Raw genomic sequence first — 115,000 nt, forward strand, 5'->3', positions numbered from 1 at the left:
GAGCCGCACCATCCGCCTCCCCGTGCATCTGGTCGAGCAGGTCAACAAGCTGGCCAGGATCAAGCGGGAACTGCATCAGCAGCTCGGTCGCGAGGCCACCGATGCCGAACTCGCCAACGAGTCCGGTATTCCGGTCGACAAGATCTCCGATCTGCTCGACCACAGCCGCGACCCGGTAAGCCTGGATATGCCGGTCGGCAATGACGAAGAGGCCCCGCTGGGCGATTTCATCGAGGACTCCGAGGCCACCTCGGCCGAATCAGCAGTGATCGCCGGGCTCCTGCACCACGATGTGCGCAGCGTGCTCGCCACCCTGGACGAGCGCGAACAGCAGGTTATCCGGTTGCGCTTCGGCCTGGACGACGGCCAGCCGCGCACCCTCGATCAGATCGGCAAGCTCTTCGGGCTCTCCCGAGAGCGTGTTCGTCAGATCGAGCGTGAGGTCATGTCGAAGCTGCGCAAGGGAGAGCGGGCCGACCGCCTGCGCGCCTACGCCAGCTGATTCCTGCAATAACTCGGGCCGGTGATCCCGGCACGTGCCCATGACGCCGGACTACTCCGAGGCCGGTTCGGCGTCCGGCTTGGTGACCCTGGAGGTCACCTCGAAACGCCGACCGGTGACCGCGCGTCCCGCCCCCTCCGGGTTCGCGCGAGCCGGTCGGCGAACCCCATTCAATCCCCGCCGAGTCCGTCGTCGACCGCGACGTTCTCTGGTTTCAGTTCGAGTGCGGAGTTCGCGGCCTGCAGATCGAGCAGGACCGCGAAATCTTCGTGCACTCGACCGCTGCCAACACTGGCCTCGACCAGTTGCGCGGTGGCCTCCGCAAGCGGCATCGGTACGTCGCGTCGGCGAGCCGCGTCGAGACCGAGATCGAAATCCTTGCGCAGCAGGATCGGGGTGAAAGTCGGTGTGTAGTCGAGGTTTACGAAGGCCGGGGTCTTGTAGCGCGTGAAGACCGAACCCATGACGCTGTTGTTGAGGAAGTCCAGGAAGGCCGCGCGGGATACTCCGCCCTTCTCCGCGAGGACGGTGACCTCGGCCATCGACTGGGTGACCACACCGAGGAACAGGTTGTGGCAGATCTTGACCAGCCGCGCCACATCGCCGGCACCGACATAGGTGACGGATTTACCGATGGTGCGCAGTAGTGGTGCGACGCGTTCGTAGACATCCAGCGGACCCGAGGCCGCGATCGAAAGTCCGCCCGCGGCGGCCACCTTCGCGTTGCCGCTGACCGGTGCGGCCAGGAAGCCGACACCACGCAGTTCGCAGGCCGCACGAATGGCCGCGGAGGATTCCGTCGAGACGGTCGAGCAGTCCACCACTATCGCGGGTGCAGATTTTTCGTCGGCGAGCAGGCCGTCGGCGCCGAGTAGGACCTGTTCGAGGTCGGCTTGGGTGGAGACCATGGTGAACACCACGTCGAGGGTGCGCAGATCCGCGATGTGGTCGGCGATTGTGCAGCCGTGTTCGGTCAGTGGTTCGGCCTTGGCTCTTGTTCGGTTCCACACCGCGACCTGGGTGCCCGCTGCGGCCAGGCGGGTGGCCATCGCGGCACCCATTCTTCCCGCGCCGATCCAGCCGACCGCTTGTTGTTGAGGCGATTCTTCTGGACTCACCCGCACTCCTATGCAATCGTTTGCAGCAATAAAAGGTACGGCACACACTAGCATGAAAGGCGCATGTCGCCTGTCGTGTTGCAAACGAGTGCAGGACACCCCACAGCCGTCGCGGGCTCATAGCGACCGGTGTTCATCGCGCCGCAGTCCACACCGTGTCGCACTGCGGCCCGCCCATCCCACGCCGTCACCGATCGTCAACGCCATTGCCGCCGACCATCCCACCGCCGCCGCCCGCCGCACATCGCGCCACTGGCCCATTCCCAGCGCCGCGGCCGACCGGACCGCCGCCTGCCCAAGCACGCCGCCGCCTATATCCATCGCGCACCGCGTGCTGCGGCCCATCGCCTATCGCACACCGTCACCGATCGCTCAACGCCATCGCCGCCCGTCCCACGCCGCCGACCCTTCGGCCATCGCACACCGAACCCATCGCGCTGCCGCCAATCGCCATAGCCATCGCGCACCGCCTGTCCATTACCGCCCGGCGGCACACCATGCCGCCGCCTACTGATCGCGCACCGCGCGCTGCCGGACATCGCCATCGCGCCGGTAACCGATTGTCCAACGCCGTCGCCGTGGCACATCGCGCAGCAGCCCGTCCATCGCGCGCCGCAGATTCGCTCATCACGGCCTGCCCGGCGCGGGCAAAACAATTTCGACTCGGCTGAGCGCCGCAAGCCACTTCGGATTGCGGCTGAAGTCGTTGCCCGGGGAAGCGGATGGATATCTGCCTGCGCTGCTGCTATCGCCACGCACGGCGGCCGGGATGCCCCAGGAGCTGAATCCGGCGCTTGGAGCGGGGATGACACAAGGTGGTGCGGTGCGGGGCCGCTTAGTATTTCTGCAATGCAGGGACCCACACTCCGGGATGTGGCCGATGCGGCCGGTGTGCATACGGCCACGGCGTCGCGCGCTCTGAACCCGAATGCCCGCGCCTTGGTGAATCCGGAGACTGCCCGGCGGGTGCTGCGGGCGGCGGAAACGCTCGGTTATCGGCCGAATCCGATTGCCAGGAGTCTGAAGACCGCGAAGTCCGGGACGGTCGGGGTGGTTATTCCTGATCTCACCAACCCCCTGTTTCCGCCGATCGTGCGCGGCATCGAGGATGTGCTGGGCCCCGCCGGGTACAGCACCCTGATCGTCAATACCGACGACCAGCCCGAACGCGAGCAGGCGCAGATCACCTCGCTGCGCTCGCGCCAGGCCGAAGGTCTGATCATTGCCACCGCGCTGCTGAAACATCCGCTACTGCAACAGTTGCACAAGCAGCGCGTGCCGATGGTGCTGGTCAATCGCCGCACCGAGGAACTCGCCGTCGGATCCGTCGCCGCCGATGACGCGGCGGGAATCGGGCTCGCCGTCAAGCATCTCGTCGAGCTGGGCCACCGCCGGATCCTGCATCTCGCAGGCCCGCAGACCACCTCCACCGGTGTCGAGCGCCTGCGCGCCTTCCGTACCGCCGCTCGCGAACACGACCTGGACGACTCCGATCGAATCATGGTGTGTGACAGGTGGACCGAAGACGCCGGAGCCCGAGCCCTGCGCACCGCACTGGATTCCGCCGACGATTTCACCGCAATTGTCGCCGGAAACGACCTCATCGCCCTCGGCTGCTACGACGTCTTCGCCGAACGGAACATCGCCTGCCCCACCGACATCAGCCTGACCGGCTTCAACGGCATGCCTTACCTCGACAAGCTCAGTCCCGCACTGACCACCATCGCCATTCCCCACCACGACATCGGCCGCGAAGCCGCCCGCATGCTCCTCGAATCCATCGCCGAACCCGACCGCACCCCCCGCTCGGTCCTGCTCCCCGCATCCCTGGTCCCCCGTGCCTCCACCGCCCCACCCCGTCACTGACAGATCTGCCCGCGATCGGCGACGGTGTTGAGATACTCCCGGGCGCAGCCACGGCCCCGCTGCACCGCTCACCACCGAGCAAACCGCACCACGCGCACACGGCAGCGAATCGAACGACCGGCTTGGATCTGACGGATTGCGACGTCGGCCCATGCTCCCCGTGCGGCCACGGTCTCCGATCGAACCGGTCCAGGCGCCATGCACCGGCACTTCAAGCCACCTCAACCCCGCCGCCGACCGGTTCGCCCGCGATCGCGACGCTGCCGATGCTCACGGGCGCCGACGCGATCCCACGCACCGCGCACCACCGATCGAACCGGTCCGTGCGCTACCCGGTCGGCGATTCGAACCAGCCGGCGCGAGACCGCGACGCCGATGAGTGCAGCCGGTCACCGTCGCGCTGACCGGTCGGCACCAGCAACTCGCACAGCTTCGCGACTTCGCCGACTAGCGCGGACGCTCTCGGGCGCGGCCCGTACACGGCTCACGATCGATCGACCCGGCTCATGCGCTGCCCGGCGGCGATTCGAACCTGACGCGGGACCTCGGCGTGCGCGAGTGCAGCAGATTGGTGCGTTGACCGGCCCGGGGGTCGTGCGGCCGGGGTAGCGGCGAGTTGCGGGAGTTCAGCCAAGGCGGCGGGGGCCGGTGTCGAAGCCGCTGGGTTGGGGGCCGAAGCGGGCTCGGGCGTAGAGGATTGCGGCGGCGTTGGGGGAGGCGAGGACGGGGTCGAAGGATAGTTCGCGGATTTCGGGGAGGTCGTCGAATAGGGCCGAGACGCGTTGAACGAGTTCGACAAGGGCGGGTTTGTCGACGCGGGGGCTGGCGGGGGTGCCGGAGAGGAGTGGGGCGGCGCGGGGGGCGTCGATGAGGGCGGTCGCTTCGTCGGCGGTGAGTGGGAGGGCACGGTAGGCGCGGTCGCCGAGGAGTTCGATGATCATGCCGGAGAGGCCGAATTCGATGACCGAGCCGAAGGACGGGTCGTCCTGCACCCGCAGCACACAGCCGACGCCGGGGCTGGCCATCTTCTGGATGTGCACGGCGGGATCACCGCATAGTTCCACCAGGTGCGAATAGGCCTGGCGCACGGCTTCAGACCGCCACAGGTCCAGCCGGACCCCGCTGAGATCCGGTCGGCGCCGCCACATTTCGCCGGTTGCCTTGGCCGCGACCGGATAGCCGAGTTCTTCGGCCGCCGCCACCGCCTCGTCGGCGCTGCGGACCTCGCGGAATTCGACGACGCGAATTCCGTAGCAGTCCAACAGGTCCACGGCCTCCAGGTCGGTGAGCCAACGTCCGTCGGATTCGCGCATCCAGCCCGCGACCAGACGCTCGGCCCGTTCCGCGTCGATGCCCGCCGGACGAACCACGGTCGACACCGGTTTCGTGCGCCACTGCGCGTATCGGTGCGCCCTGGCCAGTGCCCGTGCGGCCCGCTCGGGATCCGGATAGGACGGTATCGAGCCGCGGGCCGCCGTACCGCCCGGACCGCGCATGGCCAGTAGGTTCGGAATCCCTTGCTCGGCAACGAAAGTGGTGAGAATGGGTTTCGCCGCATCGGGCACGGCCGCTGCGGCCTCGCGAATGGCATCGGCGAATCCGGCCATCCGCAGCGGCACCGGCGGCGCGAAAACCACTATAACCGCGTCGATCTCGTCCGAGCGCAGCGCGGCGACCACCGCGTCCAGATAGGCACCCGGCGTCGCGTCGGGGCCCAAGTTGACCGGATCGCCGATCGACTCCTCGTCCACCACACGCTCGGTCGGGCGCGGTCGCCGAACTTTGTCGAACGGCACCGCAGCTGGACGTCGGACCTCGAGCCCCTCACCGCGTGCGGCATCGACGGCCAGCCAGTTCAGCGCCGCGCTGTTGCCGATCACGGCGACCCGAGGACCCGCGGGCAGCGACTGATAGCCCAGGAGCGCCGCACAGTCGAACAGCTCCGAAATCGAGTCGACCTGAACGATTCCCGACTGCGCGAACAGGTCCCGCACGATCGATCGGTCCATATCGCCGGTCGGCTGGGCCCGCGCGGCCAATCGCCCACTGCTCACCGCGACGATCGGTTTGCTCCGCGCGACCCGACGCGCGATCCGGGAAAATTTGCGCGGATTACCGAAACTCTCCAGATAAAGCAGGATCACATCGGTGGCGGAGTCGGTGTCCCAGTATTGCAGCAGGTCATTGCCGGACACATCCGCGCGATTACCCGCCGAGACGAAGGTCGACAACCCGAGGTTGCGCGCAGCGGCCTCACCGAGGATGGCCGCACCCAACGGCCCGGACTGACAGAAGAATCCGATGCGCCCGGGCCCAGGCAGTACCGAAGCCAAGGTCGCGTTCAACGAAACCGAGGCATCGGTATTGGCAATGCCGAGCGCGCTCGGCCCGACCACCCGCATCCCGTGTCCGCGTGCCGCGGCAACCAACTCGCGTTCGGCAACCACACCGCCATCACCGGTCTCCCCGAAGCCCGCGGTGAGCACGACCAATCCCTTGACGCCCTTGGCCATACAGTCGTCCAGAACAGCGCTGATCGCCTCCGGAGGCACGGCAACCACCGCGAGATCCACCTCATCGGGAATATCGCGCACCGTCGGGTAAGCCCGCACCCCGCGCACCGATCGCCGGTTCGGATTGACCGGGAACACCGGACCTTGGAAAATTCCGGAAAGCAGATTGGCCAAGATCACTCCGCCGACCCGGGCCGGGCCAACGGTGGCGCCGATCACCGCGACCGAACGCGGCGCGAGCAGATTGCCGACACTGCGCGCCTCGGAGGCGCGTTCGCGCGAATCCCGCACCGAGAGCAGGGCTTCGGTGGGATCGATGGCGAATTCCAGATGCAGCACCGAACCGTCCCTGGCGCGCTCGACCTGATAGCCCGCGTCACGGAATACGGTGACCATCACAGTGTTCTCGGCGAGCACCTCCGCGACGAACGTCTCGATCTTGTTCTCCGCGGCCGCACCCGCCAAATGTTCGAGCAGGATGGAACCGAGCCCGCGTCCCTGATGCTCGTCGGCCACGACGAATGCGACTTCGGCGGCGCGCGGTCCGGTGCGGTCGGTCAGCAGTTCGTAGCGGCCGACCGCGATGATTGCCTCGCCCAGTACCAGTAGCAGTCCGACCCGGTCGTGGTGGTCGACGTGGGTGGAGCGATACAGATCCTTCGGCGAAATACGCGGGTACGGACCGAAGTAGCGCAGGTATCGGGAGCGATCCGACAGTGCCGTGTGGAACTCCTGCAGCCGCTCGGCGTCATCGGGTGTGATCGGGCGCAGTCGCACCACGCCACCGTCCGAGGCGAGTACATCGGCGAACCAGTGCTGCGGCGGCGGAGGCGGTATCGCAGGCGTACTCGGGGAATCCGGGACGGGCGGGTTCTCAGTCACGGGGGTCCTCCGGATCAAGGCCGAGCAACCCGAAGGTGGCTCGGCGCGTAGCCAATACGGCCGTATCGATAGCGCGTTGCGCGCGGTCGGTGCGCGCGTCCCCAGTTTCCCCCGTGCCGCCGGGACCGTCCCACCGGCGGTAGGCAGTGTCACCACCGTCACCCATGGCGCGCGGCGGATCGACGGTCGGCGCCGCGGACTGGATCATATCGATCCAGTCCTGCGGCACCGCGGTTTCCGGTGCGATGGTGCGATCCAGCGCGGTCGCCAGCAGATGCGTCCAGGCGCGTGGCACCACCCGCACCAGGCCGTAGCCGCCGCCGCCGACGGCGAGCCAACGACCTTCGGCGTATTCGTCGGCCAGATCGCGCATGGCGATGAAGGCGGCGCGTTGACCGTCGACGGTCAGTTCCATATCGGCGAGTGGGTCCTCGCGATGGGTGTCGACACCGCATTGGCTGACGACGATCTGCGGCCGGAACGCCGCCAGCGCACTGGGCACGATCGCGTGAAAGCCGCGCAGCCACTGCGGATCCCGGGTGCCCGGCAGGACCGCCAGATTGATCGCGGTGCCCTCGGCGGCGCCGTGGCCGGTCTCCTCCGGCCAGCCGGTATTGGGCCACAGTGTGGCCGGATGCTGATGAATCGAGATCGTCAGCACTCGGGGGTCGCCGTAGAAGGCGCGCTGCACACCGTCGCCGTGATGCACGTCGACATCGATGTAGGCGATGCGATCGAATCCGTTTTCCAGCAGCCAGGAGATGGCCACGGCCGCATCGTTGTAGATGCAGAATCCGGCCGCCGAATCCGGCATCGCGTGGTGCATGCCGCCGCCGATGCTCACTGCCCGCCGGGTGCGCCCCTGGGCGATCTCGCGTGCCGCGGTCAATGTGCCGCCGACGATCACCGAGGCTGCCTGATGCATCCGTGGGAACACCGGATTATCCGGTGAGCCGAGACCGTACGGCGGTGCGAGCGGTGCGCCCGCGGGAGGTGTGGCATGTTCGACGGCCTCGATGTAGTCCGCGGTATGGATGCGCAGCAAATCGGACACTTCGGCTGGCTCGGGCACCAATCGCTCGACACCGTCGAGTAATCCGAGACTTTCCGCCAGGGCCATGGTGAACTGCAGTCGCGCCGGTTTCATGGGGTGCTCCGGCGTCCATGCGTAGTCGAGGAAGCGGTCGGTCCAGACAACGGTCCCGGATCGCGCCTCGAGATCACCTTCGTCGAGCGGCGCGGACTGTTCGCCGTGCGGTGCAGTGGCCATGCTCGCAACGCTACGCGGGAAGGTAACGGCCCCGTTGAACGTTCGTATGCAGTAGAAATACAAGCAAGAGCGAATACGGTGACAGGCCGTGCGCCGACAGAATTCCCACAGCGCAGTCACGGGTGTAGCGCGAAACCACGCGGCACACGGGGGTGCCGACGTGCGTGGGTAGAATTCGTGCCGACGAAGGGGTAACAGGTGAAGGATCTGGTCGACACCACGGAGATGTACCTCCGTACCATCTACGACCTCGAGGAAGAGGGCGTGGTGCCCCTGCGTGCGCGCATCGCCGAGCGCCTCGAGCAGAGTGGCCCGACGGTCAGCCAGACCGTCGCGCGGATGGAACGCGATGGTCTGCTGCTGGTCGCCGGTGACCGCCATCTCGAATTGACCGACAAGGGCCGCAGCATGGCGGTCGCGGTCATGCGCAAACATCGCCTCGCCGAGCGGCTGCTCGTGGACATCATCGGGCTCGACTGGCAGAACGTGCACGCCGAGGCGTGCCGCTGGGAACACGTCATGAGCGAGGATGTCGAGCGGCGGCTGGTCGAGGTGCTCAACCACCCGACCACCTCCCCCTACGGCAACCCGATTCCGGGTCTGGACGAGCTCGGCCTTGCCACGCAGAGCGGCGCCGACGAGACCCTGGTGCGGCTGTCGGATCTGCCGCACGGCCAGGTGCACGCGGTCGTGGTGCGTCGCCTCGCCGAGCACATCCAGACCGATCCCGAGGTCATCGGCCAGCTGCGGGAGGCGGGCGTGGTGCCCGACGCGCGCGTGACGGTCGAGACCAAGCCCGGTTCGGTGGTCATCACCGTGCCCGGCCACGCGGGTTTCGAGCTCTCGGACGAGATGGCCCACGCCGTCCAGGTGAAGTTGGTCTGAGGCGTGAAACTTCTGGTCACAGGTGGCGCAGGCTATGTAGGTGGCGTCTGCGCGCAGGTTCTGCTCGAATCGGGGCACGAGGTCGTGGTGGTCGACGATCTGTCGACCGGCAATGCCGAGGGCGTGCCGACCGAGGCGCGATTCGTCGAGGGTGATGTCGCGGTCGCCGCGCCCGCCCTGCTCGAGGCCGAATCCTTCGACGGTGTCCTGCATTTCGCGGCGCAATCGCTGGTCGGTGAGTCGGTGCAGCAGCCGGAGAAGTACTGGCACGGCAATGTGGTGAAGACGCTCGAGCTGCTGGAGACGATGCGCCGCACCGAAACGCCGCGGCTGGTCTTCTCCTCGACCGCGGCCGTGTACGGCGAACCCGAACGGGTGCCGATCACGGAGGACGCGCCGACCCGGCCGACCAACCCCTACGGCGCCTCCAAACTGGCCATCGACCACGCCATCACCTCCTATGCGATCGCGCACGGTCTCGCCGCGACCAGCCTGCGCTACTTCAACGTCGCCGGCGCCTACGGCGGTCTCGGCGAAAACCGGGTGGTGGAAACCCATCTCATCCCCCTCGTGCTCCAGGTCGCCCTCGGTCATCGCAAGGCGATCTCGGTCTTCGGCACCGACTGGCCCACACCCGACGGCACCGCGGTCCGCGATTACATCCACATTCGCGACCTCGCCGACGCCCACCTGCTGGCTCTCGGCTCCGCCGAATCCGGCACACATCGCATCTTCAATCTCGGCAGCGGCACCGGTTTCTCGGTCCGCGAGGTGATTTCCGCCTGCGAGCGCGTCACCGGCCTGCCCATCGCCGCCCAGGACGCGCCGCGTCGTGCCGGCGACCCGGCCACGCTGATCGCGTCCAGCGACCGCGCCATCACCGATCTCGGCTGGCGGCCCAAGCACAACGATCTGGACGAAATCGTCGCCGATGCTTGGGAATTCCTGCGTGACCTCGGTCCGCTGGCACACAGCGCGAAGTAAGCCTGTGCAGCATCGAACGCGGTCACATGGTGGTGCCGCATTTGCCACAACCACCATGTGACTCGCCAACTCACCTCTGACCACCCGAGAAGGCGATCGGGCTCACCGGACAACCGGCCCGAAGTCGATACCGAGGTCCGCGGCAATGCCGAGCCCGCAGTAGGCAAGGCGGCGCAGCGTATCCGGACGCATCCCGGTGCGCAGTGAAATCTCGAGCAGACTCGCCATGGAATGGGCGGGATCGGCTTCCAAGGCCGCCTGCAGTGCGATGCCGGCGAGCGGACCGTCGCCGCGGATGTAGGCGCTGTAGCCGAGAAGTGTTGCCGCATCGGCACGGTCGCTGCCCGATAGTGCATGCGTCAGCGCCACCCAGAGGGTTTCCGCAGGGGCGGCGTGGTCTCCGACGGCCAGCCCGAACAGCGAGTCCCGCACCGTCCGATCGCGCAGTGCCGCGGCCAGTTCCGCGTATTCCTGGGCGGTCAGGACTACACCGGAGTCGATGTTGGCGATCTGCGACAGCACATGTTCGAGTGCCCGCCGGTGGTATCCGTCGGGATCACCGCGCCGGACGGCCGCCGCGTACCGCTCGTGCGCGAGCGCGCGAGCGCTGTCCAGATGTACCGCGACCTGGTGCGCCAGTTCCTCATCCGGTGCGACCAGAGCGGTCAGCTCCGAACGGGTTCCCCGGATCGGCCGCCCTTCGAGCACATGCGCCACCGTGACCATCGATGTGGCCGGATCCGGCAGCGTCCCATGGTGATTCGCATCGAGCAGACTCCACCACCGCTGCTCCGCCTCGATAGCGCGCACCGCCCAGGCGCCCTCGAGGTACACCTCGGCCCGCGCCAGTCGGCGCGCGAACGCCGCGATGAGCGTGCCCCACGGTCCCGTACTGCCCACACCGTTTCGGCGCGTGCGCCGCGGTTCGCGCACCCGGTCATCGACGATCACCGCGAGTACTTCCGTCGCCCCCTCTGCGGCACAAATGTGCGAAACACACTCCGCATATGCGGCCGCGAGCCCCCGCCGACTCCCGCCTTCCTGATCCAAATCGAACCGCACCACCGCATCGATGATCGGACTCTGCTCCACATCGGTCGCGCCCCGCAGCACCGCCACCACCAGCGACCGCTCCGGCGCGAATCCGACCATGGCGGGCACAGCCACAATCAATTCACCCGGATCGTCGACATGCAGTGAGTCCCCTGGAATCCGATCTCCGAATTCCGGCGGCGGTTCCGCACAGATTCCCGGGCGCAACTCTTTCCCGAAACCTCGTGTGCATTCCGACAATTCGTCGTCGGTATCAGGGTCGAAGAAGGACGCCGAATCGATTCGGGCCGAGACCGTGTCCACGGGCCACGTGCGATATGTATGCGCCCCAACGCTATCGCGCGCTGGTTCATCGAACCGCGGCGCAGGGACAATGTCACTCGAATACGCGATGGCGTGCGAGCCCTCTGTTTCGTCGCCGACATGCACCCCGCGATCCGCTGACCCCGCGGTAGCACCTAGATGCCCGGCGGCTCGATAGTCCGCCGGCTTGTCGGTACCTATCCCGGCGCCGTCACGCGAATCCTCGACATCCCGGCAACCCGAGTCGCCAGCACCCGACGAGTGAGCGGATTTGCGGAGGTGAACGGCGGGGCTTGTGCAAAAACCGGTGCGCGGCGATGCGCCGTCGCCTGGATCTCCGAGGGCGGGAGCGGGATTCGTGGAAGTCGTCATGCATCGAGGGTGCGCTCACCCACCTCGAAGCCCGGGACACCGACCTGGGGATATCGCGGGACCGAATTGCCCTGTGGAAAACACTTGGACTGTGGACGAATCGGGAATCGGACACGAATACGGCGACGACTATGTCGGTGCCACCTGCTAGTGTCCGGCCGCAAGCTCCAGCCAACAATCGGCGCAGGCCGCCGCATTCACCCCTGCTTCACTTTCCACACCGCCGTCGTGAACAGCTCGTCCAAAGCCGCCGTATCCGGCTTCGCATCGCCGAATGTCATGTATGTCACCGTGATACGCACATCGGCGACCTGCCCGGTGAGCGTCTGCATCGACTGCGTCAGCCCGGCCGCGCTCACCTGCGGCGCCACCGTGCGGCGCAGCGCGAACGTGTCGTCGGCGTCGATCTTCGGGGGCGCCTGGAGTTCGGTGGTCACGATCGTCGTCGCACCCGCTCGGTTCACATGCATCTGCTGACACCGCTTCAACTGGTCACGCAATACCGACAACGGCTGTCCGGTCCTGGTCAACTCCGCGGTCATCGTGGCGCGCGTCTCGTTGTCGGTGCCCACCGCAACGGCCGTCTGATTCGGACCGAATTGCTGAGCAGGCGGGACACATCCGTCGGGCTGCACCTTCGCACCGCGCCCGGCGCCGGTCAGGTCCGCCGCCGCCTGCGCGGCCGCCTCCGGTGGCAGCACGACCGCCTCGTATCCGGCCGGGAACTGCGCGGGATCGGGCAGCAGCGTCGAAAGCTGTGCCGTCACATACCGGGTCCCCGCGCTCGGACCGGAGTCGACAGGATGTCCGGTCACCGTCGACGAGCAGCCGGTGAGCAGCGCCGCACTCGCGGCGAGGGGCACCAAACCCGATACCCCGAATCCGCGTGGCACCCTGCGCGTCGAATTCGGCACAGTCACCGGTCCACTGTGCCAAACTCCCGGAGCCCGCCCACGATGCCACGCCGGTTCTTCGAGTGATCGGGAATGTGCGGGGTACTACTGATGTTGCCCTGTCTCATGGGTCGGTGTCGCCCGTGGCAACGTGTGTCGGGGCCATGGGGGACAATGGACAGTGGTTGACCGCCGCGAATTGCCCAACAGGCCTGTGAACCTGGAAGCCGCGTCGGTGAACCGCGCAGGAAGGAGACGCGATGGACCACGAGTCGCGAATGTACGAGTTGGAGTTCCCAGCTCCGCAGCTGTCGAACGACGATGGCTTGGGTCCGGTCCTGGTACACGGACTGGAGGGCTTCACCGATGCCGGGCATGCGGTGCGGCTGGCCACGACGCACCTGCGCGAGAGTCTCGAGAGCGAGCTGGTCGCCTCGTTCGATGTCGACGAGTTGCTGGACTATCGCTCGCGTCGTCCGCTGATGACGTTCAAGACCGACCACTTCTCGGATTACGCCGAGCCCGAGCTGAATCTCTGGGCGCTGCGCGATACCGCGGGCACCCCGTTCCTGCTGCTGTCCGGCCTGGAACCGGATCTGCGCTGGGAGAAATTCACCACCGCGGTGCGTCTGCTGGCCGAACAGCTCGGTGTGCGGCGCAGCATCGGACTGAGTGCCATCCCGATGGCGATCCCGCATACCCGCCCGCTCGGCATCACCGCGCACTCCTCCGACCGCGACCTCATCGCCGACCATCAGCGCTGGCCGGGCGAACTACAGGTGCCGGGCAGCGCGTCCTCGCTGCTGGAGTACCGGATGGCCCAGCACGGCCACGAATCCGTCGGATTCTCGGTGCATGTGCCGCACTATCTCGCGCAGACCGCCTACCCGGAGGCCGCGCAGACCCTGCTCGAGCACGTCGCCGACAACGCGGGCCTGGAATTCCCGCTGGCCGCGCTCGGTGAGGCCGCCGCGCGGGTGCGCGAGCAGGTCAACGAGCACATCGCGGGGAATTCCGAGGTCGAGACCGTGGTGCACGCGCTCGAGCGCCAGTACGACAGCTTCGTCTCCGCGCAGGAACGCCAGTCGAGCCTGCTGGTCGGCGATGGTGAACTGCCCAGCGGCGATGAATTGGGCGCCGAATTCGAGCGCTTCCTGGCCGAGCAGGGCGGCTACGACGGCGACGAGGACGAACAGTCCAACTGACCCGATCACCCTGACGGGACCGCAGGCGGCTGCCCGTAGGGTGGTCGGAGTGGATCTGACCGAGCTGCTGGAGATACCGGGAACCGACGCCGACGCACTTTATGAATCCTTCGGGGCGTGGGCGGCCGAGCAGGGGACCCCGCTGTATCCGGCGCAGGACGAGGCGCTACTGGAATTGGCGTCCGGATCCAATGTCATCCTGGCCACCCCCACTGGATCCGGTAAATCCCTTGTCGCCGTCGGCGCACATCTGTTCGCGTTGACCCGCGGCCTGCGCACCTACTACACCGCCCCGATCAAAGCGCTGGTCAGCGAGAAGTTCTTCGCCCTGTGCGAGGTTTTCGGCGCGGACCGGGTCGGCATGGTGACCGGTGACGCGGCGGTGAATCCGGAGGCGCCGATCATCTGCGCCACCGCCGAGATCCTGGCGAATATGGCGCTGCGCGAGGGCGCGGCCGCCGATGTCGGCCAGGTCGTGATGGACGAATTCCACTTCTACGCCGATCCGGACCGCGGCTGGGCCTGGCAGGTACCGCTGCTGGAACTCCCGCGCGCCCAATTCCTGCTGATGTCGGCAACTCTCGGCGAGGTCGACTTCTTCGCCGCCGATCTCGAGCGCCGCACCGGTAATCCGACCGCCATCGTCGCGGGCACCGAACGTCCTGTCCCGCTGAGCTTTTCCTACGCGCGCACCCCGATCACCGAAACCCTGGAAGATCTCGTCACGACCAACCAGTCACCGGTATACGTCGTGCATTTCACCCAGGCCGCCGCATTGGAACGCGCGCAGGCGCTGACCAGCGTCAACTTCGCCACGCGCGCCGAAAAGGACGCCATCGCAACAGCACTGGGTGATTTCCGCTTCTCCTCCGGGTTCGGCAAGACCCTGTCCCGGCTGATCCGCCACGGCATCGGCGTACATCACGCGGGCATGCTGCCCAAGTACCGCCGCCTGGTGGAGCGCCTGGCCCAGGACGGTCTGCTGAAGGTGGTGTGCGGCACCGACACCCTCGGCGTCGGGATCAACGTGCCGATCCGCACGGTACTGCTCACCGGTCTCACCAAATTCGACGGTGTGCGCACCCGCAGGCTCAAGGCCCGCGAATTCCATCAGATCGCCGGCCGCGCGGGCCGGGCGGGCTACGACACCATGGGTACCGTGGTCGTGCAGGCGCCCGACCACGAAGTGGAGAACACTCGGCTGCTGGCCAAGGCGGGCGACGATCCGAAGAAGCAGCGCAAGGTGGTGCGCCGCAAACCGCCGGAGGGCTTCGTCTCCTGGAGCGAGGAGACCTTCGACCGGCTCGTCGCCGCCAGCCCCGAACCGATGGTGTCGCGCTTCAACGTGACGAACTCCATGCTGCTCAATGTGATCGCCCGCCCGGGCAATTGCTTCGACGCCATGCGCCATCTGCTGGAGGACAATCACGAGCCCCGCCCCGCGCAACGCCGGCACATCCTGCGCGCCATCCGACTGTATCGCGCCCTGCGCGATGCCGGTGTGGTGCAACAGCTTCCCGAACCCGACGCACAGGGCCGCCGCGCCAGGCTCACCGTCGATCTGCAGCGCGATTTCGCCCTCGACCAGCCCCTGTCCCCCTTCGCCCTCGCTGCGCTCGACCTGCTCGACAAGGACGCCCCCGGCTACACCCTCGACGTCATCTCCCTCATCGAGTCGACGCTCGAGGATCCGCGCCAGCTGCTGATGGCCCAGCAGCACAAGGCCCGCGGCCAGGCGATCAACGAGATGAAGGCCGACGGTATCGAATACGACGAACGCATGGAGCTGCTGGAAGAGGTCACCTGGCCCAAACCGCTGGCCGAGCTGATCGAACCCGCCTTCGAGACCTATCGGGCCGGGCATCCCTGGATGTCGGAATTCGCTCCGTCCCCCAAGTCGGTCGTCCGCGACATGATCGAACGCTCGATGACCTTCGCCGAGCTGATCTCGCATTACGAGCTGGCCCGCTCCGAGGGGGTGGTGCTGCGCTATCTCGCCGACGCCTACCGCGCGCTGCGGCGCACCGTCCCGGAATCCGCGCGCACCGAGGATCTCGACGATATGACCGAATGGCTGGGCGAGCTTGTGCGCCAAGTGGATTCGAGTCTGCTCGACGAATGGGAGCAGCTCACCAATCCGGGTGCGGAGACCGATGCCGATCAGCTCGCCTTCGGCGCGGAAACGGTGCGGCCGATCTCGGCCAACGAACGCGCGTTCAAGGTGATGATCCGCAATGCCATGTTCCGTCGCGTCGAACTCGCCGCGCTGCGCCGTTGGGAGGCCCTCGCCGAGCTCGGCACCGGACCGGACTGGGCCGCCGAGCTGAACCCCTACTTCGACGAGTACGAAAGCATCGGCACCGGCCCGGACGCTCGCGGTCCGCAACTGTTCCAGGTGGAACAACGCCCCGGTTTCTGGCAGGTGCGCCAAGTGCTCGACGATCCCGCCGGGGACCACGGCTGGGCGCTCGCGGCCATGGTCGATCTCGCCGAGTCCGATGCCGCGGGCGAGGTCGTATTCGACGAGGTCACGATAGTCGCAGGGTGATCATGATCAAGGTGTCGTCAACGAGTTGGTTACCAGGGGCATCGCGCTGATACTCTCTCGCGCGGTGCCTGAACGAAGGCCGCCCCTCAAACGACGGAGAGTTCCCTTAGATTGACCGGTTCAAACCTGCCCGAATCGCCCTATCTGGCCATCCACCCAGCGCGGGTGCGCGAGAACTACCGCGCACTCCAGGCCGCGGTACCCGGAGCCCGAATACGCTTCGCGGTCAAGGCGAGTCCGGTCCCGGAACTCATCGGTCTGCTCGACCGTCACGACGCGGAGTTCGATGTAGCCAGCGTCGGTGAGATCGAACTGTGCCTGCACGAGGGCGTCGACCCGGCTCGCATGTGCTATGGGAACCCAATCAAGAAGGCCGCCCACATCGCGACCGCCTACGCCGCGGGTGTGCGCCGCTACGCCTTCGACACCGAGGACGATCTGCTGCGCATCGTCGAGCACGCGCCGGGTTCGGAAGTCGAGTGCCGGTTCCTGTCCTCGGCGCCGCAGTCGACAACACCCTTCGGCACCAAATTCGGCTGCTCCCCCACCGAGGCGCTGCGGCTGCTGGTGCGCGCCCGCGATCTCGGACTGATCGTCGGGGGTCCGTACTTCCACGTCGGCTCCCAGCAGACCGACCCGCGAGCCTGGCGCATCGGTATCGAGCAGGCGGGCCGCATCGTGGCGGCGCTGGCGGACAAGGACATTCCGGTGCGCTCGGTGAATATCGGTGGCGGCCTGCCCATTTCGTACGTCGAGGCGGCGCCCGCACTCGACGATATCGGCGCCGTCATTGCGGCCGCCACCGCCGAATTCCTGCCCGCGACCGCCGGACTCGTCATCGAGCCCGGCCGCGCGCTCGTAGGTTCGGCGGGCACTATTCACGCCGAGGTCATCGGCGTGCGCATCGCGCCGGACGGACGGCGCTGGGTGTATCTCGACATCGGCCGCTACAACGGCATGGCCGAGACCGAGAACGAGTACATCGCATACCGCTTCGTCACCGAACGTGACGGAGATCCCGTGGACGAGGCGGTGGTGGCCGGACCGACCTGCGATGGCGACGATGTACTGTATCAACGCACGAAGGTCCTTCTTCCGACCTCGTTGCGAGCCGGTGATCGCATCCAGATCCTCGATACCGGCGCCTATACCGCGAGCTATTCGTCGGTGTCCTTCAATGGTTTTCCGCCCTTGACCGTTCATGTCTCGGGCGCTGAGCGAGAGTGAGTTTGCCTATGACGGCGGAATTCACCGGCTGGCATGTGCTGGCCGAGTTCGGTGGTGTCGACGCAGATCTCTGCGACGATCTCGAACGACTCGAATCGGCGTTGCGTGAGTCTCTGATCGCGGCGGGCGTCACCATCTGCGATGTCGTACACAAAAAGTTCGATCCGCAGGGGGTGACCGTCCTCGCGCTGTTGTCGGAGTCCCACGCCTCGATTCACACTTATCCGGAGTCCGGCGACATCTTTGTCGACGTATTCACCTGCGGAACTATCGGCGCCGGCGCGTCGAAGGCCGTCGAACTACTGCGAGATAAGTTGTCTCCCAGGGATGTTCGCATGCAAGTCATCCAGCGCGGGCACGGCTCGACGCGGATCGAGGAGCCGGTGGGCAATGGCCTGACCCGTATCTGGGATCTGCACGAGGTCATCGTCGACACCCATACTCCGTTCCAGCACATGGTGATCGCGCGCACCGAACAGGGCATCAGCCTGTTCTCCGACGACGATCGCCAGTCCACGGAGTTCTCCCAGCTGACCTATCACGAGGCGATGATGGTCCCGGCCTTCGCGCTGGCCGCGAAGCTGGACAAGGTGCTGATCATCGGGTCGGGTGAGGGTGTGGCCAGCCAGATGTCGGTCGCCGCGGGTGCGACGCTGGTGGATCACGTCGATATCGACCAGCGCGAGGTCGAGTTGTGTGCCGAGCACCTGCCTTACGGCTACACCAGCGACGAACTGGCCGCCGCCGTCAAGGGTGCGGGCCCGGTCAAAGTGCACTACGCCGATGGCTGGGACTTCCTCGCCAACGCGAACGAGGCGGGCACCCGCTACGACGTGATAGTCATCGATCTGCCCGATGAGCGAGTCGAGGACGCGCAGCACAACCGGCTCTACGAGTCGGAGTTCCTGTCGCGATGTCGGGCGCTGCTCGCACCCGGCGGCGTGCTCAGCGCACAGGCCGGATGCGCGACGATGTGGCGCAACGAGACGCTGAAGCGGTCCTGGAAGCGCTTCCACGAGCAGTTCGGCACCGTGGTGCAGTACGGCAGCGATGAGCACGAGTGGACATTCCTGTTCGGGTTGAACGAGCGAATCGATGACCCGGTGCAGGCGATGACCGATCGGCTGGGCACGCTGCCCTATCGCGCCGAGACGATCGATGCGCGGGCGCTGGTGCGCGGCGCGATCGAACCGCACGCGCTGCGCGTCTAGCAGCACTCCCGAATAGCACCGGCTCCCAAGGGTTTTCCCTTCGAGCCGGTGCGATTCGGCGTTCGGCCGGAGTGTCCGCTCCTGGCTGAGAACCGGATGGTCATGGGGTGAAGCGGATCTCGCTGTATCGGGGCGGGGCGGTGGTCGCGTAGCGGATCTGCTGGTTGCCCGGCCGTGTGCGCTGCCATCGGCCGAACCGCTGTAGGAGTACCGCGATGGAAAGTGCGCCGGTCAGTACTGCCATCGGTTCGCCGATACATTTTCGTTTGCCGATGCCGAACGGCAGGCGGGCGGGTCCGAGCGCGATGAACAGCTGGTCGCCCCGACGCAGCGGGCGACCGGCCAGTTCGGTCTCGACCGCGACATGGCGGAAGATGAGCGGGAACGACGGTCGCTGTGCCACAACATCGCCGAAAAACGATGTGAGCAGCGGCAACCGGGCGAGATCGGCTGCGGCCGGTAGCCGACTCGCCAGCACTTGTTCGACTTCGGTCCGCAATTCGACCAGCTCGGCGGGATGGTCCGCCAGCCGCACACATGCCCACGACTGAGCGCATGCCGTGCTGTCGAAACCTGCCATCAAGTGGCTTATCACCTGATCGCGTATCCGCTGGCCCGGAAGTTCCGGACGCACCTGCAGTAGGTGTCCGAGCAGGTCGTCGGCGCAATCGTCCATTGTGCGCCGCCGGTCGATGATGGCGTGGACCTCGGCGTCCATGGCCGCGATGGCGCGCCGGTAGTTGCCGCCGCCGATCCGGAACCACTGCCTGCGCTGGCTGTCGAAGATCGGCTGGGCCGATCGCACCAGTGTCGCGCAGTCGACAGTCTGACCGAAAAGATGCCGTGCCAGCAGTTCCACGTTGAGCAGTTTGAATTCGGTGAACACGTCGACGGCGCGGTCCGGATGCCAGTTGTCGATCCGGTCGTTCAATCGCCGGACACTCTCGTGCGCGAGCGGCGCGAGTTCGGCAGCCGCGAACGCGGGATTCGTGTGTTCACGCAATGTCCGCCACAGTTGCGGATCGTTGACCACGAACAAACCCTCGGCGCCGGTCGCGTTACGGATGATCCGGTAGATCGGACCACCTTTGTCGAATTCGCCCGCACCGGTACGCAGCACACGGTCGATGAGATCACTGTCGGTGATCAGCCAGGACCGGCCCGGCAATGGCAGCCTGACCCGCATGATCCCGCCGTTGCGCCGCGCTCGCGCGATCAGTGCGGACGGCACGTCACGGTCGACAATCGCCTGTCGCCAACCGATCTCGGCTCGAACCTCGCCGGGCATAGCCATGCTGCTCCTACACCGGATACATCCGATCTCAGGTTAATAGTCGGCTGGCGGGTCTGCCATTCCTGTATGCGGCGCGTGCGCCGAGCAACTGCATGTCCGAGCAGTACCGAAGTGGCCTCAGCGCCCATTCCTGCCTCGATCCCGCTGAATCCGAGCAAGAATGGGCGAACTGGGCCAACGCCCGGCCTATGCCTGTTTGCGCCAGTCCTCGACGTTCATCCCGCCGATACCCCAATCGGTCAGCTCGACCTCATCGATCACTACGAAGGTGGTCGCCGGGTCCTTGCCGAGGACATCACGGAGCAGGTCGGTTACGCCCTTGATCAGTTGGGTCTTCTGATCTCGCGTGACGCCCTCGTTGGTGACCTTGATATTGACGTAAGGCATTATGCGGCCCTTCCCGAGATGAACCCGCCGTCGACGGGGAAGATGTGGCCGGTGGTGAAGGCGGCGTCCGCGAGATACAGCACCGCTGCGGTGGTTTCGCTCACTTCACCGATTCGGTTGAGCAAAGCCAGTCGACCCGAGGCGCTTTCGTCGCCGTCACCGAACAGTGGTGTGCGAATGATGCCGGGAGCGACGGCATTGACCCGAATGCCGTCCGCGGCGAGTTCGGCAGCAAGACTCGTGGTCAACGCGTGGACGCCGCCTTTGCTGACCAGCGCGGCCGATGCGGGCAGCCCCGCGAGCGCGTGGTTGATCAGCACCGTCCCGATATTCACAATGCTGCCACCGCTTTTCTGCGCTTGCAGCTGGCGCACGACGGCCTGTGTGGTGAAGTAGGTCCCTTTCAGGTTGCCGTTCAGGTAACTGTCCAGATCCGCCTCGGTGACATCGACGAACGGCTTGGCCCCGAAGATTCCGGCATTGTTCACCAGCACATCGACTCGACCGAAACGTTCCACCGCAAGGCGCACGAGCTCGGAACCCGTTGTGGGCGTGCCGATATCGCCGGTGAATACCGTCAACCGTGATGGCGCGCCCAACGAATCCGCCACCGCCGCCAGCTTGTCAGCATCCCGCCCGTTGAGCACGACATTGTCACCACGCTCCACGAAGGCCCGAGCGATATCGCGCCCGATCCCACTGGAGGATCCGGTGACGATCACCGTCTTGACCATATCTTTCTCTCTTTCTCGTGACACTTGCCGATACGACCGGTCGTCTTGGAATAGATATAAGGCCGCCCAAAGCCGCGATACCTACAGGTCAGGGTCGAAAGTAGTCATCCAGCAGTCGGCGCAAACACTTGTGCAGCGGTTCGAGCGAGCGCTGGATCTTCATCCTGATCACCGCGCCCTCCCACGATTCCAGCAGCAGATCAGCCAATTCCGTGGCGTCGATATCGTCGCGAATCGTCCTGAGCTCCTGCGCCCGCCGCAGCGCCGCCGCCACCCCGTCGCGCCAGGAATTCCAGGCCCCTGCCAAGGATTCCCGCAGCAGTTCACTGCCCTCGAGTTCCCCGCCGAGGTTCGCGATCAGGCATCCACCGGTGAACTCCGCCCGCACGAAATCATCCATGAGCCGCCTGAAGAACTCCCGTAACCCGGCGACCGGATCCGGCGAAGTCCCGAGCGCCTCGGCCAAATTCCGCTGCACACACAGCGAATGGTGGTCGATGATCGCCTGCCCGAAACTCTCTTTGCTATCGAAGTAGTTGTAGAACGAACCCTTCGGCACGCCGACCGCATCCAGGATCTGCTTGATACCGGTCCCGTGATAGCCGTTCGTCAGGAACCCGGCAGCGCCCTGCTCCACCAGAAGCTGCCGAGTGTCATCACTGCGTCGGGGTCGCGCCATGGAGTTAATATATGACCGGTCGTCTTGGAATAGCAAATCCGACCTTGATTCAGAGCAGTCGTCGCCATTCGGCGCACCGAGCCACGAACGCACCCAGATGCTCGGCGGCAAAGCGCTCGGCATACCAATCATCCTGCGCGACAACGGAAGTCCATGCATACGTCCACGCCGATATGGCCGGACCGAGTCGAACCCGCCGCAACTCGTACTCGTCATCCTCGAACGCATCCAGCACCGCCCACTCCCCCGCGTCGAGCCCGGACAACACCACACCTCGCGCAATCCCACCCGTGGCGGGTATCAACCCTGGATATACCCGCCCCGGCAGTGCCGCCACCCGCCACCCGGTCAGCTCCGCCGCCACCAATTCCGGACACCGCCCGATCAACTCGACCAGCACCTCCGGAAACTGCAATGTTCCGTAGACGAACAACTGATCGCCGTTGGCGATCGAGCGACCGAGCCGCTGTCCCGGCTCGGTCGACACATCGGCACCCGACTCATCCACTGTGCACCCTTTCCAACTGCCTACCAGCGGAGATTACGCCCAACGATCCGATAGACCCGCGTTGGAACTGGGGGCGGCTACTGGTCCGACAAACAACTCACCGGAAGCGTCGAGGTGGCCGGACGCGCCGACCGAGCCAGAGCATGACCTCACCCGAATAGCGTCCTCACACGAACGCATCGGCGTTGCGGACGCACCAGTCGGCGAACCTACGCGGACTTCTGCCGAGCAGCTCACTCACCGTGTCGGTGCGGAACCCCACCGTATCGGCACGCATCAACTCGAACCCCTCGATGATCGCCGCCGCCAGCGCCGGTGGCGCACCGCCCGGGTAGCGGGATTCCAAGGCCTCCTGCGGCGTGGCCGCCTCGTGCACCTCGATGGCGCGACCGATCGTGCGGGCGATGGTCGCGACTTGTTCTGCGACAGTGTAGGTTTCCGTGCCGGTGAGGGTGTATGTCATACCGCGGTGACCGTCGCGGATGAGGACCTCGGCCGCCACCGCGGCGATATCGGCAGGGTCGATCGGGGCATAGCGACCGGGTCCGGTGGGGTCGAGGACGGCACCGCCGGAGCGGATCGTCTGCGCCCAGGCCAGCGCATTCGTCATGAATCCACCGGGCCGCAGCACGGTCACCGGTATGCCGGATTCAGCGACGATCCGCTCGCGCTCGAGATGCCAACGCCCCATGGCCGGTACCGGATCGCCCATCGCATTGAACGACGACAACTGCACGATATGCCGCACTCCGGCCGCTCGCGCCGCGTTCACCGCATCGACAGTGTGCTCCAGACCGATGCCGGGCACCAGCAGGAACAGTGTGTCGGCACCGTCGAATGCGGGCGCGAGGGTCGCCGGATCGTCCAGATCGCCGACGATGAGCTCACCCCCGCCCGGATCCACGGCTCGAGCCGGATCGCGCACGAGAACACGGAATTCCACACCTCTTGCAGCGAGTTCGCCGACGAGTTCACGACCGATATTTCCGGTGCCACCGGTGACCACTATCATCAGACCTCCACATCACTAGCCGTCTAACGAATCGAAACGCTAGACGGCTAACGATCCATTCGTCAATAGCCAAGGAGATCCGACAGATGCCCGAGTTCCTCGACCTACACGGCCGCAGTTCGAAGGTGCTACGCGCACTCGCGGACCGCGAAATGCGTACGCATGGATTGCATCTGGGTCAGAATTACGTCCTGGCTCTACTGTGGGAGCGGGACGGGCGCACCCCGGGCGAGGTCGCCGCAGCGCTGAACGTCACCACCCCGACGGTGGTCAAAATGGCCACCCGCATGACCGCCGCGGACCTGCTCGAGCGCCGTCGCGACGACCACGACAACCGCCTGGTCCGCCTCTGGCTCACCGATAAGGGCCGCGCCCTTCAAAAGCCGATCGAGGCGCAGCGACAAGCCTTGGAGGACAAGGTGACCGCCGATCTCACCGCCACCGAACGCCGTCACCTCATGAACGCCCTGCGCAAAATCCACAGCACCGCAACCGAACTCCTCGGCGACGCCGCACCCTGATCCCGCGGACTCAATTGACTCCGGGCCGCTGCGACCGAATGATCTCCGCCAGCCGTTCGTAATCGTCCGCGCGCGCCGTTGATGCGCGAAACGCCAGACCGAGCGTGCGCCCCGGAGCGGGGGCGGCGAAATGCGCGGTTTCCAGTGTGCCGCGCGCGGTTTCGGCCGCGACCGCCATCTCCGGAATCAACGTCACCCCGAGACCGCCTGCGACGCACTGGACCACGGTCGCCAGCGAAGCCGCACGAGTATCGCCGACCGCACCCGGATGGGCGTCGGCGGAGCGGCAGAATTCCAGGGTCTGATCACGCAGACAGTGGCCCTCGTCGAGCAGCAGCAGCGGCAGCGCGTCCAAGGTGGCGGGTGCGATATCGGTGCGGCCGGCCAGCGCGTGACCGCGCGGAGTCACCAGGACGAATTCCTCGGTGTACAACGGGATCTCGACGAGGCCGGGCGCTTCGGTCGGCAGCGCGAGCAGCGCGACATCCAGGACGCCGGTGCGCAATCCCTCCAGCAGCCGGGCGGTTTGGTCCTCGACCACCTGAGGATTCAAAGCGGGCAATACCTTGCGCAATTCGGGTAGCAGATCCGGCAGCACATACGGGGCAACCGTCGGGATGATGCCGATCCGCAGGGTGCCGCCCAGGCTGTCACCCGTCGCCGAAGCGACGAATCGATCGGCCGCCTCTAGGGTCGCCGTCGCCTGCGGCAACAGCCGCATACCCGCGGCGGTGACGAGCACCCGCCGGGTACTGCGCTCGATCAGCTGCAGCCCGAGCCCGTGTTCCAATGCGGCTAATGCCTGCGATAACGTGGGCTGGCTCACACTCAGCCGCGCGGCCGCGGTGCCGAAGTGGCGGTACTCCGCGACCGCTACGAACGCACGCAGCTGCGACAGGGTCGGCTGATAAGTCTGATCAGTCACGCCTATCAGTGTAGTGCGACTGATCACGTTTACCTTTCACCGGCCTTTGGGCAAGATCACCAGTGAGCTTTTCGATCCACTCGCTCTAGCAAACCGACTGACGAGGAGACAAGCATGGCTTTGCTGACCATCGGCGACCAGTTCCCGGCATACAACCTCACCGCGGTGATCGGCGGTGACCTGTCGAAGGTCGACGCTCAGCAGCCTGACGACTATTTCACCCGCATCACCTCCGACGATCACGCCGGCAAGTGGCGCATCGTCTTCTTCTGGCCCAAGGACTTCACCTTCGTGTGCCCGACCGAGATCGCCGCCTTCGGCAAGCTCAACGAGGAATTCGAGGACCGCGACGCGCAGGTGCTCGGCGCCTCGGTCGACAACGAGTTCGTGCACTTCCAGTGGCGCGCCCAGCACGAGGATCTCAAGACCCTCCCGTTCCCGATGCTGAGCGACCTCAAGCGTGAATTGGCCTCCGCCACCGGCGTTCTCAATGCCGACGGCGCCGCCGACCGCGCCACCTTCATCATCGACCCGAACAACGAGATCCAGTTCGTCTCGGTGACCGCGGGTTCGGTCGGCCGCAATGTCGACGAGGTGCTGCGCGTGCTCGACGCACTGCAGTCCGACGAGCTGTGCGCCTGCAACTGGAAGAAGGGCGACCCGACCATCAACGCGGGCGAACTGCTCGCCGCGAGCGTCTGAGCATTATCCGAACCACCTGAAAACCCCTGAACGAGAAGAGGATTCGCCGAATGAGCATTGAGACCCTGAAGAACTCCCTTCCCGAGTACGCAAAGGACCTCAAGCTCAATCTGTCGTCCATCGCACGCACCACCGTGCTGAACGAACAGCAGCTGTGGGGCACACTGCTCGCGTCGGCGGCCGCGACCCGGTCGGCGACAACACTGCGGGAAATCGCCGAGGAAGCCGCGGACAATCTGTCCGCGGCGGCCTACAACGCCGCACTCGGCGCCGCCTCGATCATGGGCATGAACAATGTGTTCTACCGGGGCAAAACGTTTCTGGAGGGCCGCTACGACGATCTGCGTGCCGGTCTGCGGATGAACATCATCGGCAACCCGGGTGTCGACAAGGCCGATTTCGAGCTGTGGTCGTTCGCGGTCTCCTCGATCAACGGCTGTGCGCACTGCCTGGAGGCGCACGAGAAGACGCTGCGCGAGGCAGGCGTCTCGCGTGAGGTGATCTTCGAATCGCTGCGCGCGGCCGCGATCGTCGCCGGAGTCGGCCAGGCCGTGCAATCCACGGAGACGCTGGCCACCGCCGCGGTCTGATATCTCGCCGGAAACATGCAACGGCCCCGTCCGAATGGACGGGGTCGTTGCCGTTTCCGCGTCGACCGACACGTGTCGGAGCGGCTCGCTAGCCTGTCCGCGATACGCACCTCGTGAACAAGGGAGCAGGGCCGATGGCTGTCCGCACGCCGCCGACCGATGAGGACATCTGGGTGGTACCCGCCGCTTGGTGGTCGAAAACCGATCCCTTTCGCGGCCGATGGCCCGCACGCAACGGTGCCGTGAATGCGGCTGCGGCACAGACCGTCTCCGACAAGTTGGCGCAGTCCGCGGATCGGACCCGCGTCATCCTGAGCCACTCCGGCTCGCACAAGGTGCTCGCCGAGCGGGGTGCGCAATATCTGGAAGATCGGCGTGCCGACCCACTCGGCGCGGCCGTGTGCGCCGCGATCGGCATGGACGCGAAGCTTTGGGATGCCGATGCCCTCGGCCGCTACTACGACGACCACGCGGATCTGGCCGATTATCTGGTCGCGACCCACGGTCTCGGCTGTGCCGTGGCGACCGTGGCCGCCCTCACCGGCATCCACGCGGAAGCATCCGATACCTGGGCCGGGCAATCGAATCGCGTTCTGGTGTCGAGTCCCTGCGATCCGCCCGCCACCCTGGTCCGGCGACTACGCACCCTGCTGGCCGCCACCGGGGAGATGGACTACGCCGATGCCGTCGACCAGGCACGGCAGCTGCGTCGCGGGCCGCTCGCGATCCGGTTGCTCACCTCATACCTGTTCCCCACCGAACAGGACTGGGTCACAACCGATCTCGCAGACCCGAAACTCACCGACAGCTTCGGATCGATATTCCTGCTCGCCTCGGTGACCGACTCGGCGCACGCGCACCGCATCCTCGATCTGCTCGGCTGGCACTGGCATCTGCTGCGCGACAACAAATCGCTGATCTACAGTGTCGCAGCACATCTCGGCCCCGACGCCACTTCAGTACTGACTCGACTGTGGGAGGCGGGTCAGGGCAACAGCTCCGCCCCGGGGCCGGAAACCCTGTCGCGCATGCTCGCCCGCCTCCCAACTGACGAAGCGATGGACTTCCTGGCCAGGCATTCGTGGCGCAATGTGAGCGCCGCGGCACTGCTCGCCTCGACCGAACGGTTTCCATCTCGTGCCATGCGTGTGCTCGGTGCGCGGACCACCCGGCAGGAGAACGCCGCCGACTTCTGCCTGCACGTCCGCCGCCATCCCGAACGCGCCGTCGCCATGCGCGACGAACTGCCCGAATCCGCACAGCTGTTGATCACCGAGAGTCTGCCCGAAGAGCAGACGGTCGATACAACTCCCGCCCAACTCGTTCCCGCGATCCTCAGCACACCGCCATGGCAACGACCTCGTCGCAGGCCTGCTTCCGCCGTAGCGCTCGAAGTTCCTGCGGGCGTTGCTATTTCGTGGCGTGACGACGGCGAACGGCAGAAATGGCTCGACAGCGTCGGCACGCTGTCCGAGGACGAGATACGCGAGCGGCTGGAGCGCATTCCGCCGGGCAATGACTTTCTCAACGACTGGACACTGCACGCACTCGCCCAGGTCGACTTCGCGATCGCGGAACCGTATCTGCGCACCAGCACCGTGGGCTGGGGACTCTGGTCGGCCACTCCCCTGCTCGCACTCGCGGCAAAACACGGTGCCGCTACGCACGACCTGGTCATCGACACCGTCACGAAGCGACCGCGCGACCACGCCGCGGCGATCGCCCCTTTCGAAAGCCCGGCCGTCGCCGAACTGGTCGTGGACTGGCTGCGTATGCGCTCGCGCCGCCGCATCGCGCTGGACTGGTTGCGCCGCCATCCCGCCTACGCCGCGACCGCGTTCATGCCGGGAGCGATCGGCAAGGCACGCAAGGCAAGACGCACGCATGCCACGGCTCTGCGCACCCTCGTCACACTCGGCCACACCGATGCCATTATTGATGCGGCCGCTGCATATGACGCCACCGCGCCGGTGCGCGAATTGCTCGATACCGATCCCGCCGAGATCGTGCCCGCGCGGATTCCCGTTCTCCCGCAATGGTTGTCGATGTCGGAGCTGCCCGCGATCGGGCTGAAGGGCGGCCACGCGCTGCCGCCCAAGGCGGTCGCGAATCTCGTTACGTTGATGATGCTGTCGGAACCCGGAGCGCCACATGCCGCGCTGGCACGGGTTCGCGAAGACTGCGACGCGGCGAGTCTGGCCGCCGCGGCCGGAGCGATCCACAGCCAGTGGACCAGGGCGGGCGCGCCGTCGAAGGACACCTGGGTCTGGGAAGTGCTGGCTGCCTTCGGAAATGACGAGACCGTCGACGAGCTGCTGCCGAATATCCTATGGAGCGGGGCCAAGGACAATGCGCTCGACACCCTCGCCGCCATCGGTACCGACCACGCATTGTCGGCGCTGATCACCTTGAACGAGAAGGGCCGAAAGGCGGCGGTCCGGGATGCGGCGCAGATCCGGGTCGCCGATGTCGCGGACGAGTTGGGTTTGAGCGAGGATCAACTCGCCGACCGCCTGGTTCCCGATCTCGGGCTGCGCCCCGACGGTACGGCGCTGCTGGACTTCGGGCCGCGCCAATTCGTGCTCGGCTTCGATGAACAGCTGCGCCCCACCATTACCGGTACCGACGGCACCCGCTACAAGGCACTGCCGAAGGCCGGAATTCGCGACGACGAGCACTCGGTCGCCGATGCGACCGCGAGCTATCGCTCGATCCGCAAGTCGGTCAAGAAGTTCGCGGCCGATCAGATCCGGCGGCTCGAACGCGCCATGGTCACCGAACGCCGCTTCACCCTGGACGAACTACGCACCCTGTTCATCGCACATCCGGTGCGCATCAACGTGACTCGCCGCCTGATCTGGGCAACATACTGCGACGACCAGGTTCTCGACTCGTTCCGCATCGCCGAGGACAACACCTTCGCCGACGCCGATGACGCCACACTCGAAGTCGCCGAGGATGCCGTCATAGGTATCGCCCATCCTCTCCACCTGGGCGCCGAAATGACCGTCGCCTGGGCCGATGTGCTCGCCGATTACGAACTCCTGCAACCATTTCCACAGATCGGCCGGGAGGTGCACCATCCGGACCCGGAACTGCTCGCCAGTTCCTCCGTGCCGATTCCGGCGAATACCACTATTCCCCTCGGCCGTATCCACGGCCTGACCAACCGCGGCTGGAATCCACCCGAACGGGGCGACGGCGGTCGCATCGATACCTTCGACAAGCGGCTCCCCGACGACCGGGTTCTCAGTATCGGGATCGATCCGGGCATGGAGCCGTTCGAACCGGTCGCTCCCGTGCACGAGCTCAGGTACGCCGCGCTCGCGGGCCGCAATGGCCCCACCTTCGCCGACCTCGGCCCGGTGACCGTGTCGGAAATCCTGCGTGACCTCGCCTGGCTCTGCGGCCCGCGTTGACAGCACTTCCTGGACCTTTTGAGGGCCGGTAGGCTCGCGAACATGGGCACACACGGTGAACCAGAGGCCATCGGTACGCGGGTCGAGGTCGTGCGCGTTTTCACGGACCCGACCGGTCGAGGCGGCAACGAGCTCGGCATCGCTCGGGCCGCCGATGTCGCTGAGGTCGACCACCAGGCGCTGGCGGCGAAGGCGGGGTACAGCGAGACCGTCGTTGTCGAGGATCCCGTCGAGGAGGTCGCCAAGGTGCGGATCTACACCCCCGCGGTGGAGTTGCCCTTCGCCGGGCATCCGTCGGTGGGCACCGCGTGGTGGTTCGCCGAGCAGGGCAGGCCGGTGCGGATTCTGCAGGTGTCGGCGGGTCCAGTCGCCGTCGAACTCTCCGACGGCATGGTCTGGATCAGGGCACGCGGCGAATGGGCCCCGGACTTCACCTTTCACCAGCTCGACGACCTCGACGAGCTGGCGAATCTGCGCCCCGACGATTTCGACAGCGGCTCGCACTACCTCTGGACCTGGACCGACGAGCACCGCGGTGCCCTGCGCTCGCGCATGTTCGCCCCCGCCATGGGCGTACCCGAGGACGAAGCCACCGGAGCCGCCGCCGTCGCCCTCACCGCCCTGCTACGCCGCGGCCTGATCATCACCCAGGGCAAGGGCTCGCAGATCTTCACCGAATGGGACTCCGACGGTTGGGTCCGACTCGGCGGCCGCGTGGTCGCCGACTCGGTCGTCAACCTGTAGACCGCGAGTATCCAACGACCTATTCCGGCGGCCGCGGATGGCGGTCGGAATCGGAGACGAGTTCGCCGAGGCGGCGCAGCAGCCTGACGAGCTGGACCCGCTCACTGGGCATGAACGCCGCGTAGGCGCGCAGCTGGCGCTCGCGCAGCCGGGTCCGGAGCAAGGCGAGCCGCTCGGCGCCGTCGTCGGTGAGGCTCACCAGTACTCGCCGCTCGTCCTCCGGGGATCGGCGTCGCACGACGACGCCCTTCGCCTCCAGTTGCTGCAACATGCGGGTGGCGGTGGGCACGCTGACCTCTGCGTTGCGCGCCAATCGTCCCACCGGGATGTCCGCCTCCCCGGCCAGCGGTTCCAGGAGTGCGACCTGGGCCAGCGAAAGTCCACCGATCTGCTCGGCACCCACCGAACGGGCCCGCCGCATGGCGACGAACAGCGCGTCGGCCGCCTGCGCGATCTCCTCCCCTGTCACGTCGGCATCCGTCGCGATCTGCTGGACATTGCCCGTATTTGCCACGCCTGCTAGCCTAGCATCACAATAATTAGCAAGCTAAATATTAGTAAGCGAGCGAAAAATGGCCTCTCCATCCCGGATCGACGTCCACCAGCACCTCATCCCGCCTGCCTACCGGGAAGCAATGGACCGTCATGGGGAGACGGCGGGAGGTTGGCCCACACCCGCCTGGGATGCCGAGAGTGCGATCGCGATGATGGACCGCCGGTCGATCACGACCGGCATCCTCTCGATCAGCTCACCGGGCACCCACTTCGGCGACGACGCGGAGGCCCGCACGATCACCCGCGACATCAACGAGTACAGCGCGGAGCTGACCAAGGACCGGCCCGACCGCTTCGGCTTCTTCGCGAATCTCCCGCTACCGGACGTCGACGGCGCGATCGCCGAAACCTCCTACGCGCTGGACGAACTGCACGCCGACGGTGTGGTGCTGCTGTCCAACTACTACGGCCGCTACCTCGGCCACAAGGAGTTCGAGCCGCTCTGGGCCGAGCTCGACGCTCGCGCCGCGGTGGTTTTCATCCATCCCACTGCCCCGCCGATGCCGATGCTGGAGGGCATGCCGAGTCCCCTGCTGGACTTCCCTTTCGACACCACCCGCACCGCCGTCCATATGACGCTCAACGGCGTGATGAGCCGACACACCCGGATGAGGGTGATCCTCTCGCACGCGGGCGGCTTCCTGCCTTACGCCGCCTGGCGGTTCACCGGAGGCGCCCAGTTCAACCCCGGCACAACACCCATGGGCATTCTGACGGACCTGCAGCGCTTCTACTTCGACACCGCACTGTCCACCACGCCGTCCGCCTTACCCTCCCTGCTGGCCTTCGCCGCGCCCGGACACATCTGCTACGGCAGCGACTTTCCGTTCGCCCCGGAGGGGAGCGGTGATCTCCTCGACTCTCTACTGGAGAGCTACGAGGGCTTCGAACCCGGCCAGCTCGACGCGATCAATCGCGGTAGCGCCGAGGCCCTGTTCCCTCGTCTCGCAGCCGCCTGATCAGACATCGGGTCGGCCTACCCGCAGACGGCGGCGATCAGCATGTAGGCCGTGCCGAGGTCCATGACGATATGCGGCACGATCGCGGATGTCAGTGCGCGGGTGACGAAGGAAGCCGACTGCTGCGGACCGGTTCGGATGTCGATCGGGTGGCCGAGCCAACGCCGGCAACGGCCGGTACTCGCCGCGACGAGCAAGGCGAGCGCATCGGCGGTGAACAGCGCGGTCAGTGTCAGCGCCGGTCCGGGGGCCGACCCGTCGCCGTGCATGCCCGCACTGTGTCCCGCGATCGAGTACAGCATGGCGGCCGCGACGGCGATGTGATATCCGACGGCGATGACGCGATCGTCGGGTAGCACGCGAGTCATATTGCGCCACTGCATAATTCGAACTACCAGCAGGGCCGCGAAGACGATGATGAGCGCGATCAGCACACCGCGCAGCACGACCGGATCCGCTCCCATCGGAAAGATCAGCATCGCAAGCATGACCATGCACATGATCAGATGGGCGGCATCGGACTCGTGACATGCCGCCGCATTCATGCCGGGCGAATCTGCTTGCAGGCGAATGGGTTCGGCCCTACCGACGCCGTCCGGCGCCGCCAATCGCCCGAGCACCACTGCGGCCGCGAAAACAAACGCCACCACCACCGACCACCGCAAGGCGGCATACTCCTGCGCGAACTCCACCACACCCACCTCCCGACCCATGTCCTCCCCTCCATGCTCGCACCCCCGACACCTCACCCGCCGCCCTTTCCCCACAGCCACACCCCTCCTCTTCCTGCACACTCCTTACGACGCGGACCCCGAGGCACCAGCTGGACGAATGATCACGTGGAAACCACGGCGGCAAAACGCGAGAACCCCATGCCACCAGTTCCACCTGATCTTGCTCGCCCGCGGCGAAATGGCGTGGCGGCCAAGGAATGCGGCCTAGTGTGCGACGCTGGGGCGGAGGCGATCGGTGGCGGCGCGGGCGAAGCGGCCCGGTGAGATGCCGCGCCATTGTTTGAAGGCGTTGGAGAAGCTCGGGGCGCCGGAATAGCCCATGCGGTAGGCGACATCCTCGACGGTGAGACCAGTGGTGAGCAGTTCCTCCGCGAGGGTGCCATAGGTTTCGACGCACAGTCGGCGGTAGGAGGTGCCCTCGTCAGCCAGTCGGCGTCGCATTGTGCGCAGGCTCATGTGCAGGCGTTCGGCCACATCCTCCTGGGTGATGCGCCCGTTCATCTGATGCAGCAGCACCTCGCGCACCGAACCGGCGAGGCCCTGCTGCAAACCTCGGCGCTGCAGCAGATCGGCGCACTGTTCCTCGAACATCAGCGCGGTGAGCGGGCTGGCATTGGGCATCGGTCGATCGATATCGGTGGCATCGAAAACCGCGAGCTGGAGCTCCAGGGATTCGATGCTGGGAATCTCGAATTGCTCCAGTATCGGCCGCATTCGAGACAACAGCCCACCGGCGACCTCGGCCCGCACCACCGGCGGCGGCACCCCGAACACCAGATACCAGTTGTAGAGCAGGGCCGCCACATCTCGTTCGGCCAGGAAGGCGCGCACATCTGCGGGCAGATCCCGATCGTCGCCGTAGAGCCAGATCTCGTCGCCGTGATAGACGTGCCAGGCCCGCGCGAACGAGGTCATCATGCTGAAGTAGCGCATCGCGACATCGATGGCCGAACGCATGGTCGGACTGCTCAACACCGCCATACCGAGTACGCCGTGGGTGGTGATGCGCGTGCGCATACCCGCCTCGAAGCCCAGTCCCGGTTGGTCGTCGAGCAAAGTGACGAGATTGCGGACGAGTAGAAGTTCCTGTGCCGCAGTGATCTCCGCGCCGGGCGTTTTCAACACCACCGGATCGATGCCGGTGCCGCACAGGAGGTCCGCGCGCGTCAGATTGTGATCATCGGCGAGCTCGGCCAGGATCGCCGCATTCGCCACCGACCGCCGCCACTCCCATGAGGCCACCAATACATCGTGAGCGCTGCTGGCCGATACTCGCAAGGTTTTGGCCGAACGGCGTATATACCAAGCGAGTTCGGCTCGAGCTGACCGGTATGCGCAATCTCATGACCCGATATCGCATGGCGACCGCACTATCGCATACCTACCGTCATAGCTATCGTCGAGCGAAGACCAAGGTAGGCGAGAACAACATGCCGAGACAGACCCTTGTCGGCACGCGCGTCGCGATTACTGGCGGCACCTATGGTATCGGCAAGGAGGCCGCACTGGCCTTCCTGTCCGTCGGTGCCGATGTGGCGATCGGTGACGCGGACATCGGCAAAGTGCTTGCAATCACCGCCCAGCTCAACCGGATTCATGGGCCCGACGCCGTCGGCCTCCCTGTCGAGGTCACCGACAGCGTGCGTTTCGCCGAATTCCTGGCGACCGCCGAGCGCAGGCTGGGCGGTCTCGATGTCGTGGTGAATGCCGCCGATATCGAACCAACCGGTTCGTTTCTGGCCGAGTTCGATCACGAATCGGATCGGCAGATCGATATCAATCTCCGTGCGGTGATCACCGGATCCCGGCTCGCCGGAATGCGTTTCGTCGAACAGGGCCACGGACACATCGTCAATATCGGTTCCGCCATCGGCGTCACGGCCGCACTCGGCGCCGCGGTGTACTCCGCGACAAAGCACGCGGTGGTCGGACTCGGCACCGCACTGCATCGCGGACTCGCCGAACAGGGCGTATTGGTCAGCACCATCGCGCCCGGTTACGCACCCGATCCGGAGGCGGTGGCGGACGCGATCGTCGACTGTGTCGAGCACCGGCGCGGCGGACTGGTGGTGGTGCCGCCGACGGGGTGGTTCCGTACCGCGATGCCGGATCCGGCGCAGTTGCGTCATACGATGCGACGGATGCTCGGCAGTATGTGAGCCGTCAGGCCGGGAGCTCCCGCAGGACCCGTTTGAGTACTTTTCCGGTGGGGTTGCGTGGGAGTTCGTCGACGAACAGCACGTCACGCGGGACCTTGAAGCGGGCCAGATGCGTCTTCACGTGCTCGCGCACCTCGTCCCCGGTGAGCGAATGCCCTTCGCGGACAACGACTACCGCGCGCAGGCGCTGACCGTATCGATCGTCGGGCACCCCGAATGCACTGACCTCCGCCACGGCCGGATGTGCGGCGAGCAGTTCCTCGACCTCGCCCGGAAAGACGTTCTCGCCGCCGGAGACGATCATGTCGTCATCGCGTCCGTCGATGAAAAGTCTTCCGGCACTGTCGAAATGACCGACATCGCCGGTGGACATCAGCCGTCCGATGCGTGCCTTGTCACCACCGCCGGTGTAGCCCTCGAATTGGTAGTTGTTGCCGACGAAGATGCGGCCGGTAGTGCCGGGACTCACCTCTCGGTCGTTGTCGTCGAAGATCTTCACGGTGGTACTCGGCACCGGAGAGCCGACGCAGCCGGGTTCGACCGCCAGGTCCGCGGGTGTCGCAATAGTCGCGTAGGCCACCTCGGTGGATCCGTACACGTTGTACACCACCGGCCCGAATGCCTCGGTCACCCGTATGCACAGATCCGCACCCAGCTGCGAGCCCGCGACGAAGATGATCCGCAACCGCGAAAGATCGTGCCCGGCAAAAGCTTTCGGCCCGGCGTCGACAAGCCGCCGCAGCATCACCGGCACCGCGACCATGGCCGTGGCACCGTGGCGGTCCAGACTGTCCAGCACCTCCTGGGGATCGAAGCGCCGCCGGATCACCAGCGTCGAACCGAAGCCGACCGCGAGGACAGCGTGCGCGAATCCGAGCGTATGAAACAGTGGCGCAGGGCATTCGGTGATTTCTCGGGCACGGAACGGCACCTTGCCGAGGATGGCGCCCAGCGGCGACAGTGAGGCAGGCTCGCTGCTGCGCGGCGCACCTTTCGGGGTGCCGGTCGTCCCGCTGGTCAGCAGAATGATGCGAGGGGCGGTGCGCGGCCTACGCGGTGGTGTGCGCGCCGCACCCGCGATCAGATTGTCGATGGTGTCGACACCCGGTTTATCGGCCCAGGCGCGGTAGCGTCCCCGGCGCGGCGTGAAATCGCCGAGCATACTCGCGTACTCGTCGTCGAAGATCAGCAGATCGGCGCCCTCGCGGGTCACCACCTCGCGCAATTGCGGCGCCGCGAAATCGGTATTGAGCAGGATGATTCGCGCACCGCATTTCGCGGCGGCAAAGACCGCGTAGTGGAAGCCGCGGTGGTTGCGCGCCAGGATGGCGACACCTTCGCCGTCACGCAGTCCGCGCGCCCGCCAGGCATTCGCGAGCGCGGTGCTGCGCTCATCGAGTTCACGAAAACTGACGCGGCCGAGTTCATCGATGATGGCGGCGCGATCCCGATAGCGCAGGGCGGCAATCGTTGTCAGCCCGCCGAGCAGTCCGGAGCGCAGCACCGCGGCACCCATGAGGGCGAGCCGATCCGGGCGTTCGGGGGTCGCGAGTCCGGCACGCACTGTCAACGCGGCGTAGTAGGTCTCATCGGCGGCCCGGCGCGCCGCAGCCGCGGCCAGCGCCCCGACCTTGTTCGCAAACTTCATGATTCGATCCTGACGCGAATCTCGCCGAACCGCTCGCCGACCCGAATCCCCTCGGCCGCAGTCGATTCTGACACCGCGGCCGTGCGGCCGATTCGTCTGAACGCGGCATCGCGCCCTGCTCGACTGACGACGGCGCCCGCGGGCACCGGCAGTCGCCGCGGTCCAGTCAGCGCACGATCCGCGCACGGTGCGTACTTCTCGAGTATCGGCATCGTTGGCCATCTAGGTGAGGGCGAGTGCCCTCACAGTAAAGGGTCTCCGGCGGATTCGTCGAGGACCGACCCAGACAGCAGGTCCGATGCCGGCGCAATCCATGATGGACGGATGTCCAGCGATATCGGCCACCACCTACGAACGCCAACCGCACCGGCTGCCGTGCTGCGGATCGTCGTCGATGATCTGTCCGGTACCGAAGTCGCTGCCCTGCTCACCCAGCATCTGGCCGAGATGTACGACAACTCGCCCGAAGACAGCGTGCACGCCCTGGACCTGGATGCCCTGCGTGCACCGAACGTCACCTTCTGGAGTGCCTGGGAGGACGACGAACTCGCTGGTTGCGGCGCACTCAAACAACTCGACCCGACCCACGGCGAGATCAAGTCGATGCGCACCGCCACCGACCGCACCGGCCGCGGCATCGCCTCGGGCCTGCTGAACCATCTCATCGCCGAGGCCCGCGCACGCAACTACCAGCGACTCAGCCTGGAGACCGGAGCCTCGGACTACTTCGCCCCCGCACAGCGGCTCTACGCCCGCCACGGATTCGAGATCTGCGCACCCTTCGCCGACTACGTCGAGGATCCACACAGCGTCTTCATGACGCGCACCCTCTGATTCCACGCGTCGGAGAGCAGACCTTCAGCACCCATCGAAGCCTGGTGGATCGGACCGTCAACCCGCGTTGATCGCGGTGATCAGCGTGCGATTGCCCGCCGTTCGCGTCGTGATGATCTGTGTGAAGGTCTGCGGCTGCTCGCCCGGACGCTGCTGGGTCAGCCGGACCTCCCAGTGCGCATCCCCCGCATCGCTGCCCGCGCGGGTGATCTGCACGCAGTAGAGGGTGCCGATCGGCACCTGGTTGATTCCGCGTTGAATCTGGTCGGCGGCGGGCACATTCGCATCATTGGCGACTACGCCGCGCGCGGCGAATCCGGAACGCTGCACATAGTAGGCACGTTCGAACGCGAGGATCGCCGAGGGCCCATCGCTGGTGCCGCCGGGATCGGTGCCGGAGATGACATCACCGGTGCGCCGCTGTTCGCAGCCCGGGGTGGCGACCGCGGACGGTTGGTCACCAGGTGCCGTGGTCGCTGGGGCGCGCCCACCAGTCCCCTGGGCGGCCGCTCGTGTTGTCCTCGCGGCCGGTCGCTTGTGATCGCCCGAGCCGCCGAAGACGAACATCAGCACCGAGACCACCGCCAACGCCACACCGAGCATGATCAGTACCGCGACGACTCGGTTGCCGCCACCGTTCGGTTGCGGATCGCGACGGCGCGGCGGATGCCGCAGTGCCGGACCGGGATTGCCACCGGACCGATCGATGATCGTCGGTACGACGGAACTCGTCTCCGCCGGTAGCTCGGACTCGGCTTCGACCGCGCGCGTCGGAGGCCGACTGCGATTCGCCTCCGGTGGCGCCGCCGCTGGGCGCTGCGGTTCGAGCCACTCCTGCCAATCCCCGGCCGGCCGAGGACGGCGCGGCCGCTCGGGTGGATCGAGCGCATCGGCCAGCGGTGTCCGGGGCCGGCCCGAACCGCGGCGTGCGTTCGGACGGCGGCGCCGCTTCGGGGCCGCAGCGGCAGGCCGGACCATGGGCAGCCCGGTGTCGAACGGATTGCCCTGGTTCTGGCTCGAGGAGCCGGAATCAGAGCTCGTCATCGTCGAATTCGCCGATCACCGCAGGCGGGACGGTCGCCAATACGGTCGGCACGGTGACACCGAGTTGACCGTCGCGCGGTCGGCGGTCCTCATCCGACTGCGACGACGGCGGCATCGCCAGACCACCGGTGGTGCCGGGTTGATTCGTCGGTTCCGGCCCGGAAGGGCGCGACGGCGGCGCGTCCGCGCTCGCGGCCGGTGCCTGCGGCGCCGGTGCGGGCGCGGGTTTCGTCGCGGTCGGGCCGTCCATGCTCGGCGGGATCACCGAGTTGGTTCCGATATTCGGCGCGGACTTGGACGACTGCCCTGATCCACCACCGAAGTCGATGACATTCGTGGGCTTGCTCGCGCTGTCACCGCCCGTGGGCGAATTCGTGGTGCTGCCCGGATGGATGAGTTCGGGAATCGCCTTATCGATCACCTTATCCGCGGACGCGGCCACGGTATCCATGGCGTGCGTGCCGACCTCGGCGATCTTATCGATCAGGTGGGTGCCGATATTGACCCCGGCATCGATGGCCGCGGTGCCGACCGAAACGCCCGCGTTGATCAGGTACTGCTGCAACTGGAGCTGGGCCGCCTGCACCGGATCCAGTGGCGTCGTCGTGGTCACGCCCGCGGTGGTCACGCCGTTCGTCGTACCCGGCACGACCGTCTGCTGGGTGGTGCCGACACCTTGCGGTGTGGTCACCGTGAGCGGGCCCATCGCATCCAACCGCGCAGTGTGGTCATCCATTTCCGACTGCGCCGTGCTGACCGCGGTGACCGCGTCGCGCAGCGCCTGGGTCGCTCGCGCGATCACCGCGTCGGAATCCGAGGACGCGCTCGCGGTGCTCATGATCTGCTTGGCGTCGCGACGGAAGTCCGCGATGATCTGATCCACCTTCTGCGCGGCGCGGGCGCTGGTGGCATGGGCATCGCCGAGCACCGACAGGTACTCGGGTCCGCGATCGGTGATATCACCGATCTGAGTTTGCGTGGTGCGCAATGCCGGAACGGCATCGTCGGCGGCGCGGGAGGTCCATGTCGATTCGAGGGCGTGCAGGCCCTCGCGGTGTGGGCCCTCGGCATCGGCGGCCTGGGTGGACGCGGTGGACAGCGCGTTGACGACGGACTGGTCCGGAGTAGCGACGCCGCTGCCGAGCGACGCGCGCAATTGCAGCAGCGGCTCTACCAATGCCGCAACGATCGGCGGATCCACATTCGGATCGATAGGCGTGGCGGCAGGAGTATCGGCCGCGTTGTTCGTGGGCCGCCGTCGAAGCAGTCGTCTCATGGCAGCGCCTCTCCTTGCCGGGCAAGGGCGCCCGCGGAATCGACATCGATACCCTGCATGTCCGCGCTGTAGTCGCGCAGCACCTGCCCGTAGGCGGCGACCAGTTGCCCTGCGGTCGAGAGCGCCTGCACGTGTTCGTCCACCTTCTCGGTGAACCGGGCCACGAATCCGGCACCGACCTGACCGAGGTCGGCCACCAGCCGCTCGGGATTCACCGCGCCACCCGCGACCGCCGACGCGGAGGCCAGCTGTTGCGACACCGTATTCGCGATCGTGGTGTAGGCGGCCATCGCCGCCGGGTCGAGCTTCAGCGCGTCCACTGTTCCCCCTTAATACGGAAACCAATCTGTCGCGTCACATTTCGACACTTCGAGCGTACTTGGGACCCGGGCAATGCGCGCGCGGATCCTTTCGTTCCGCTGGAGTCTATGCCGCCGGATCCGTCGCTTATGCCGACACCGGTCCGCTTCCGCAGAGACCGAGGTCGAATGCGGAAACGATCACTTTCACCTCGCGCCGGTTCTATGCTTGTCGCGACGGAGTTGGTCCCATCATCACCCTGGCGATCCCCGCACAGGGTGCCGGCAAGGGTTAGAGGGGTCATAAGCGTGAAGAACAGCAAACGTTTTCGAAACTGGTCGGTCAGATCCGCTTTACTCGTCGGTGCCGTTTCCGCAGGTCTCCTGATGGCGGGGACGGCACAGGCCGAACCGTTGTGGCCCGGTGGACCGGATATCGGCTCACCGGCGATAATCCCGCCGGTTCCGATCGTCGCACCGTGTGGCACCACCGCACGCATGTGCATGCGGCTCTCGACGAACGAGGCCTGGCTGATGGACAACGGCAAGGTCACCTACGGTCCGACCCCGATCTCACACGGTCGGCCCGGGTATGAGACGCCGCCCGGCGTCTTCAAGGTCGCGTTCAAGCGGGAAGACTTCTGGAGCACCATGCACAACGCTCCGATGAAGTGGGCGGTCTTCTTCAACGGCGATATCGCCACCCATATCGGCCCCATCGAGGAGCAGTCGCACGGCTGCATCCGGATGACTCCCGAGGGCGCCGAAGCGACATACCGCTATCTCAACCCCGGCGACGTGGTCGAAGTCGTACCGTGACAACGGATTTGCGCATGGAAGGGCCCGGGCGAATTCCGCCCAGGCCTTTCTCATGTCCTCCTCGCCTGCCTCAGTGTTCGCCGACGAGCTGCGGATCCGCGTCTTCTTCCATGACCGCCTCGCCGCGGGCGACCATGCCCGCTTCATCGGATAGCTTCATATGGGGAATGAACAGCGCGAGCACGAAGGCGATTACCGCGCCCGGGATCAGGTACCAGAAGCCGGGGACCAAGGCGTCCACGTAGGCGCCGACGATGGCGTCGTGTAAGCCGTCGGGTAGATGCTTGACCACCGAGGGCACCAGCGCGCTCGGATCCAGCTTCGCCGCTGCGGCTTCGGGCCCGTGGGAGACGAATACATCGGTGAGGCCCTCGGTCAAACGGTTGGTGAAGATGGAGCCGAAAATCGCCACGCCCAGTGCGCCGCCCATTTCGCGGAAATAGTTGTTGGCGCTGGTGGCGGTGCCGATTTGGTCGGGGGCCACCGCGTTCTGCACGACCAGGACGATGATCTGCATGATCAGACCTAGGCCCGCGCCCATGACGAACAGCATGGCGGAGACGACCCACATCGCGGTGTCCGCGTCCAGGCGGGTCAACCAGAGCATGTCCGCGAACATCAAAACCGCGCCGAGGGGCGGATAGAGCTTGTAGCGGCCGGTTTTGGTGATCATCGTCATCGAGGCGATCAATGCGATCATCAGACCGACCATCATCGGAATCAGCAGCAGACCGGATACCGAAGCCGAAGCGCCCGTTGCCATTTGGAGATAGGTCGGGATGAAGGCGAGGGCGGCGAACATCACCAGTCCGACCACGAAGCCGATCGCGGAGGTGAGCACGAAGGTGCGATTGCGGAACAACCACAGCGGCAGCATCGGCTCCTCCGCGCGCGCCTCCACGAGCACGAAGGCAGCGACCACCACGACGAATGCCGCGATCATGGTGACCATGACCGTTGAGCCCCAAGCGTATTGCTTGCCGCCCCAGTCGGTGATCAGGATCAGCAACGTGGTCGCGGCCGACATCAACACCACACCGAGATAGTCGGGCCGGGTCTTGGGCCGGCGGCTGGGGATGCTCAGGTAGCGGAAGGCGATGAACAGTGCCGCAATTCCGATCGGCACATTGATCCAGAAGCACCAGCGCCAGCCGAGATGGTCGGCGAAGAAGCCGCCGAGCAGCGGACCCGCGACCGAGGTGATGCCGAAGACCGCGCCCATCGGGGCCATATATTTGCCGCGATCCTTGGCGGGCACCACATCGGCGATGATGGCCTGCGCCAGAATCATCAGACCACCACCGCCGACGCCCTGCAGGCCGCGGAAGGTGATGAACTCCCAGAAGCTCGTCGACGCGGCGGCGCCGATGGAGGCCACGGTGAAAATCGTGATGGCGAACAGGAACGGCCAGCGCCGCCCGAACAGATCGCCGAATTTGCCGTAGATCGGCATCATGATGGTGGTCGCGAGCAGATATGACGTTGCGGTCCAAGCCATATGGGAGATGCCGCCCAGATCGCCGACGATGGTCGGCATCGCGGTGCCGACGATGGTCTGGTCCAGGCTGGCCAGGAACATCCCGGCGATCAGTGCGCCGAAGATGAGCCAGATCCGCTTCTGGGTCAGGACAATCGGCTCAGGCGGCGATTCAGCTGTGATGGTCATCTCTTGCGTCTCTCCTTCTTCCCGTCATGCTGTTCGAACAGCCGCGCGGCCATTGCGCAGTGTTCGCGTACTGCCGCCGCCAGCGATACGGTCGGATCCCCGACCGTGGTCATCGCTGCCCGCGTGGTGATGTTCGTCATGAATCCCGCTGCCAGGCCGGCGAATTCGGGCGATACGGCACTGCCGAGCCGAGCCGAGAGCAGGTCGGTCATCACGCTCTGCAAGCGGGCGCCCGAGGCGACGAAGGCCGCGAGCACCCGCGGCTCGGTCTTGATGATCTCGGTAACCAGCGCGATGCCCTCGCGCACCTCGGTTTCGGATTCGAAGCCGTGCACGAACAACCAGGTGAGATCGTCCATCAGCACGCCACTCGGCCCGCCCGCGATGAACTGCTCGCGCAACTCCGGTGTGCCGATCTCGCCGACCGGCCCTACTACCGCATCCATTTTCGTCTCGTAGTAGTTGAAGAACGTGCGGGGCGAGACCCCGACCGCTCTCGCGATGTCCTCGACGGTCGTCGCGTCCAGCCCGCGCTCGACCGCGAGCCGACGCGCGGCGAGGCACAGATCGAGCTCGGTCTGGCGTTTCTTCTGCTCCCGCAACCCGATCGGGCGCTCGACCTTGGACATGTCCGCCAAAGTAGCACAAACTGCAATTTTTCAGAAACTGCAAGTTCAGGAGTGTGCTGCGGCTCCGCGCGACCGAACGACTCCGGCCCAGCCGGCCGCGAATGACCCACCGCCATCCGAAAGCGAATGACCAGCTACGCGCAACCCGAGCGAGCGTCGTCCCACGAACCAGCCCGATGCGCGAATCTCCTTGGCAGGGAGGAGAATTAGCATACCCCTCCGAGTCGAGTTAACTCCGATATAACTCAAGATTCATCGACTTGATACCGGATTTTCGATAGTGTGGATATTGCCTACAGCGAGGTGGGATTTCGAGAACTCACGTCGGTCGGGGGGAATAACGCCCGTAGGAGAACTCCGGTGAAGTATCCAGTGTGCGCTCGCGTGTTGGGCCCGTTGACGCTTGCTCTAAATAATCACAACGCAACGCCGACGGCACAGAAACAACGCCAACTACTCGCCTTACTACTCGTCAGACACGACACTGTCGTTCCGGTAACCACACTCGCGGAAGAGTTGTGGAACGACGATCCGCCGCGCAGCGCCGTCACCGTCGTGCAGACCTATGTGCTGGGAATTCGAAAGAAGATGGCCGAGCAACTCGGCATTGGGCAGGCCGAGGTGGCCGAACGTTTTCTCCGCACCCGCAGTAAAGGGTATTCGTTCGACGTCAAGGACTGCGTCTTCGATTTGCGCGACTATCAGAGCATGTCCGAGGCCGCGCGCTGCGCCGCCAAGGCCGGCGACGACTATCGCGCGGTCGATCTGTTCACCGCCGCGGAGGCGCTGTGGAGCGGTCCGGCACTGGTCGATGTGGAGGGCGGTATCCCGCTCGCCGCGGAGATCTCGCATCTGGATCACCTGCGGCTGACCAATATCGAGCTGCGCGTCGAGGCCGAGCTGCGACTCGGTCGATATCGCGAAGCATGCCCTGACCTGGCCCGACTCACCATGCAGCACCCGCTGCACGAGCGGCTGCAGGCGTATTACATGTTCGCTCTCAGCCGGGCGGGCCAGCGCGCCCGCGCATTGGAGTCCTACCAGCAGTTCAGCAGGTCGATGCAGCGCGAACTCGGCCTGGATCCCTGCCAGAAGCTACAGAAATTGCATCAGGATATCCTCGCCGCCTCCGACGTATCGGTCAGTGCCATGCTCAACAGCCGCCACGCGGGATACCTCATCGGCTGGTACTCCCCCGAATTCCGCTCGGCTCGAGCAAAACTCGCCTAATCCCCTCGCAACATCTCGTCTACCAGCGCGGTCGAATGCGTCGCCGACCGCATCGCCGGGTGATCGAGTACTTCCCGCAGAAAATCCCGGGTCGTCGCGACGTGCGCACCCGAAATCCGGAATTCGGCCAGCGCTCGTCGCATGCGTGCGAGCGCCTGGTCCCGGTCCGGCGCCCAGACGATCAGTTTGGCAAGTAGCGAATCGTAGTGTGGTGGGATCGAATATCCGGCGTCCACGTGTGTATCGATGCGCACGAACGGACCACCGGGCGGTGTGAATTCGGACACGATTCCGGGCGCCGGCGCGAATTCAGCAGATGGGTCCTCGGCATTGATGCGGCATTCAATTGCGGCACCGCGCAGGAAAATATCATCCTGCGCGATGCTGAGCGATTGCCCGGCCGCGATATGTATCTGCTCGGCGATCAAATCGATACCGGTAACCATTTCGGTGACCGGATGTTCTACCTGGATTCGGCAGTTCACCTCCATAAAAAAATAATTCCCCTGCCGGTCCACCAGAAATTCCACGGTTCCGGCGCCGACGTACCCGGCTTCCAGCACCCCGTCCACCGCGGATTTGCCCATCCGCGCCGCGAGCCCCTCCGGCAGCCGCGGCGCGGGCGACTCCTCGATGAGCTTCTGGTGCCTGCGCTGCACCGAGCAGTCGCGTTCACCGAGGTGCACACCGTTGCCGTAGCCGTCGCACAGCACTTGGATCTCGACATGCCGGGCACCCTCGAGGTATTTCTCCAGATAGACTCGACTGTCCCCGAACAACATTCGCGCGGTCGCCCGCGTCTCCAGATAAGCGCGTGGGAACGCCGCACTGTCGCGCACGACCTGCATCCCGCGGCCGCCGCCACCCGCGGCGGCCTTGATGATCACCGGGTATCCGATCGAGTCGGCCAGCGTGTGCGCCTCCTCGGGCTCGAGCGGATCCAGACTCCCCGGCAACAGCGGTAGCCCCGCCTTGGCCATCAGAGTGCGCGCCGACTGCTTGTCACCGAGTTGGGCCATCACATCGGCGGGCGGACCGATCAGGGTGATGCCCGCAGCACGGCAAGCATCCGCGAAATCCGCTGACTCCGAGAGGAATCCGTAGCCAGGATGGATCGCATCGGCGCCGGTCGTCTCGGCCGCGGCAAGGACGGCGGCAGCATTGAGATAGCTGCGTTTGGCCGCGGCAGGCCCGATCTGCACCGATTCGTCGGCGAACCGCACGACGGCCGACTCCGCGTCGGCGACCGAATGCACCGCGACGGTGCGCACCCCGAGTTCCCGGCAGGTGCGCGCGACCCGCAGCGCGATCTCGCCGCGATTGGCGATAAGAATCTTCTCGAACATATTGTCCCGCACTCTCTTACGCCACCGACCGAACCGTAACCTGCTGCCGCGCACCGAACCGGCGGAACCGGGCACGCCGCTCGACGGCGAGGTCCTCGCCGCTGTGACCGGTCAACTCGCGCAGGCTCGCGGTCAGCGCACGGCGCAGTTGGTTCGCCGCCGCCAGCGGTGCGGTGCCGACGTCGTCACCCGGTTCGGGCAGCACCGCATCGACGACACCGAGCCGCAGCAGGTCAGCGGCCGTAAGTGACAGCGCGGCAGCGGCTTTCGGTGCCGCAGCCGGATCGTTCCACACGATGGCCGCGCACCCTTCCGGGCTGATCACCGAGTATGTCCCGTTGGCGAACATCAGCACCCGGTTGGCAACGCCGAGCGCCAACGCGCCACCGCTGCCGCCCTCCCCGATCACCACACTGATCACCGGCACCCGCAGCGCGGACATCAGCCGGATATTCTCCGCGATCACCACCGCCTGCCCCTGCTCCTCGGCGGTCGCGCCGGGATAAGCGCCAGGGGTGTCGATCAACGTGATGACGGGCAGCCCGAGCTTTTCCGCGAAACGCATGAGCCGTGCGGACTTTCGGTATCCCGCCGGCGTCGGCATGCCGAAGTTGCGGGCCATCAGCTCCTTCGGCGCATGTCCCTTCTGATGTCCGATCACCACGACCGGCTGGTCACCGAGCCAGGCGGTACCGCCGACGATGGCCGGACAGTCGCCCGAGATGCGGTCGCCGCGCAACTCCCGGAAGCCGTCGAAGGCCAGGGCGAAATAATCGAGCGCGGTGGGCCTGCTCGGCGTGCGCGCCCGCCGAACCTGTGCCCAGGGATCGCTTTCGGGAACCCGAGCCGGGTCGGTAATGGTTCCCGCGTCCAGTTCAGTCACCGCATCGCCGGTCGGATCGACCGGACCGGCCACTCGCAGTAGCGAACCGAGTGCCTGTCGCAATCCGGAGCGTGGCACGATCATATCGATCAGGCCCCGCTCCAACAGGAATTCGGCGGTCTGGAACTTCGGGGGAAGCTCCTGCCGGATCGTCTGTTCGATCACTCGGCGACCAGCGAAGCCCAGGCGGGCCCCCGGTTCGGCGATCAGCACATCCGACAGCGTGGCGAACGATGCGGCCACCCCACCATAGGTCGGGTCGGTGATCAGCGTGATGGTGAGGATGCCAGCGCGGTCCAGCTGTTCCAGCGCCGCACTGGTTTTCGCCATCTGCATCAGCGACAGCGGTCCCTCCTGCATCCGCGCACCACCCGAGGCGGTGACGATGAGCAGCGGAATCCGTTCGGCGAGTGCGGTTTCCGCAGATCGGGTGATCATCTCACCCACCGCGGTACCCAAACTGCCACCGAGGAACCGGAAATCCATGGCCGCGATGATCACCGGATTGCCCTCGATCGCCGCGAGCGCGCACAGCACGGCATCGTGCATGCCGGTGCGCGCCCGTGCGGCGGCGAGCCGGTCCGGGTAGGGCTTGGTATCGGTGAAGGTCAGCGGATCGTCGTCGGTGCGGACGACGGCGAGCGGCTCGAACCGGCCCTCGTCGGCGAGCTGGGTGATGCGCTGCTCTGCGGTGATCGGGGTATGCCTGCCGCATTCACCGCAGACATCGAGATCGCGGGCGAATCGCTTACCGTACAGCGGAATCAGACAGGCCGGGCAGAGCACCCAGTCCGCGGCACCGTCCAGGCCGTGTGCTGACTTCATCACGCATGTCTCCTGTGCTCGGGGAAGGTGCGACCCAGCCTGCGCGCACCCGCTAGAGAACAGCTCGACTCCGGCGCTCGAGTCAGGTTCGAGGTAGGCCTTCGATGCTTGACCCCACGATCGAAGGGAGATAACGCCATGAACCCCAACGCATCCGGTGGTGCGGTATGAGCCGCCGCGTTGTCGTCACCGGACTCGGTGTCCGCGCACCCGGCGGTTCGGGTAAGGACGAGTTCTGGAAACTGCTGTCCGAGGGCCGCACCGCGACGCGCCGGATTTCATTCTTCGACCCCACCCCCTATCGGTCCCAGGTGGCGGGCGAAGCCGATTTCGACCCGATTCAGGAAGGGTTGTCGCCCAGGGAAATTCGCCGCATGGACCGAGCGGTGCAGTTCGCCGTGGTGTGCGGGCGGGAGGCGGTGGCCGATAGCGGCATCGATATCGGATCGCTGGATCCGCACCGGCTCGGCGTCAGTCTCGGCAGCGCGGTCGCCGCGGCGACCAGCCTGGAGCAGGAATATCTGGTGCTGTCGGATTCCGGTAGGAACTGGCTGGTCGACCAGACCTACCTGTCCCCGCACATGTTCGACTACATGGTGCCCAGCGTGATGCCCGCCGAGGTGGCCTGGAGTGTGGGCGCGGAGGGGCCGGTCACCATGGTTTCCAACGGCTGCACCTCCGGGTTGGATTCGGTCGGCCACGCCGTGCAGTTGATCCGTGAGGGTTCGGCCGATGTGATGCTGGCCGGTGCGGCGGATACCCCGATCACGCCCATCGTGGTGGCCTGCTTCGATGCGATCAAGGCCACCACCTCCCGCAATGACGATGCCGAACACGCCTCCCGACCGTTCGACAACTCGCGCAACGGCTTCGTGCTCGCGGAGGGGGCGGCGATGTTCGTGCTGGAGGAGTACGAGAGCGCGCGCAAGCGGGGCGCACGTATCTACGCCGAGATCACCGGCTATGCCACACGATGCAATGCCTACCACATGACCGGCCTCAAGGCCGACGGCCGGGAGATGGCCGAGGCGATCCGGGTCGCGTTGGACGAATCGCGCATCGACCCCACCGGCGTGGATTACATCAATGCGCACGGCTCGGGCACCCGGCAGAACGACCGGCACGAAACCGCCGCAGTGAAGCGCAGTCTCGGCAGGCACGCCTATGCCACACCGATGAGCTCCATCAAATCGATGGTCGGCCACTCGCTGGGTGCCATCGGCTCGGTCGAGATCGCCGCCTCCCTGCTTGCGCTCGAATACCAGGTGGTACCCCCGACGGCGAATCTGCACGAGGCCGATCCGGAATGCGATCTGGACTATGTGCCGCTCACCGCGCGCGGGCACCGGATGGACACCGTGCTCACCGTCGGCAGTGGATTCGGTGGCTTCCAGAGCGCGATGGTGTTGCGTAAGCCCAAGGCGGTGGCGGCATGATCCTGGTAACCGGTATGGGCGTGCTCGCGCCGAACGGCATCGGCGTCGAACGCTTCTGGGATGCGGTATTGGACGGCCACACTGGTATAGCACCGCTGACCCGGTTCGACACCGGTCGCAGCACCGCGCGATTTGCCGGGCAGGTCGCCGATTTCGATGCGGCCGAACATCTGCCGAGCCGACTGCTGCCACAGACCGATATTTCGACGCGGATGGCATTGGTGGCTGCGCAGTGGGCCCTGGACGACGCCAAGGTCGATACCGCGGCGTTGACCGACTACGACATGGGTGTGGTCACCGGAAATGCCTCCGGCGGTTTCGAATTCACCCATCGCGAGTTCAATAAGCTGTGGTCGCGCGGTTCCGAGCATGTCAGCGTCTACGAATCGTTCGCCTGGTTCTACGCGGTCAATACCGGGCAGATCTCGATCCGGCACGGTATGCGCGGACCGAGCAGCGCGCTGGTCGCCGAACAGGCGGGCGGTTTGGACGCGGTCGGGCATGCCCGGCGGACTGTCGAACGCGGCACACCGCTGGTGGTCACCGGCGGGGTGGATTCCGCGCTCGATCCCTGGGGCTGGGCCTCGCATCTGGCGAGCGGCGAGGTCAGCACGTCGGCTACACCGGAGCGCGCCTATCTGCCGTTCGACATCGCGGCCGCCGGATATGTGCCCGGTGAGGGCGGTGCGATGCTGGTGGTCGAGGACGCCACGGCGGCCCGCGCCCGCGGCGTGCCGAAGGTGCACGGCGAAATCGCCGGGTACGCCTCGACATTCGATCCCGCACCGGAGACGGGAAGGCCATCGGGTCTGCGCCGCGCCGCGGAACTGGCACTCGCCGACGCCGGTATGGGGCCGGGCGACATCGACATCGTCTTCGCCGACGCGGCGGGCGTACCCGACCGCGACCGGGACGAGGCGGCGGCCATCGAGGCCGTATTCGGTGCCGACGGTGTGCCGGTCACGGCGTCGAAACCGCTGACCGGGCGGCTGTTCTCGGGTGCGGGCCCGCTCGACATCGTGACCGCGCTGCTGTCCATTCGCGATTCGGTGATTCCGCCGACCGCCTACACCACCACCCTCGCCGAGGACTACCGGATCGATCTGGTGCTCGGCGCACCACGGCCCGCCACCGTCGGCGGCGCCCTCGTCCTGGCCCGTGGCCGTTGGGGTTTCAACTCCGCGGTCGTCGTGCGCGCTGTCGACCAAACCTAAGGGAGCCGATCATGACCATGACCATCACCGAATTGCGCCGGATCCTCGTGGAGTGCGCCGGCGGCGACGATATCGCCGAAGATATCGCCGGACTCGATTTCGAACAGCTCGGCTACGACTCGCTGGCGCTCATCGAAACGGCCGCACGGATCCAACGCGATTTCGGCGTGCTGATCCCGGAGGAGCAGCTCATCGATGTCAAGACGCCGCAGGAGCTGATCGATATCGTCAACAGCCAATTGCGCGGTGCGGCATGAACGTCCAGGTGATGAGCCACACCAAGGTGGTGCAGGCGCCGCCGGAGGTGGTCTACGACCTGGTGGCCGATGTGACCAAATGGCCGGTGATTTTCGCGCCGAGCGTGCTGGTGCGCCATCTGCACCGTGGACCCGATGAGGAGCGGTTCCGGTTGTGGGCCACCGTCAACGGTGAGGTGAAGAACTGGACCTCGCGGCGAGTACTGGATGCGGCGCAGCGGCGCATCGTCTTCGAACAGGAGCGCAGTCAGGCGCCGATCGCGTCCATGGGCGGCGGCTGGTCATTCCGCGAGATCGATTCCGGCACGACGAAGGTCATCCTCGACCACCGCTTCACCGTGGTGGACGGGGCGGATCCGGATCTGGTCGCGGGTGCGGTGGATCGCAATAGCGAGACCGAGTTGGCGGCGCTGGCGCGCATCGCAGAGCTGGGACATCCGGTGGACGATGTGGTGCATACCTTCGAAGACGCTGTCCCGCTCGATATTTCGGCAGCCGAAGCATACGACTTCATCTACCACAGTGAGCGCTGGCCCGAACACGTCCCGCACGTCGGCCGCATCGAACTCGACGAGGATGCCGATGGCGTGCAGCTGATGGAGATGGATACCGTTACCGCGGGCGGCATTGCGCACACCACCAAATCCGTGCGCGTCTGTGTCACCGACGAACGCATCGATTACAAGCAGCTGCTGCCGCCTGACATGCTCTTCGGGCACAGCGGCGCATGGGAATTCGCGGACGCTCCGGACGGCGCGGTGGTGACGGCGCGGCATACCGTTGCGATCAATCCGGTCGCCGCCCGCGAAATCCTCGGGGCCGATACCGATCTCGCCGATGCGCGTGCATATCTCACCGAGGCGCTGTCGACCAACAGTCGCAACACCCTGCTGTGCGCGGTGCGGTACGCCGAATCCGTGAAGTCACCGACATGACCGCCACCGAACTACCACACGTGGCCGGTGGCCCGGTAGTGCGCGAAATCGCCGACCGGGTCTATGCCTACACGCACAGTCGAGGCGGCTGGTGTGTCAGCAATGCGGGCGTGCTGGCAGGTCCGGACGGCGCGGTCGTGATCGACACTCTGGCGACCGAGGGACGCACCCGCGCGCTGGTCGAATTCGTCGACGGGCTCGGTATCGGTCCGGCCAGAACGATTGCCAACACCCACCACCACGGCGATCACAATTTCGGCAATCATCTCTTCGGGCCCACCGCCGTCGTCATCGGCCACGATCGGATCCGGCCGGAAATGATCGAGACCGGACTCGCGTTGACCGAACTGTGGCCGCAGGTGCAGTGGGGCGATGTGCGAGTCACCCTGCCCAGCATCACCTTCAGCAGCCGCGTGACCCTGTACATCGGTGACCGGCGCGTCGAACTCATCCACCTCGGACCGGCCGCGCACACCACCAATGATGTGGTGGCGTGGCTTCCCGAGGAGAAGGTGCTCTTCGCCGGAGACCTGGTGATGTCGGGGGCCGCGCCGTTCTGCCTAATGGGATCGGTGAGCGGGTCGATAACCGCGATCAAAAGGCTCGCCGAGCTGGGCGCTGAAACCGTAGTTTCCGGGCACGGTCCGGTGACCGGGCCCGAGATCTTCGAGCAGACGCTGCGATATCTGCGGTGGGTGCAGGAGTTGGCCGCCGAGGGCCGCGCCCTCGGACTCACCCCGCTGGCCATCGCGCTCGAGGCCGATCACGGTGAATTCGCCGATCTGGTCGACGAGGAACGCATAGTCGGCAATCTGTACCGCGCCGACGCGGAGTCGGCGGGCGGTCCGATCGGGGAACCGCTGGATGTGCTGTCGATTTTCAGCGAGATGATCGTGTACAACCACGGGCAGGTGCCGACATGTCTGGCGTGACAACCGTATCGGTGCAGGTCTGTGTGGTCGGCGGCGGTCCCGCAGGGCTGATGACCGGTCTACTGCTGGCCCGATCGGGCGTGGAAGTGCTTGTGCTGGAGAAGCATCCGGACTTCCTGCGGGACTTTCGCGGTGACACCGTGCACCCATCCACTCTCCGGGCGATGGACGAACTCGGGCTCGCCACCGAATTCCTCGCGCTACCGCACGTCGAACTGCCGCAGCTGCCGATGGCCACTGCGAGCGGGCCGGTGATCTTCGCCGACTTCCGCACTCTCCCAGGCGGTTTTCCGTTCGTGGCATTCATGCCGCAGTGGGATGTGCTGAACTTCCTGGCCGAGGCGGGTGGGCGGTATCCGGGCTTCCGACTGATCCAGCGGGCCGAGGTCACCGAACTCATCCAGGAGCACGACACCGTGGTCGGCGCACGGGTACGCACGCCCGAGGGACCTCTGGAGGTCCGGTCCCAGCTGGTGATCGCTGCGGATGGACGCAATTCGATGGTGCGCGCCGGCCTGCTCGAGGTCGCGGCCAGCGCGGCGCCGATGGACGTGCTGTGGTTCCGGGTCGGCAAACCCGACGGCGAACGGCTGCCTACCGTGCGCAGCGGCAATGGTTTCTTCATCGTCTGCATCGACCGCAGCGACTACCTGCAGGTCGCCTACATGATCCCGAAGGGCGGATTCGCGACCGTGCGCGCCGCCGGACTCGCCGACTTCCGCGCCGACCTCGCCGCGATCTATCCCAGCCTCACCGAGCATCTTGCCGCCGAGATCCGCACCTGGGATGACGTGAAACCCCTTGATGTGCGCGTGGACCGGCTGCGCCGCTGGTACCGACCCGGTCTGCTCGCGATCGGCGATGCGGCCCATGCCATGTCACCAGCGGGCGGAGTCGGCATCAATCTCGCGGTGCAGGACGCGATCGCGGCTGCCCGGCTGCTCGCGCCCATCCTCGGCACGGGTGCTCGACCGAGCGTCGCGCAATTGCGCGCCGTGCAGGCCAGGCGTGAATTCCCCATGCGGGTAGTGCAATTCGCGCAGCTGCGGCTGCTGTCGGATCTCTATCCGAATGCCGGGCGGCCGGGCACCGATAAGCCACTGCTGGTGCGTCTGCTGCGGCGCTTTCCCCGCCTCCCACGTTTGGTGGCCCGGGTGATCGGGCTCGGCATCCGGCCCGAACACGTGCCACCGGCGGCCGATATCGCCGGAACCGTCACTGCCCTCACGAAATTCAGGGAGAACTGATCGTGTCGACATATCTGCTCGTCCATGGCGCATTCCACGGCGGCTGGGCCTGGCAGCGGGTGGCGCCCCTGCTCGCGGACGCCGGACACCGCGTGCTGGCGCCGTCCCTGGTCGGCCTGGGCGACCGAGCCGACCTACTGACTCCAGCGGTCGGCCTGGATACCCATGTCGAGGATCTGGTCGGCCTGCTCACCTCCGCGGATCTCACGGACGTCATCCTGGTCGGGCACAGCTACGCGAGCATCGTGGTGACCGCGCTCGCCGACGCCGTCCCCGACCGTATCGCCGAACTCGTCTATATCGACACCTTCGTTCCGCGCGACGGTGAGGCGGTCGCCGACATCATGCCCGGCATGGTCGATGCCTTCGCCGCCGCGGCGGCCGAATACGGTGACGGCTGGCGCGTACCGCCGCAGACCGAGCCGATGGGCGACGGCGGCCTGTACGGCATTACCGAGGAGCCCGATCTGAGCTGGGCCGCCTCGCTGATGACCGCCCAGTCCCTCGAGACGTTCCAGCAGCGCATGCTGCTCACGAATCCCGTTGCACTGGCCGATATTCCGGTGACACATGTGTATTGCAGCGAGGGCGGCGAAGCCTACAAGGCCATGCGCGCCGCCATGCCGCGCACCCTGCCGCCGGCCGATCTGCCGCCCGGCCGCCTGCACGTGCTGCCGACCGGACACGACTGCATGATCACCATGCCACGCGAATTGGCCGGGCACCTCCTGACATTGGCGCCACGGACCAGTCTTGCTTGATGCCGACCAGCCGGATCGGGTCAGGATTCGGCCGCGTCGTAGGCGGCGCGGGCGGCGAGTACTTCGCCGAGATGCACGCTCGACCAGTCGACGATGCTCGCGAAGACCGGGGTCAGGGTGACCGCGAGCGGGGTTGCTTCGTACTCGACGCGGGGCGGCACCTCGGCGTGGTAAGTGCGCGACACCAGTCCGTCGCGTTCCAGCTGACGCAGGCGCTGGGTCAGCACCTTGGGGGTCAGGCCCGGAATGCGCTGCTCGAGTTCGGTGAAGCGCAGGCGGCCGTCATGGGTCAGCACCCAGAGCACCTGGGTGGACCAGCGGCCGAAAACCAGGTCGATCACCGGCGTGATCGGACACGGATCGACAGTGGCCGGCCCACCCCTCGTCGAATCGCCACGCGATGTTGGCCTCATTGACCCTCACTTTCCACTTGGTAAGTACTATACTTTGGAAAGTACTGTGAGACCAGGGGGCGTGAGCGAGCATCACCGCGAACGAAAGCCGAAGGGAACACAGTCATGACAACGACATCCGTGGACGGACGCATCGATCTGCCGCGCCGCTCCGGCGACCGGCCGCACACCCGGGCAGTCAATCCACATCAGCAGCTCAGTCAGCTCGCGCCACCGGATCTGCAGGAAGCCCTGTGGTCGCGAATGACCACGCTGAACGGCGTGCTGCTCGGCCGGAGCGGCGTTTCGCTACCCGATACCCGGGCGCTGCACCTGCGCCCGACCATCGCCAAGGGACCGGGCGAGGCATATCTGGTCGGCACCGAGTTCGCCCATCTACACGGATACGACGACGGCAGCCTGCACATATGTCTGCCGAAAGATATTGCGGCCGAGGCGATCGCGCAGGGGTGGGCGGAGTTGCACCCGATGGCGCGTCAGCGTTTCCTGCCGCAGACGCTGGTAATGGTCTACGGGCCACGCGATCTCGACGAACTCGAGGTTATCTGGCGGCTGGTACGGATCAGCCACGGCTTCGCACGCGGGGCGGCTACAGCGTGATTAGAGCGGCGGCCGCCATCGTGGGAGCCATGAACGCGACCGATCTCGTCGGAACCTGGGAATTGCTGTCCTACTTCGATATCGACGAACACGATGCGACCAGCACCGGGCCATTGGGTGCCGCACCGCGCGGCCTGCTGATCTACGGCGCACACGGCTACATGTCGGTCAGCATGATGCGTACCGACGCGGCCACGGGCGCACCGCCCTTCATGGGTTATGCGGGAACCTGGCGCAGGCGCGGCACGGAGATGGTGCACACGATCACCGTGTGCTCGAACCCGGCCTGGGCCGATACCGAACAGGTGCGCCAGATGTCGCTCAACGGTGACATTCTCACGCTGATCGGGGCCGCCGAGGTCGGCGGGCGGATGCAGCGCCGGGTGCTGACATGGCGCCGCTCCTGCCCGCCCGCCTGAAATACCTTGTCATTCCGGAGAATACGAAAATAGAGACTGATCGAATTGGACCGGTTCGTTGTCTTCCACGAGTATTCCGGTGATCACACCGCTGGTCTGCGCGGTCACCGGGATCATCAACTTCATCGCCTCCACGATGGCGATCTGCTGTCCGGCCGTGACGCGGTCACCCACCTGGACGAACGGGTCCGCGCCGGGTTCCGGGCTGCGGTAGAAGACCCCGACACTGGGTGCGCGGAACACCGCACCGATCGGCGGGTCATCCTGTGCTACAACGGTTTCCACTGTCGCTTGCGTTGGGGCCAACGGAAGCCCCGCGACCTGCCATTCGGCTTCGATCGTCACCTCGCCCACCTGGACACGCAGCGCGCTGGGCTGCTGCGGGAAGCCCGCGAGCAGTTGCAGCGCGCCGGTCTGGATGGCTTCGAGTACCCGCAGATACTCGTCGTGCCCGGTTATGTTCTCCTCCAGTGCGGTCATTGCTCAGGCCTCTCAGTAATTGCCCAGTCCGCCACAGACATTCAGCGCCTGTGCGGTGACCGCACCCGCGCCGGGGCCGACCAGATAGTCGACCATCGCCGCGACCTCGAACGGCTGCACGTAACGTCCGATCGGGACGCGCGCGCTGACCCTGGCGTGCACCTCGTCGGTGTCCACGCCCCACAGAGCGGAGTAGACCTCCCGAACGCGTTCTGCCATCGGAGTTTCCACGAAGCCGGGGCACACCGCGTTCACCGTGATCCCCGTCTTGGCCAGTTCCAGTCCGAGCGCTTTGGTGAAGCCGACGACACCGTGTTTGGAGGCCGAATACGGCGCACCGTGTACGACACCCTGTTTACCGCCGGTGGAGGCGATATTCACGATACGACCGCTGCCGCGCTCGAGCATGCCGCCTGCGGTCAGTACCGCCTTGGTCATCAGGAAGACGCTGTTGAGGTTGGTATTGATGACGTCGAACCACAGGTCGTCGGTGACCTGCGCGGTGACGCCGCCGCCGCTGCGGCCCGCATTGTTGACCAGGATGTCGATCGGGCCGTAGCGCCGCACGCCCGCGTCGACGTATTCACGGATCTGCGCGGCATCGACGACATCGCAGACCGTGCCGTCGACCTCGTGGCCGTCGTCCTGCAGGCTCTTGACCGTATCGGTCACCCGCTGCTGATCACGGGCGCACATGAAAACCGCGATCCCCTGGGCTGCAAGGCTCTTGGTGATCTCGAGGCCCATACCGCTGGTTGCTCCGGTGACCAGCGCGACTCGCTGAGTTTCCGCCATGACTCCTCCATCGGTCTTTCCGTACTCGCCGGGCATATCGACCTCCAGACTCGTCGCGGGTCCTATAGCCCCGGTCAACCCGCGCGCGGCTCGAGCCAGCCTCTAGCGGCATCGGCGACCGTTGCGTGCAGCCGCGCCCCGCCGCAACCAAGGAGCCACCATGACCACCGTCGCCAGCCGCACCGAGTTGTACGCCGAGGTCCAGCAGTTCTACGCCGATCAGATGCAGCGGCTGGACAACCGCGACATCCCGGGTTACGCCGAAACCTTCACCGAGGACGCGGAATTCGAACACACACCGGGTCGGCCACCGGCCCGGACCAGAGCGGGCATCGTCTCGGACCTGGTCGAATTCCACAAGCGCTTCGAGGCCGATCCGATGCAGCGCAGGCACTGGTTCAACATGATCAACCTGCAGCCGCAGGACGACGGAACGATCGTCTCCATCGCCTACTGCCTCGTGGTCAAGATCCGGCCGAACAGCAAGCCGGAAATCGCGCCGAGCTGCGTCGTGCACGACGTGCTCGTCCGCGTCGACGGCAATCTGCTGACCCGGTCCCGGCGTGTCGCCCATGACTGAATCCGCTGTCCCCGACCATATCTCGAGGAGAACCACGTGAACACCGTGCAGCCGGCAACCCTGTTGCCCCTTGCCGCCGAAGCCCAGGACCTGTTGTTCAGGGAGGCGCGCACTGCGAACACCTTCACCGACGCACCGGTCACCGACGACCAGATCCGCGATATCTACGAACTGATCAAATACGGCCCGACATCGATGAACCAGCAACCGCTGCGCATCGTCCTGGTCCGCAGCCCCGAGGCGCGGGCCCGCTTGGTCACCCACATGATCGACAACAACAAGCCCAAGACCGCGGCCGCGCCCCTGACCGCAATCCTGGCCGCCGACTTGAACTTTCACGAAAACCTGCCGAAGGTCTTCCCGCATGCCGCCGAGGCCAAGGAATACTTCGCCGACCGGGACTACCGCGCCGAATCGGCCCGCTTCAACGCCCTCATCCAAACCGGCTACTTCATTCTCGGCATCCGCGCCGCAGGACTGGCCGCCGGCCCGATGAACGGATTCGACGCCGAGGGCTTGGACAAGGACTTCTTCCCAGATGGCACCCACAATTCACTCGTCGTGGTCAATATCGGCACCCCGGGAGCAGACGCCTGGTTCCCCCGCTCGCCCCGCCTGACCTACGACGAGGTCGTGACGACGGTGTAAGCAGCGGGCATGCCCGACGAGTGGCACACGGATGTGGCAAGGGTCCGAGTAGGCGCGACCATTGTGTGCCACTCGTCGATGCGGTGCGAGTGGAACCCGCGATCGAGCGGCTCTGCGCCGCAAACCTGTTTTCGAGACGCTTTCCACCGGCACCGATGTGACGGCGGAACGTGGGCTCGTACCTGAATTGCCGAAAACCCGGACACAGGGGCAATGCCGCACCGATTTTCCGGGAACTCGAATGACAACATTGCAGCGCAGCCGAAAGTCGTCGCAATGCAAAGCGAAACAATGCTGTGCAAATACAAATTGAGAGGGCTTCGACTTTGTCGTCCTCGGCAGCAACAAAGGCGTAAGCTCGATCCATTCGGTGTCGTTGACATCGAAATATTCATGATCGACAAGTAGGCGACGGCACCTGATGCCAAGTCGACCGAACGTCCCACGCCAGAGATTTGTCGACTCAACAGAGCAACCGAGGAGGCAGCATGACAGTGGTCCAGAACTTCATCGACGGCAAGCTCGTCGACTCGGTCGATGGTGCGACCATGGCACTGGTCGACCCTGCCACCGGTGATCGGTACGGCACTGCCCCGGCGTCCGACGAACAGGACATCGACAACGCGTACGCAGCTGCGGCGAGGGCATTCGAGGACTGGAAACGCACGACGCCGTCGCACCGCCAGAAGGCATTGTTGGATTTCGCCGACGAGTTGGAGACCGCCGCCGACGCGCTTGTTGCGGCCGAGGGTCGCAATACCGGCAAACCGAACCACATCACCTCGGCGGTGGAGATCCCGCAGATGCTGGATCAGACCCGATTCTTCGCGGGCGCGGCACGGGTACTCGAGGGCAAGTCGGCCTGCGAGTACCTGGCGGACTTTACATCGTGGATTCGCCGGGAGCCGATCGGTGTCATCGGGCAGGTGACGCCGTGGAATTACCCGATGATGATGGCGATCTGGAAATTTGTTCCCGCGATCGCGGCAGGCAACACCGTAGTGATCAAGCCGAGCGACACCACCCCGGTGACCACGGTGATGCTGGCCGAACTCGCGTCCGAGCACCTGCCGCCAGGCGTGCTCAATGTGGTCACCGGCGACCGGGTGACCGGTGCCGCGGTGGTGGCGCATCCGACCCCGCAGATGGTGTCGATCACCGGTTCGGTGGCAGCGGGCCGTGCTGTCGCGGAGTCGGCCGGCGCCCGCCTGAAGCGCACACATCTGGAGTTGGGCGGGAAAGCGCCGGTAATCGTGTTTCCCGACGCTGATATCGCCGCTGCCGCCCGAGGCATCGCGGCCTCGGGTTATTTCAACGCCGGACAGGATTGCACGGCGGCCACCCGGGTGCTCGGTCATGCGTCGGTGGCCGATGATTTGACCGCGGCGCTGGCCGAGCAGGCAGGCAGTGCCACAACGACATTCGGCAAAGCCGCCGATGACGAAGACGCCTGGGTACCACCGGTGAATAACGCCGACCAACTACAGCGGGTGCTCGGCTTCCTCGATGATGTGCCCGATCACGCGTCGGTCGTGGTCGGCGGGCACCGACAGGGCGACCGCGGGTACTACGTCGAGCCGACGGTCATCGGCGGGCTGCTCCAGCATGATCGGCTGAGCCGGCACGAGATCTTCGGCCCGGTGATCACCGTGCAGTCGTTCACCGACGAAGACGACGCGATCCGGTGGGCCAATGGTGTCGAATACGGGTTGGCGTCCTCGTTGTGGACCAAGGATGTGTCGAGGGCGCTGCGCGTATCGGCCGCGCTCGACTTCGGCTGTGTGTGGATCAACACCCACACCGCACTGATCGCCGAGATGCCGCACGGCGGGTTCAAGTCGTCCGGACACGGTAAGGACCTGTCGATGTACGGGCTGGAGGACTACACCCGCGTCAAGCATGTGATGGCCAAGATCTACTAGTGTCGCGAGGGCTCAGCCCAGCGCGCGGGTGAATCCCTCGACGAGTTCGTCGACCTGGTCGTCGGTCATCACGAACGACGGAGAGATCTGCATTGCGCCCTGGCCCGCCGCACGTCCTGAGATGCCGCACTCCCGCAGGGTTTTCACGAAGGGTAGGCCCTCGGCAGGATCGGCGAGCTGGATCGCGGCGACCGCGCCGAGACCGCTGCGGACCTCGGCGACGCGGGGGTGTTCCGCCAGAGGCGCGAGCTTTTCGTGGAGAGTGGATTCCAGGCGCTTCGCTTCGGCGAGGAGGTTTTCGCGTTCGACGATGGCGAGGTTGGCGAGGGCTGCCGCGGCGGCGCCGGCGTGGCCGCCGTAGGTGTAGCCGTGGCGCCACCAGACGCCGCCGCGGAAGAATGGGTCGGCGATGTGGGGTGCGATGAAGACCGCGCCCATGGGGACGTAGCCGGAGGTGAGGCCCTTGGCGGTGGTCATGAGGTCGGGTTCGAGCTCGAAACGGGTTGCGGCGAACCAGGATCCGCCGATGCGGCCGAAGCCGGTGACGACCTCGTCGACGACGAAGAGGATGTCGTGATCGCGGCAGATGCGGCGGACCTCGGTGAGGTAGCCGTCCGGCGGCAGGTAGATCCCGCCCGCGCCGATGATGGGTTCGCAGAAGAAGGCCGCGATGCGCTCCGCGCCGATCTCCTCGATGAGCGCGAGCAGCGCCTTCGCATCGTCCCATTCGACGGTGCGGGTATCGGCCATCAGCTCGCCGTAGCCCTCGCGGTTGACCGGGATCCCCGCCAAAGCCGTTCCCGCGATATGCATTCCGTGATAAGCGCGCTGTCTGCCGACCACAATGGTCTTGTCCGGCCGCCCCAGCTCGTGCCAGTAGCGGCGGGCGAGCTTGGCCGCGGTATCCACCGAATCCGAGCCGCCGGAGGTGAAGAAGATCTTGCTGCCCGGCACCGGTGCGATGCTCGCCAACTTCTCCGCCAACTCCTGGGTGGCGGGTTCTGCGAAATCACCGAAGTTCGAATAGTGCGCGACCGTGCGCAGTTGTGCGGCGACCGCATCCGCGATCTCGGCGCGTCCGTGCCCGACGTTGGTGAACCACAGCCCGGCCGTGGCGTCCAGATACCTGGTGCCCGCCTGGTCGTAGATGTAGGCGCCCTCACCACGTGCAACGACGAACGCACCATCGCGTTCGACAGCACCCATATCGGCGAACCCATGCCATAGCGCGCCCATATCAACCACCTCTACTCGACAACCACGTCACTTCGTCGCTCCCTCCGGCTCGTCCGCGCCGCGCCCACGGCCGCACAGCGCACCGAGCGCGGCCACCGCGAGGCACGAATGAGCGTGTACGCGCCGTAGCCGAGCGGGTAGACCAGCCAGCCCGCGATCGGCCGCCCAGAAATACCGAGCGCGACCGGTGCCAGCATCCAGTCCACGATCATCACCATAGGCATGATGCGCTGCAGCACATCATCGACCCACCCTTGTTCATCTCCCACGCAGATATGCGACAGCAGCATCGCGTACACGATGCCCGGTGACGAGCAGATACAGCCTGGCCGCACCGCGCACCAACCGCCGGCATCGATCACGCGGATCGAACAGCGCCCCGACCAACAGCGGCGGATGCGGAAGCCGCACGACTCCTGCCGGCCGCCGATCAGTGCGCGGGTGATGTCCAGGGTCACCAGGACCAGGATTCAGTCCAGGGCGTGACGATCGGCAGGATGCGGTGCAGGACGTCGTTGATCCATCGGTCCGGCGCCGCGGATCACCTGCCGGCGGCGGTCGCGGGGGTCGCGGATCGCCCCGATCAGCAGCACTATGACGCCGAGCACATTGGATTCGATGGTGAAGTAGCTGACGCAGTCGGCCACGGAAAACCCGGACTCGCCGATGTTGCGGATCGGTATCCAGACCGGCGCCAGGATGCCGAGAACGGCAAAGGTGAAGCGCGGTACACGGATCCACAGTGGCGCGGCACCGGCTGCCATCGTCGGATCCTCCCACATCAGGACCGTTCCGAGCGGCGAGCCGAGCCGTCCGACAGCACAGTTTCGCCGACCGCACCGCCGGTGTGCTCACCGGATGCCCACGCCCGACTCGGATCAGACGCGCCGGTTTCGCTACCCTGGTGAACGCAATGACCAGGACAGCCGACGCGAATCTCCGCGAGCTTCGAACCCGCCTGGCCGCCGTAACCCTCCGCGATGAACACCGGTTGCGCCGCAACCTGGACCGGGCCCGCGGCGGCGATCTCACCGGCATCACGGCCGAGATCGCGGCAGCCGAGCAGCGCGTCGAGGCCCGCCGCGCCGCGGTACCCGAAATCCGCTATCCGGAGCAGCTACCGGTCTCGGCACGCCGCGACGATATCGCCAAGGCGATCCTGGACAACCAGGTCGTCATCGTCGCCGGTGAGACCGGATCGGGTAAGACCACCCAGATTCCGAAGATCTGCCTGGAACTCGGCCGTGGCATCCGCGGCACCGTCGGCCACACCCAGCCGCGCCGTCTGGCCGCGCGCACGGTCGCCGAGCGCATCGCCGAGGAGTTGGGCACCGAACTGGGCGATGTCGTCGGCTACACGGTGCGTTTCACCGACCAGGCCTCGGATCGCACTCTCGTCAAGCTGATGACCGACGGCATCCTGCTCGCCGAAATCCAGCGCGACCGGCTGCTGCGCCGCTACGACACGATCATCATCGACGAGGCGCACGAACGCAGCCTCAATATCGACTTCCTGCTCGGCTACCTGAAGCAATTGCTGCCGCGTCGACCGGATCTCAAGGTGATCATCACCTCGGCGACCATCGATCCAGAATTGTTCGCCAGGCACTTCGCGGACGAATCGGGTACTCCCGCACCGATTGTCGAAGTATCCGGCCGTTCCTACCCGGTCGAGATCCGGTACCGGCCGTTATCGCTGGAGTTACCCGTCGCCACCGATGACGACGACGAGGACACCCGGATCGTGGACCGCGACCCGGTCGACGCCATCGGGGACGCGGTGCGCGAACTCTTCGCCGACGGCGACGGTGACGTGCTGGTCTTCCTATCCGGCGAACGCGAGATTCGCGACGCCGCGGATGCCTTGCGCGACTTACAGATTCCGCGCACCGAGATTCTGCCGCTCTACGCGCGCCTGTCCACGGCCGAACAGCATCGCGTGTTCGCCCCGCATCCGGGGCGACGAGTTGTGCTGGCCACCAATGTCGCCGAGACCTCGCTCACCGTCCCCGGCATCCGCTACGTCGTCGATCCCGGCACCGCGCGCATCTCGCGCTATTCGATGCGCACCAAGGTGCAGCGCCTGCCCATCGAAGAGGTCTCGCAGGCCTCGGCACGCCAGCGCGCGGGACGCTGCGGCCGCGTAGCCGACGGCATCTGCATCCGCCTGTACTCCGAGGAAGATTTCGAATCCCGGCCCGCCTTCACCGAACCGGAGATCCTGCGGACCAATCTGGCCGCCGTAATCCTGCAGATGACCGCGCTCGGACTCGGCGATATCGAGAAGTTCCCGTTCGTGGAGGCGCCGGACCGCAGGGCTATTCGCGACGGTATCGCGCTCCTGGAGGAATTGGGCGCGCTTGCACCGCGCGTCACCGCGAAACCAACTCGGCAGCAGGCTGATTCGACGGCACAGGAAGTTACCGCCACCGAGGGGCGAGCGGACCAGGTGCCCGACACGACATTGACGCTTACGCCTACCGGCCGCGAAATGGCACAAATACCAGTCGATCCGCGAATGGCGCGGATGCTGGTCGAAGCCCACCGCAATGGCGTGCTCGCCGATGTGCTGGTCATCGTTGCCGCATTGTCCATTCAGGATGTGCGCGAACGTCCCGCGGACCATCAGCAGGCCGCCGACACCAAACATGCCCGCTTCGTGGTCGATGGCTCGGATTTCCTGGCTTACCTGCGGTTGTGGGAGTATCTGACCGAACAGCGGAAGTCGCTGTCGTCCAATCAGTTCCGGCGCATGTGCCGTGACGAGTTCTTACACTATCTGCGGATCCGGGAGTGGCAGGATCTGCACGGGCAGCTGCGGACGATCACTCGGGGGCTCGGGTGGTCGGCCAACGGCGACGTTTCGGACGGCCAAAGCGGTTCGCGCCGTGGGCGATCCGCTGCGGATGGTCGCGATTCGGAACGTGGACAGCGCAAGTCCGATTCATCTCGCGCGAAAGCGAACCGCGGCCGCGACAACGCCCCCGCTTCGAAACCACAGGCTGCCGAAGACGATGGCACACTATGGGATTCGACCGCCATCCACCAGGCCCTGCTGGCGGGTATGCTCTCCCACATCGGCGTCCGCGAGGCCGAGACCCGCGAATTCCTCGGTGCCCGCAATGGCAAATTCATGATCTTTCCCGGATCCTCGCTGGCGAAGAAGCCGCCCCGCTGGGTGATGGCGGCCGAACTCGTCGAGACCTCCCGGCTCTGGGGCCGGATGGCGGCCCGGGTGGAGCCGGAGTGGGCCGAGCGGCTGGCCGGGGATCTGGTGAAACGCACCTACTCCGAACCGCATTGGTCAGCCAAGCGCGGCGCGGCGCGCGCATACGAGCGGGTCACGCTGTACGGCGTACCGCTGGTGGTCAGCCGTGCCGTCGATTACGGCCGGATCGATCCGGAACTGTCGCGTGAGCTGTTCATCCGGCATGCCCTGGTACAGGGTGAGTGGCAGACCCGGCACGAATTCTTCCACCGCAACCGCGAACTCCTCGACGATGTCGCCGATTTGGAGCACCGTGCCCGCCGCCGCGACATACTCGTCGACGACGAGGTGCTGTTCGAGTTCTACGACAAACGCGTCCCGGCCGATATCGTTTCGGTGCGCCACTTCGACAGCTGGTGGCGCACCGCGAAGCGCAAAGAGCCTGCGCTGCTGGACTTCTCGACCGATACCGTGGTCAATGACGCCGCCGCGACGCTCGACCCGACCGACTTCCCGGACGCCTGGCGTCAGGGCGAGTTGAGCTTCCCGCTCACCTACCAATTCGAGCCCGGCAATGACGACGACGGTGTCACCGTGCGGATACCGGTCGAGCAGCTGGCGCATGTGCGTGCCGTCGGCTTCGACTGGCTGGTGCCCGGTATGCGCGACGAGTTGGCCACCGCGCTGATCAAGACGCTGCCGAAGGCTCTGCGCCGCACCGTCGTTCCCGCACCGGACTTCGCCGCGGCGGCGCTGGCCGCGCTCACCCCGCGCGCCGAACCCCTGCGCATCGGCCTGGCCAGGGAGCTGTCGCGGCTCGGTTCGGTCACCATCGCACCAGGGGATCTCGACCCTGCCGCACTTCCGGACCATCTGCGCATGACCTTCGCCGCGATCGCTGCCGGCGGTCAGGTGCTGGCGCGCGGGAAAAATCTCGCTCAGTTGAAAACCCGACTGTCCGAGCAGGTTTCGGCCTCGGTCGCCCGTGCGACTGCCGGCGCGGAACGAGCCCCCGCGACCGTGTGGACGTCGGAATCGCTCGGAACGGTCGAGCCGACGGTGCGCAGCGAAGTGGCCGGACAGACGGTCACCGGTTACCCGGCGCTGGTCCCCGAGGGCGAGGGCGTCGCGGTGCGCGTCCTGAGCTCCCCCGCCGAGCAGGCCGCCGCCATGCGGGCGGGCACGCGCGCGCTGGTATTGAGCGCCATTCCCACCTCGGTTCGCACCGTCACGGCCAGTCTGCCGCCGCGGGATCGGCTTGCGCTGAGCCAGAATCCGTACGGCTCGCTCGACGCGCTCATCGAAGACTGCCGGGCCGCCGCCGCGGACGAACTGATCGCCGCCGCCGGTGGGCCGGTGCGCAGTCCGAAGCAGTTCGACGCGTTGGTTGCGAAGATCCGCCCCGACTTCGTCTCCGCCGTGGCCCGCATCGTGCGCCTGGTGGTGCCGGTGCTGGCTGGGGCGCACCAGGTTTCGTCCGCCCTCGCCGATACCATCGAACGCGATATCGCCGACGATGTCCGCCACCAACTCGACGACCTGATCTTCCCCGGTTTCATCTCGGAGTGGGGCGGGGCCCGGCTGCGCGAGCTCCCGCGCTACCTGGCGGCCGCCCGGACCCGCCTGGAGGCACTACCCGGCTCCGCGGTCCGCGACCGACAGGGCATGGTCGAAATCGACCGCGCACTCGCCGCCTACGCCCGCCTCGTCGATGCCCTTCCCGAAACCCGCAAGCACGCCCCGGACGTCACCGAAATCTGGTGGATGATCGAGGAATTCCGCGTCAGCCTTTTCGCCCAGAAACTCGGCACACCGTACCCGGTGTCCACCAAACGCATCGAGAAGGCTATCGCCGCCATCCGCCGCTGATGGCAACCGTGCGCCGGGCCGATCGGGTACCGGTAGTTCCGGGGGCGCGACGACACACGGATAACGCGGCTAGTGTCGCAGGACATGGTGGCGCGCAGGAGGATTGCGGCCGCCGATAACACCCCGTCCCGCGCCGGTAGGTGCCTCGGCTGCCCGGCGCGAATTCTCGAAGGATGCAGTAGTCGCTATGCGGAAATCCCTCGCACCGATAATCGCCGCATGTGCCGTCGTGCTCGCACCGACGGCTGCCGCCGCGGCGCAGCCACAGACACCGCAGCCACCACCGGTCCACGCCGACAGCGACCTGCTCCGGCAGCTGGTTCGGCTGCTCGACACCGGATCGGTCACCATTTGCCCCGGGCAGGCGATGGGCAGCTTCGGCTGCTCGTGCCCGCCGGGGATCTGTCTCTGACCGCCGGGATCAGTCGGCGGAGGCGGCGACCGTCGCTTCCTCGCGATGCTTGCGCAGGTCGGCGATTTCGCGTTCGAAATCGTCGGCGGAGGTGAAGGAGCGGTAGACCGAGGCGAACCGCAGGTAGGCCACCTCGTCCAGATCGCGCAGCGGGCCGAGGATGGCCAGGCCGACTTCGTGGCTTGGCACCTCGGGCGAACCCTTGGCGCGCACCGCGTCCTCCACCTGCTGAGCCAGCAGGTTCAGGGCGTCTTCGGCGACCTCGCGGCCCTGGCAGGCGCGACGAACACCGCGGATCACCTTCTCCCGGGAGAACGGTTCGGTGACGCCGCTGCGCTTGACCACGGATAGGATCGCGGTCTCGACGGTGGTGAATCGTCTCCCACACTGCGGGCAGGAACGCCGACGGCGGATGGCCGCGCCTTCCTCGGCCTCACGCGAGTCGACGACCCGCGAGTCGGGGTGTCGGCAGTAGGGACAATGCATCCGAGAGATCCTTCGTCGATGCGCGCGCCCGCGTCCGAATCGGCTCCGGTTCGCCAGTCCCGATCCGGCGAGCACGTGTACAGGGGTCTAGACCGATACGTCCATATCGGGTCCAGGATACCCGGGAGGGGTCACCAACCGTCTCACACGTCCCAACTACCCCGTCGACCGACGCTCAGCCGAGTTGCCACTGCGTGGTCAGATCGGCGATCAGATCCGGAATGCGGGCGATCATCCGGCCGTGCGCGAGCTTGCTCCAGAACGATTCACCGAGCACCACCTCGGCGAATGGCCGGTTGCTCTCCATATCGATATGGCGCAGCACCAGATCGCCGGTGATGTAGGCCCAGCGGGTATCGCGGTCGGCCCAGTTGAAGTCCGGTAGCGGGGTGCGCAGCGAGACGGTGCGTCCCGCGATATCCGCGCTGACGGTGGCGGGCGCGAAAACACCGGGTGCACGCACGCCGGGCACGGCGGGCTTGCCGGCCACCGTGCTCACATAGGTCATGACCCGGCCCATCGCGCCCCGGCCCGCCGAGGTGGCATCCCACTGGTCGGCGATGACACGGTTCTGCTCACGATCGGTCATCCGGATGAGCGCGTCCACATATCCGTCGCGGGTATGCGAATCGATCGACTGCCAGGCGGTGCGGATATCGGCATCGATCACCCCGGCCGCATACATTTCGTCGATTCCGGCCATCCCCAGTGCGGCATACGCCTCGTGCATCGGGACCAGATCGGTGAAGATGTGCTTCTGCATGATCATCAGCCGGGTCTGGTACCAGGCGACATCCTCGGCGCTCAACCGCGACCCCTCGGTGGCGAGCAGCCGGATATCGGCGGGCAACCCGGCCACCAATTCCGGTGGGGTGCCGCGCAACAGGTCAGCGACCGCGTCGCCGAGTTGATGGATGCCCGGTACGTCGAGCACCAGGCCGACATCGCCGAGGTCGAAGAACCCCGAGGCGAATGAGCCGCCCGCGATTCCGGCAAGGCCCGCCCACCAGTACTCCTGGTGCTGATTCGCGAGCCGGAAGTAGTTGACGTACACCTGGCTGAAGGTGCGCTGGTTGGCACGCACGCCGAGCGCCGGATCCCAGGCCGCGAGGTCGATATCGGCATTGCGGGTCGAGACCACCAGCCAATACTGGTGCAGCAGTGTGGCATAGCGGCTCGGTGCCACCCCGTCGGACCTGGCCTGGTCGAGCGCCGCACGCAACGTCGACTCGTCCAGTGGCAGTGCGGGATTCAGACCACCGCCGCCTGCCCCGTCTCCGTTGAGCACGGGTAGATCCAGATACGCCTCGTATGCGGGTGCCGCCTGTGCGGCCGGAATCATGGTGAGCCCGAAGATAAGACAGGCCAGCAGCCCGGTGATCCGGGCGAGCAGACGGACGGCGTGTGCAGCGGTGGAGCGATGCGTCATTGCGTGGTGTCCCGAAATCGTTCGTCGGCAAGAGTTGCCTAGGTCACGTTTTCAGGCACAGTAGCAACATGTTCTAGTTTGCAATCGACAATTTCGGCCACGCTTCGTGGCGGATCGACCGGTCGCCATCCGCCACACCGGGTCTCGACGAGCTACCGCGGCACACCGGCTCCCACACCGTCCGGAACCGACTGCTGCTCGACCACGGCGGGCACCGTCGTCGGGGTCTCGCCGCCGAAAGTTCCTGCGCGCCAATGCGCCAACCCGACCAAAGCCGTCACCGCCAGCGCGCTCAGCAGCGCGGACACCGCGAGCACCGCGAAACCGACCTGCGCCTGTTCGACCCGCTCCATCGGATGCCGCCCCCGCGCCTGACGCAGTGCGGCCGTTCGAACGGGACCGCGGTCGTACAGCACCACCGCAGCGCCGGGCCGACTGTCGCGCGGACGCCGATCCGTCACGACGCGCGCGGACTCCAGGGCGCGCACGCCACCGCGATGCGGGCGCCGCACGCGCGGAACGGATTCGAAGCCGAGATCGACGTCGGCCTCGTCCTCGAGGTCGGTACTCAGGGCGCTGATCGCTGTGCTCATCGGACAAACCTCCGTGAAGGGGTGTTGGTGGGTGCTCAGGTATGTCGCGAGACGATGGGAATAGCTATTCGATCAAGTGTTCGAAAGATTTCTACCACGCTCCACCGACAAAGTCAGCAGAAAACGCCGACATGCCTCGAACAGATGTTTGATACATCGGCGTTACCGGACTAGATTCGTTAAACGGAATCAATGGACAGGCGACGAGAGCGACGGGCACGGAGGCGGCAGCTTGCGTAACCACGGAGGGCCCCGCGAACGGCGCAAGTTGAACAGAGAAGGGCGGTTGCGGTGAGCCACACAGACGACACGGGCGACGAGAGCGGAGTTGGCGCCGACCCGTCCGGGACCGGGGCGGATCTCACCGTGCGTCAGCGCAACGTCCTGGAGGTCATCCGCACCTCGGTGAGCGAGCGCGGCTACCCGCCGAGCATCCGCGAGATCGGCGATGCGGTCGGACTGACCTCCACCTCGTCGGTCGCCCATCAGCTGCGCACCCTCGAGCGCAAGGGCTATCTGCGCCGCGACCCGAATCGCCCACGCGCTGTTGACGTTCGGGGCCTCGACGAGGCCGTGCGCGCGGTGACCAGCCTGCCCACCACCGAGGATGTCGAGGCTGGCAGGCCGGTCCCGACTTTCGTGCCCGTCCTGGGCCGGATCGCCGCCGGTGGCCCGATCCTGGCCGAGCAAGCGGTGGAGGATGTCTTTCCGCTGCCGCGCGAGCTCGTCGGCGACGGCTCGCTGTTCCTGCTCAGGGTCGTCGGTGAATCGATGGTCGACGCCGCCATCTGCGATGGCGACTGGGTGGTCGTGCGCCAACAGAATGTCGCCGATAACGGCGATATCGTGGCCGCGATGATCGAGGGCGAGGCGACGGTGAAGACGTTCAAGCGCACCGGTAAGGATGTCTGGCTCATGCCGCACAATCCGCTGTTCGAACCGATTCCGGGTAATGACGCGCAGATCCTCGGCAAGGTCGTCACGGTCATCCGCAAGATCTGACCCGAGGTCAGCGCGGAAGCATAGGTTTCCAGAAGTCGGCTCGGTGGTCGGCGGCATAGGAGTCGATGAGCCGGCTTCCGCTGGGCCGGAAGGACATGACCAGCGGTGCTGCCGGGTCGTAGGCCGGGATCGATTCGAGACCGGCCGGATCCGGGCGGGCTTCGATGATGAATCGGGTCCAGTACCTTCGCATTTCGGCGGCGAGGCGCTGCTGGTCCGGTGTCTGGACGGCGCCGTATAGCCAGCCGAGGTCGCGCAGGCTCCACAGCGACGCCAATTCGCTGGCGTGGTAGGCGCCCAGAGGGAAGGTATTCGGTGGGGCGAGCGGCGCCGGGTCGTCGAAGGAGTAGGTGTAGGTGGGCGTGCGCGGGCCGAGCCCGTCGTATTCGACAACCAGCATGGCCAGGATGCGATCGGTCCAGGCGCGCGACAGTGCGAGTGCGGGCTGCGGGTAGGCGGCGACCGGATAAGTCTGTTCGACGCGGTCGAGTTGCTCCGGCGTCAGGTCGGGCATGGCGGCGGCCAGTGCGTCGCGGTATCCGGCCGCGGACAGCGGCCTGCCAAGGGGCACACCGTATTTCATGTACACCCACAGCGACATCTCGTCGTTGTTCGCACCGACGAGCGTGGGCACATCGGCGAAGGCGCCGTTGCGCACGGCCGCCTGTGGCCCGGACGGCAGGAACCGGCCCCCGAATACCGTTGGGGTGATGGGATCGTTCACCAGCGTATCGACCGGCAGCGCGCGCAGGCACGCCGCGGTATCGGGTCCGGTGCACCCGAGACGGGTGGCGTACGCGTCACTATCGGCCATCGCCGTCGCGGCGGGCACACCCGGACTGCACGGTCCGCTCTGCATGATCGCGGTCCGGAAAAGCCCACGCGAGCTCGGCGCGACCATCTGAGTGCATACCGACGTCGCACCGGCCGACTCGCCCGCCAGCGTCACGCGCTCCGGATCACCACCGAATGCCGCGATATTGCGCTGCACCCAGCGCAATGCTGCCTGCTGATCCAGGTAGCCGTAATTACCGGGACCGGATCCGTCGTCGAGCGCCGAGGCGGCGAGGTAGCCGAGCGTGCCGAGCCGGTAATTGATGGTGACCACGATCAGGTCGCCGTCACCGTGCGCGATCAGCGGCTCGGCGCCGTAGATATCGCCGGAGCCGGTGACGAAACTGCCGCCGTGGATCCAGACCAGCACGGGTAGACCACCGCCGTCGGCGGGCAGGTTGCGCGGCGTCGAAACATTCAGATATAGACAGTCTTCCGACTTCGTCGGGTTCGCAGCGAATACCCCGTAGAAGTCGTTTTCCTGCGGGCAGCTCGGCCCGGCCATCGTGGCATCCCGAATATCGGGCCAAGGCGCGGCCGGAGCAGGTGGCCGCCACCGCAATTCGCCGACCGGCGGGGCCGCGTAGGGAATGCCCGCGAACAGTCGATGCTCCGCAGCCACGATGCCGCGCAATTGGCCGGTCTCGACGCTGACGAGATCGGCGGCGACCGGCTCGGCGGGCGCCGGTCCGGCCACACCGATCAGCACGATGACGGCCGCGAGGATGGCCGACCAACCCCGAGCCGTGCCGCGAAACCAGCCTCCCGTTGTCACCCAACGATGCTTGCGCACGGGCCCACGCTAACTACCTGCACCGCCGCAGCGGGTGGCTATTCCGAAAGTGACCCTTGCCACACCCTGGTACGTGAGCGTACCGTGCTGGTGGTACACAGATGTACCGCGCTGGGAGGTGCCGCATGACCACGGTGAAATTGCCCGACGGGCCGACGAGTCCGGCCTTCTTACAGGCCATCGAGGTGATGGCGAGCCGCACCCGCGCATGGCGCAGATTGCACCAGCGATACGGCTCGGCATTCACGGTCTATCTACCGCGCTTCGGGCGGATCGTGGTGCTGTCCGAGCCGGCCGAGGTGAAGGCGCTGTTCACGGCGAGCTCGGATGTGGCCGATAACGTCGATGTCAATCTCGGGCAGTTCCTCGGTCCCGGTTCGCTGTTCTCGCTGCGCGGCGCCGAACATCGTAAGCAGCGAAAATTGCTCACTCCGCCGTTCCACGGTCGCCGTCTCGCGGTGTACGAGACGCTGATCGAGGAGGAGACGGTGCGCGAGTTGGCCACCTGGCCGCAAGGCCGGGAGTTCGCGACCATGGACTCGATGATGCGGATCACCCTGAATGTGATCCTGCGCGCCGTATTCGGCGCCGAGGGCAAGGAATTCGACGAACTACGCGAACTGCTGCCCAAACTGGTGCTGGTCGGATCCGCGCTCGCGGCACTGCCGGTGCCGCAAAAGTTCTTGGGACGATACGGTCCATGGGCCCGCTTCGCCGCACACCGCCGCAACTACGACGAAATCGTCGGCAGGCTCATCGACCGCGCCGCCGCCGATGAGCACCTCGCCGACCGCGACGATGTACTGGCGATGATGCTGCAGGCCCGCTACGACGACGGCACCGCGATGACCCGCAGCGAGATCGCCGACGAACTGCTCACCCTGCTCACTGCCGGCCACGAGACCACGGCGACCACCCTGTCGTGGACCATCGAGCGGCTGCGCAGGCATCCGGAAGTGTTGCGACGCTTGGTCGCCGAGGTCGACGACGGCGGTTCGGCACTGCGCGAGGCCACCCTGCTGGAGGTACAGCGGGTGCGTCCGGTCATCGACTCGACGGTCCGCAATATCCGCGCGGAGTCGATGCAACTGGGCCGGTGGACGCTGCCCAAGGGGCAGAATGTGCTGGTCAGCATTCGGCTCATGCACGACAACGAGGACCTGTTCCCGAGGGCCCGCGCCTTCGATCCGGATCGTTTCGTCGGTGTCCGGCCGGGCACCTTCAGCTGGATTCCGTTCGGCGGCGGCGCCAGGCGCTGCATCGGTGCGGCCTTCGCCACCATGGAAATGAATGTCGTATTGCGCACGCTGCTGCGGGATTTCACGCTCGAGCCGACCGACGCACCGGATGAGCGCACGCACTTCCGTGGTGTCGCGCTGGTACCCGCCAAGAAGGGTCGTGCCGTGGTGTACCGCCGCGCGCCCCGGCCCCGCACGGCCGAAGCCAGGGCCGACCAGGTGACGGCATGAGCGAGCAATTCGCCGATGTGGGCCGCGGCGTCACCCTCGCCTACGAGCGCCTCGGTGACGGCGGCACTCCGCTGCTGCTCGTCGCGGGACTCGGTCAGCAACTGCACGACTGGCCCGACGGTCTCTGTGAACTACTCATCGCGCGCGGCTACGACGTCATCCGCTTCGACAATCGCGATGTCGGCAAGTCGACGCACTTCGGCTTTCCGCCGCCCGGCCCGCTCGATTTTCTGCGAAAGCGTTGGCACACAGCGCAATACGATCTCTCGGATATGGCCGCCGACACTGTTGGTCTGCTCGACGCGCTGGAGCTGAGCTCCGCGCATGTGGTCGGTATGTCGCTCGGCGGGATGATCGCGCAGACAATCGCCGCCCGCTATCCGGCCCGGGTCGCCTCGCTGACCTCGATCATGTCGACCACGGGCGCGGCGCGGGTCGGGCGTCCGGCCCTGTCGACCTGGCGGCTGATGTTCGGCCGACCGGCCCGCACCCGGACCGAACACATCGACCGCTCGGTGCGCATGTACCGCCACATCTGCTCGCACGGCTATCCGTTCGACGAGCAGGCGGTGCGCGCCGCCGCGGCGACGACCTGGGACCGCGATCCTCATCCGGCACCGGGCGTCGGCCGTCAACTCGCCGGCATCCTCAAATCCGGTGACCGCACCGCGGAACTCGCCGCCGTCGTCGCCCCGACGCTGATCCTGCACGGTGACCGCGACCTGATGGTGAATCCGACCGGCGGCACCGTCACGGCCAGCGCCATCAAGGATGCGCACCTGCACACCCTGTCCGGCATGGGCCACGACCTGCCCGTCGGCGTCCGGCCGACGCTCACCGACCTCATCGACACCCATATCCGCACCGCCAGGAGCACCGATGCCCCGCACCGCTAGGCCGCTGTCCGGCCGTTCCGCCATGATCACCGGCGCCGCCTCCGGCATCGGTCGCAGTCTCGCCCAATTGCTTTCGCGCCGTGGGTCGCCCGTGGCGATCGCCGATATCGACGAAGTAGGTTTGAAGCAGACGGCCGCCACCCTGGCCGGTCCGGTGCTCATGCGTGTACTCGACGTCCGCGATGCCGCCGACCAACTCGCCTTCGCCGCCGAGGTCGAAGACTGGCTGACCGAACCGTTGGCGGCGGTATTCAACAATGCCGGGGTGGCGGTGAGCTCGTCGGTGCTCGACGCGGTTCCGGAAGACGATGAATGGCTGCGGCAGATCAACTTCGACGGCGTGGTCAATGGCACCCGCGCGTTTCTGCCCATCCTGGTCGAACAGGGCCAAGGCGTCATCGTGAATACCTCCAGCGTATTCGGACTGCTCGGCATGCCGAATCAAAGTGCCTACTGCGCGGCCAAATTCGCGGTGCGCGGCTTCACCGACTCACTGCGCCAGGAACTTCGGGGCACCGGAGTATCCGCGGTGAATGTGCACCCGGGTGGTATCACCACCAACATCGCGCGCAATGCCCGGGTACGCAAGGATCCCGAGGGGCGCGGCCGTTCGCATGAGCAGATGGCGGCGGAGTTCGAGGCGATCACATTGACCTCGCCGGACAAGGCGGCCGAAATCATCTGTCGCGGAGTCGAACGCGGGAAGTCGCGCATTCTGGTCGGGCCGGATGCCTACGTGTTCGACGCACTCGCACGCATAGCGCCGACTCACTACTACGACATATTCGCGGTGCTGGAGCGGCAGCTGCGGGCTCGCGCCAAGGCAGGAGTGACGGTATGAGAGCATCGCGCAGCGATTCGGCGAGGGGTGGCGGCCGGGAGTCGGGTGGGCCGGAGCACTTCGATGTGTTGATCGTCGGTGCGGGTCTGTCCGGCATCGGCGCGGCACACCACCTGCAGACGGCCTTCCCGAAGCGCAGCTACGCAATTCTGGAGGCGCGCACGGCAATCGGTGGCACCTGGGATCTGTTCCGCTATCCGGGGGTGCGTTCGGATTCCGATATGCACACCCTCGGTTACCGTTTCCGGCCGTGGACAAAGGCCGCGGCCATTGCCGACGGGCCATCGATCCTCGACTACATCCGTGACACCGCGTCCGAAGCCGGAATCGATCGCCGAATCCGGTTCGGGCACAAGGTCGTCAGCGCATCCTGGTCGACCGGAGCGGCACAGTGGACGGTCACGGCCGAACACGACGGCACCACCTCGACATACACCTGCGGCTTCCTGTACGTGTGCAGCGGCTACTACCGCTACGACCACGGCTACACCCCCGAGTTCGCCGGAATCGAGGATTTCCGTGGGCAGCTCGTACATCCGCAGCAGTGGCCGGCCGACCTGGACTATGCGGGTAAGCGAGTCGTCGTGATCGGCAGCGGGGCCACCGCGGTGACCCTGGTTCCGGCCATGGCCGAGGCGGCGGCGCAGGTGACCATGCTGCAGCGCTCCCCCACCTACATCATGTCCGTGCCCACCGAGGACGCGGTGGCGATCCGCCTGCGCGAACGGCTCGGACCCCGCCGGGCCTACACGATCACCCGCTGGAAGAACGTGCTGATCGGCACGCTCATCTACCAACTCAGCCAGCGTCGTCCCCGCATGATGCGCAACTTCATCCGCAAGCAGACGGCCGCGCTGCTGCCGACCGGATACGAGGTGGACGTCCACTTCAAACCCACCTACAACCCGTGGGATCAACGGCTCTGCCTGGTGCCGGACGGGGATCTGTTCCAAGCGATCCGGGCCGGGCGCGCCGCCGTGGTCACCGACCGCATCGAGAAGTTCACCGCCGAGGGCCTGCGCCTGGCCTCGGGCGCCGACCTTCCCGCCGATATCGTGGTGACGGCCACCGGTCTGCAATTGCTCGCCTTCGGCGGGATCGAATTCAGCGTCGACGGCCGGGCCATCCCACTGTCCGACACCATGGCCTACAAGGGGATGATGCTGAGCGGCGTCCCGAACTTCGCCTTCACCATCGGCTACACCAATGCGTCCTGGACGTTGAAGGCGGATCTGGTTGGCGAATTCGTGTGCCGGCTACTGCGGCATATGGACGACAACGGCTATGACCAGTGCATGCCGTGGCCGGATCCGAGTATCGCCCCGGAACCCCTGCTGAACTTCCAGTCCGGCTATGTCCAGCGTTCCATCGACCACTTTCCCAGGGCAGGATCGCGACGGCCGTGGCGATTGGGTATGAACTACGCCCACGATGTGCTCGCACTGCGCCACGGGAGGATCGAGGACGGCACCATCCGGTTCGCGAGCCGGGCCGCCGCACCCGACCATGTTCCGGTGCGTGTGAGGTCATGATCGCCGTCGCGGCGCGGCGAACTAACCTGAATCTTGTGACCCGTGCCGAGCCCGCCGCCAGCATCGCCACCGAGGGGACGCCGGAATCCGCATTCCGGCGTCGGCTCCTCGATGCGATGGCCGAGGCCGTGCGCGATCGCGGTTATCGCGAAACGACAGTGGCCGATGTGGTCCGCAACGCGCGTACGTCCCGTCGTACCTTCTACGAACATTTCGACAGCAAACAGGACTGTTTCATCGCGCTGCTCGCCGAGCGCAACAACGACACTATCCAGCAGATCTCCGATGCCGTCGATCCGGCCGCGCCCTGGCGCACCCAGGTCCGGCAGGCCATCGAGGCCTGGATCCACGCATCCGATCAGGACACGTCGATCACCCTCGCCTGGATCCGGGACATCCCCGCGCTGGGCGACGCCGCCCGCCAGGTCCAGCACGACGCGGGCGAGGCCTTCATCAATCTGATCCAAAGCCTCACCGCCACACCGGGATTCGAGGCTCCCGGACTGCATCCGCCGACGCGTCAGATGGCGACCATCCTCTACGGCGGTTACCGCGAACTCATCGCGTCCACAGTCGAGGCAGGCAAGGACATCCGTGACATCATCGACGTCGCGGTCGATACGGCCATCGCCCTGGTCGGCCCGCGCTACGAGCCGCGAGGCTAGTCCTTGACGGCCGTGAACTGCGCCAGCGCGCCGTTGCATACCAGCTCGACCTCGCGCAGGCCCGCCGCGGCGATCCAGCCCGACAGCTCGGCCACGGTCCCGGACGGACCGAATACGCCCATCGTTCGCATCACCCGCATGTGCACGTCGAAGCGCGGCCGAACCCCGCGCACCACACAACTGCCGATCAGCCGTCCACCCGGCGCGAGCACCCGGGCGAGGGAGGCGACCGCGGCGGCCGGATCCGGCATGCAGTGCAGGCCCGCGAAACTCACCACCAGATCGAATTCGCCGCTGGCGAAGGGCAGGTCGACCACATCCGCGCGTACATAGTCGATGTCGGAGAGCCCGGCGCGCTCGGCCGCGCGACGCGCCGCCGCCAACTGGTCATCGGAAATATCCGCGGCCACATAGCGGAGCTTGCGATCGGGTGCGAGTCGACGCAGGGTCACGCCGCCGCCGACCGGCAGATCGAGCACCGCGGAGCCCTCCGGCAGTTGATTGACGACATCCATCGCCGCATACATCCGGCGGGTGTCGCAGCCCCACATCACCTGTCCGGCGGGCCGGGCCACCTGCGGATGATCGAGCACGAAGTCGTAGACCGGAGCCCCGAGATTTCCCCAGACTCGGCTCTGCCACACTTCACGGACGTCGGGCACTGTCGTCTCCTCTTCGCGTGGTGGAAGTACAGGCTAGGCCGGAGGTCATCGACGCGCCAAGGCTTTCGCCGACACGCTCTGCTTCGTCAGTGCGGCAGCGACGGCCCGGGTCACCACAGGCTCGGGCTCCGCACCGTGACAATCGGCACGAGTGCGCTGCGGCGGTCCTGCACCCCCGAGAATTCTTCTCCGACAACGAGATCGACGATCGTATCGCCGCGACGTTCGAATGCCGCGTCCCCGTATCAGAAATCCATGACCCGCCCTGGTCGTCGCGACGCCGCGAGCCGATACGCGTGCATTACCATCGGCAAGCTGTGCGTGCGGAAATCGAGATGGTCGCGCTGCCCGCGGGGCGGGTGACGCTGTCGGATCGGCGGACCCAGCGGAGTTGGGCGGTCGAGGTGGCAGAGTTTCGGCTCGCGGCGTTTCCGATTACCCAGTCGCAGTACGAGCAGATCACCGGTGAGGTACCGAGTGCGGCTCGGGGTGATCGGCTGCCGGTCGAGGGTGTCTCGTGGTTCGATGCGATCAGGTTCTGCAATGGCTTGTCATCGGCGGCGGGTTTGCCGCCCGTGTATCGCGTGCACGACGATGCGGTCGAGTGGGATGCCGACAGCGACGGGTACCGGCTGCCGACCGAGGCCGAGTGGGAGTATGCGTGCCGGGCGGGCACTTCGGGGCCGCGATATGGCGAGCTCGATGAAATCGCCTGGTATCGAGAGAATTCCGCAGAGCATGTGCACGAGGTGGGCGGCAAGCTGCCCAACGCCTGGGGGCTGTACGACATGCTCGGCAATGTATGGGATTGGTGCTGGGACATTTACGACGCCGAGGTGTACGCCTCGTATCGGGTGCTGCGCGGCGGCGGCTGGTCCGACGAGAAGTGGAGTTGCCGGGCCTCGGTGCGACGGCGCAGCCATCCGACCTACCGGATCGACGATGTCGGATTCCGGGTCGCGCGTTCGATATTCGCCTGATTCGGCGCTTTATCGCCTGCCGCCCAAAAACTTCGGCAGCTTTCGCCTGCCGCGCCCGTCGAGCGCGCGCATCAATCCTGCCACCACGCGCAAGCGACCACGCGAGGCCGGATACCACATCAGCTCGCGCTTCATCGCCGGTATGCGCGGCACCGTAATCGCTTGCTGGCGACAGTATTTCCGGATTCCAGCGGCCCCGCCCCACCGCGCGCCGATCCCGGAATCCTTCCACCCGCCCATCGGCAGCGCGAAGCTGAACAGATTCGCGAAGGCGTCGTTGATATTGACCGCACCGGCTTCCAGCCGCCGCGCCACCCGCTCGCCGCGCTTACGGTCTCTTGTCCAGACCGTGGCCGAGAGTCCGTAGACCGAATCATTGGCCAGGCGCACCGCCTCGTCCTCGTCGGCGACCTTCAGCACCGGAATGGTCGGGCCGAATGTCTCCTCGCTGATGCACGCCATCGAATGGTCCACATCCACCAGCACAGTCGGTTCGAAGAAGGTGCCGACCCCGGTCGCCTTGCCGCCGGTGGTGATCCGCGCGCCCGCGGCCACCGCCTGATCGACATGGCGTGCCACGATATCGCGCTGCGCCTCGGTCGCCATCGCGCCGATATCGAAAGCGAACCCGCGCCCGTCGTGTCCCTGCCGCAGCTTGCGCACCTGTTCGGTCAGGCTGGTCACGAACTCGTCGTAGACCGGCGCCTCGACATACACCCGCTCGATCGAGATACAGACCTGACCGGAATTGAACAGTCCGCCATAGGCGATGCCCGCCGCGGCCCGCGCGATATCGGCATCCGCGAGGACGATCGCCGGATCCTTGCCACCGAGTTCCAGGCTGTACGGGGTCAGGGTCGCCCCGCAGGCGGCGGCGATCGCCCTACCGGTCTTGGTGGACCCGGTGAACTGGACATAGTCGACCGCCTCGACGACCGCGCGTCCGGTATCTCCGCGCCCGGTCGACACCGCGAAGACCGGCGGCGCACCGATCTCGGCCCACCCGCGCGCCAGCGCTACCGCACTCAACGGCGTGACCTCCGACGGCTTGACCAGCACCGCGGCACCGGCCATCAGCGCGGGCAGCGCATCGAAGCACACATTGAGCAGCGGAAAGTTCCACGGCGTAATGATCCCGACCACCGGATGCGGCCGATAGGTCTTGACCAGCCGCTTGGTGCGCCCGAGCGGACTGTGCGGAGCCGGATGCTCGTCGAGCAGAAATTTCGCGGCATTGCGCGCCCAGTATTTGATCAGATTGACCGCAGCGGGCACCTCGATCTCCGCGTCGTAGCGGGTCTTACCCGTTTCGGACTGAACCACATCGGTGAGTTCGTCGGAATTATCGATCAGCCAATCCTGCAGCCGAAACAGCCATTCGGCGCGCTTATCCGGGCCGATCGCCTCCCATTCCGGCTGGAACAGGCGCAATTCGCGCACCGTCGCGGCCACCGCCGCTCTCGATTCGTCGGGTACCCGCCCGGTGACGCTGCCGTCGGCGGGATTGTGTACCTCGATCGCGACCTGCTGTTCCGCCGTACTCATCCGGCTCACCTCCTGTGCTGTACCCCACCCTCCAGCGTGGCATTTCCGCCCGCGCGGCACCGGGTGTTCCGATTTTCCTGCGATGGAGAAGAAAGGATTGATACCTTCCGCCAAGAGCAAGACGCGACCGGCTTCGACGAGGATGCAGTTCAGTGTTCGATTGGGATCTCCTGCGTAGTACATCCGGCGTGCATGTGCTGATGCAATTGGCGCAGGAACGCGGCATGTCGCCGGAAGTCTGTCTCGAGGGCACGAAGCTGGCGCCCGAGGCGGTGAGCGATCCCGATGCCGAGGTCACGGCGCGGCAAGAGGTGCGCGTCGTGCGGAATCTGCTCGCGCGATGCGGCGCCGAACCCGGATTGGGCGTCGAGGCCGGGAACCGCTATCACTTATCGCTGTACGGACCGTGGGGGCTGGCGCTGCTCAGCAGTCGCACGGTGCGCGAGGTGATCGAGGTTTCGCTGCGCTATGTCGATTCGGCCTTCGTGTTCGGCCGGCTGACCTTCGAGGAGGAACCGGCCGAGTCGCGGCTCATCTTCGACGATTCGGAGATTCCGGAGGACGTGCGCGCATTCCTGACCGAGCGCGTCATCACCGGAATCCAGTCCATCGGCCGGGAACGGTTCTCCGCGGGTGTGCCCGCCACCCGGATCAGCTTCCGCCATCCCGCTCCGGCGGATACCACGCGCTACCGCACCGTCTTCGGTGTCGAGCCGCGATTCGACGCGGCGGTCAACGAATTGGCCTTCGACAGTTCGTATCTCGATGTCGCGCTGCCGCGGGCCACCGAATGGGCGCGCGGGACATGCGAACAACTGTGCCGCGATCTGCTCACCGCCCGCCGCGCCCGCACCGGTGTCGCCGGTTCGGTGCGGGACCTGCTGGTCCGCAATCCGGGTGAGATTCCAGACCAAATCGCGGTCGCCGCAGCGCTTTTCATGAGCCCGCGCACGCTGTCTCGCCGCCTGCGCGACGAAGGCACCTCCTTCCGCAACCTGCTCGACGAGGTACGCCAGATGATGTCGGAGGAACTGCTCAGCCACACCGATATGACCACCGAACAGGTGGCCGCCCGCCTCGGCTACGCCGAAGCCGCCTCCTTCATCCGCGCCTTCCGCCGCTGGCAAGGCTGTCCGCCACAGGAATTCCGAGCCCGTGGGCCGCTCGTCGCAACCAGGTGACGCCTTGACCATGCGCTGGTAGCAGCCAACGCAGGCCTACCGTCAGTCCATTCTCGACCGACTCGCATTGGCGTCGATAATGGCGGAGAGCCAGGGGGTCAGGCCGGGGGCGAGGGTGTCGAAGAAGGTGGCGTAGTTCGGGTCGGTGAGGTAGGTGCGGGCGATGCAGATGTGCATGGCGGGGGTGCAGTCGAAGTAGGTGTCGATGGAGGCACGGTGGCGTTCGGCCAGGGCGTTGGCTTCGTCGCTGCCGGGGAGCACTCCGGCGCGATAGGCGGCGGCGAGGTCGGCGTTGAGCGCGTCGACGGTGTCGGCGATCTGTTGCCAGTCCGCGGCGGTTCGGTCCGCGGCGCGTTCGGCGTACTGGGCCCAGTGCGCGGTGTCACCCCAGCGGTCGTGGGCCTGGGCGGTCCAGGTGGGTTGCCAGTGCCCGCCGAAGATCTCGACCTGTTCCTCGGCGGAGAGCAGGATTCCGGATTCTCTGGCCTCGATCAAGCGGTCCATGCCATCGGCCATCTGTTGCAGGCTGGCGGCGCGCTCGCGGAGTTCGTCGCGCTGCCGACGCAGCGACGACGTCGCTTCGGCGGCAGGCGCATCCAGGACCGTCCTGATCTCATCGAGGGGTACGCCCAGCTCACGGTAGATGAGCACACGATGGATGCGGGCGATGTCCGCGCTGGTGTAGAGCCGATACCCGGCGTCGGTGCGCTCGGTCGGGCACACGAGCCCGATCGCATCCCAATGGTGCAGCGTCCGGATCGTGACGCCCGTGCACGCGGCGGCCGCACCGACGGTGCGACCGGCATCGGCCTGATCAGTCACACCGCCCAGTCTGACAGGCGCGCTCATGCGGGCGGCTCCCCGATCCCGATGGACCGCAACAGCTCGGCTTCGGCGCTGTTCGCATCGTACGGTCGCGCCGCGGTCATGATCACCCGCGTGTTGTCCGGCGTTCGGATCTCGAGATCCACCGTATTCCACGGCATCGGCCGCGGACCGGATGTGCAACCGGGTAGCAGCTGCTCGCATCCGGCCGCGATCTCATCGAGCTGGCTCAGCACGCAGGCGAAGCTCACGCTCAGTTCGGTTGCCGCCGCGGCCTGGTCGGCGGATAAGAGCAGGACATCCTGAAATGCCCAGCGCCGCAGGTGGGTGAGTCGGCCGGGGATGGAGAACAGATCGAAGAAGCCGAGTCCGCGCGTCCAGAAGTCCACCGACGCGACCAGGTCCGCCGTCGGCACCGTGACGAACATCGGCATCCCGTAGAGGCCGCGGAAAAGTTCCGGCGCCACGGCGTCGAGGGCTGGTACGGGAACCGGACTGATGTCGAATGCTGGATAGGTTTCGCTCACCGCCACATCGTCGAGCCTGACGTAACGTCAGGGTCAAATCACGGCCCGCCGGACCGAGATGGGCGAACTGATCGAACGGCGAGAGTCGCTATGCCGCACCGGAGAACAGGTAGTCGAACAGCGCCAGAATTCGGTCTATGCCGAATTCATCGGGATGGTCGAGCACCAGGCGCGTCGCGGTTTGGATGGTGCCCTGTACGACCTGGGCCAATACATCCGGATCGACGCCATCGGCGTCGGGCTGGTCCGCCAGCCACAGTCCGAGTGCTTGCCGCAGTGGTGCGCGCAATTCGTCGCGAGCCGCAGCGACTCGTTCCCGCAGTACCGGCGGCACACCGTCGATCGGGAAGTACACCAGTCGCCAGGTGTCGGGCATCGAGCAGACCTCGGTCAGGAAGTAGCCGAGCATCGCGGGCAGCTGTTCCGGTGCGGCGGTACCGAATTCGGGTGTCATGGCGGTCTCGGCGACCGAGCGGGCCACTGCCGCCGCCATGCGGGCGGTCTCGCGTTCGATGAGCGCCTCGAGCAGTTCGTCACGGCTGCCGAAGGAGTCGTAGACGACCGGCCTGGTCACCCCGCCCCGCTCGGCGACGGCCGCAATGCTCACGCTGGTGAATCCCGCCTCCGCCACAATGCGCAACGCCGCGTCGAGCAGTTGCTCACGCCGGTCCGCCGGCTGAAGACGCTTGGCGTACTTGCGTTTAGGCGATTGCTTATGGAGCGCTGCTTGTTTCGCGTCGGCCATCGCTAGTTCTCTCCGATTCCGGCGGTGGCGACCGCCCGGCGCGCCACCCAGCGCAATGTCTCGGACACCGCCTCGCGCCGTTGCGCGCCGTCCTCGGCGAGCACCAGCCTCGCACCGGTCTCGCTCGCACTGATCACCGCGTGGCTCAACAACTCTTCGTCCATATCTCGCTCGGTGAGCGAGGCGATCAGCGCGAGCACCGCTCGACTGCGCTCCCGCAGCGCCTCCCGGCCGCGATCCACCCGTTCGTGCGCGGTTTCCGGTAGGCCGTCGCCGGGCATGAGCACGAATCGCCAGCTCTGCGGCGCGGCCGCGACGAGGTCGAGAAAGATATCGACGGCATCGGCCGAGACGTCCGCCGCGATCGCGGCCAGATCCGCGCCCTCCTGGAATACCGGAGTCGCCTCGGCCGCCATGGCCAGCACCCGTTCTTCCTCGCGATCGAGCAGTGCCTCGAAAAGTTCGTCCCTGTCACCGAATTCGGCATACAGCGCTGGGCGGGTAACACCCGTCGCGCGCGCGATCGCATGCATACTGGCGCTGGCGTAACCTTCGCGCACGATCAGGTCCCGTGCTGCGTCGAGAATGTCGTCGCGTCGTGTTGACAATTACCCTCCAACGTCGGCTGACGGACACCTGTTTCAGATTTGCTTCCGGCTGGGCCAGTGTACGCATTTCGCTCGCACTCGCCGCGGATTCGACTTCCCAGCGCGCGAATAACACACCGGCGCAGAGGGTGTGGCGCTCAACGCCACCACCGCCGACTGCAACTGAACTTCCAGATCACCGTCGAATAGCCTCCTGAGACAGCAAGGCTTGGCGGGCTGATACATCACTCTTCGCAGAAACTGCATCTCCACGAGTCAGCCATACACCGCCAGCAGCGCACAGACCGGGGGTGCCGATTCCGTCCCAGACAACTTAGGCTGTGGTGACACCTTCGAAGGGACAGCGATGTCTGCCATCTCGGAATCGCCGAGGCGCGCACTCAACGGATTGGTGACCCACGGCTGGAACCGGGCCGCGCAACTCTACAACTTCCCGATGCTGCAGCGGGTGGCCTATCGCCCACCGCAGGACGAGATCATCGCGCAATTGCGGATCGGCGGGGCGCGTCGGATCGCCGATATCGGCTGCGGCACCGGTATTCTCGCCGCCCGCATAGAACGCGAGCTGCACCCGGATGTGGTGTACGGCTGCGATGCGTCGGTGGGGATGTTGAAGCAGGCGCGGTCGCGGTCGGATCGGGTGAACTGGCGCAATCGTCAAGCCGAGGATCTCGGCCTGCCCGACGCTGCGGTGGAGGCGGTGGTGTCCACACACGCCTTCCATTTCTTCGATCATGCGGCAGCACTCGCGGAGTTCCATCGGGTGCTGGGGCCCGGCGGGTTGCTCGCAATCGTGATCAACAATCCGCGCAGCCGGTGGGCAATGGCTCTACAGCCGCCTGCGGTGCGGGGGCTCGCCTACTTTCCGCCGCCGGAGGAGATGCGTTCGCTGGTGGAGGCGGCCGGATTCATCGTTGCCGAACAGCGGCCGGTGCATCGCCCACTGCCGAACTCACTGGTACCGGACGTTCTCACGGTCGCACGGCGTTGATGCCGCCACCCGTGGCATGCTCGTGTCATAGGTGGTTTCCGAACGGAAGGCGGGTGCGATGCCCGAATCAGCGCCATGACCGAGACCGTGTGGTACGCGTCGTACGGCTCGAATATGCATCTGAGCCGCCTGCGCTGCTACCTCGCCGGCGGTACACCCGACGGTGGCGCGATCACGCTCCCCGGCTGCCGCCACGGGGCCGAACCGCTGCGCTCGGTACCGCTGACGCTGCCCGGCCTGCAATATTTCGCCACCGAATCCCTGACCTGGACCGGCGGCCGAGCCTTCTACGATCCCGACGCCCCCGGTGAAACCGCCGTCCGCGCCCATCTGGTCACCATCGACCAGTTCTGCGATATCGCCGCCCAGGAGATGTACCGAACCCCCGGAACCGACGTGGACCTGTGCGAAGCGATCACCCACGGCCGCTTGACTCTCGGTCCCGGTCGCTACGAAACCCTGGTCTGCACCGGCACTTTCGAGGGACATCCGGTCCTCACCATCACCGCCCCGTGGCGCTACACCGACCTGCCCGGCAACCCGCCGTCGGCGGCCTACATACGCCACCTCGCCGCGGGCCTGACCGAATCCCACGCCTGGACGGTCGAAGAGATCGCCGACTACATCGCCACCCGCCCCGGCGCGGAACTCGGCTGGACCGCCGCGACGATCGTCGACCTGCTGGGTCAGGCCACGCGAATGGATGCGGAGACGATCGCGCCGTTGCGAACGACGTAGTAGCCGCGAAAGTGCGGTAGGTGCCACACAGTTCCCGCAGAACGCAAGTCCTCGGGGTTCGCACGGTCACACTCTGGGCATTGCACACCGGTAGCCAAACATTTCGCCGCGATCGATTCGACGGAAATTCACTGTGCTGTACCGCAATTCGCCTGCACCCGACCACGGCGGGTGTAAGAATCACCCGATGAGCCTGGGTGCGGGCAATATGTTGCTCGAACGGGATATGGGGCACCTGCGAATACTGGTGGCCTCGCCGCTGGGACGGGTCATCGAGCCGGTACTGAAGCAAGCATTCGCTGGTTCTACCGTCGCGGTGGCGCTGGACCGGCAGGCCGTGCGCCGCGAGGTCGTGCACCAGGTCCGCTTCGATGTGGTGATCACCGATCTGATCTGGAACGATCCGGCGCTGGAGTACGGCTTCGACGGCCTGGACGTGCTGGATATACTGGGTTCGGCGCAACGGCAGGCCGCGGTGCTGATGGCGGCGCAGGGGCACAGCATGGAGCGCGACCATCTGGACGAAGCACTGCTCAGGTCTTCGGAATTGGCCGGCTTCTATTCGAAATCCTCTGGCGTTCCGGCATTGTTGGAGGCGATTCCCCCGGCGGCGACCGGACGGCGGCCACATCTCGAGCCGCCGCCTGCCACGCCGCCCCCGCTGTATCGGCTGTTCCAGGGGCAGCGCGGTGAGACGGCCGCGCGGCTGGCCGGAGCCATTGCCGCGGGCCGCGCCACCGACGCCGTTTCACTGGCCAAGGCCGCGCGGGTCGGTCTCAATACTGCCAATAAGGTGGCCCGCGTCTATGTCGGGCCGATCGTGCTCGAACGCGGCGAGCACGATCCCGAATTGCCGCTGACCGCCAATGCGATCTATCGGTGGTGCGGCGTGCACGCGCATTACCTGCTCAGCTGGTGCCGCCGCAACGGTCACGACGACGTACTCATGGCTGACACACCGAGCAGCAGTTCGCCGAGATCCACCCGATAGCGTCCGGAACGGAGCCCGCCACCGCACGCGATCAAACGCGCCGCCAGGTCGCCGACGGCGCCGGCCATGGTCGCCGCGGTGCCGAGTTGCGGCCAGGTCGGCACCGCATGGCCCACCTGGGTCAGCGAATAGCGCAGCCGCGAGGTGAGTCCGCCACCGACTATGGCACCGACCAGCCGCGACCGCCGAGCCGCATCGCCGAGTTCGGCGAGTGACCAGTGCGCCGCGAATTCGACACGGCAGTGCAGGATCGGCAGGGCACCCGCATCGTGTGCCGCGCGGGAGCCGTGCGGTGCGAGTTCGAGCAGCAGCAACTGCACCACGGTCCAGCCCGCTTTGCGCGCCGGTTCGACGATGACCTCGCGCACGCCGTCACTGCTCAGCGGCCGGACCAGCACCGCATTCGCGGCCAGCGCATCGTGCAGTACCGATTCCTCGGCGGCGTGCCGGTAGAAGTCCGCGCGCAGACCGAGCACGAAACCCGTTCGGGTGCGCTCGTGGTCGGCGATCGCGTCCAGGAATGCGGCCCGCTGCACCTCGTCCTCACATTGGGTCCAGGTCTCCTCGAACTGATCGAGTACGACGACCTCGGTCTCTTCGAGTTCGCGCAGTGCGTCCAGCGGATGTGAGCCCGGCAGCGCGACACCGGCGGTGAGTCCCTCCTCCTGCAGTGCCGACAGCAGACCCGCCGATGACAAGGAGGATTTGCCGGATCCCGACGCTCCGATGACGAACAGAATGCGTGGTCGTCCCCGCGCGCGCAGCAGTACATCGACCTTGCCCACCAAGTCCGCGGTGAGTTCGGCGCGTCCGAAAAACCAACCGGCATCATCGAATCGGAACGGCTCCAGCCCCCGATACGGACTCTCGTCATCTCGGCGGCGACGCCCGGTGGTACCGCGCGCCCGACGGACCGCGGTCAGCCAGGGCTCCTGCTCCGCCCGCGTGTCGATGCCGCAGACGGCGAGCACCGCACGAAACGTCTTCTCGTTGCCGTCGGTCCGAACATGTTGTCCCGCAAACCATCCGCTGAGCGTGCCCTGCGGACATCCCGAAAGTCCCACGGTCTGACGGACAGTCAGCTCCGCCGCGACGCGCAAGGCCGTCAGCGCAGCGGCGAATTCTTCGCGAGGCCCTAGCCGGCCTTGTCCACGATGCGGAGGATTTCGTCGACTATCAGGTCGGGTTCGGTGAACATGATGAGGTGCCCCGAGCGCTCGGCCTCGACCAGTCGGCCGTTGCGGAAGGCGGCGGCGGTGCGGCGGTGGGCGGCGGTCAGTGCGATTCGGGTGGTCTTGTCGGTTCGCGGGAGTTTCGTGCCGGTGATGACACTGACACGCACCGCGCCGAGCTCGGGCGGTTGGTCGCGGAGGTTTCGCAGGCCTGCGCTGAATTGGTCCTGTTCGGCGAGCATGGTGCGCGCGGCGCGCGGCGTGAAATCCTCGGCGCGGTGATCGGCGGCGATATCGGCGGGCTGTTTGCTGCCGATCCGGCTGCCGAGCATGCGGTAGAGGCCGGAGCGGGCGAGTTGGGGTAGCAGGGCCCTGGTCATCGCGTACCGCTTCTCGGCCGAGGGGAGGAAATACAGTTCGCAGTTCTCGTCGCTCTGATCGACCAGCACGATTCCCTGGATGCGGGTCGGATCCGCGGTCGCGGCGACCCGGACGATGGGACCGCCCCAGCTGTGTCCGACGAGAATGAAGGGCCCCTCCCCCAGTTCCGCCAGCACCGCGGCGAGGTCGTCGGCCATCCGGGTGAGGGTGCGCGGGTTCGGATCGTCATCGCTGCGTCCGATCCCGGCGCGGTCGTAGACAACGGCGCGTACGCGCTCGGCCACCACCGGCTGCACCAACCCCCAGATCGACCGCGAAAAGCCCATACCCGATTCGAAAACCACGGTCGGCCCGCCGGTTCCGCGCACCATGTAGTGCAGTCGACGGCCGTCGGATGTGGTCGCGAATGCGCTCGCACCGAAGGTGTGCTCGTGCCCGAGGGCCTGCTCCGTCACTGTGCCCAACCTACCTTCTCCCTCGCCCTTCGAGCCGCGGTGGCCCGATAACAGGACTAGACAACTTCGGCCGGTGGCGCAACAGGCTCGATTGCCCAGCCACAGACCGTAGCCCGCGGCTGGAACGCGAAATCGGTTGGTATCAGCTCAGTTTCAGCGAACGACCGATGATTTCCTTCATGATTTCGGTAGTGCCGCCATAGATGGTCTGGACGCGAGCGTCCATGTAGGCCTTGGCGATCGGGTATTCCTTCATGTAGCCGTACCCGCCGTGCAGCTGCAGGCAGCGGTCGATGAGGTAGAGCTGCTCCTCAGTGCTCCACCACTTGGCCATGGCGGCGTCCTCGACCGACAGCTTGCCCGCATTGAGGTCCTCGATGAAGCGGTCCACCAGGACGCGGACGGCGGTGGTCTTGGTAGCCAGTTCGGCCAGCACGAAGCGGGTGTTCTGCAGGGCGCCGATCGGCTTGCCGAAGGCCTTGCGGTCGCGGACGTACTGGATCGTCATCTCCAGGCAGGCTTCCATGGCCGCGGCCGCCATGACGGCGATCGACATGCGTTCCTGCGGCAGATTGTTCATCAGGTGGATGAAGCCCATGCCCTCGGTGCCGAGCAGGTTCTTACCCGGAACGCGAACATCGGTGAAACTCAACTCGGCGGTGTCCTGCGCCTTGAGGCCGAGCTTGTCGAGGTTGCGGCCGCGTTCGAAACCAGGCATGCCGCGTTCCACGACTAGCAGGCTGAAGCCCATCGCGCCCTTCTCCGGATCGGTCTGGGCGACCACGATGACGATATCGGAGTTGATGCCGTTGGTGATAAAGGTCTTGGCGCCGTTGAGAATCCAGTCGTCGCCGTCGCGGACCGCGCGGGTCTTGATGCCCTGGAGGTCGGAGCCGGTGCCCGGTTCGGTCATCGCGATGGCGGTGATGATCTCGCCGGAACAGAAGCCGGGCAGCCAGCGCTGCTTCTGCTCATCGTTGGCGAGTTCGAGCAGATAAGGCGCGATCACATCGTTGTGCAGAGCGAAGCCGAGGCCAGAGTACTGGCCGCGCACCGACTCCTCGGCGACGATCGCGTTGTAGCGGAAATCCTTGACCCCGCCGCCGCCGTACTCCTCCGGCATGGCCATGCCGAGGAATCCCTGTTTACCGGCCTCGAGCCAGACCTCACGGTCGACAATGCCCTGCTCTTCCCACTTCGCGTGATTCGGCGCGACGTGCTGATCGAGAAACTTGCGGAACGACTCCCGGAACAGCTCGTGTTCGGGTTCGAACAGTGTGCGCTGCACGCCAACCTCCTAGTGACCCCACGGCCGGTCCACACCGACCCGTCGTTCCCTCACACGTTACCCGCAACAAGAACCCCCGTTCACTTCCCACCCCGAAATCCCACCCTCACCTGCCACCCCAGCTGCCCGCCGCGGCGAGAATGGGCTCATGGAGATTCGCTGTCGACGTTCGCGCACAATCGCATGGCGACCGCTCGTCCGGTCAGGCGGGCAGGCCGAGCCCCTGGGCGAGGACGGGCCAGGAGGCCTTCAGGGCGTCTTCCCAGTAGCCCCAGGAGTGTGTGCCGGTGGACTGGAAGTCGTAGGTGGCGGGGATGCCGAGTTGGTTCAGGCGGGACTGCAGGTTGTGTGAGCAGTAGTTGGTGGCGGCTTCGAGTGCGCCGCCTAGGCCGACCTGGTTCGCAAGACCGCCCATGCCCGACAGGGCGTGCTCGCCGTTGAGAGTGTCCCATTGGCCGGGGATGCCGCTGCCGTCGGAGATGAAAAGGTTCAGGCCGCGCAGTTGGTCGGCGTGCAGGTACGGATCATTGGCGGCCCACATCGGATCACCTTGCGACCCATACATATTCGCCGAATCACCACCGCCCACGGCGACCACGGCGTTGACGAAGTTGTAGCCGACCGGGTCGGAAATTTGCGCGCAACCGCTGTAGGCGGCCACGGACTTGTAGAGGCCAGGTGCGGCGATGGGAAGTTGCAGTACCGAAGTACCCGACATCGACAGGCCCGCAATGGCGTTGGTGCCGTTGGTGCCGAGTCCGCTATCGATGAGCGGGGGCAGTTCCTCGGTGAGGAAGGTCTTCCACATGTTCACGCCGAGCTCCGGATCGGGGGCGCGCCAGTCGGTGTAGTAGCTCCAATGGCCGCCGACCGGTGTGACGACATTCACATCCTTGTCGTCGAAGAATTGCGCGGCATCGGTACGCGCCTGCCAGGTCGCCGAATCCTCGCCGCCGCCCGCGCCATTGAGCAGATACAGGGTCGGGCGCGGTACGGACGTGTCGGCGGGGCGCTGTACCTGGATCTCGATGTTCTTGCCCATGGCGGCCGAGTACACCTGCAGCGTCAGATTGCGGTCGTCCTCGACCGCGACATCGGCGACATACGAGCCATCGGACGAGCGCGACGAGGTAAGCATTTTGCCGGATGCGACGACCGGATCGGCGCCCGCAGTCGCGGACGCGAAAAAGCCACCCGTTGCGGCTGGAAATCCCACCAGAACTGCTGCTACACCCGCTACCGCCGCCATACGTACTCTTGTTCCAGCCATTCGGCCAAAATATGGAGAGTTACTGACAAATAGCTGAGAGCAGACTCAGAACAGACTGCGCAGTCGGCCGAACAGGGTGCGACCTGGATCACGATCGCGCTCACTGAACAGGAACTTCAGTTCCTCCTCCAGCTCCTTGCGCACCACGTCACGCAGTTCCACCGCGGCGGCATGCTTATCCGGCGCGTCACGCCACGGCGCCGGGTCGATCGGCGCTCCGGCGGAGAAGTAGAAGCGCTCCGGACGCGGGATGCCGGTCGGTCCGACGCCGCGGATCAGCGGCGGGGTCAGGTCCCGGTTCAGGCCGAGCGCCTCGACGGCCCAGCGCAGCGGTCGCATGACCGGATGGTCGCCGTCGAAAACGATGTCGTAGGCATCGTCGACACCGATCATCGCCACCGGCACGATCGGCGCGCCCGCCTCGATCGCCATATGCGCGAAGCCGGAGCGGCCCTCCCACTTGAGGACGTACTTCTCGTTCTTGCGGCGCACCGCTTCGCGACCACCGCCCGGAAACACGATCACGGCCTCGCCGCGGGCCAGCAACGCCAGGCAGTTGCGACGGTTGCCGCGCACCGTGCCGAAGTGGTGCAGCAGCTGACGGATGCCGGGCACACTGATGAGCACATTCTCGGCCAGCCCGCGGATCAGTCGACCGCGCCTGCGCAGCACCTCGGGCAGCAATAGCGGCGCATCGATGCCGCCCATCAGGTTATGGTTGCCGACCAGCAGCACCGGACCCTCGGCCGGAATGTTCTCCAGGCCGTAGAACCGCGGACTCGTCCACGCGCGCAGCGGCGCGAGCAGCGTGTCGAGCACCCGCACATCGGTATCGGTGAGCGAAACCGACAGTGGCGCACCGTCACTCAGCACCGGGGCGGCGAGCGACGAATCACCGGAGCGCCGATCGCCCGAATCGGCCGCACCGGAGTGGTCATGCGACATTTAACCCTCCTGATGTCGATTCGATGACGATAGCGCAACGAATTCGCCTGTGTCGCACCGGATGTGCCGGGCATTCGCTACCGACCGGCCGGTTCGCAAGCGAACCCGGCCGACTCCGCCCTTCGTTCAGCGACTCAGTTCGCGGAACCATTGGCTTCGGACGAATCCGTGCCGTTCGTCTCGGACGACCCACCCGCATGCGCGTACTGCGACAGCGCCGCCGCCAGTGCGTGCGGGACGCGGGCGCGCACCCGGGTGCCGCCCTCCTCGTGCTCGGAGGTGGTGATGCGACCGTCCGCGTGGATGCGGGCGAGCAGATCGCCGCGGGTGTAGGGCAGCAGCACACTGATTTCGACGTCGAGGCCGCCGAGCACCTCGGCGAGGCGCTCACGCAGTTCGGCGATGCCGGACCCCTTGTGCGCCGAAACGTAGGACGCGTCGGGCAGCATCCCGCGCAGCCGAGTGAGCTCGACCGGGTCGACCGCATCGATCTTGTTGACCACCAACAGCTCCGGCGGCGCCGGTAATCCCGACTGCTTGATCACATCGGTGATCACCTCTCGGACCGCTTTGATCTGTTCGGCGGGCAGCGGGTCGGAACCGTCGACCACGTGCAGCAGCAGATCCGCGCCGGTGACCTCCTCCAGGGTGGACCGGAACGCCTCGACCAATTGGGTCGGCAGATGCCGCACGAATCCGACGGTATCGGTGAAGACGACCTCGCGGCCGTCGTCCAGTTCGGCACGGCGGGTGGTCGGATCCAGGGTCGCGAACAGTGCGTCCTGGACCAGCAGGCCCGCTCCCGTCAGCGCATTCATCAGGCTGGATTTGCCCGCATTGGTGTAGCCGACGATGGCGACCGACGGGATACCGCTGGAGGTGCGGCGGGCCCGCTTGGTATCGCGTGCTGTCTTCATTTCGCGAATCTCGCGGCGCAACTTGGCCATTCGCTCGCGAATGCGGCGACGGTCGGTTTCGATCTTGGTCTCACCTGGACCACGCAGACCCACACCGCCGCCGTTGCCGCCCGCGCGACCACCGGCCTGCCGGGACATGGACTCACCCCAACCGCGCAGTCGCGGCAGCATGTATTCCATCTGGGCCAGCGATACCTGCGCCTTACCCTCGCTGGAGGTGGCGTGCTGGGCGAAGATGTCCAGGATCAGTGCGGTCCGGTCGATCACCTTGACCTTGACGACCTTCTCCAGCGCGGTCAGCTGCGCCGGGGTCAGTTCACCGTCGCAGATCACGGTATCGGCGCCGGTTTCGAGTACCACGGCGCGTAGTTCGTCGGCCTTGCCGGAACCGATATAGGTGGCCGGATCCGGCTTGTCGCGACGCTGGATCAGTCCTTCGAGCACCTCCGAACCCGCGGTTTCGGCGAGTGCGGCCAGTTCGGCCATGCTCGCCTCGGCCTGCGTGGCGGTGCCCGTGGTCCACACCCCGACCAGCACGACCCGCTCCAGTCGCAGCTGCCGGTACTCGACCTCGGTGATATCGGTGAGCTCGGTCGACAGACCCGCGACACGCCGCAGCGAGGAGCGCTCGTCGAGCTGCATCTCGCCGACCGTCGGATCGGCGGTCCACCCGGACCGCTGCATCCGCGCGGCGTGCTCGGCGACTACATCGCCGGTGTCTTCCGTCGTGTCCTCGACGGCCTCGACGTGGTCGTTGTCGTCGGAGGCCGGAGTGAATTCAAAAGTCTTCGATTTCGTCATACATCATCCATGCTGCCACGAGTTCCGACCGATGCGCATTCGGTTATCCCTGGATACGCGTGCGGTCGGTCCCCGCCTTTGCGCAGGCGAGGGGTATCAGCGAACTCAGCTGGGCGAATGCGACGACCACCAGTCTTCGGCAATCCGACCTGTCGCCACCAGCACAGACGGTCCGCGCAACCAGGCCGCACCCTCGGCGAGGCGGACGGTGACCTCGCCGCCGAGCACCCGGACGCGGACCTCTCCGGTGTCGGTGGCGATGCGGAAACCGTCGGTGGCCAGAGCGGCCGCCGCAGCGGCGACGGTTCCGGTTCCGCAGGAACGGGTTTCGCCGACACCGCGTTCGTAGACGCGCATATCGACCGCGCCATCGACCAGTCCGGTCAGAATCTCGACATTCACACCCTGCGGGAACAGGTCCGGGTCGAAGCCGGGCGCGACGGTGAGATCGAGTTTGGCGAGCGCGTCCACGGACAGGCTCGCATCGACGCAGGCCAGGTGCGGATTGCCGACGTCGATGCCGATGCCGGGCAACGCCCAACCACCGATGGTCGCGTTCGAGGAACCGAGCTCGCGAACGATCCCCATCCCCACGGTTACCTCGCCATCGGCAGGCCCACCGGAATGCACCGTGACCGGACGCGCCCCCGCGCGACTACCGACGACATACTCCGTACGCGATTCGAGTCCCTTCGCCGCCAGGTAGTGCGCGAACACCCGCACCCCGTTGCCACACATCTCGGCGATCGAGCCGTCGGCATTGCGGTAGTCCATGAACCAGTCGGTATCGGCGATGCCCTCGGGAATCTCGGTGAGGACATCCGCGTCCCGTAGCGCACCCGCGCGCGCCACCCGCAGCACACCGTCGGCGCCGAGACCGCGGCGGCGATCGCACAGCGCGGCGACCCGGTCCGGCGTCAGGTCCAGCCGGACCTCCGGATCGGGCAGCACCACGAAATCGTTCTCGGTGCCGTGGCCCTTGGTGAACTCGATATCCGACACGTCGCGCATTCTCCCTGCTTATCGTCCTCGAACCAACGTACGGCGCTGCCGCGAAATTTCGTACAGCGCGACCGCGGCGGCCGAGGGCGCACCGAGCGAGCTGGCGGTGCCACCCATCGGGATATAGACCATATCGTCACAGGCTTCCTGCCAGGCCGCGCTCATGCCGCTGGTCTCATTGCCGACGACCAGGATCGTCGCCTCGGCGAAGTCGTAGTCGAAGACCGCGTCCGCGCCGTGCTCATCGGTGCCGACAATGCGGGTCGGGATGCCGCGCTGGATCTGCCGGTCGCGGAATTCGAGCACCTGCGCGGGTCCGGCCGCACGGAAGATCGGCATGGCGAACAGCGAACCGGTGGATGCGCGGACCGCCTGCGGATCGTATTGGTCGGCACCGTGCCCGGTCACGATGATGCCGCTGGCACCGAACGCGTCGGCCGAGCGGATCAGCGTGCCGAGGTTGCCGGGCGAGTTGGGGCGATCGAAAACCACCACGACAGGTGGCGCGACGTCACCGGGTTCACCGGGCTCGAAGGTGTCGAGCTCGGGCTGCCTGGATATCGCGACGGCCACCAATTCCGGTATGCCGGTCGACTTTTCGCCGAGTTCAGCCATCAGCTCCGGCACCAGGCCGACCTGCTGCACGCCGCTGGTCTCCAGTAGTTCGCGGGCCCAGCTCGACAGCTCCGGCGCGCCGAGGCGGTAGAGCATCGTCTCCAGCGGCCAGTCGTTGGCGATCGCTTGAGTGATCGGGCGCACGCCCTGCACCAGGAAGCGGCCGTCGCGGTGGCGCTTGGTCCGGTTGTTCAGATACGCCTGCCACACCTGGACCGAGGCATTTCGGGTACTCACACGACGTGTCACTGCGGGGTCCGTTCCTTCTCGAGCAGGGACAACGCGGCCGCGACCAGATCGGGATCGGCGCCGTCCACCCACCGCACCCTGGGATCGCGGCGGAACCACGAGCGCTGCCGCCGGACATAGCGCCGGGTGCCGATCAGGGTGCGTTCCTGCGCGTGGTTCAGGTCGTATTCGTTGTCCAGGTACGACAGGACTTGTGCGTAGCCGATCGCCCGGCGCGCCGTGACGCCCTCCCGCAGACCTTTATCGATCAGTCCGCGGACCTCGTCGACGAGACCGGCCTCGAACATCAGCGCGGTGCGCCGTTCGATGCGCTCGTCGAGTTCGGCGGTGTCGCGGTCCACTCCGATGATCACGGTGTCCCAGCGCGGTTTTCCGATCACCGGCGCCGATGCCGCGAAGGGACGCCCGGTGAGTTCGACGACCTCGAGCGCACGCACCATGCGGCGCCCGTCGGTGGGCAGGATGGTCGCCGCGGCCGCCGGATCGGCCGCTTGCAACGCCGCGTGCACCGCGACGACGCCACGCTCGGCCAGCAGTGTCTCCCAGCGTGCGCGGACCGTCGGATCGGTGGCCGGAAATTCCCAATCATCCAGCAGCGCTTGGACATACATCATCGAGCCGCCGACGATGATCGGCGTGCGGCCGCGCGCCATGATCTCGCGCACGTCGACGCTGGCCGCGGCCTGATAGGCGGCGACGGTTGCGGTTTCGGTGACCTCGAGGACATCGAGTTGGTGATGCGGGATGTCCCGGCGTTCGGCGGGCAGGAGTTTCGCGGTGCCGACATCCATGCCGCGATAGAGCTGCATCGCGTCGATATTCACGATTTCGCCGCCGAGTCGTTCGGCGAGATCGAGGCCGAGGTCGGATTTGCCGGTCGCGGTGGGACCGACGACGGCGATCGGCGTTGTCACCGATCACCTCCCGATGTACGCCAGATGCTCACCTGATAGCCCACGCCGAACGGAGCATCGCTGTACAGGGTTTCGACGGATGGGGCGACCGAATCGGCGGCGAAAAGTCCGGCGAGTACCTGATAGGCCGCGCGGCCGGATAGCACGAGTTCGGTACACAAGCCTGGATCCAGGGCGAACAGTGCGGCGGTATCGCCATCGGCCAGGGCACGCTCCAGTTCGCGCTGCACGTCGGCGGCGCGCTCGTCGAGGTAGCCAGGGGCCTTAAGGGTCAGGGTCGCCGCGCCGTCCGCGACGATGAGGACGCCCGCCTCCTCGGGTGAATCGTCCAGGGTGGTACGCAGCTGCGCGCCGATCCGGGCGCATTCGTCGGCGGGTGTGTCGACGGCGACGAGAGTCGTCGCGGCCACCGCATCCGGTGCGACCTGACCACGCAACCACCCGGCGATCAGGGCGGGCAGCGGCTGCTGCGGATCCGCCGCGCCGGGCGTTTGCCGCGATCGCGACAGCGCGTCCGCTGAAAGCCCGACCTGCACATCCGCACCGAAGCCACGGAAGGTGCCGACCGCATCCGGTCCGACGACCTGCGCGGCCGCGCCCACACCCACGACGGTCCAGTTCCGAGTCGTCGCGGCCAATGCGCCGACCGCGGCGAGTGCGGCCGCGCGCAACACCGCGGGCGCATCATCGGAATCCGACCCGGCCGCGTGCGCGAGACCGCCGCAGAGCTCGGGCACCAAGATCGGCGGCGACGGTACCAGGGCCGCAATGGAGAACACGCCGTAACCGTAGTCGTTCGCCGAATGCGCGATCCACAGCACCGCTGCGGCGTCCGCAACCTCCGGGTTCGAGTGTCTCTGCCGCAAACTCGGCCGAGATTGATAGTGTTCGAGGTGCTACAACCCAGGTCATCACGGGTTGATTTCCCTGGGAATCATCAGTCGGAGGGCATTGATCGATGGTTTACAGGGCTCGGACCGGGTTCAATGGAGTGAGCTAGGGCGTAACCAGGCAGCCGTGACGCGCGGCAGGGACGAGGAGCAATGAGCGAGAGCAACGGAACGGCGAAAGCGACCCCCGGCAGCACGTCGCGCCCCTCGGATTCCCCGAAGGCCGCCGTGCCCAAACCTTCCGCCGCGCCGAAACCAGCCGCTGCCCCCAAACCGGGCGGGTCGGTGGCCCATCCCAAGCCGCATGCGGTCAAACCGGCCCCGGGGCCGGCCGCGCAGCAGCATCCGCATCCGGTCGTCGTGCCCACCGTCAGCGATCCCAGTGCATGGGGTCGCGTGGACGACGACGGCACCGCATGGGTGAAAACCGCCGAGGGCGAGCGCGTCGTCGGATCCTGGCAGGCCGGCGACGCCGCCGAGGGCTTGGCGCACTTCGGCCGTCGATTCGACGATCTGGCCACCGAGGTGGCACTGCTCGAGGCGCGACTGGCCGCAGGCGCGGATGCCCGCAAGACCAAGGCGGCCGCGGTCACCATCGCCGAATCGCTGCCCACCGCGGCGGTCATCGGCGATGTCGAGGGGCTCGCCCAGCGACTGCAGGCCATTGCCGAACACTCCGAAGAGGCGGCGGCGCACGCCAAGGAGGAGAAGGAAAAGGCCAGGCATGAGCACACCGAGCGCAAGGAAGCGCTGTGCGCCGAGGCCGAGAAGATCGCCACCGAATCCACCCAGTGGAAGGCCGCCGGCGATCGGCTGCGCGAAATCCTGGACGAGTGGAAGTCCATCCGCGGTGTGGACCGCAAGGTCGACGACGCTTTGTGGAAGCGCTACTCCAAGGCGCGTGAGGCGTTCAACCGCCGCCGTGGCGCGCACTTCGCCGAACTCGACCGCGAACGCGCGGCCGCGAAGTCGCGCAAGGAAGAACTCTGCGTGCGCGCCGAGGAACTTTCCGGCTCCACCGACTGGGTCGGCACAGCGGGTGTGTTCCGCGATCTACTCGCCGAATGGAAGGCCGCGGGCCGGGCGCCACGTGAGGCCGACGAGGCGCTGTGGCGGCGTTTCAAGAGCGCCCAGGACGTCTTCTTCGCCGCACGCAATGCCGCCGTCTCCGAGCGCGACGCCGAATTCGAGCAGAACGCCGCCGCCAAGGAAGAACTGCTGCACGCCTACGCACACATCGATCCCTCGACTGGTCTGGACGCCGCCCGCGCCGCCCTGCGCGAACTCCAGGACAAGTGGGACGCGATCGGCAAGGTCCCGCGCGAACGCATCCAGGAACTCGAAGGCAAACTCCGCACCATCGAAAAGCGCGTCCGCGACGCGGCCGACGCCCAATGGCGCCGCACCGATCCCGAGGCCATGGCCCGAGCCGCTCAATTCCGCGAACGCGTCGCCCAATTCGAGGAACAGGCCGCCAAGGCAACCGCCGCAGGGAACAAGCGCGATGCGGAGAAGGCACTCGAGCAAGCCAAACAGTGGCGCGAATGGGCCGAGGCCGCAGAAGGAGCAGTCAGCAACCGCTGATCCGGTACCGCCATGCGCTGGCGCCGATCACCTGGTCAGCCGCGCGATCGGTTGACGAGCTCGGGGCGATCGCCACCCAGCCGTCGATGCGGCCCCGTCCATGCCGCGACGGCTCGAGCACCGCAAGCGCGGACTCCGTCAGCCTCAGGAGTGAACCACGAAACCGTCCAAGCAGGCAACTGATCTGGTGATCGGCAACGGCGCGCTCTGGGCCGTGTGGCCACGCCATCTGCGCGGCCGAGATAGACGTGCTGACAGGCAACGCTGCAGGACTGACGCAGCGGCATCGTCCATGCCGCGACGGCTCGAGCACCGCAAGCGCGGACTGCGTCAGCCTCGGGAGTGAACCACGAAACCGTCCAGCGGGCAACGGATCTGGTGCTCGGCGACTACTGCACTGGCCGTGTGGCCGCGCTGACTGTGCGGTCGGGGTAGCGATACCGACCGGCAGCGCCCGGTCGCTGGATGGGTCTGAGCATGCTCTCGTACGAACTCGGCCTTCTCGTTCGCGCGATGGTGGCGCGGCTCAGCGTAGGTCCGGTATTGGGGGGTGCGCCAGCTGGGTCAGGAGTCGCCGGTGAGGCGGCGGCGGTCGCGTTCCTCGGCGGCGGCTGCGGCGTTGCGGCGCTGTTCCTCTGCGGCGAGTTGCAGCGCGGTGCGGCTCCAGACGACGCGGATCCAGTGGAAGGTCAGCACGATGATGGCGATGGTGCCGAGGATGAGGCCGACGCCGGGGCCTGCGCCGTGGTAGTTGCCGAGGCCGGGGGTCTGGCGGTGCCAGATCGAGAAGATGCCGAATACGCTGCCGATCGCGGAACCGGCGACCGCGATCCAGGCGAGCACCCAGCGGCGAGTCATCAGCGCGAGCAGTGAGAAGCCGATGCCGAAGAGAACGGCGAACCAGACGAAGATCCGCGACGGCAGACCGATGTGCTCAGCGCGCGCGGCATCGGTGCCGAGCAGCACATCGAACCCGCGGGCACCGCCCGCATGCGACAACACGAGCGAAAACAGCAGCAGGAAGACCGCGCCCGCGACCACCATCGCGCGCACGCCGGGGTCGATCTCCCCCGCGATGCGCCGCTCGACGGCATCGAGATCGTCCTTGAACTGCTCGAAGCCATTACTGCTCTCGACCGAGTTCACTGCGCCCTCGTCTCCTTCGGCTGATCCCTGCCCCGCTGCCTTACCCGCATTCACTGTGCCATCACCGCCCCGATCGCCCGCAGCCACCCCACTACGTTCGGTAGTACTCGCATCCCCCGCACCCGATCGCGAGTCCGCGCCACCCCCGCCCGATTCCGAATCCGCGTCAGCCTTGCCTCCACGCGAGTCCGCAGCGCCTACGCGCGGCCCCGAGTCCTTACCTGACCGCGAGCCCACACCGTATTCGCCCGCATCCGAGACACCGTTGGGATGGCCCGCCCCTGCCCGACCGGCTCCGAGCGAATTCACCTCGGCTGAGTTCGGCGCGACCTCACGGCGCTCACCGTTCAGCGCGGCTCTCTCACCTGCACCGTCCCCGCGATCAGCCTGCGCACCACGCGAATCCGACTCGGATGGACCCGGTGCGGGATCCGCTCCCCCAGCAGGCGTCAGTTCCTCGTCACCCGGCCGAGTGCTCATGCGCCGCAGCCGGTTGAGCAGCCTGAGGCGACGGGTTCGGGGGTGGGGGCGCCGATGCGGGGGAGACCGAGGCCGACGCCGATGGGGTCGGTTTTGGGGGTGATTCCGCGTTCGTGGGCGTCGCCTGCGCGGGTGCGGCGGTGGGTTTTGATGGTGGCGTCGGCGATCAGGTGGTGCGGGGCCGCGTCGGTGATGTCGACGGTGATGATGTCGCCGGGGCGGATCGTTTCCGCAGCGCCTTCGGGGCGGAAGTGCACGAGTCGGCCGTCGCGGGCACGGCCGCTCATGCGGGCCGTCGCGGCGTTCTTCTTGCCCGCGCCCTCGGCGACGAGCAATTCGACCTCGGTGCCGACGAGCGCCTGGTTCGCGTCGAGGGAGATCTCCTCCTGCAGCGCGATCAGCCGCTCGTAGCGCTCCTGCACCACGGCCTTGGGCAGCTGGTCGGGCATATCCGCGGCGGGTGTGCCAGGACGCTTGGAGTACTGGAAGGTGTAGGCGCTGGTGAACCGCGCCTGCCGGACGACATCCAGGGTCTCCTGGAAATCCTCCTCGGTCTCGCCCGGGAAGCCGACGATGATGTCGGTGGTGATCGCAGCATGCGGCATGACGGCCCGCACCTTCTCGATGATGCCGAGGTAGCGCGCCTTGCGGTAGGACCGCCGCATCGCCTTCAGCACCCGATCCGATCCGGACTGCAGCGGCATATGCAGCTGCGGGCAGACATTCGGCGTCTGCGCCATCGCCTCGATCACGTCATCGGTGAATTCGGCCGGATGCGGCGAAGTGAAGCGCACCCGCTCGAGCCCATCGATGCGCCCGGCCGCGCGCAGCAGTTTGGCGAAGGCACCGCGATCGCGCGCCTCATCGGGGTCGGCGAAGGACGCACCGTAGGAGTTCACGTTCTGCCCGAGCAGCGTGACTTCCAGGACGCCCTGATCGACCAGCGCCTGCACCTCGGCGAGCACATCGCCCGGACGGCGGTCGACCTCCTTGCCGCGCAGCGACGGCACGATGCAGAACGTGCAGGTGTTATTGCAGCCGACCGAGATCGAAACCCAACCGGCATAGGCGGATTCACGCTTGGCGGGCAGGCTCGACGGGAACGCCTCCAGCGATTCCAGGATCTCCACCTGCGCCTCGGCATTGTGCCGAGCGCGTTCCAGCAGCACCGGCAGCGATCCGATGTTGTGTGTGCCGAACACCACATCCACCCACGGCGCTTTGCGCACGACGGTGTCGCGGTCCTTCTGCGCCAGGCAGCCGCCGACGGCGATCTGCATGCCCGGCCGGTCGGCCTTGATCGGGGCGAGGTGGCCGAGGGTGCCGTACAGCTTGTTGTCGGCGTTCTCGCGCACCGCGCAGGTATTGAAGACGACGAGGTCGGCCGTCGCACCCGGCGCGGCCTTCACATAACCCGCATCCTCGAGCAGGCCCGACAAGCGTTCGGAATCGTGCACGTTCATCTGGCAACCGAAGGTGCGGACCTCGTAACTGCGTGCGCCGTCCGCGGCCGCAGGGGCGGGAGACAACACTGCCTGTCCGATCGAATCCACCCGTCCAGGGTACGGGGGTGCGCAACGCGGGTTTTCAGCGCATCGGCGCAGGCTCCGGGCCCCGGCCAGGTCGCATCGGAAGGGTTACGGCGCTGTGTCGTATCGGCGCGGCGTAACGGTGTGTCGCGGAAACCCGGGCAAATCGCCGTTTTCCGCTTAAGGTCTTGGACCATGACCGACGACGCCACCGCACCCGACACAATCGGGTTGGCCAAAACCGGGGCAGCTAGTTCTGATGAGGGCAGTACCGCCACAAGCGCGCCGATGATTTCGATGCGCAATGTGGAAAAGCACTTCGGTGACCTCCATGTGCTGCGCGATATCAACCTCGAGGTGCCCAAGGGACAGGTTGTTATCGTTCTGGGTCCTTCGGGGTCCGGGAAGTCGACGCTGTGCCGCACCATCAACCGACTGGAACCGATCGACTCCGGCGATATCGCCATCGACGGCGTACCACTGCCCGCCGAGGGCCGCGCGCTTGCCGCACTGCGCGCCGATGTCGGCATGGTGTTCCAATCGTTCAACCTCTTCGCGCACAAGACGATCGTCGAGAACGTGATGCTCGCGCCGCTGAAGGTTCGCAAGGTCAAAAAGGAGGACGCCCGCAAGCGCGCGATGGAACTGCTCGAGCGCGTCGGGATCGCCAATCAGGCCGATAAGTATCCGGCGCAGCTCTCCGGCGGCCAGCAGCAGCGCGTGGCGATCGCCCGCGCGCTGGCGATGAGCCCGAAGGTGATGCTGTTCGACGAGCCGACTTCGGCACTGGACCCGGAGATGGTCAACGAGGTGCTCGACGTCATGGTGTCGCTGGCCAAGGAGGGGATGACGATGCTGGTCGTCACCCACGAGATGGGCTTCGCGCGCAAGGCGGGCAACCGTGTGCTGTTCATGGCGGACGGGTCGATCGTCGAGGACGACACACCGGAGGTGTTCTTCACCGCGCCGAAGTCCGACCGTGCCAAGGATTTCCTCGGCAAGATCCTGAGCCACTGAACCGAGCAACCACCACAAACGTAAAGACCTCGGCCACCGAAATCACCAGAGGGAGAAGGAACACGATGAGGATCAACCGTTCGCTTCGACTCGGCATCGGGGCGATCGCCCTGACGCTGGCCGCAACAACCGCCGCCTGTGGCGGCGGAAGCGACAAGTCCGCACTCGACAACGCCAAGGACGGAAAGCTCACCGTCGGTATCAAATTCGACCAGCCGGGCATGGGCCTGCGCAACAAAGACGGCTCCTACAGCGGCTTCGACGTCGAGGTCGCCAAGTACGTCGCGGGCAAGCTCGGTGTGAAGCCGGAGAACATCACGTTCAAGGAGTCCCCGTCCGGACAGCGCGAGACGCTGATCGAGAACGGTCAGGTCGACTACATCGTCGCCACCTACTCGATCAACGACGCGCGTAAGCAGAAGGTCGACTTTGCAGGGCCGTATTACGTTGCGGGCCAGTCGCTTTTGGTCAAGGCCGACAACACCGGCATCAACGGTCCCGATGATCTGAAGGGTAAGAAGGTCTGCTCGGTGAAGGGCTCCACCCCGGCCCAGAATATCGAGAAGAACTACCCCGCCACGCAACTGCAGACCAACGATACCTACTCGCTGTGCCTCGAGGGCCTGCAGGCCGGTTCGTACGACGCGGTCACCACCGATGACATCATCCTGGCCGGTTACGCCGCACAGAGCGCGGGCACGTTCAAGGTCGTCGGCAAGCCGTTCACCACGGAGAACTACGGCATCGGCCTGAAGAAGGGCGATAAAGAACTGCGCGACAAGGTCAACGACGCAATCGAGGCCATGATCGCCGACGGGTCCTGGAAGAAGGCGTTCGACTCCACGGTCGGCGTCTCCGGCTACCAGGCGCCGACGCCGCCGACGGTGAACCGGTACTGAGATTCGTGATCGGGTGGCCCGCAGGGGCCACCCGAATTCTCGGCTACGAGCAACCTGTACATCGCGCGCGGAAGGACGATCTCCGGCCGCCGCACAATCCGATCGGAGGGACGCGAGCACCGTGTTCGACCTGATCTCGAGGTATGACGTCCTCGGCGCCTTCTGGGTGACCATCAAACTGACCGCGTCGTCGGCGGTTCTCGCCCTGATCCTGGGCACATTCGTCGCCGCGATGCGCGTGTCCCCCGTGCCGGTCGCCCGTTTTCTCGGCGCCGCCTACGTCACCATCTTCCGCAATACCCCGCTGACGCTGATCATCGTGTTCTGCTCACTGGGCCTCTACTCCACTATGGGCTGGAAGCTCGCTCCAGAGGGCCCGAACTCGCTGGCGCAGAACAACTTCCGTTACGCCGTACTCGGACTCAGCATCTACACAGCCGCATTCGTGTGCGAGTCATTGCGCTCGGGTATCAACACCGTGCCGATGGGCCAGTCCGAGGCGGGCCGCTCACTGGGCTTCACCTTCACCCAGAATCTGCGAATCGTGGTGCTGCCGCAGGCATTCCGCTCGGTCATCGCCCCGCTCGGCAGCGTGCTGATCGCACTCACCAAGAACTCCACGATCGCCTCGGCGATCGGCGTCGCCGAGGCCGCGACCCTGATGGCCAAGATGAACGAGAACGAGGCCGCACTGATCACCATCGGCTTCATCTTCGCACTCGGCTTCGTAATCCTGACCCTGCCGACCGGCCTGCTGTTCGGCTGGCTGGCCAAGCGATTCGAGGTGGCCCGATGAGTGCAGGAGCTTCGGTTCTTTTCGATGCGCCGGGGCCCCGCGCGCGCATTCGCAACTCCATCTATTCGGTCGTCGCGGTTGTCGCGGTGGTGGCGCTGGGCTGGGTGTTCTACCGCGGCTTCGCAGATAAGGGCCAGTTCACCGCGGAGAAGTGGAAGCCGTTCATCGAGGCGGACGTCTGGAAGACCTATCTGCTGCCCGGTCTGCGCGGCACCCTGGTCGCGGCGCTGCTGTCCATTGTGTTCGCGCTGCTGATCGGCATGGTGTTCGGCATCCTGCGTCTGTCGGATCACCGGGTGGTGCGCTGGGTGGCGGGCGCGATCGTCGAGGTGGCGCGGGCCATTCCGGTGCTGATCCTGATGATCTTCCTGTTTTACATCTTCTCCGATTACAAGGTGTTCAAGGTCGATCAGCTCGCGCTGTGGGCCGTGGTGATCGCGCTGACGGTTTACAACGGTTCGGTCATCGCCGAAATCGTGCGCGCCGGCATCAAGTCGCTGCCGAAGGGGCAGACCGAGGCCGCGGTGGCGCTGGGGCTGCGCAAGGGGCAGCTGATGCGGTTGATCCTGCTGCCGCAGGCGATTACCGCCATGCTGCCCGCCTTGATCTCGCAAATGGTTGTGGCGCTGAAGGATTCGGCGCTCGGTTATCAGATCACCTACCTCGAGATCGTGCGTCAGGGCTCGCAACTCGGTGCGGCCGAACGCAATACGGTGCCCGCGCTGATGGTCGTCGCCGTGGTGATGATTCTGCTGAACAGCACGTTGACGATCGTGGCCAATAAGCTGGAGCAGCGGTTGCGCTCACGCAAGCGGGCCAAGGGTACCGCCGTCGTGGCGGCCGACTCGATTCTGGCCGATGCGACTCCGGGGATGGATATCACGCAGAAGCCGTGATGCCAGCGGCTCTGAGCGTGCACTTCTCGGCTGAATCCGGCAATGCCAGATTCGCGGAAAGTGCACGTTCAGATGTGATGGACCGCGGCGGTGAAAGTTTCAGCGGGCGGGGCGGATTCGGGTGGATAGACAGCTGCTGCCACCGAGATGGCTGCGCGGACGAAGGCTGCCACTGCCGGTGAGTGGCAGTTCCGCGGCCAGGCTACCGCGAGGGTGGTCGGTTTCAGGTCGGTGCAGGGGCGATAGGCGATGCCGGGGCGGGGGTGGCGGCGGGCGACCGAGGAGGGCGGGAACCAGATGCTGTTGCCGAGTTCGACCAGGTTGAAGATCTGCGCCAGATCCCGGACAACACGACGGGTTTCGGCAGGCGGCGCCAGGCCCTCGCGCTCGGCGGTAACTCCGTCGGGAAGGGTTCGACCGGACAAGTCGGCCAGGCACAGGGTTGCCCGGGCGGCGAGCGGATCGGATGCGGCCAGCGCGACCAGCCGTGGTTCGGTGAGCAACGGTTCGACGTCCAGGCCACGGTCGTCGTATGGGGTGGACAGCAGGCCGACATCCGCACGACCCTGAAGCAAGGCCGGAGCCTGCTCGCCTCGACCACCCAACATCAACTCCACCGGTACGGCCGCCTTGTCGAGGTGATATGTCTCGAGGATCCGCGGCAGGAGCCCGGCGTCGTAGTCGGCCTTTAGCGCGAGCCGTAGCCCTGGTGCGGGCCTGCCGATGTGACGGGCGCGCTGAGCCGCCGCCGCGACGGCATCGAGTGCGGTCCGCGCGTCGCGGAGCAAGGTCTCGCCGGGCGGGGTGAGCACGACGTGTCGGGTGGTGCGCTCGAAAAGTTGCACGCCCAGTTGACGTTCCAGTTCCCGGATAGCCCGGGACAGGGGTGGTTGCGCCATTCCCAGTCGGTCGGCCGCACGTCCGAAATGCAGTTCCTCCGCGACGGCCACGAAGTATCGGAGTTGCCGAACCTCCAGATCACTCATATCCCCACGGTATCAACGCTTATCGAATCGGTCCTTCAGGTTCGGTGCCGCGCCGACTTGACTGGCCAATGCCAAATCACTCGAGCAGAGGTCGTCATGATCGTTGTTACCGCACCTACCGGCACCATCGGCCGTCAGGTCCTCCCCCATCTCCTCGCCAGCGATGTACCGGTCCGGATCATCGCGCGTGATCCCGCACGTCTGCCCGCCGAAATCCGCGAGCGCGTGGAAGTCGTAACCGGCTCGCACGGGGATACCGATGTCGTCACCAAGGCATTCGCCGGTGCCGATACCGTGTTCTGGCTGCTTCCCCCGGACCGCCAGGCCACAAGTCTCGACGCGGCCTTTCTGGATTTCACCCTGCCCGCCTGCGAGGCATTCAAGAGCCAGGGCGTCCAGCGCGTGGTCGGAATTTCGGCCCTCGGGCGTGGCGCCGCGTCAGTGCGGAATGCCGGACTGGTCACGGCATCACTGGCGATGGATGATCTGATCGCGAGCACCGGCGTGGACTACCGCGCGCTGACGATGCCCTCCTTCATGGACAATTTCCTGCACCAAATCGAGGCGATCAAGTCTCAGGGCATGTTCTTCGCACCGCTGTCCCCCGATCTGAAACGCCCCACCTGCGCAACCCGCGATATCGCCGCCGTCGCCGCCGAACTCCTGCTCGACGACTCGTGGCGCGGAACCGACAGCGTCCCCGTGCTCGGCCCAGAAGACCTGTCCAACAACGACATGGCCCGAATCATGTCCGAGGTACTGGGACGCCCGATCCGGTTCCAACAGGTCTCCGGCGAAGCCTACAAAGCCACCATGCTCGAATCCGGCGCGTCCGAGGCCTTCGCCCAGGGCATGTACGACATGCTGGAAGCAAAGGAGAACGGCCTCGACAACGCCGAACCTCGCACCCCCCGATCCACAACCCCCACCACCTTCCGCCAATGGTGCGAAGAAGTCCTGGTCCCCGCCCTCCAGCACTAACGACTGAGGCCAGTCCGCAGCCCAGTTCGGCCCCTGTTTGTGCCTTGCAACAACCCGCTCCCGGGAGCGGGGCATGCGGGCTGCCGAAACTCAGTCGGGGTTTGGCGTGTCGAACTGGGCCTGTGCCAGTTCAGCTTTCACAACGGTGAAGGCGGTGGATTGGTTGTAGCCGCGGCGGGCGAGCATGGCGACGAGGCGGCGGATTGTTTTGTCGCGGTCCAGGTTCGCGGGGATGGTGCGTAGTTTGCGGCGGACCAGTTCGGTGGCGCGTTGTTCCTCGTCGTCAGCGGTGATGGCCTCCAGGGCGGAGGCGGCGTCGGATTGGGATACGCCCTTGCGGCGAAGTTCTTGGGCGAGAGCTTGTTTGCCCTTACCGGAGAAGGTGTGGCGGGAGTACACCCACTGTTCGGCGAAGGCGGCGTCGTCGATCAGGCCGACCTCGGTGAAGCGGTCCAGGGCGCGTTCGGTGATGTCGGGCGTAAACCCCTTGGCCGCGAGACGCTGCGCCAGTTCGGCACGGCTGCGGGCGCGGACGGCGAGCAGGCGAAGACACGCCTCCTTCGCCTGCTCGACCGTCCCGCCTTGGGGGCGGCACTCCGCACGGGACCGCGGATCATCCCCGCCTGCGTGGGGAACAACGGCACCTGTGTGTTGCGCGCCCCCCTCGGATCCGGCCGCCACCGGATCCGCCCATCGGCCTTCATGACTCTGGAAGTCAGCCGAGTGGGAGTCGTTGCGCCGGAACTCGTTCTGGCGCCCGCGACCGCGCCGGGACCCAGTCGAGCGCGCCCGCTGCGGATCGGGCGCCCTCGACCGAGTTCCCATGATGTCCGAATCGGCCAAACCACCTTCGGCCAACCGGACCCGCCTATCCCCCTGCTCCCTCCCCTGAAATCCCGATCCCTCCGAATCGCCCCCATCACCCTCCGACCAATGCACCCGCCTCGGCACGGACTCGTCCGAACCGGATCCGGCGGGGGTCTGGATGGGTGGGCGGCCTGAGGCGGAGAGTAGTTCGCTCAGGCGGTGGCGGACCTCGGTTACCGGGTCGGGCCGCGTTGTATCGGGTGCGGGCCGGGTGGGGTGTGAGGCTGGGCGCCGAGGGGTCATCGGATCAGAAGTCGGCGGGGACCTCGGCGGCCGCGCCCTCTGCGGTCACGTCGGCGCCGATGCCGAGCTTTTCCTTGATCTTCTTCTCGATCTCGTCACGGACGTCGGTGTTCTCCAGCAGGAACTTGCGGGCGTTCTCCTTGCCCTGGCCGAGCTGGTCACCCTCGTATGTGTACCAGGAGCCGGACTTGCGGATGAAGCCCTGCTCGACACCCATATCGATGAGCGAGCCCTCCTTGGAAATACCCTGGCCGTAGAGGATGTCGAATTCGGCCTGCTTGAACGGCGGCGAGACCTTGTTCTTCACGACCTTCACGCGAGTGCGGTTGCCGACCGCATCGCTGCCGTCCTTGAGCGTCTCGATGCGGCGCACATCCAGGCGCACCGAGGCGTAGAACTTCAGCGCCTTACCACCGGTCGTGGTCTCGGGCGAACCGAACATCACACCGATCTTCTCGCGCAGCTGGTTGATGAAGATGGCGGTAGTGCCGGAGTTGTTCAGCGCACCGGTCATCTTGCGCAGCGCCTGGCTCATCAGGCGCGCCTGCAGACCGACGTGGCTGTCACCCATCTCGCCCTCGATTTCGGCGCGCGGTACCAGCGCGGCCACCGAGTCGATGACGATGATGTCGATCGCGCCCGAACGCACCAGCATGTCGGCGATTTCCAGCGCCTGCTCACCGGTGTCGGGCTGGGAGACGAGGAGGGCGTCGGTGTCGACGCCCAGCTTGCGGGCGTAGTCGGGATCGAGCGCGTGCTCGGCGTCGATGAAGGCGGCGACACCGCCCGCGGCCTGGGCATTGGCCACCGCGTGCAGTGCGACGGTCGTCTTACCCGAGGACTCCGGACCGTAGACCTCGATGATGCGGCCGCGCGGCAGACCGCCGATGCCGAGCGCCACGTCCAGGGCGATGGATCCGGTCGGGATCACCGAGATGGGCTGGCGGGCCTCCTCGCCGAGACGCATGACCGCGCCCTTGCCGAAGCTCTTCTCGACCTGAGCCAGCGCCAGCTCGAGCGCCTTATCACGGTCGTACGCCTGTGGTGCCATATCCTGATCCCCTTCTCGACGGGTAAGTCTCGTTCTTGGTTGGCGCACACATTAGAGGGCGGCACCGACAAGTTCTGACGACCAGCCTAGACGAACAGATGTTCGAGTCAAGCGACGCGCCCGACAACACGGGCCCCGAACTTCCCGGACACGGCAACCGCCGCGCTACGGCCGCCCGCAGCCCTTTTCCGGGCGCCGAACACCCCCATCACCGGCCCAGCGAAATCCGATCACTGTCCAGCAACGTCTGCGCCTGCTTGTACACCCGCAACGCCGGGGTCACCTCCACATCGGCGATCCCGTCGAGTGCACCCAGCCGCTGCGTGACATACCGATAGAGGTGCGCGGTATCGCGGCATATCAACGACGCCATCAGGTTGGTCGGCCCCGTAGTCGCGGCGATGAAGACGATCTCCGGATGGGTTGCCATCGCGGTGCCCACCGCCTCGAGGTCCGCCGGTCGGGTGCGCAGCCACAGCGCCGCCCGCACGGCGTATCCCATCCGTTCGACCGCGAAATCGAGATCGAAGTACAGCACCCGGGATTCGACGAGTTCGGCCATGCGCCGTGCCACTTTCGTTGCGGTCCAACCGATTTCGGCGGCAATCTGAGCATAGGGCGCGCGTCCGTCGCGACCGAGCAGCGCCAGCATCGCCTCATCCTGCGCCGAAAGTTCGACCGGCGCTTCCGGCCCCGTATCGGCCCGCCACGACGGCCGTGGGCCGAGGTCGCGCAATTGCGCAGCCGTGAACAGGTGCCTGAAATCCGGCCACTCCTCATCGAGCGGGAAGCGATGGATCACCTCATGGGCTGTCAGTCCGATCACCTGACTGGCCTGGGGCAGTGTCTGCATCAACAGCTTGTCGCGCCGCTCGATCGAGCGCGGCCTGCTCACGCAGGTCACCTCGGATCCGGTGGCCGACAACGTGACCCAGCTCAGATCCGGAAACCGCGCCAGCGATTCGGCCAACCGCGCCGCCTTGTCCGGAGTCGACCGGAGCCGGATCACCCAGCGCGCATGCCCGAGTGGCACCACGTTGACCTGCCCCGCCACATGCAGGATGCCGCGCTGCCGCAGCGATCGGTAGCGCCGCGCCACGGTCTGCTCCGAAACCCCGAGGATCGCGCCGAGCTTGGCGAACGGGATGCGCGCATCGGTCACCAGCGCGTGCAGGATCTGCTTCTCGAGGACATCGAGTGCGGAGGAATCCGCGCCGTCTTCGGATTGCATAGGAGGAATCTAACGCACATGACCACGTGACTATGTGGATATCAACGCCTGCCGCACCCTGAGTGTCGATATCGTTCTAATCGCCTTCGGAGGCTCCCGTGAGGAAATGGCTGCCCTTATTCGCCGCGTGCCTGGGCACGCTGATGCTGCTCATCGACGTCACCATCGTCAATGTCGCGCTTCCCGACATCGCCGCCGATCTCGGCACCGGCCTGTCCGGACTGCAGTGGGTGATGGATGGATACGCGCTCGCGCTGGCCGCGCTGCTGCTGGTGCTCGGTTCGCTGGCAGATCGGGTAGGTGCGAAGCGCGCCTATCTCACCGGACTCGTCGTTTTCGCGATCGCATCGCTGATCTGCGGGATCGCCGATACCTCGGCGAGTCTCATTGCGGCGCGCGCACTTCAGGGCATCGGCGGGGCCGCGATGTTCGCGACCACGCTGTCGCTGCTGCACTCCACCTACACCGGCCGTGATCGGGGTGTCGCGTTCGGTGTCTGGGGTGCGGTCTCGGGTGCCGCGGCCGGAATCGGTGTGGTGCTCGGCGGTGTGCTCACCGAGGCACTGTCGTGGCGGTGGATCTTCTTCGTCAATCTGCCGATCGCGGTGTTGGCGATCGCGTTGACGGCCATCGTGTTCCAGCCGTCGCCTCGGCAGGCGGATCGGGCCATCGATGTGCCGGGCATGCTCGCGTTCGCGACCGCCGCGACGGCGGTCACCTACGGTGTCATCCGCGGCGGCGAACACGGCTGGTCCGATGGTCCTACGCTGCTCGCCCTGGCGCTCGGCGCGGTCGCGCTGCTGACCTCCGTATTCGTCGAATCCCGCAGTGCGGCAGCGATGTTCCCGCTGGCACTGCTCGGCAATCGCAACTTCGGGGCCACCCTTGTCTCCGCGTCCGGCCAGACGTTCGCGGCCTTCGCCGCCACACCCCTGATTTCGCTCTGGCTGCAGCAGCAGTTGCATATGTCACCCATGCACGCCGGACTGGCCATGCTGCCGATGGCGACGACAGCGTTCGTGGTTGCCGGCGTATTCGGCAAACTATTGCACGATGTTTCGCCGAAATGGACGATCGGAGCCGGTCTGGTGCTGGTCGGCATCGGTACCGGACTGCTCACAATCATTGACGCCGAATCATCTTGGGCCGCACTGGTTCCTGGATTCGTCGTGATCGGTGCGGGCATCGGCGTCAATGCACCCGCGCTGGTCGCGGTGGGGATGGCGGCGGTGCCGCCGCAGCAGGGCGGGATCGCCGCAGGCGCGGTGAATACCGCACGACAGCTCGGCCTCGCTCTCGGAGTCGCGGTGCTGGGCACCGTATTCCGCGAAGTCGCCGATGACAGTCACCCGATGACATTGTCGCGTTTCGTGGATGGCTTGGATGCGGCATTCGGCGTCGCGGCCGGGGTCGGAATCGTATTCGGCGTGATCGCATTCGGGCTGTTCCACCGTGAGCGTCCAGTCGCCGATGCCCCGGTCCAGCCGGAGACCGTCGCCGCCTGAGCCCCACCGGCGCGACCATCAGGCCAGGCCGGGCACTCCTTACACCCAACCGGGCACCCCGCACAGGCAGCGCCCGGTCTGGCAACGGGGTGCCCGGCCGATTATTGCTGCGGCAGAACGGATTCGTCGCCTTCCGGGCGCGGGCCGGGGATGCGGCGGTCGGAATCGTCGATGCGGACGTCGTTGATGCTGGCCTCGCGGCGCGACATCAGGCCTTCCGGGGTGAACTCCCACTGCTCATTGCCGTAACTGCGCCACCACTGGCCGGATTCGTCATGCCATTCGTATTGGAAGCGGACCGCGATGCGGTTGCCTTCGAATGCCCAGAGGTCCTTGCGCAGTGCGTACCCGTTTTCGATGGACCACTTTCGGGTGAGAAATTCGACGATGGCGGCGCGGCCGGTGAAGAACTCGTCACGATTGCGCCAGACCGAATCCTCGGTATATGCGGCGGCGACGCGCTCGGGATCCCTGGTGTTCCAGGCATTCTCGGCGGCACGCACCTTGGCCTTGGCCGATTCCAGGTCGAATGGTGGCAGCGGAGGTCGCATTGCAATATCCTTCTCGGGGATTCGGGGTCAGGGGTTGACCGGGGAAAGTTCGGCGGGACCCCAGCGGAGCGGGCCCGCGCCGTGGATTTCGATCACTTCCGTAATGGTGAAGTCGATCGAGCACTGGGCCCCGGCGGTGAAGGTTTCCGGTGCCCAGGACAATTCGGCGGTTCCGCTGAGTTGGAGGGTTCCGCCGGTGGTCCAGTCCGGGATCAGGACGCCGCAGCGTGGGTTGACCGCGATGTTCCCGAGTGTCATGAACATCGAATTGCCCTGGTAGTCCGGCCATCTCAGCCGAGTCGGCGAAAGCACCTGCAGAAAGCCGGGATTCCCGCCACGGTGGGAGGCGTCGGCATTGCCGTCGGCATCCGCGGTGGCGACGAAGAAGGCGTCCGCCGCGGCGATCAGTGCATGCTGCCGCGCATCGAGTTCCGTGCCACGCCGGGGCGCCGGCAGGTCGATATCGGGGCGGTACGATTCGATCTGCCTGCGCGAGATGTACTTCGGGCAGTTCGAATACACCTGATCGACGGTAATCCGTAGCCCCGCCTCCGTCGGAGCCGCGAATCCGTTGACGCGCATTCGCCTGCGCCGCTCAGGCTGCAGCGCGATCATGCCGATCCGGGCAGGACGGGTCAGTGCTCCGTGTAGCGGATCTCCCACTGCCGGAAACGCATCGATTGCGATCGTCTCGGCATCGACGACGTGCACGAATCCCGGCGACCCGACCACCGCGCCTGCCCACATCCGTCCGTCGAGGTCCGCAGCCGCGATCACGACCATCGGCTGCTCCGCCAGGAAACCCGCCGCGATATCCGGGATGTCGGCACGAATCATCCGTCCCACCCGGTCGGCGATATGCGCTTGGCCCATTCGCTGCTGTACAGCGACCTCGCCCGAATGAAAGTGAGACATCACAGTGTTCAACAGCGTCCGGGCTCAGAAGAATCCACACGTCGGGGCGGCGCCGCTGGGCGCGGGAGCGGATTCGGCGCCCGTGGGTGCGTAGACCTCGAGGCGGATACCGTCGGGGTCGACGAAGAAGATGCCACCCGAGGCGACGCCCTCGCCGTGCGCGACCACCCCATCGTGAGCGAAGCTCACCGAGAGTTCACGCAGCAGCGCCTCGATCGAACGCACCTGTTCGATGGTGTCGACCTGGAACGAAAGATGGTGCAGACCAGGGGTTTCGGTGGAGAACGCGCCGTCGGACTGCTGCCACAGGGTCAGCACGAGCTTGCCGTTCGCACCGAGGAAGGCCCAACGCTTTTCGTCGTCGATGCTGGCCGCGAGCTGCTCGAAACCGAATGCGCGACGGTAGAAGTCCACCGATCGGTCCAGGTCGGAGACGTTCAGGCCGATGTGTCCGGTGGCCAGTTGGGGCGCGAT

The 115,000-nt window shown here is 66.2% G+C and carries 108 protein-coding genes (2 of these 108 running past the window's edge); 50 read left to right on the forward strand and 58 right to left on the reverse strand.

The window, feature by feature from the left end; genetic code table 11:
- Positions 1–502 carry the 3' portion of a sigma-70 family RNA polymerase sigma factor gene (locus tag ACFYOW_RS05905; RefSeq protein WP_063043586.1) on the forward strand. Its footprint begins 467 nt before the window's first position, so the window shows 502 of its 969 coding nt (coding positions 468–969); its start codon lies beyond the left edge, outside the window; the stop codon is at positions 500–502.
- Positions 503–672: 170 nt separating this feature from the next.
- On the opposite strand, the gene ACFYOW_RS05910 is transcribed toward ACFYOW_RS05905, so the two are convergent.
- Positions 673–1,620, reverse strand: coding sequence for an NAD(P)-dependent oxidoreductase (locus ACFYOW_RS05910; RefSeq protein ID WP_387284872.1), 948 nt, complete (start codon positions 1,618–1,620; stop codon positions 673–675).
- 849 nt (positions 1,621–2,469) lie between these two features.
- Here ACFYOW_RS05910 and ACFYOW_RS05915 point away from each other — a divergent pair.
- A complete protein-coding gene (locus ACFYOW_RS05915) occupies positions 2,470–3,486 on the forward strand; it encodes a LacI family DNA-binding transcriptional regulator (protein ID WP_387284874.1) in 1,017 nt (338 codons plus the stop codon).
- Positions 3,487–4,112: 626 nt separating this feature from the next.
- On the opposite strand, the gene ACFYOW_RS05920 is transcribed toward ACFYOW_RS05915, so the two are convergent.
- Together ACFYOW_RS05920 and ACFYOW_RS05925 are read right to left on the reverse strand one after the other, a co-directional pair.
- Positions 4,113–6,881, reverse strand: a complete 2,769-nt coding sequence (locus tag ACFYOW_RS05920) for a GNAT family N-acetyltransferase (protein WP_387284876.1) — start codon at positions 6,879–6,881, stop codon at positions 4,113–4,115.
- Positions 6,874–8,151: an acetoin utilization protein AcuC gene (locus tag ACFYOW_RS05925; RefSeq protein ID WP_387284878.1), complete on the reverse strand. Its 1,278-nt coding sequence runs from the start codon at positions 8,149–8,151 to the stop codon at positions 6,874–6,876. The genes ACFYOW_RS05920 and ACFYOW_RS05925 overlap by 8 nt, the downstream gene beginning before the upstream one ends.
- Positions 8,152–8,349: 198 nt before the next feature.
- Between ACFYOW_RS05925 and ACFYOW_RS05930 the strand changes: the two genes are divergently transcribed.
- Positions 8,350–9,036 (forward strand): iron dependent repressor, metal binding and dimerization domain protein, encoded by a 687-nt coding sequence (locus ACFYOW_RS05930; RefSeq protein ID WP_387284880.1) that lies wholly within the window; start codon positions 8,350–8,352, stop codon positions 9,034–9,036.
- Between the two features lie 3 nt (positions 9,037–9,039).
- Positions 9,040–10,020 (forward strand): UDP-glucose 4-epimerase GalE, encoded by a 981-nt coding sequence (galE, locus tag ACFYOW_RS05935; RefSeq protein ID WP_387284882.1) that lies wholly within the window; start codon positions 9,040–9,042, stop codon positions 10,018–10,020.
- Positions 10,021–10,122: 102 nt separating this feature from the next.
- Here the strand turns inward: galE and ACFYOW_RS05940 are convergent, their stop codons facing one another.
- Together ACFYOW_RS05940 and ACFYOW_RS05945 are read right to left on the reverse strand one after the other, a co-directional pair.
- Positions 10,123–11,376 carry a DUF4192 domain-containing protein gene (locus tag ACFYOW_RS05940; RefSeq protein ID WP_387284884.1) on the reverse strand — a complete coding sequence of 418 codons (1,254 nt, stop codon included), beginning with the start codon at positions 11,374–11,376 and terminating at the stop codon, positions 10,123–10,125.
- A gap of 569 nt (positions 11,377–11,945) precedes the next feature.
- The gene (locus ACFYOW_RS05945) at positions 11,946–12,668 is read right to left on the reverse strand and encodes a sensor domain-containing protein (RefSeq protein WP_387284886.1); all 723 of its coding nucleotides are present in this window, start codon (positions 12,666–12,668) and stop codon (positions 11,946–11,948) included.
- 233 nt (positions 12,669–12,901) lie between these two features.
- Here ACFYOW_RS05945 and ACFYOW_RS05950 point away from each other — a divergent pair, with 233 nt between their 5' ends.
- The 4 genes from ACFYOW_RS05950 to speD all read left to right on the forward strand — a co-directional run bounded on the left by ACFYOW_RS05950 (position 12,902) and on the right by speD (position 18,832).
- Positions 12,902–13,846: a PAC2 family protein gene (locus ACFYOW_RS05950; RefSeq protein ID WP_063038328.1), complete on the forward strand. Its 945-nt coding sequence runs from the start codon at positions 12,902–12,904 to the stop codon at positions 13,844–13,846.
- Between the two features lie 49 nt (positions 13,847–13,895).
- Positions 13,896–16,394 carry a DEAD/DEAH box helicase gene (locus ACFYOW_RS05955; protein ID WP_387284888.1) on the forward strand — a complete coding sequence of 833 codons (2,499 nt, stop codon included), beginning with the start codon at positions 13,896–13,898 and terminating at the stop codon, positions 16,392–16,394.
- A gap of 126 nt (positions 16,395–16,520) precedes the next feature.
- Positions 16,521–17,621, forward strand: a complete 1,101-nt coding sequence (locus tag ACFYOW_RS05960; RefSeq protein WP_387286034.1) for a type III PLP-dependent enzyme — start codon at positions 16,521–16,523, stop codon at positions 17,619–17,621.
- 8 nt (positions 17,622–17,629) lie between these two features.
- Positions 17,630–18,832: an adenosylmethionine decarboxylase gene (speD, locus tag ACFYOW_RS05965; RefSeq protein ID WP_387284890.1), complete on the forward strand. Its 1,203-nt coding sequence runs from the start codon at positions 17,630–17,632 to the stop codon at positions 18,830–18,832.
- Positions 18,833–18,932: 100 nt separating this feature from the next.
- On the opposite strand, the gene ACFYOW_RS05970 is transcribed toward speD, so the two are convergent.
- The 6 genes from ACFYOW_RS05970 to ACFYOW_RS05995 form a co-directional block, all read right to left on the reverse strand.
- Positions 18,933–20,126: a cytochrome P450 gene (locus tag ACFYOW_RS05970; protein WP_387284892.1), complete on the reverse strand. Its 1,194-nt coding sequence runs from the start codon at positions 20,124–20,126 to the stop codon at positions 18,933–18,935.
- A 186-nt stretch (positions 20,127–20,312) separates the two neighbouring features.
- Positions 20,313–20,513 (reverse strand): 4-oxalocrotonate tautomerase family protein, encoded by a 201-nt coding sequence (locus tag ACFYOW_RS05975; RefSeq protein ID WP_387284894.1) that lies wholly within the window; start codon positions 20,511–20,513, stop codon positions 20,313–20,315.
- On the reverse strand, positions 20,513–21,247 hold the full coding sequence (locus ACFYOW_RS05980) for an SDR family NAD(P)-dependent oxidoreductase (protein WP_387284896.1): 735 nt from the start codon (positions 21,245–21,247) through the stop codon (positions 20,513–20,515). Before ACFYOW_RS05980 ends, ACFYOW_RS05975 begins: the two co-directional genes overlap by 1 nt.
- Before the next feature lie 88 nt (positions 21,248–21,335).
- Positions 21,336–21,926, reverse strand: coding sequence for a TetR family transcriptional regulator C-terminal domain-containing protein (locus tag ACFYOW_RS05985; RefSeq protein WP_387284898.1), 591 nt, complete (start codon positions 21,924–21,926; stop codon positions 21,336–21,338).
- Positions 21,927–21,975: 49 nt separating this feature from the next.
- The gene (locus ACFYOW_RS05990; RefSeq protein WP_387284900.1) at positions 21,976–22,434 is read right to left on the reverse strand and encodes a gamma-glutamylcyclotransferase family protein; all 459 of its coding nucleotides are present in this window, start codon (positions 22,432–22,434) and stop codon (positions 21,976–21,978) included.
- Between the two features lie 166 nt (positions 22,435–22,600).
- The gene (locus ACFYOW_RS05995; RefSeq protein ID WP_387284902.1) at positions 22,601–23,446 is read right to left on the reverse strand and encodes an NAD(P)H-binding protein; all 846 of its coding nucleotides are present in this window, start codon (positions 23,444–23,446) and stop codon (positions 22,601–22,603) included.
- Between the two features lie 86 nt (positions 23,447–23,532).
- On the opposite strand from ACFYOW_RS05995, the gene ACFYOW_RS06000 reads away from it, so the two are divergent.
- The gene (locus ACFYOW_RS06000; protein ID WP_387284904.1) at positions 23,533–23,967 is read left to right on the forward strand and encodes a MarR family winged helix-turn-helix transcriptional regulator; all 435 of its coding nucleotides are present in this window, start codon (positions 23,533–23,535) and stop codon (positions 23,965–23,967) included.
- Positions 23,968–23,977: 10 nt separating this feature from the next.
- Here the strand turns inward: ACFYOW_RS06000 and ACFYOW_RS06005 are convergent, their stop codons facing one another.
- Positions 23,978–24,892 (reverse strand): hydrogen peroxide-inducible genes activator, encoded by a 915-nt coding sequence (locus ACFYOW_RS06005; protein WP_387284906.1) that lies wholly within the window; start codon positions 24,890–24,892, stop codon positions 23,978–23,980.
- Positions 24,893–25,006: 114 nt separating this feature from the next.
- Here ACFYOW_RS06005 and ACFYOW_RS06010 point away from each other — a divergent pair, with 114 nt between their 5' ends.
- The 4 genes from ACFYOW_RS06010 (at position 25,007) to ACFYOW_RS06025 (ending at position 30,347) form a co-directional block, all read left to right on the forward strand.
- The gene (locus ACFYOW_RS06010) at positions 25,007–25,594 is read left to right on the forward strand and encodes a peroxiredoxin (protein WP_387284908.1); all 588 of its coding nucleotides are present in this window, start codon (positions 25,007–25,009) and stop codon (positions 25,592–25,594) included.
- A gap of 50 nt (positions 25,595–25,644) precedes the next feature.
- On the forward strand, positions 25,645–26,184 hold the full coding sequence (locus ACFYOW_RS06015; protein ID WP_387284910.1) for a carboxymuconolactone decarboxylase family protein: 540 nt from the start codon (positions 25,645–25,647) through the stop codon (positions 26,182–26,184).
- Positions 26,185–26,318: 134 nt separating this feature from the next.
- Positions 26,319–29,603 carry a DUF4132 domain-containing protein gene (locus ACFYOW_RS06020; protein WP_387284912.1) on the forward strand — a complete coding sequence of 1,095 codons (3,285 nt, stop codon included), beginning with the start codon at positions 26,319–26,321 and terminating at the stop codon, positions 29,601–29,603.
- Between the two features lie 42 nt (positions 29,604–29,645).
- Positions 29,646–30,347: a PhzF family phenazine biosynthesis protein gene (locus ACFYOW_RS06025; protein WP_387284914.1), complete on the forward strand. Its 702-nt coding sequence runs from the start codon at positions 29,646–29,648 to the stop codon at positions 30,345–30,347.
- A gap of 19 nt (positions 30,348–30,366) precedes the next feature.
- On the opposite strand, the gene ACFYOW_RS06030 is transcribed toward ACFYOW_RS06025, so the two are convergent.
- Complete coding sequence (locus tag ACFYOW_RS06030; protein WP_387284916.1) at positions 30,367–30,861, reverse strand: MarR family winged helix-turn-helix transcriptional regulator; 495 nt, start codon at positions 30,859–30,861, stop codon at positions 30,367–30,369.
- Positions 30,862–30,919: 58 nt separating this feature from the next.
- On the opposite strand from ACFYOW_RS06030, the gene ACFYOW_RS06035 reads away from it, so the two are divergent.
- Positions 30,920–31,861: an amidohydrolase family protein gene (locus tag ACFYOW_RS06035; protein ID WP_387284918.1), complete on the forward strand. Its 942-nt coding sequence runs from the start codon at positions 30,920–30,922 to the stop codon at positions 31,859–31,861.
- A 17-nt stretch (positions 31,862–31,878) separates the two neighbouring features.
- On the opposite strand, the gene ACFYOW_RS06040 is transcribed toward ACFYOW_RS06035, so the two are convergent.
- The gene (locus ACFYOW_RS06040) at positions 31,879–32,574 is read right to left on the reverse strand and encodes a DUF5134 domain-containing protein (RefSeq protein ID WP_387284920.1); all 696 of its coding nucleotides are present in this window, start codon (positions 32,572–32,574) and stop codon (positions 31,879–31,881) included.
- A gap of 225 nt (positions 32,575–32,799) precedes the next feature.
- Positions 32,800–33,837 carry an AraC family transcriptional regulator ligand-binding domain-containing protein gene (locus tag ACFYOW_RS06045; protein WP_387284922.1) on the reverse strand — a complete coding sequence of 346 codons (1,038 nt, stop codon included), beginning with the start codon at positions 33,835–33,837 and terminating at the stop codon, positions 32,800–32,802.
- Between the two features lie 188 nt (positions 33,838–34,025).
- Between ACFYOW_RS06045 and ACFYOW_RS06050 the strand changes: the two genes are divergently transcribed.
- Positions 34,026–34,754, forward strand: a complete 729-nt coding sequence (locus tag ACFYOW_RS06050; RefSeq protein WP_387284924.1) for an SDR family NAD(P)-dependent oxidoreductase — start codon at positions 34,026–34,028, stop codon at positions 34,752–34,754.
- 4 nt (positions 34,755–34,758) lie between these two features.
- On the opposite strand, the gene ACFYOW_RS06055 is transcribed toward ACFYOW_RS06050, so the two are convergent.
- A complete protein-coding gene (locus tag ACFYOW_RS06055; protein WP_387284926.1) occupies positions 34,759–36,402 on the reverse strand; it encodes an acyl-CoA synthetase in 1,644 nt (547 codons plus the stop codon).
- 324 nt (positions 36,403–36,726) lie between these two features.
- Here ACFYOW_RS06055 and ACFYOW_RS06060 point away from each other — a divergent pair, with 324 nt between their 5' ends.
- Positions 36,727–37,236 carry a GNAT family N-acetyltransferase gene (locus ACFYOW_RS06060; RefSeq protein ID WP_387284928.1) on the forward strand — a complete coding sequence of 170 codons (510 nt, stop codon included), beginning with the start codon at positions 36,727–36,729 and terminating at the stop codon, positions 37,234–37,236.
- Positions 37,237–37,293: 57 nt separating this feature from the next.
- On the opposite strand, the gene ACFYOW_RS06065 is transcribed toward ACFYOW_RS06060, so the two are convergent.
- The 3 genes from ACFYOW_RS06065 to ACFYOW_RS06075 are packed head-to-tail and all read right to left on the reverse strand — an operon-like array spanning position 37,294 to position 39,876.
- On the reverse strand, positions 37,294–38,280 hold the full coding sequence (locus ACFYOW_RS06065) for a hypothetical protein (RefSeq protein ID WP_387284930.1): 987 nt from the start codon (positions 38,278–38,280) through the stop codon (positions 37,294–37,296).
- A complete protein-coding gene (locus ACFYOW_RS06070) occupies positions 38,267–39,556 on the reverse strand; it encodes a hypothetical protein (RefSeq protein ID WP_387284932.1) in 1,290 nt (429 codons plus the stop codon). Before ACFYOW_RS06070 ends, ACFYOW_RS06065 begins: the two co-directional genes overlap by 14 nt.
- On the reverse strand, positions 39,553–39,876 hold the full coding sequence (locus ACFYOW_RS06075) for a hypothetical protein (protein WP_387284934.1): 324 nt from the start codon (positions 39,874–39,876) through the stop codon (positions 39,553–39,555). Before ACFYOW_RS06075 ends, ACFYOW_RS06070 begins: the two co-directional genes overlap by 4 nt.
- A 366-nt stretch (positions 39,877–40,242) precedes the next feature.
- On the opposite strand from ACFYOW_RS06075, the gene ACFYOW_RS06080 reads away from it, so the two are divergent.
- Positions 40,243–40,674: a L,D-transpeptidase gene (locus ACFYOW_RS06080; protein ID WP_387284936.1), complete on the forward strand. Its 432-nt coding sequence runs from the start codon at positions 40,243–40,245 to the stop codon at positions 40,672–40,674.
- 70 nt (positions 40,675–40,744) lie between these two features.
- On the opposite strand, the gene ACFYOW_RS06085 is transcribed toward ACFYOW_RS06080, so the two are convergent.
- Together ACFYOW_RS06085 and ACFYOW_RS06090 are read right to left on the reverse strand one after the other, a co-directional pair.
- A complete protein-coding gene (locus ACFYOW_RS06085) occupies positions 40,745–42,340 on the reverse strand; it encodes an MDR family MFS transporter (RefSeq protein ID WP_387284938.1) in 1,596 nt (531 codons plus the stop codon).
- Positions 42,337–42,969, reverse strand: a complete 633-nt coding sequence (locus tag ACFYOW_RS06090) for a TetR/AcrR family transcriptional regulator (RefSeq protein WP_387284940.1) — start codon at positions 42,967–42,969, stop codon at positions 42,337–42,339. Before ACFYOW_RS06090 ends, ACFYOW_RS06085 begins: the two co-directional genes overlap by 4 nt.
- A gap of 360 nt (positions 42,970–43,329) precedes the next feature.
- On the opposite strand from ACFYOW_RS06090, the gene ACFYOW_RS06095 reads away from it, so the two are divergent.
- Complete coding sequence (locus tag ACFYOW_RS06095; RefSeq protein ID WP_387284942.1) at positions 43,330–44,199, forward strand: BTAD domain-containing putative transcriptional regulator; 870 nt, start codon at positions 43,330–43,332, stop codon at positions 44,197–44,199.
- Here ACFYOW_RS06095 and accC read toward each other — a convergent pair.
- Positions 44,196–45,545: an acetyl-CoA carboxylase biotin carboxylase subunit gene (gene accC, locus ACFYOW_RS06100; protein WP_387284944.1), complete on the reverse strand. Its 1,350-nt coding sequence runs from the start codon at positions 45,543–45,545 to the stop codon at positions 44,196–44,198. The genes ACFYOW_RS06095 and accC overlap by 4 nt on opposite strands.
- A 16-nt stretch (positions 45,546–45,561) precedes the next feature.
- Positions 45,562–47,253, reverse strand: a complete 1,692-nt coding sequence (accA, locus tag ACFYOW_RS06105; RefSeq protein WP_387286036.1) for an acetyl-CoA carboxylase carboxyl transferase subunit alpha — start codon at positions 47,251–47,253, stop codon at positions 45,562–45,564.
- A gap of 167 nt (positions 47,254–47,420) precedes the next feature.
- Here accA and ACFYOW_RS06110 point away from each other — a divergent pair, with 167 nt between their 5' ends.
- The 7 genes from ACFYOW_RS06110 to ACFYOW_RS06140 are packed head-to-tail and all read left to right on the forward strand — an operon-like array spanning position 47,421 to position 54,035.
- Positions 47,421–48,689 (forward strand): beta-ketoacyl-[acyl-carrier-protein] synthase family protein, encoded by a 1,269-nt coding sequence (locus tag ACFYOW_RS06110; protein ID WP_387284946.1) that lies wholly within the window; start codon positions 47,421–47,423, stop codon positions 48,687–48,689.
- Positions 48,686–49,903 carry a ketosynthase chain-length factor gene (locus tag ACFYOW_RS06115; protein ID WP_387284948.1) on the forward strand — a complete coding sequence of 406 codons (1,218 nt, stop codon included), beginning with the start codon at positions 48,686–48,688 and terminating at the stop codon, positions 49,901–49,903. The genes ACFYOW_RS06110 and ACFYOW_RS06115 overlap by 4 nt, the downstream gene beginning before the upstream one ends.
- 11 nt (positions 49,904–49,914) lie before the next feature.
- Positions 49,915–50,160, forward strand: coding sequence for an acyl carrier protein (locus ACFYOW_RS06120; RefSeq protein ID WP_387284950.1), 246 nt, complete (start codon positions 49,915–49,917; stop codon positions 50,158–50,160).
- Positions 50,157–51,095, forward strand: coding sequence for an aromatase/cyclase (locus ACFYOW_RS06125; RefSeq protein ID WP_387284952.1), 939 nt, complete (start codon positions 50,157–50,159; stop codon positions 51,093–51,095). The genes ACFYOW_RS06120 and ACFYOW_RS06125 overlap by 4 nt, the downstream gene beginning before the upstream one ends.
- The gene (locus ACFYOW_RS06130; protein WP_387284954.1) at positions 51,092–52,027 is read left to right on the forward strand and encodes an MBL fold metallo-hydrolase; all 936 of its coding nucleotides are present in this window, start codon (positions 51,092–51,094) and stop codon (positions 52,025–52,027) included. The genes ACFYOW_RS06125 and ACFYOW_RS06130 overlap by 4 nt, the downstream gene beginning before the upstream one ends.
- Positions 52,015–53,274: an FAD-dependent oxidoreductase gene (locus tag ACFYOW_RS06135; RefSeq protein ID WP_387284956.1), complete on the forward strand. Its 1,260-nt coding sequence runs from the start codon at positions 52,015–52,017 to the stop codon at positions 53,272–53,274. The genes ACFYOW_RS06130 and ACFYOW_RS06135 overlap by 13 nt, the downstream gene beginning before the upstream one ends.
- A gap of 2 nt (positions 53,275–53,276) precedes the next feature.
- A complete protein-coding gene (locus ACFYOW_RS06140) occupies positions 53,277–54,035 on the forward strand; it encodes an alpha/beta fold hydrolase (RefSeq protein WP_387284958.1) in 759 nt (252 codons plus the stop codon).
- A 20-nt stretch (positions 54,036–54,055) separates the two neighbouring features.
- On the opposite strand, the gene ACFYOW_RS06145 is transcribed toward ACFYOW_RS06140, so the two are convergent.
- On the reverse strand, positions 54,056–54,376 hold the full coding sequence (locus ACFYOW_RS06145; protein ID WP_387284960.1) for a winged helix-turn-helix transcriptional regulator: 321 nt from the start codon (positions 54,374–54,376) through the stop codon (positions 54,056–54,058).
- Positions 54,377–54,553: 177 nt separating this feature from the next.
- Here ACFYOW_RS06145 and ACFYOW_RS06150 point away from each other — a divergent pair, with 177 nt between their 5' ends.
- Positions 54,554–55,048, forward strand: coding sequence for a luciferase family protein (locus ACFYOW_RS06150; protein WP_387284962.1), 495 nt, complete (start codon positions 54,554–54,556; stop codon positions 55,046–55,048).
- Between the two features lie 29 nt (positions 55,049–55,077).
- Positions 55,078–55,467 (forward strand): lipocalin-like domain-containing protein, encoded by a 390-nt coding sequence (locus ACFYOW_RS06155; RefSeq protein WP_387284964.1) that lies wholly within the window; start codon positions 55,078–55,080, stop codon positions 55,465–55,467.
- A 9-nt stretch (positions 55,468–55,476) separates the two neighbouring features.
- Here the strand turns inward: ACFYOW_RS06155 and ACFYOW_RS06160 are convergent, their stop codons facing one another.
- Complete coding sequence (locus ACFYOW_RS06160; RefSeq protein WP_387284966.1) at positions 55,477–55,947, reverse strand: acetyl-CoA carboxylase biotin carboxyl carrier protein; 471 nt, start codon at positions 55,945–55,947, stop codon at positions 55,477–55,479.
- Positions 55,948–55,959: 12 nt separating this feature from the next.
- On the reverse strand, positions 55,960–56,742 hold the full coding sequence (locus ACFYOW_RS06165) for an SDR family NAD(P)-dependent oxidoreductase (protein WP_387284968.1): 783 nt from the start codon (positions 56,740–56,742) through the stop codon (positions 55,960–55,962).
- Between the two features lie 160 nt (positions 56,743–56,902).
- On the opposite strand from ACFYOW_RS06165, the gene ACFYOW_RS06170 reads away from it, so the two are divergent.
- The 3 genes from ACFYOW_RS06170 (at position 56,903) to ACFYOW_RS06180 (ending at position 59,892) form a co-directional block, all read left to right on the forward strand.
- On the forward strand, positions 56,903–57,322 hold the full coding sequence (locus ACFYOW_RS06170; protein WP_387284970.1) for a nuclear transport factor 2 family protein: 420 nt from the start codon (positions 56,903–56,905) through the stop codon (positions 57,320–57,322).
- A gap of 36 nt (positions 57,323–57,358) precedes the next feature.
- On the forward strand, positions 57,359–57,970 hold the full coding sequence (locus tag ACFYOW_RS06175) for a malonic semialdehyde reductase (RefSeq protein ID WP_387284972.1): 612 nt from the start codon (positions 57,359–57,361) through the stop codon (positions 57,968–57,970).
- 488 nt (positions 57,971–58,458) lie between these two features.
- Positions 58,459–59,892, forward strand: a complete 1,434-nt coding sequence (locus tag ACFYOW_RS06180; protein ID WP_387284974.1) for an aminobutyraldehyde dehydrogenase — start codon at positions 58,459–58,461, stop codon at positions 59,890–59,892.
- A 12-nt stretch (positions 59,893–59,904) separates the two neighbouring features.
- Here the strand turns inward: ACFYOW_RS06180 and ACFYOW_RS06185 are convergent, their stop codons facing one another.
- The 3 genes from ACFYOW_RS06185 to ACFYOW_RS06195 are packed head-to-tail and all read right to left on the reverse strand — an operon-like array spanning position 59,905 to position 61,892.
- Positions 59,905–61,128, reverse strand: a complete 1,224-nt coding sequence (locus ACFYOW_RS06185; protein WP_387284976.1) for an aspartate aminotransferase family protein — start codon at positions 61,126–61,128, stop codon at positions 59,905–59,907.
- A gap of 11 nt (positions 61,129–61,139) precedes the next feature.
- The gene (locus ACFYOW_RS06190) at positions 61,140–61,586 is read right to left on the reverse strand and encodes a Pr6Pr family membrane protein (RefSeq protein WP_387284978.1); all 447 of its coding nucleotides are present in this window, start codon (positions 61,584–61,586) and stop codon (positions 61,140–61,142) included.
- Between the two features lie 12 nt (positions 61,587–61,598).
- The gene (locus ACFYOW_RS06195) at positions 61,599–61,892 is read right to left on the reverse strand and encodes a hypothetical protein (RefSeq protein ID WP_387284980.1); all 294 of its coding nucleotides are present in this window, start codon (positions 61,890–61,892) and stop codon (positions 61,599–61,601) included.
- A gap of 149 nt (positions 61,893–62,041) precedes the next feature.
- Here ACFYOW_RS06195 and hrpA point away from each other — a divergent pair, with 149 nt between their 5' ends.
- Positions 62,042–66,205 carry an ATP-dependent RNA helicase HrpA gene (gene hrpA, locus ACFYOW_RS06200; RefSeq protein ID WP_387284982.1) on the forward strand — a complete coding sequence of 1,388 codons (4,164 nt, stop codon included), beginning with the start codon at positions 62,042–62,044 and terminating at the stop codon, positions 66,203–66,205.
- Between the two features lie 187 nt (positions 66,206–66,392).
- Positions 66,393–66,617, forward strand: coding sequence for a hypothetical protein (locus ACFYOW_RS06205; protein WP_387284984.1), 225 nt, complete (start codon positions 66,393–66,395; stop codon positions 66,615–66,617).
- A 9-nt stretch (positions 66,618–66,626) separates the two neighbouring features.
- On the opposite strand, the gene nrdR is transcribed toward ACFYOW_RS06205, so the two are convergent.
- The 3 genes from nrdR to ACFYOW_RS06220 form a co-directional block, all read right to left on the reverse strand.
- On the reverse strand, positions 66,627–67,103 hold the full coding sequence (gene nrdR / locus ACFYOW_RS06210; protein ID WP_063038396.1) for a transcriptional regulator NrdR: 477 nt from the start codon (positions 67,101–67,103) through the stop codon (positions 66,627–66,629).
- Between the two features lie 175 nt (positions 67,104–67,278).
- On the reverse strand, positions 67,279–68,532 hold the full coding sequence (locus ACFYOW_RS06215) for a hypothetical protein (RefSeq protein WP_387284986.1): 1,254 nt from the start codon (positions 68,530–68,532) through the stop codon (positions 67,279–67,281).
- A gap of 152 nt (positions 68,533–68,684) precedes the next feature.
- A complete protein-coding gene (locus ACFYOW_RS06220) occupies positions 68,685–69,125 on the reverse strand; it encodes a hypothetical protein (RefSeq protein ID WP_387284988.1) in 441 nt (146 codons plus the stop codon).
- Between the two features lie 291 nt (positions 69,126–69,416).
- On the opposite strand from ACFYOW_RS06220, the gene lexA reads away from it, so the two are divergent.
- Complete coding sequence (gene lexA, locus ACFYOW_RS06225; protein WP_387284990.1) at positions 69,417–70,127, forward strand: transcriptional repressor LexA; 711 nt, start codon at positions 69,417–69,419, stop codon at positions 70,125–70,127.
- 7 nt (positions 70,128–70,134) lie between these two features.
- Here lexA and ACFYOW_RS06230 read toward each other — a convergent pair whose 3' ends face one another.
- The gene (locus ACFYOW_RS06230) at positions 70,135–71,754 is read right to left on the reverse strand and encodes a carboxylesterase/lipase family protein (protein WP_387284992.1); all 1,620 of its coding nucleotides are present in this window, start codon (positions 71,752–71,754) and stop codon (positions 70,135–70,137) included.
- 125 nt (positions 71,755–71,879) lie between these two features.
- Here ACFYOW_RS06230 and ACFYOW_RS06235 point away from each other — a divergent pair, with 125 nt between their 5' ends.
- From ACFYOW_RS06235 to ACFYOW_RS06255, 5 genes are read left to right on the forward strand one after another with little or no spacing between them, the layout of a single operon-like run.
- Entirely contained in the window at positions 71,880–73,223 is a 1,344-nt protein-coding gene (locus ACFYOW_RS06235; RefSeq protein ID WP_387284994.1) for a cytochrome P450, read from the forward strand.
- Complete coding sequence (locus ACFYOW_RS06240) at positions 73,220–74,119, forward strand: alpha/beta fold hydrolase (RefSeq protein ID WP_387284996.1); 900 nt, start codon at positions 73,220–73,222, stop codon at positions 74,117–74,119. The genes ACFYOW_RS06235 and ACFYOW_RS06240 overlap by 4 nt, the downstream gene beginning before the upstream one ends.
- Positions 74,103–74,960, forward strand: a complete 858-nt coding sequence (locus ACFYOW_RS06245) for an SDR family NAD(P)-dependent oxidoreductase (protein WP_387284998.1) — start codon at positions 74,103–74,105, stop codon at positions 74,958–74,960. Before ACFYOW_RS06240 ends, ACFYOW_RS06245 begins: the two co-directional genes overlap by 17 nt.
- The gene (locus ACFYOW_RS06250) at positions 74,957–76,492 is read left to right on the forward strand and encodes a flavin-containing monooxygenase (RefSeq protein ID WP_387285000.1); all 1,536 of its coding nucleotides are present in this window, start codon (positions 74,957–74,959) and stop codon (positions 76,490–76,492) included. The genes ACFYOW_RS06245 and ACFYOW_RS06250 overlap by 4 nt, the downstream gene beginning before the upstream one ends.
- Before the next feature lie 35 nt (positions 76,493–76,527).
- Positions 76,528–77,157 (forward strand): TetR/AcrR family transcriptional regulator, encoded by a 630-nt coding sequence (locus ACFYOW_RS06255; protein WP_387285002.1) that lies wholly within the window; start codon positions 76,528–76,530, stop codon positions 77,155–77,157.
- On the opposite strand, the gene ACFYOW_RS06260 is transcribed toward ACFYOW_RS06255, so the two are convergent.
- The gene (locus ACFYOW_RS06260) at positions 77,154–77,819 is read right to left on the reverse strand and encodes a class I SAM-dependent methyltransferase (RefSeq protein ID WP_387285004.1); all 666 of its coding nucleotides are present in this window, start codon (positions 77,817–77,819) and stop codon (positions 77,154–77,156) included. The two genes, ACFYOW_RS06255 and ACFYOW_RS06260, sit on opposite strands and share 4 nt — an antisense overlap.
- A gap of 335 nt (positions 77,820–78,154) precedes the next feature.
- Between ACFYOW_RS06260 and ACFYOW_RS06265 the strand changes: the two genes are divergently transcribed.
- Positions 78,155–78,799 (forward strand): formylglycine-generating enzyme family protein, encoded by a 645-nt coding sequence (locus ACFYOW_RS06265; protein ID WP_387286038.1) that lies wholly within the window; start codon positions 78,155–78,157, stop codon positions 78,797–78,799.
- 9 nt (positions 78,800–78,808) lie between these two features.
- Here the strand turns inward: ACFYOW_RS06265 and ACFYOW_RS06270 are convergent, their stop codons facing one another.
- The gene (locus ACFYOW_RS06270; RefSeq protein WP_387285006.1) at positions 78,809–80,344 is read right to left on the reverse strand and encodes an aldehyde dehydrogenase family protein; all 1,536 of its coding nucleotides are present in this window, start codon (positions 80,342–80,344) and stop codon (positions 78,809–78,811) included.
- A 152-nt stretch (positions 80,345–80,496) separates the two neighbouring features.
- Between ACFYOW_RS06270 and ACFYOW_RS06275 the strand changes: the two genes are divergently transcribed.
- A complete protein-coding gene (locus ACFYOW_RS06275) occupies positions 80,497–81,525 on the forward strand; it encodes an AraC family transcriptional regulator (RefSeq protein WP_387285008.1) in 1,029 nt (342 codons plus the stop codon).
- 42 nt (positions 81,526–81,567) lie between these two features.
- Here the strand turns inward: ACFYOW_RS06275 and ACFYOW_RS06280 are convergent, their stop codons facing one another.
- From ACFYOW_RS06280 to ACFYOW_RS06295, 4 genes are all read right to left on the reverse strand, one after another.
- Positions 81,568–82,347, reverse strand: coding sequence for a MerR family transcriptional regulator (locus tag ACFYOW_RS06280; RefSeq protein WP_387285010.1), 780 nt, complete (start codon positions 82,345–82,347; stop codon positions 81,568–81,570).
- Positions 82,348–82,370: 23 nt separating this feature from the next.
- Positions 82,371–82,877, reverse strand: coding sequence for a VOC family protein (locus tag ACFYOW_RS06285; RefSeq protein WP_387285012.1), 507 nt, complete (start codon positions 82,875–82,877; stop codon positions 82,371–82,373).
- 88 nt (positions 82,878–82,965) lie between these two features.
- Positions 82,966–83,622, reverse strand: coding sequence for a TetR/AcrR family transcriptional regulator (locus ACFYOW_RS06290; protein ID WP_387285014.1), 657 nt, complete (start codon positions 83,620–83,622; stop codon positions 82,966–82,968).
- Positions 83,623–83,624: 2 nt separating this feature from the next.
- Entirely contained in the window at positions 83,625–84,230 is a 606-nt protein-coding gene (locus ACFYOW_RS06295; protein ID WP_387285016.1) for a TetR/AcrR family transcriptional regulator, read from the reverse strand.
- A gap of 355 nt (positions 84,231–84,585) precedes the next feature.
- On the opposite strand from ACFYOW_RS06295, the gene ACFYOW_RS06300 reads away from it, so the two are divergent.
- The 3 genes from ACFYOW_RS06300 (at position 84,586) to ACFYOW_RS06310 (ending at position 86,950) form a co-directional block, all read left to right on the forward strand.
- Positions 84,586–85,221 (forward strand): class I SAM-dependent methyltransferase, encoded by a 636-nt coding sequence (locus tag ACFYOW_RS06300; protein ID WP_387286040.1) that lies wholly within the window; start codon positions 84,586–84,588, stop codon positions 85,219–85,221.
- 75 nt (positions 85,222–85,296) lie between these two features.
- Complete coding sequence (locus ACFYOW_RS06305) at positions 85,297–85,959, forward strand: histone deacetylase (RefSeq protein WP_387285018.1); 663 nt, start codon at positions 85,297–85,299, stop codon at positions 85,957–85,959.
- Between the two features lie 187 nt (positions 85,960–86,146).
- A complete protein-coding gene (locus ACFYOW_RS06310; RefSeq protein WP_387285020.1) occupies positions 86,147–86,950 on the forward strand; it encodes a response regulator in 804 nt (267 codons plus the stop codon).
- On the opposite strand, the gene ACFYOW_RS06315 is transcribed toward ACFYOW_RS06310, so the two are convergent.
- The 10 genes from ACFYOW_RS06315 to ACFYOW_RS06360 form a co-directional block, all read right to left on the reverse strand.
- Entirely contained in the window at positions 86,890–88,050 is a 1,161-nt protein-coding gene (locus tag ACFYOW_RS06315; protein ID WP_387285022.1) for a hypothetical protein, read from the reverse strand. The genes ACFYOW_RS06310 and ACFYOW_RS06315 overlap by 61 nt on opposite strands.
- Positions 88,051–88,085: 35 nt before the next feature.
- The gene (locus ACFYOW_RS06320) at positions 88,086–88,958 is read right to left on the reverse strand and encodes an alpha/beta fold hydrolase (protein ID WP_387285024.1); all 873 of its coding nucleotides are present in this window, start codon (positions 88,956–88,958) and stop codon (positions 88,086–88,088) included.
- A gap of 142 nt (positions 88,959–89,100) precedes the next feature.
- Positions 89,101–90,246 carry an acyl-CoA dehydrogenase family protein gene (locus ACFYOW_RS06325; protein WP_387285026.1) on the reverse strand — a complete coding sequence of 382 codons (1,146 nt, stop codon included), beginning with the start codon at positions 90,244–90,246 and terminating at the stop codon, positions 89,101–89,103.
- A 202-nt stretch (positions 90,247–90,448) separates the two neighbouring features.
- Positions 90,449–91,516, reverse strand: coding sequence for an alpha/beta hydrolase (locus ACFYOW_RS06330; RefSeq protein WP_387285028.1), 1,068 nt, complete (start codon positions 91,514–91,516; stop codon positions 90,449–90,451).
- A 45-nt stretch (positions 91,517–91,561) separates the two neighbouring features.
- Positions 91,562–92,461 carry a lysophospholipid acyltransferase family protein gene (locus ACFYOW_RS06335; RefSeq protein ID WP_387285030.1) on the reverse strand — a complete coding sequence of 300 codons (900 nt, stop codon included), beginning with the start codon at positions 92,459–92,461 and terminating at the stop codon, positions 91,562–91,564.
- 134 nt (positions 92,462–92,595) lie between these two features.
- Entirely contained in the window at positions 92,596–94,062 is a 1,467-nt protein-coding gene (hflX, locus tag ACFYOW_RS06340) for a GTPase HflX (protein ID WP_387286042.1), read from the reverse strand.
- Between the two features lie 222 nt (positions 94,063–94,284).
- Positions 94,285–95,172 (reverse strand): diaminopimelate epimerase, encoded by an 888-nt coding sequence (gene dapF / locus ACFYOW_RS06345; protein WP_387286044.1) that lies wholly within the window; start codon positions 95,170–95,172, stop codon positions 94,285–94,287.
- Positions 95,173–95,199: 27 nt separating this feature from the next.
- Positions 95,200–96,045: a TrmH family RNA methyltransferase gene (locus tag ACFYOW_RS06350; RefSeq protein WP_387285032.1), complete on the reverse strand. Its 846-nt coding sequence runs from the start codon at positions 96,043–96,045 to the stop codon at positions 95,200–95,202.
- Positions 96,042–96,959 (reverse strand): tRNA (adenosine(37)-N6)-dimethylallyltransferase MiaA, encoded by a 918-nt coding sequence (gene miaA, locus ACFYOW_RS06355; RefSeq protein WP_387285034.1) that lies wholly within the window; start codon positions 96,957–96,959, stop codon positions 96,042–96,044. Before miaA ends, ACFYOW_RS06350 begins: the two co-directional genes overlap by 4 nt.
- Entirely contained in the window at positions 96,956–97,738 is a 783-nt protein-coding gene (locus tag ACFYOW_RS06360; protein ID WP_387286046.1) for a hypothetical protein, read from the reverse strand. The genes miaA and ACFYOW_RS06360 overlap by 4 nt, the downstream gene beginning before the upstream one ends.
- A gap of 264 nt (positions 97,739–98,002) precedes the next feature.
- On the opposite strand from ACFYOW_RS06360, the gene ACFYOW_RS06365 reads away from it, so the two are divergent.
- Positions 98,003–99,433: a DUF349 domain-containing protein gene (locus ACFYOW_RS06365; protein ID WP_387285036.1), complete on the forward strand. Its 1,431-nt coding sequence runs from the start codon at positions 98,003–98,005 to the stop codon at positions 99,431–99,433.
- A 564-nt stretch (positions 99,434–99,997) separates the two neighbouring features.
- On the opposite strand, the gene ACFYOW_RS06370 is transcribed toward ACFYOW_RS06365, so the two are convergent.
- Both ACFYOW_RS06370 and miaB read right to left on the reverse strand, forming a co-directional pair.
- Positions 99,998–100,579, reverse strand: a complete 582-nt coding sequence (locus ACFYOW_RS06370) for a hypothetical protein (RefSeq protein ID WP_387285038.1) — start codon at positions 100,577–100,579, stop codon at positions 99,998–100,000.
- A 476-nt stretch (positions 100,580–101,055) separates the two neighbouring features.
- On the reverse strand, positions 101,056–102,612 hold the full coding sequence (miaB, locus tag ACFYOW_RS06375) for a tRNA (N6-isopentenyl adenosine(37)-C2)-methylthiotransferase MiaB (RefSeq protein WP_387285040.1): 1,557 nt from the start codon (positions 102,610–102,612) through the stop codon (positions 101,056–101,058).
- Positions 102,613–102,876: 264 nt separating this feature from the next.
- Here miaB and ACFYOW_RS06380 point away from each other — a divergent pair, with 264 nt between their 5' ends.
- The 4 genes from ACFYOW_RS06380 to ACFYOW_RS06395 all read left to right on the forward strand — a co-directional run bounded on the left by ACFYOW_RS06380 (position 102,877) and on the right by ACFYOW_RS06395 (position 106,196).
- Positions 102,877–103,605, forward strand: a complete 729-nt coding sequence (locus ACFYOW_RS06380; RefSeq protein ID WP_063038495.1) for an amino acid ABC transporter ATP-binding protein — start codon at positions 102,877–102,879, stop codon at positions 103,603–103,605.
- 65 nt (positions 103,606–103,670) lie between these two features.
- Positions 103,671–104,504: a glutamate ABC transporter substrate-binding protein gene (locus tag ACFYOW_RS06385; protein WP_387285042.1), complete on the forward strand. Its 834-nt coding sequence runs from the start codon at positions 103,671–103,673 to the stop codon at positions 104,502–104,504.
- 121 nt (positions 104,505–104,625) lie between these two features.
- Positions 104,626–105,300: an amino acid ABC transporter permease gene (locus ACFYOW_RS06390; protein ID WP_062985899.1), complete on the forward strand. Its 675-nt coding sequence runs from the start codon at positions 104,626–104,628 to the stop codon at positions 105,298–105,300.
- Positions 105,297–106,196 carry an amino acid ABC transporter permease gene (locus ACFYOW_RS06395; RefSeq protein WP_387285045.1) on the forward strand — a complete coding sequence of 300 codons (900 nt, stop codon included), beginning with the start codon at positions 105,297–105,299 and terminating at the stop codon, positions 106,194–106,196. Before ACFYOW_RS06390 ends, ACFYOW_RS06395 begins: the two co-directional genes overlap by 4 nt.
- Positions 106,197–106,264: 68 nt before the next feature.
- Here the strand turns inward: ACFYOW_RS06395 and ACFYOW_RS06400 are convergent, their stop codons facing one another.
- A complete protein-coding gene (locus ACFYOW_RS06400; protein ID WP_387285047.1) occupies positions 106,265–107,182 on the reverse strand; it encodes a LysR family transcriptional regulator in 918 nt (305 codons plus the stop codon).
- A 96-nt stretch (positions 107,183–107,278) separates the two neighbouring features.
- On the opposite strand from ACFYOW_RS06400, the gene ACFYOW_RS06405 reads away from it, so the two are divergent.
- On the forward strand, positions 107,279–108,163 hold the full coding sequence (locus ACFYOW_RS06405; RefSeq protein WP_387285049.1) for an NAD(P)H-binding protein: 885 nt from the start codon (positions 107,279–107,281) through the stop codon (positions 108,161–108,163).
- Positions 108,164–108,253: 90 nt separating this feature from the next.
- On the opposite strand, the gene recX is transcribed toward ACFYOW_RS06405, so the two are convergent.
- The 3 genes from recX to ACFYOW_RS06420 all read right to left on the reverse strand — a co-directional run bounded on the left by recX (position 108,254) and on the right by ACFYOW_RS06420 (position 111,555).
- The gene (gene recX / locus ACFYOW_RS06410) at positions 108,254–108,844 is read right to left on the reverse strand and encodes a recombination regulator RecX (RefSeq protein ID WP_387285051.1); all 591 of its coding nucleotides are present in this window, start codon (positions 108,842–108,844) and stop codon (positions 108,254–108,256) included.
- A 433-nt stretch (positions 108,845–109,277) separates the two neighbouring features.
- Positions 109,278–110,324: a recombinase RecA gene (gene recA / locus ACFYOW_RS06415; protein WP_063038472.1), complete on the reverse strand. Its 1,047-nt coding sequence runs from the start codon at positions 110,322–110,324 to the stop codon at positions 109,278–109,280.
- Positions 110,325–110,532: 208 nt separating this feature from the next.
- Positions 110,533–111,555, reverse strand: coding sequence for an Lrp/AsnC family transcriptional regulator (locus ACFYOW_RS06420; RefSeq protein WP_387285053.1), 1,023 nt, complete (start codon positions 111,553–111,555; stop codon positions 110,533–110,535).
- Positions 111,556–111,653: 98 nt separating this feature from the next.
- On the opposite strand from ACFYOW_RS06420, the gene ACFYOW_RS06425 reads away from it, so the two are divergent.
- On the forward strand, positions 111,654–113,060 hold the full coding sequence (locus tag ACFYOW_RS06425) for an MFS transporter (RefSeq protein ID WP_387285055.1): 1,407 nt from the start codon (positions 111,654–111,656) through the stop codon (positions 113,058–113,060).
- Between the two features lie 101 nt (positions 113,061–113,161).
- Here ACFYOW_RS06425 and ACFYOW_RS06430 read toward each other — a convergent pair whose 3' ends face one another.
- The 3 genes in view from ACFYOW_RS06430 to ACFYOW_RS06440 are tightly spaced (at most 27 nt apart) and all read right to left on the reverse strand, a layout consistent with a single transcriptional unit that may run on beyond the window.
- The gene (locus ACFYOW_RS06430; RefSeq protein WP_387285057.1) at positions 113,162–113,611 is read right to left on the reverse strand and encodes a nuclear transport factor 2 family protein; all 450 of its coding nucleotides are present in this window, start codon (positions 113,609–113,611) and stop codon (positions 113,162–113,164) included.
- A 27-nt stretch (positions 113,612–113,638) separates the two neighbouring features.
- Entirely contained in the window at positions 113,639–114,526 is an 888-nt protein-coding gene (locus ACFYOW_RS06435) for a pyridoxamine 5'-phosphate oxidase family protein (RefSeq protein WP_387285059.1), read from the reverse strand.
- A 24-nt stretch (positions 114,527–114,550) separates the two neighbouring features.
- Positions 114,551–115,000: the 3' portion of a VOC family protein gene (locus tag ACFYOW_RS06440; protein ID WP_387285061.1), read on the reverse strand. The gene runs 12 nt beyond the window's last position; only the last 450 of its 462 coding nucleotides appear in the window; the start codon falls outside the window, past its right edge — the gene reads right to left on this strand; the stop codon is at positions 114,551–114,553.

The organism is Nocardia sp. NPDC006982 (genome assembly GCF_042869435.1).
Lineage (GTDB): Bacteria > Actinomycetota > Actinomycetes > Mycobacteriales > Mycobacteriaceae > Nocardia.

Excerpts from the sequence above, each read along its gene's own strand:
- ACFYOW_RS05985 (WP_387284898.1), bottom strand. The coding sequence starts at position 21,926 with ATGGCGCGACCCCGACGCAGTGATGACACTCGGCAGCTTCTGGTGGAG.
- ACFYOW_RS06125 (WP_387284952.1), top strand. The coding sequence starts at position 50,157 with ATGAACGTCCAGGTGATGAGCCACACCAAGGTGGTGCAGGCGCCGCCG.
- speD (WP_387284890.1), top strand. The coding sequence starts at position 17,630 with ATGACGGCGGAATTCACCGGCTGGCATGTGCTGGCCGAGTTCGGTGGT.
- ACFYOW_RS06435 (WP_387285059.1), bottom strand. The coding sequence starts at position 114,526 with ATGTCTCACTTTCATTCGGGCGAGGTCGCTGTACAGCAGCGAATGGGC.
- ACFYOW_RS06120 (WP_387284950.1), top strand. The coding sequence starts at position 49,915 with ATGACCATGACCATCACCGAATTGCGCCGGATCCTCGTGGAGTGCGCC.
- ACFYOW_RS06250 (WP_387285000.1), top strand. The coding sequence starts at position 74,957 with ATGAGAGCATCGCGCAGCGATTCGGCGAGGGGTGGCGGCCGGGAGTCG.
- ACFYOW_RS06220 (WP_387284988.1), bottom strand. The coding sequence starts at position 69,125 with ATGAGCACAGCGATCAGCGCCCTGAGTACCGACCTCGAGGACGAGGCC.
- ACFYOW_RS06380 (WP_063038495.1), top strand. The coding sequence starts at position 102,877 with ATGATTTCGATGCGCAATGTGGAAAAGCACTTCGGTGACCTCCATGTG.
- ACFYOW_RS06400 (WP_387285047.1), bottom strand. The coding sequence starts at position 107,182 with ATGAGTGATCTGGAGGTTCGGCAACTCCGATACTTCGTGGCCGTCGCG.
- ACFYOW_RS06085 (WP_387284938.1), bottom strand. The coding sequence starts at position 42,340 with ATGACCATCACAGCTGAATCGCCGCCTGAGCCGATTGTCCTGACCCAG.
- ACFYOW_RS06305 (WP_387285018.1), top strand. The coding sequence starts at position 85,297 with ATGACCGAGACCGTGTGGTACGCGTCGTACGGCTCGAATATGCATCTG.
- ACFYOW_RS06165 (WP_387284968.1), bottom strand. The coding sequence starts at position 56,742 with ATGGCGGAAACTCAGCGAGTCGCGCTGGTCACCGGAGCAACCAGCGGT.
- ACFYOW_RS06015 (WP_387284910.1), top strand. The coding sequence starts at position 25,645 with ATGAGCATTGAGACCCTGAAGAACTCCCTTCCCGAGTACGCAAAGGAC.
- ACFYOW_RS06150 (WP_387284962.1), top strand. The coding sequence starts at position 54,554 with ATGACAACGACATCCGTGGACGGACGCATCGATCTGCCGCGCCGCTCC.
- ACFYOW_RS06185 (WP_387284976.1), bottom strand. The coding sequence starts at position 61,128 with ATGGGCGCGCTATGGCATGGGTTCGCCGATATGGGTGCTGTCGAACGC.
- ACFYOW_RS06110 (WP_387284946.1), top strand. The coding sequence starts at position 47,421 with ATGAGCCGCCGCGTTGTCGTCACCGGACTCGGTGTCCGCGCACCCGGC.
- ACFYOW_RS05975 (WP_387284894.1), bottom strand. The coding sequence starts at position 20,513 with ATGCCTTACGTCAATATCAAGGTCACCAACGAGGGCGTCACGCGAGAT.
- ACFYOW_RS06330 (WP_387285028.1), bottom strand. The coding sequence starts at position 91,516 with ATGGCTGGAACAAGAGTACGTATGGCGGCGGTAGCGGGTGTAGCAGCA.
- ACFYOW_RS06170 (WP_387284970.1), top strand. The coding sequence starts at position 56,903 with ATGACCACCGTCGCCAGCCGCACCGAGTTGTACGCCGAGGTCCAGCAG.
- accA (WP_387286036.1), bottom strand. The coding sequence starts at position 47,253 with ATGAAGTCAGCACACGGCCTGGACGGTGCCGCGGACTGGGTGCTCTGC.
- ACFYOW_RS06000 (WP_387284904.1), top strand. The coding sequence starts at position 23,533 with ATGCCCGAGTTCCTCGACCTACACGGCCGCAGTTCGAAGGTGCTACGC.
- accC (WP_387284944.1), bottom strand. The coding sequence starts at position 45,545 with ATGTTCGAGAAGATTCTTATCGCCAATCGCGGCGAGATCGCGCTGCGG.
- hflX (WP_387286042.1), bottom strand. The coding sequence starts at position 94,062 with ATGCAGCGGTCCGGGTGGACCGCCGATCCGACGGTCGGCGAGATGCAG.
- ACFYOW_RS05925 (WP_387284878.1), bottom strand. The coding sequence starts at position 8,151 with ATGGCCACTGCACCGCACGGCGAACAGTCCGCGCCGCTCGACGAAGGT.
- ACFYOW_RS06025 (WP_387284914.1), top strand. The coding sequence starts at position 29,646 with ATGGGCACACACGGTGAACCAGAGGCCATCGGTACGCGGGTCGAGGTC.
- ACFYOW_RS06265 (WP_387286038.1), top strand. The coding sequence starts at position 78,155 with ATGGTCGCGCTGCCCGCGGGGCGGGTGACGCTGTCGGATCGGCGGACC.
- ACFYOW_RS05980 (WP_387284896.1), bottom strand. The coding sequence starts at position 21,247 with ATGGTCAAGACGGTGATCGTCACCGGATCCTCCAGTGGGATCGGGCGC.
- ACFYOW_RS06090 (WP_387284940.1), bottom strand. The coding sequence starts at position 42,969 with ATGTCCAAGGTCGAGCGCCCGATCGGGTTGCGGGAGCAGAAGAAACGC.
- ACFYOW_RS05970 (WP_387284892.1), bottom strand. The coding sequence starts at position 20,126 with ATGGCTATGCCCGGCGAGGTTCGAGCCGAGATCGGTTGGCGACAGGCG.
- ACFYOW_RS06080 (WP_387284936.1), top strand. The coding sequence starts at position 40,243 with ATGGCGGGGACGGCACAGGCCGAACCGTTGTGGCCCGGTGGACCGGAT.
- ACFYOW_RS06430 (WP_387285057.1), bottom strand. The coding sequence starts at position 113,611 with ATGCGACCTCCGCTGCCACCATTCGACCTGGAATCGGCCAAGGCCAAG.
- ACFYOW_RS06245 (WP_387284998.1), top strand. The coding sequence starts at position 74,103 with ATGCCCCGCACCGCTAGGCCGCTGTCCGGCCGTTCCGCCATGATCACC.
- ACFYOW_RS06135 (WP_387284956.1), top strand. The coding sequence starts at position 52,015 with ATGTCTGGCGTGACAACCGTATCGGTGCAGGTCTGTGTGGTCGGCGGC.
- nrdR (WP_063038396.1), bottom strand. The coding sequence starts at position 67,103 with ATGCATTGTCCCTACTGCCGACACCCCGACTCGCGGGTCGTCGACTCG.
- ACFYOW_RS06235 (WP_387284994.1), top strand. The coding sequence starts at position 71,880 with ATGACCACGGTGAAATTGCCCGACGGGCCGACGAGTCCGGCCTTCTTA.
- ACFYOW_RS06010 (WP_387284908.1), top strand. The coding sequence starts at position 25,007 with ATGGCTTTGCTGACCATCGGCGACCAGTTCCCGGCATACAACCTCACC.
- ACFYOW_RS06020 (WP_387284912.1), top strand. The coding sequence starts at position 26,319 with ATGGCTGTCCGCACGCCGCCGACCGATGAGGACATCTGGGTGGTACCC.
- ACFYOW_RS06160 (WP_387284966.1), bottom strand. The coding sequence starts at position 55,947 with ATGACCGCACTGGAGGAGAACATAACCGGGCACGACGAGTATCTGCGG.
- ACFYOW_RS05950 (WP_063038328.1), top strand. The coding sequence starts at position 12,902 with ATGGACCACGAGTCGCGAATGTACGAGTTGGAGTTCCCAGCTCCGCAG.
- ACFYOW_RS06180 (WP_387284974.1), top strand. The coding sequence starts at position 58,459 with ATGACAGTGGTCCAGAACTTCATCGACGGCAAGCTCGTCGACTCGGTC.
- ACFYOW_RS06405 (WP_387285049.1), top strand. The coding sequence starts at position 107,279 with ATGATCGTTGTTACCGCACCTACCGGCACCATCGGCCGTCAGGTCCTC.
- ACFYOW_RS06155 (WP_387284964.1), top strand. The coding sequence starts at position 55,078 with ATGAACGCGACCGATCTCGTCGGAACCTGGGAATTGCTGTCCTACTTC.
- ACFYOW_RS06070 (WP_387284932.1), bottom strand. The coding sequence starts at position 39,556 with ATGAGACGACTGCTTCGACGGCGGCCCACGAACAACGCGGCCGATACT.
- hrpA (WP_387284982.1), top strand. The coding sequence starts at position 62,042 with ATGACCAGGACAGCCGACGCGAATCTCCGCGAGCTTCGAACCCGCCTG.
- ACFYOW_RS06385 (WP_387285042.1), top strand. The coding sequence starts at position 103,671 with ATGAGGATCAACCGTTCGCTTCGACTCGGCATCGGGGCGATCGCCCTG.
- ACFYOW_RS06060 (WP_387284928.1), top strand. The coding sequence starts at position 36,727 with ATGTCCAGCGATATCGGCCACCACCTACGAACGCCAACCGCACCGGCT.
- ACFYOW_RS06115 (WP_387284948.1), top strand. The coding sequence starts at position 48,686 with ATGATCCTGGTAACCGGTATGGGCGTGCTCGCGCCGAACGGCATCGGC.
- ACFYOW_RS06065 (WP_387284930.1), bottom strand. The coding sequence starts at position 38,280 with ATGACGAGCTCTGATTCCGGCTCCTCGAGCCAGAACCAGGGCAATCCG.
- ACFYOW_RS06130 (WP_387284954.1), top strand. The coding sequence starts at position 51,092 with ATGACCGCCACCGAACTACCACACGTGGCCGGTGGCCCGGTAGTGCGC.
- ACFYOW_RS06335 (WP_387285030.1), bottom strand. The coding sequence starts at position 92,461 with ATGTCGCATGACCACTCCGGTGCGGCCGATTCGGGCGATCGGCGCTCC.
- ACFYOW_RS05915 (WP_387284874.1), top strand. The coding sequence starts at position 2,470 with ATGCAGGGACCCACACTCCGGGATGTGGCCGATGCGGCCGGTGTGCAT.
- ACFYOW_RS06290 (WP_387285014.1), bottom strand. The coding sequence starts at position 83,622 with ATGGCCGACGCGAAACAAGCAGCGCTCCATAAGCAATCGCCTAAACGC.
- ACFYOW_RS06035 (WP_387284918.1), top strand. The coding sequence starts at position 30,920 with ATGGCCTCTCCATCCCGGATCGACGTCCACCAGCACCTCATCCCGCCT.
- ACFYOW_RS06270 (WP_387285006.1), bottom strand. The coding sequence starts at position 80,344 with ATGAGTACGGCGGAACAGCAGGTCGCGATCGAGGTACACAATCCCGCC.
- ACFYOW_RS06365 (WP_387285036.1), top strand. The coding sequence starts at position 98,003 with ATGAGCGAGAGCAACGGAACGGCGAAAGCGACCCCCGGCAGCACGTCG.
- ACFYOW_RS06420 (WP_387285053.1), bottom strand. The coding sequence starts at position 111,555 with ATGCAATCCGAAGACGGCGCGGATTCCTCCGCACTCGATGTCCTCGAG.
- ACFYOW_RS06195 (WP_387284980.1), bottom strand. The coding sequence starts at position 61,892 with ATGGCAGCCGGTGCCGCGCCACTGTGGATCCGTGTACCGCGCTTCACC.
- ACFYOW_RS06395 (WP_387285045.1), top strand. The coding sequence starts at position 105,297 with ATGAGTGCAGGAGCTTCGGTTCTTTTCGATGCGCCGGGGCCCCGCGCG.
- ACFYOW_RS06205 (WP_387284984.1), top strand. The coding sequence starts at position 66,393 with ATGCGGAAATCCCTCGCACCGATAATCGCCGCATGTGCCGTCGTGCTC.
- ACFYOW_RS06310 (WP_387285020.1), top strand. The coding sequence starts at position 86,147 with ATGAGCCTGGGTGCGGGCAATATGTTGCTCGAACGGGATATGGGGCAC.
- ACFYOW_RS06215 (WP_387284986.1), bottom strand. The coding sequence starts at position 68,532 with ATGACGCATCGCTCCACCGCTGCACACGCCGTCCGTCTGCTCGCCCGG.
- ACFYOW_RS06050 (WP_387284924.1), top strand. The coding sequence starts at position 34,026 with ATGCCGAGACAGACCCTTGTCGGCACGCGCGTCGCGATTACTGGCGGC.
- ACFYOW_RS06040 (WP_387284920.1), bottom strand. The coding sequence starts at position 32,574 with ATGGGTCGGGAGGTGGGTGTGGTGGAGTTCGCGCAGGAGTATGCCGCC.
- recA (WP_063038472.1), bottom strand. The coding sequence starts at position 110,324 with ATGGCACCACAGGCGTACGACCGTGATAAGGCGCTCGAGCTGGCGCTG.
- ACFYOW_RS06240 (WP_387284996.1), top strand. The coding sequence starts at position 73,220 with ATGAGCGAGCAATTCGCCGATGTGGGCCGCGGCGTCACCCTCGCCTAC.
- ACFYOW_RS06055 (WP_387284926.1), bottom strand. The coding sequence starts at position 36,402 with ATGAAGTTTGCGAACAAGGTCGGGGCGCTGGCCGCGGCTGCGGCGCGC.
- ACFYOW_RS05995 (WP_387284902.1), bottom strand. The coding sequence starts at position 23,446 with ATGATAGTGGTCACCGGTGGCACCGGAAATATCGGTCGTGAACTCGTC.